Below are 110,783 nucleotides of genomic sequence, written 5' to 3'. Positions count from 1 at the left end.
TGCTTGCGCGCGAACTGTCCAAGGCGCGCTTCCCCGACGTCATGTCCGACCCCGCGGAGCGCTCCCAGGGCAAGCGCTTCAGCCGGCTGCGGGACCGGGTGCGCACCGAGCAGCACGGGCCGTTGGTGATGTACCGCGCCGCGGACCCGTTCCGCGGTGCCGGCAGCCCGTACAAGACCTGGTCCCTGTCGGTGGAGCTGCGGCCGCGCAAGGGCCGCGAGGTCGCTCCGCTGGACAACAGCGCCATCCTGCAACGCATCGTCCCGCTGGTGGCGGCGCTGCGGGTGCCGTCCGCGCACGGTTCGTTGCAGTCGGCGGGGGCGGTGCGCGACCGGCTGCGCGGGCTGGAGATCGACGAGTGCGTCTTCCTGCCGGCCGAGGGGCTGCCGTCCCGCGAGGCCGCGCCGTACGCGCCGCAGGAGTTCGAGGCGCACCGGGTCCGCGCGGTGGAGGAGGGCGGGGAGACCCGACGGCACTTCCTGCGTATCCGGGTCGGCGGCTGGGGCGAGGGCATCGTGACCACGGTCTTCGTGCGGGTGCACACCCAGGGCGGGATGCTGATGCTGGAGGTCGCGCCACATGTGCTGTGGCCGCTGCGGCAGCTCTTCCAGGATGCCGACCGGCTCGCCCACCTCGATCGCAACCGCGACCCGTTCGGCAAGGCCGTGTGGGCGCTTGCCCGCACGCCCGATTCCGCGGGCCGCGCGGTGGTCACGCTGCTGCGCGGCCTGCTGTTGTGGTGGGGGATGGGCACCGAAGGATACGGCGCGTCGCTGCCTGACGGTCCCGGAGTGTCCGTGCGCGAGCTGGGCTCGTCCGAGGACGCCTCCCTCTTCCAGGACATGGACGTCGCCCGCTATCTGACGACCATCCAGCAGCGGGTGGCGGCCGGGGTGACGACCGCGCTGCGCGAAGCCGGCTATCAGACCGACGAGTTCGAGCAGCGGATCGTCAATGTCGCCAACGGCGGCGTCTACGTCGAGTCCGCCCAGGGGGCGGTCGGCATCGGCGACAACAACAGCATCACCAACAGCGATCAGGGCGGCAGCACGCCGAACGAAGGGAACGGTCGTGACAACAGCTGACGAGCGGGGCGGCAACCACATCGGCAGTGTGCGGGGGGCGTTCGCCATCGGCAACAACAACACGGTGACGAACTACGAAGGCGCCGGAAATCCCGCGGCGGACCCGGCGCAGGCCGAGCTGTTGCGTGCCGTCCGCGCGTTGCGCGGCGAACTGGCCGTCGTGGTCGAGAGCCCACAGACCCTGGCGCTGCGCACCGAACTGGCCGACACGGAGACGGAGATCGCCGACACCGGGGCGGCAGGCCCGGGCCGGCTGGCCCGGCTGCGGACCGCACTGGCCGACGCCGGTACCGTCGTGGGCCTGCTGGCCTCCGGGGCGGCCGTCGGTCAGGCGGTCGCCGCGCTGGCAGGAGGGTGACGATGACGGGCGGTAGCAGTGGCCGCTGGAACGACGAGACGCAGGGCTGGGAGGACGGCGCGCCACCGCCCGTTCGCTATACGGGTCCGATGCCGCCGCGTCCCGACTTCGCGCCGACACCGCCACCGACACCGCCGCAGGCCGACCCGTCGCATCAGAGCGATCCCCCTCAGCAACCCACCCGTTTGTGGCGCCGCCACTCGACGGCGCTCATCGCGGGCGCGGCGGTGGCCGCGATCACGATCGGCGTCGGCGGCGGATGGCTGCTGTGGGGCCGCGACGGGGAACCCACGGCCGATGCCCACCGTCAGGGCACCCACGCATCCGCCCCCGAGGGTGCGGGCGTCACCTCGGGCGCAAGTGAATCCCCCTCATCCGGATCGCCGACGCCGGAGGGTTCCGCGTCGGGCACCGAGGTCCCGGACGGCTACCGCCTCGTCCACGACCGCGCGGACTTCACCACTGTGGTTCCCCGGGGGTGGCAGCGCAGCGAGGACAAGCACGGGGTCTTCTACACCGAACCGGACGACCGCGGCCTGGTGCAGGTCTTCGAGATCACCGGAGGTGCCACCGCGCGCGAGGCGCTGGAGGAGGCGTCACGCAGCAGGTCGGGCGAACCCGGTTACGAGGAGATCAGCCTCGGACCGCTCGGTGAGCCGGCCCCGGGCACGGACGCCACCCAGCTCGTCTATGCGTACGACAGCGACCGCAGGGGCGAGCGTGTCAAGGTCGTCGACTGCGCCTTCACGGCCGCTGACGGCCGGATGTTCGCCGTGCTCGTCCTGGGCACCGCCGCTGACTGGCCGCAGCAGGAGAAGACCCAGCGCATCGCCCTGGAAGCCTTCGCCTCAACCGGCTGACACCCCCGATGGGCGTCCGTTGCCGGACCCGACCTCCTACCCGGGCAGCTCTGTGCGCTCCCACCACTCGTAGACGGGGAATGTGCCGTCCTCGGTCTCCTGGAGCCGTGAGGTCTGGCGGAAGTGCTCGTAGCCGGCGCGGAAGGGGATCTTCAAGTCGGCCCCGGGAGGGTCGACCGGAACAATGCGCTCCGGGAGGTCCTCGGGTCCGCCTTCGAGCACTGCCTTCGTCACCGTGTCAGCCATGGCCGAATTGTCCGCCCGAGGGGGCGGCCGGTGGAGGCGGCTCGCCGACCCCGCGGACTAGCGCGCCGGACGCAGCAGCAGATGGGTGACGCCAGGTGAGGTGAGCACCCGGGTCGACTCCAGCTCGCGCAGGCCGGGCGGCATCGAGCCGAAGAGCGGGACGCCGTCGCCGAGCAGCAGGGGGACGAGGTGGATCTGCAGCTCGTCCAGGAGGCCCGCGGCGAGCAGCTGCTGGATCACCGCGGCGCCACCGGCGACGGACACGTCCTTGTCGCCCGCGGCCTCCTTCGCCCGGCGCAGGGCTTCCTCGATGCCGTCGGTGACGAAGACGAAGGTGGTGCCGCCACGCTTGACGATGTCCGCGTGGGCCCTGTGGGTGACCACGAACACCGGCCCGCGGAAGGGGGGTTCCTCGCCCCAGGGCTGCTCGCCCGCGTCGAACATCCGGCGGCCCATCACGAAGCTGCCGGAGCGGCTGAACGCCTCCTCCATCAGTTCGGACGCGCGGTCCTCCGTGCCGCCTTCCATGCCGTGCTGGGCGCGCCAGCCCTTCAGGCCGACCACCCACTCGTGGAGTCGCTCGCCCTCGTCGCCCAAGGGGTTGTCGACGCTGTCGTTCGGTCCGGTGATGTAACCGTCCAGCGACATCGAGATGTCCGCGAAGACCTGCGTCATGACCCGCTCCTCCTCGTTCGGCCCGGTTCCTCCTCATGATGGCTCGGGCCGGCGTCATCGACGCGGCGACGCGGCCGGAATGCGCTGCGAGGGCGGGCGGCGGCGTACGGCTGTCAACGATACGTACCGGGACATTCAGTCGCACATGGAGTGAGTCGAGTCACTTTCCATGAAGGTTTGGGCATAGGTGGGGGGCGACGGGGGAGGGTTCCCGGTTGCTGGTTGAACCAGTGGCAACGCATCGGTAAGCGGAAGGCAGAACAGACGTGGCGGCAACCGAGACCATTCACGTAGACGGGGTGTGGCTCCCCGCCTCATCCGGCGCCACGCGGGAGGTCCTCGACCCCGCCGACGCGACGACGCTCCAGCTGGTGTCCGAGGGCGGTGCCGAGGACGCCGACGCGGCGGTCGCCGCCGCGCGCCGCGCCTTCGACGGCGGCGCCGGCGCCTGGCCCCGCACGGCCGTCGCCGAGCGCTCCGCGCTGCTGCGCAAGGTCGCCGAGCTGCTGCAGCGCGACCGCGAGACCATCGCGCTGATCGAGAGCCGCGACACCGGCAAGACGCTGGAAGAGGGCCGGGTCGACGTCGACGACGTCACCAACGCCTTCCGGTACTTCGCCGACGTGGTGATGAACGAGAGCGGCGGCCGGGTCGTCGACGCCGGGTCGCCGGACGTGCACAGCGTCGTCGTGCACGAGCCGGTCGGCGTCTGCGCCCTCATCACGCCGTGGAACTACCCGCTGCTCCAGGCCAGCTGGAAGGTCGCACCGGCCCTGGCCGCCGGCAACACCTTCGTGATCAAGCCGAGCGAGGTCACGCCGCTGTCGACCGTGCACCTGATCAAGCTGCTGGTCGAGGCCGGGCTGCCGGCCGGCGTCGCCAACATCGTCACCGGCGCCGGTGTGCCGGTGGGTCAGCGGCTGGCGGAGCACCCCGATGTGGACCTGTTCTCCTTCACCGGTGGCCTGGTCAGCGGCACGAAGGCGGGCGCGGCCGCGGTGTCCGGCGCCAAGAAGATCGCGCTGGAGCTCGGCGGCAAGAACCCCAACGTGGTCTTCGCCGACGCCTGCGCCACCGAAGAGGGCTTCGACACCGCGGTGGACCAGGCGCTGAACGCGGCGTTCATCCACAGCGGCCAGGTCTGCTCGGCCGGTGCCCGGCTGATCATCGAGGAGTCGGTCCGCGACCGCTTCGTCTCCGAACTCGCCCGCCGCGCCGAGAAGATCAAGCTCGGCCGCGGTACCGAGGACGGCGTCGAGTGCGGCCCGCTCGTCTCGCAGCAGCAGCTGGAGAAGGTCGAGGCGTATGTCGCCTCCGCGCTCTCCGAGGGTGCCCAGCTGCGCTGCGGCGGCTCCCGCCCCAAGCCGTCCGACGCACGGCCCGCCACCGGCTACTTCTACGCGCCGACCATCCTGGACGGCTGCCACCGCGACATGAAGGTGGTCCGCGAGGAGACCTTCGGTCCGATCCTGACGGTGGAGACCTTCACCACCGAGGACGAGGCCACAGCGCTCGCCAACGACACCGAATACGGCCTGGCCGGCGCCGTCTGGTCCGCCGACACCGCCCGCGCCCGTCGGGTCGCCGCACGTCTGCGGCACGGCACCATCTGGATCAACGACTACCACCCCTACCTCCCGCAGGCGGAGTGGGGCGGCTTCGGCAAGTCGGGGATCGGTCGGGAATTGGGGCCCACGGGTCTGGACGAGTACCGCGAGAGCAAGCACATTTACGAGAACCTCCGGCCCGAGCCCGTCCGCTGGTTCGCCGGCTGATCGTTCCGGTCGGCTGCGGGCGGGTCGGACCGGCCCGCCCGCAGCCCTATGAGTCACCCCGTCCCCGCAGGTCAGCAGGACGTCCCGCATGTCCCGCGGGTCAGCAGCATCCGCCGCCACCCGCGGCAGGCAGTACCGCAGCCGCTCACGCACTGTGCAAAAGGAGCACCACCCCATGCCCCCCTCTGCTTCCCCCTCGCCCTCCCGCACCGTCCGGGCCGACTACGTCGTGGTCGGCGGCGGCACCGCCGGCTCCGTGATCGCCTCCCGGCTCACCGAGGACCCGAACGTCAGCGTCGTCGTCATCGAGGGCGGCCCCAGCGACATCGACCGTGACGACGTGCTGACGCTGCGCCGCTGGCTCGGCCTCCTCGGCGGCGAGCTGGACTACGAGTACACGACCACCGAGCAGCCGCGCGGCAACTCGAACATCCTGCACAGCCGCGCCAAGGTCCTCGGCGGGTGCTCCTCGCACAACACCCTGATCGCCTTCAAGCCGCTGCCCTCGGACTGGGACGAGTGGGAAGAGGCGGGCGCGGCCGGCTGGAACGCCAACACGATGGACCCGTACTTCGGCAAGCTGCGCAACAACATCGTGCGGGTGGCCGAGAAGGACCAGAACCAGATCGCCAGCGACTGGATCAAGGCCACCAAGACGGCCCTGGGCGTGCCCGAGATCATCGGCTTCAACGACAAGCCCTTCGAGGACGGCGTGGGCTTCCTCGACCTGGCCTACCACCCGGAGAACAACAAGCGCTCCTCGGCCTCCGTCGCCTACCTCCACCCCCACATGGAGGCCGGTGACCGCCCCAACCTCCAGCTGATGCTGGAGACCTGGGCCACCAAGTTGGAGCTGGAGGGCACCGCCGCCAAGGGCGTCCACGTCCGCACCAAGGACGGCGAGGACGTCTACGTCGAGGCCGCCCGTGAGGTGCTGGTCTGCGCCGGTGCGGTGGACACCCCGCGGCTGCTGATGCACTCCGGCATCGGTCCGAGGAAGGACCTCGAAGCGCTGGGCCTGCCCTGCGTGCTCGACCTGCCGGGCGTCGGCGAGAACCTGATGGACCACCCCGAGTCGGTCATCGTCTGGGAGACCAACGGGCCGATCCCGGAGAACTCCGCGATGGACTCCGACGCGGTGCTGTTCGTCAAGCGGGACCCGGAACACAAGGGCCCCGACCTGATGTTCCACTTCTACCAGATCCCCTACACCGACCACCCCGAGCGGCTGGGCTACGAACGCCCCGAGCACGGTGTGTCGATGACCCCGAACATCCCCAAGTCCCGCGCCCGCGGCCGTCTCTACCTCACCTCGCCCGACCCCGAGGTCAAGCCCGCGCTGGACTTCAAGTACTTCGAGGACGAGGGCGACTACGACGGGCAGACCCTGGTCGACGGCGTCAAGCTGGCCCGGGAGATCGCCAAGGCCGAGCCCTTCGCCAAGTGGCTCAAGCGCGAGGTCTTCCCCGGCCCCGAGGTCACCGACGACGAGGAGATCAGCGAGCTGGTGCGCAAGTGCGCGCACACCGTCTACCACCCGGCGGGCACCTGCAAGATGGGCGCGCCCGACGACGAACTCGCCGTCGTCGACCCGGAGTTGAAGATCAGGGGGCTGCAGGGCATCCGCATCGCCGATGCCTCCGTCTTCCCCACTCTGCCCGCCGTGAACCCGATGCTCGGGGTCCTGATGGTGGGAGAGAAGTGCGCCGAACTGCTCGCCAAGCCCACTACGCAGGGAGGTGGTGCGTGATGACTACTGCCACCACCGACGCATTCGGCATATCCGAGCCCCGCAGCGCCGCGGCCGTCGAGGACGACCGGGACGTCATCTTCTCGGTACGCAACCTGTGGAAGGTCTTCGGCCCGAAGGCCGATCGCATCCCCGACGACGCGTCCCTCCAGGAGCTCTCCGCAGCCGAGGTGCGCGAGCGCACCGGCTGCACCCCGGCCGTGCGCGACGTCTCCTTCGACGTCCACAAGGGCGAGTCCTTCGTTGTCATGGGCCTGTCCGGCTCCGGCAAGTCCACGCTCGTACGCTGCCTGACCCGGCTCATCGAGCCGACCAGCGGCACGCTGGAAATGGACGGCGAGGACGTGCGCGGCATGGACAAGACCGCGCTGCGCGAGCTGCGCCGCAACCGCGCCTCCATGGTCTTCCAGCACTTCGGCCTGCTGCCGCACCGCACCGTCCTCGACAACGTCGCCTACGGCCTGGAGATCCAGGGCGTGGGCAAGGCCGAACGCCGCGCCAAGGCCCAGGAGATGGTCGACAAGGTCGGTCTCGACGGCCTGGAGCAGCGCCGCCCCGGACAGCTCTCCGGCGGTCAGCAGCAGCGCGTGGGGCTCGCTCGCGCGCTCGCCGTGGACCCCGAAGTCCTGCTCTTCGACGAGCCGTTCAGCGCGCTCGATCCGCTGATCCGGCGCGACATGCAGGAGGAGGTCGTCCGCCTGCACCGCGAGGAGGGCCGGACGATGGTCTTCATCACCCACGACCTCTCCGAGGCGCTGCTGCTGGGCGACCGCATCGCGCTGATGCGCGACGGCAAGGTCGTTCAGCTCGGCACTCCCGAGGAGATCGTCGGCTCCCCGGCCGACGAGTACGTCCGCGACTTCGTCCGCGATGTGCCGCGCGAGCAGGTCCTCACCGTCCGTCGCGCGATGCGCCCGGTCGAGGCGGGCGAGGCCGAGGAAGGCGCCGCGCTCTCCCCTGACACGCTGTGCGCCGACGCCATCGAGGCCGTCGCCCGCTCCGGCGGCGCCGCCCGCGTCGTCGAGGGCGGCCGCTGCATCGGCGTCGTGGACCACGCCTGCCTGCTGAACGTCGTCGCCCGCATCGAGCGCGAGGAGGTGGCGGCCTGATGTACGCCACCGCCCACGCCGCGCGCCGCCGCGAGACCCTCGCCCGCACGGTGCGCGCCGCCGCCGGGTCCCTGACCGCGGCCGCCAGCCGGCAGTGGCGCCAGGCCCAGCGGGCAGCAGCGATGAACGTGCCGGCCGGCACGGTGAAGCGGGGCCGCGCATGAGTGCCGCCACCACCGCACCGGCCCGGGAGAGAGCGGCCGATCCCGTCGCTCCCGGAGGGACCGGCGGACCCGGAGGTGCCGACGGCGCCACCGAGACCCCCAAGGACCCCAAGGCCACCCCGTTCCAGGCGCTCCTCCGCCACCGCGGCATCGGCAAGATCCTGCTCCTCGCCGTCGCCGCGGCGGTCCTCGTCCCGCTCGCCAGTGCCAAGTGGGGCAGCGGGACCTGGCCTGGGGCCCTGTCGGTCGACCTGAGCGAGCCGCTGGGCAAGGCCAGCGACTGGATCATCGACAACCGCGACAGCCACCCCCTGTTCCTGTACTTCTTCGGCCACATCAGCAACGCCGTGGTCATCTCCGTACGCGCCGTCTACGTGGTGCTCCTCACGCTCGGCTGGACCGGCGTGACGGCGGGCGTCACCCTCGTCGCCTGGCGCATCGCGGGGCTGCGCATCGCCTCCGTCGCCCTGCTGTCCTTCGTGCTCAGCGGCATGCTCGGCATGTGGGTGCCGACGATGCAGACGCTCGCGCTGATGGTCGTGGCGGTGCTCGCCTCGGCCGTCGTCGGCGCACTGCTCGGCCTCGTCGGCGGGCTGTCGGACCGGATGTTCCGCCTGCTGCGGCCGGTACTCGACACCATGCAGATCCTGCCGGCCTTCTCCTACCTGCTGCCCGTCGTGCTGATCTTCGGCCTCGGCGTGCCCGCCGCGCTGCTGACGACCGTCGTGTACGCGGCGCCGCCGATGGCCCGGCTCACCGCGCTCGGACTGCGCGGCGCCGACGCGGGCGTCCTGGAGGCCGTGTCCTCCCTGGGCGCGACCGGACGGCAGCGGCTGCTGACCGCCCGTCTCCCGCTGGCCCGCAAGGAGTTGCTGCTCGGCCTCAACCAGACGATCATGATGGCGCTCTCGATGGCCGTGGTCGCCTGCATGATCGGCGCCGGCGGCCTCGGTGACCGTGTCTACCAGGCGCTCGCCTCGGTCGACGTCGGTGCCGCGCTTGCCGCCGCCATCCCGATCGTGCTGTTGGCGATCGTCATGGACCGGGTCACCGCGGCCGCGGGCGAAAGGCTGGGCGCCGCCCCGGCCGACGGGCCGCGGCTGCTGCGCGGATGGCGCGTCTGGGCCGGCGTCGCCGTGGTCACCGCCGCCATCGCCCTCGTGGGCCGGCTCGCCGGTTCCATGGTCTGGCCGTCCGCCTGGGTCGTGGAGATCGCCCGCCCGGTCAACGACTTCAAGGAGTGGATGGTCAACCACCTCTACTCCGGAGTCCCGGTCGTCGGCGGCACCGCGGACTGGGCCGCGCACTTCACCTCCGGCGTCCTGGACCCGCTGCGCGACGGCCTGACGGCACTGCCCTGGTGGGGCGCGCTGCTGATCGTCGCCGCGCTGGCCTGGCTCATCGGCACCTGGCGCACGGCGCTGACCGCGGTGCTCGCGCTGGCGGCCATCGGCGTGCTGGGCGTGTGGAACCCCTCGATGAACACCCTCTCGCAGGTGATCGCCGCCCTCGCGGCGACGCTGATCCTCGGGTTCGGCATCGGCATCCTGGCCTCGGGCAGCGAGCGCTTCGAGAGGCTGCTGCGCCCTGTCCTGGACGTCATGCAGACCATGCCGCAGTTCGTCTATCTCATCCCGGTGGTCGCACTCTTCGCCGTGGGCCGCGCCCCGGCCGTGGCGGCAGCCGTCATCTACGCGCTGCCCGCGGTCATCCGCATCACCACCCAGGGCCTGCGCCAGGTCGACCCCGCGGCGATGGAGTCCGCCCGCTCGCTGGGCGCCACCCGCTGGCAGCTCCTGCGCCAGGTCCAGCTCCCGCTCGCCCGGCCTTCGATGCTGCTGGCCGTCAACCAGGGAGTGGTCCTCGTCCTCGCGGTCGTCATCATCGGCGGCCTGGTGGGCGGCGGCGCGCTCGGCTACGACGTCGTCACCGGCCTGGCAACCGGCGATCTGGCCCTCGGCCTGGTCGCGGGCGTGGCCATCGTCTGCCTCGGCCTGGTGCTCGACCGGGTCACGCAGCCGACGGAACGCCGCGCGCGGAAGGGAGCCTGAACCATGGCACGTACACGCAAGACAGTCATCGGCGCCTTGCTCGTCGCCGGCGCCCTGACGCTGTCCCTCAGCGGCTGCGGCGCTGCCGACATGACCAAGCAGGCCTCGCCGTACGCGGCCGTGGGCGGCGCCAAGTCCGTCACGCTGCCCACGGGGACCTGGGTCGGAGCGCAGGCCAACGTCGTCGTGGCGAAGTACATCCTCGAACACAAGCTCGGCTACCGCGTCGACACCGTGCAGGTGGACGAGCAGCCCGCCTGGGACGCGCTCAGCCAGGGCCGGGTGGACGCCATCCTGGAGGACTGGGGCCACCCCGAAGAGGAGCAGCGCTACGTCAAGGACAAGAAGACGGTCACGGCCGGCGGCGGCAACGGCGTCACCGGCCACATCGGCTGGTTCGTCCCCAAGTACTGGGCCGACAAGCACCCTGACGTGACCGACTGGAAGAACCTCGACAAGTACGCCGACGAGCTGCGCACCGCGGAGAGCGGCCGAAAGGGGCAACTCCTCGACGGCTCCCCGTCCTTCGTCACCAACGACAAGGCGCTGGTGAAGAACCTCGACCTGAACTACGAGGTCGTCTTCGCCGGCTCCGAGGCTGCGCAGATCACCCAGATCAAGCAGTTCGCCAAGAAGCGCAAGCCCTTCCTCACGTACTGGTACGAGCCGCAGTGGCTCTTCAACCAGGTGCCGATGGTGGAGGTCAAGCTCCCGAAGTACACCGACGCCTGCGGGGAGAAGGGCGCGAAGGATCCCAAGTCCATCGACTGCGAATACCCCACCGTGGCGCTGCAGAAGTACCTCAACACCGACTTCGCCAAGAGCGGTGGCAAGGCGTCCGAGTTCCTGAAGTCCTTCGAGTGGTCCAAGGACGACCAGAACGAGGTCTCCGAGATGATCGCCTCGGGCGGCCTGCCGCCCGACGAGGCGGCCAAGCGCTGGGTGGAGCGGCACCCGGACGTCTGGAAGTCCTGGCTGCACGAGAAGTAACCGCGAGAGCGGTCACGGGACGGGGGCCCGGTATGCCTTGGGCATACCGGGCCCGCGGCCGTCTCCACGAGCGCTTCCGGGGGCTTCTTCGGCGTCCTGGGGGGGGCGGCCGGATGGCCGACCCGTGGGCCCGGCTAAGGAGACGTCCACTCCTCGCGGGTCACCGCGTATTCCACATCGCCGTGCTCCGCGCCCTCGATGTGGTCGGGCCACTCCTCGAAGAAGGTGCGGACGTACCGCAGGCCCGTCTTCTCCATGACCCGCCGCGAGCGGGTGTTGACCGTCATCGTCGTCGCCGTCACCCGTTGCACGCCCGGCTCCGCGAAGGCCCTGGCGACCAGGGCACGGGCGCCTTCCGTCGCATAGCCGCGGCCCCACGCGGCGCGGCACAGCCGGTAGCCGAGCTCGGCCTCCTCGGGCCGTCCGGGGTGGGTGGGCAGCAGCGCGAACCAGCCGACGAACCGCCCGGTGGCGGCCTCCTCGGCGGCCCGTACACCGAGTGCGCCGACCGGCCCGCCGGGGCGGCCGGCGCCGTCGACGAAACGCGGCAGCGTGTGCGCGAGCACCTCGTCGCGGGGCACCGGCCGCCCGGTCCCGATGAAGTGCATGACCTCGGGGTCACCGTGCAGCGCGGCCAGCGCGGCACCGTCGCGGGCGGTGAATCCGCGCAGCACCAGACGCGCGGTCCGCACCGCGACGTCGCGGTCCTCCAGCACCCGTCACCATCCCCGTCGCTGTCGTCGCTGCATCCCTGCCCGGGCCGCTGCGGTCCGGGCAACCCGGCCCGGGGCGGTCCCCGGCGCGGCGTGACGGCATAGTAGAGCGCAGCCCCGCCGGGGGCATGACATTCATCGGCGGTCGGCCGCGGGGCCGGCACGCATCAGGGGGAAGACGCAGCATGCCATCCATACGCCGCTCCACCGCCGCCGCCGCGGTGCTCGCCGCGCTGGTCGCGGTCACCGCCACCGCCTGCGGGCCCGAAGACAACACCGCGGCGGCGACCGGCGGTTCGGCCGCCGCCGAGCAGCAGGACAAGGGCGCAGGCAGTGGCAAGGACGGCGGCGGTCTGCTGCCGGAGGGGATGCCCACCAGCATCGGCGACCTGAAGAAGTGGCAGGACGGCGGCTGGAAGAACTGGGACCGTTGGGCCCGCAAGGCAACCGACTTCGCCAACCCGATCATCAAGGACCACTGGAAGACGGACCGGCTGGCGAAGGCCCAGGCCGCCCCCGACATCGGCGTACGGGCCACCGGCGCGGGCAGTGAATACGCCGCCACCGACCCCGAGCCGCGCCCGGTCGCCGCGGAGCAGGTCGGACGGCCGTACCACCGGAACATGGCCCCCGTCGGCAAGATCTTCTTCGACAGCCCGAAGGGGCCGATGGTCTGCTCCGGCACCATCGTCGAGGACCCGGCGAACCCGGGCAGGTCCAACCTGGTGTGGACCGCCGGACACTGCGTGCACTCCGGTAAGCAGGGCGGCTGGATGCGCAACATCGTCTTCGTGCCGTCCTACAACGACAACGGTCTGCCGATGAACCAGGTCGGCAGGGCTCCCGCCCAGGAGGTCACGCCCTACGGCCGGTTCTGGGCGGACTGGATCACCACTTCCGGTGAGTGGATGAACATGGGCAGCGCCGACTCCGGCAACGGCGGATCCGCCTACGACTTCGCGGTGCTGCACGTGAAGCCGGAGCGGGGCGGCGGCAAGTCGCTCCAGGAGACGGTGGGCGCCGCCGCGCAGGTCTGGTTCGGGGCTCCGACCGCCGATCGCATCAGCTCACTGGACGCCTTCGGCTACCCCGCTGCCGCGCCCTACGACGGCGCGCGCATGATGAACTGCCCCGCCCGTCCCGGCCGTCTGACCATGCAGCAGGGCACGCCAGCCATGCACCGCATCGGCTGCACGATGACCGGCGGCACCTCCGGCGGCGGCTGGTTCGTCACCCGCGGCGGCAAGCTGACGCTGGTGTCCAACAGCTCCATCAGTTCCAACGCGCACACTTGGCTGGCCGGCCCGTACCTGGGCACCGAGGCGCAGCGGGTCTTCAACGGCATCAGCCAGAAGTTCGCCAACCGGTGAACCACGGTCGCGGCGGGCCCGGTCCACATGCACCGGGCCCGGCGCACAGCAGCTCTAGTCCGCCTCCCGCAGCCGCTCCGCCATCTCCTTCACCGCCGCCATCGCCTGACGCTGCAGCCCCGGACCGAAGGTGATCCGGGACGCGCCCAAGGTGCCCAGCTCCTGGGGCGAGGGCCCGTCGGGTGTCCGCACCGCATTGACGGGAAGTCCGATGCCGGCGGCCAGTTCTGCCAGCAGCGGGGGCGGGGCGAGGATCGGATAGACGCAGTCGGCGCCGGCCTCGGCGTACAGCCGGCCGCGCAGAATCGCCTCCTCCGTGCCCTCGACGCCCTGCAGGAAGGTGTCGATCCGGGCGTTGATGACGAGGGCGTCGCCCGCCTCGGCGCGTACCTCCGCCAGCCAGTCGGCCTGTCGTCGCGGGTCGCGGAGGACGCCGGTGGCGTGGTCGCTGTCCTCCAGGTTGCAGCCGACGGCCCCCGCCTCGGCGAGCCGGGCCACCAACTCCTTGGCGGAGAGTCCGTATCCGGCCTCCACGTCCGCCGAGACGGGGAGGTCCGGCACGGCCCGGACGATGCGGGCGATGGCCGCGAACATCTCGTCCGGCGGCGTCCGGCCGTCCTCGTGGCCGAGGGATGCCGCGACGCCCGCGCTGGGAGTGGCAAGTGCCGGGAAGCCCGCGTCGGCGAAGACCTTGGCCGAGGCGGCGTCCCAGGGGCCGGGGAGGACCAGCGGCCGTTCCGGGCGGCGGTCGTGGTGCAGGGCGCGCAGCGCGGCGGCCGTTGGCGTCGCAGTGACCGGCGGTGTCATGGGAGCTCCCCGGGAGGCATGCGCAGTGTGGCGTTGATGCGGTTCCAGTTGTTGATGGCGACGATAACGGCGAGGAGGTGGGCGAGCTCGGACTCCGTGAAGTGCGCCGCGGCGTTTTCGTAGATCGCGTCGGGCACGAAGCCGTCGGTGAGGACGGTGACCGCCTCGGTCAGCGCCAGGGCCGCGCGCTCGCGCTCGGTGAAGTGGTCCGTCGCCTCCTCCCAGGCGTCCAGCAGCGCGATCCGCTCCGGCGTCTCGCCCGCCTCGCGGAGGTTCCTGGCGTGCATGTCGATGCAGAAGGCGCAGTGATTGAGCTGCGAGGCGCGCAGGACGACCAGTTCGCCCAGGCCCGGATCGCCCAGACCCTCCTTGGCGGCCATGGTCAGCTTCAGCTGCGCCTGGAAGACCTCTCGGGACAACGTCCCCGGCTTCATCCGCGGGGCCATCGCGCTCACACCCGCCCCGGGGCCATGCGCGTGGTCACGCCGAAGCGGTTCCAGGCGTTGATGGTGGTGATCAGGGCGATCAGCTGTGCCAGCTCGGCGTCCTCGAAGTGCGCGGCGGCGCGGTCGTAGACGGCGTCCGGGACGAAGCCGTCGGTCAGCAGGGTGATCGCCTCGGTGAGGGCGAGGGCGGCCTGTTCCCGGTCCGTGTAGAAGCCGGTCGCCTCCTCCCAGGCGTTGAGGAGGTAGATCCGCTCCTCGCTCTCGCCGGCCTTCCGTGCGTCCTTGATGTGCATGTCGATGCAGAACGCACAGTGGTTGACCTGCGACGCACGGATCTTGACCAGCTCGACGAGCACCGGGTCGAGCCCCTGCCGCGCGGCCGTGTCCAAGGCGGACATGGCCTTGAAGACCTCGGGCGCGAGCTTCGCCCAGTGCATCCGGGGCCCGTGTGCGTGCCGGGCTGTCTCAGTCGTCATGCCAATGACGCTACGACCTCAGTGGCGCAGCGGTATGGTCCACTTTCATGGACAATTCCTGGGCCACTTTCGGGCGGGACCTGCACCTGGACCTCAGCGGTCCGGGAGGTCTGCGGGCCGCCCTGATGCGCGCGCTGCGCGACGCCGTTCGGAGCGGGCGGCTGGCTCCCGGCAGCCGCCTGCCCTCCTCCCGCTCGCTCGCAGTCGACCTCGGCATCGCCCGGAACACCGTCGCCGACGCCTACGCCGAACTGGTCGCCGAGGGCTGGCTCAGTGCCCGCCAGGGCTCCGGCACGCGCGTCGCCTCGGGATATCTCCCGGACAGGGCCCGGGGGGTATCGCCGGGCGCGCGTGCCACCCCGGCCCCCCGCCGTGCCCCCGAGCGGGGCCGCCGGCCCGACCGACCGCGCTTCGACCTCACCCCCGGCACCCCCGACGTCTCCTCGTTCCCGCGTACCGCCTGGCTGGCCGCCGCCCGTCGCGCGCTGACCACGGCCCCCCACGACGTCTTCGGCTACGGCACCGCGGCCGGCCGCCCCGAACTGCGGACCGTCCTCGCCGACTACCTCGCCCGAGCCCGTGGCGTACGCGCCGACCCGGACCGCATCATCATCTGCGCCGGGTTCATGCAGGGGCTGGGGCTGATCAGCCGCGCCCTGCGTGGAGAGGACGGCGGCCCGCCCAATTGGCCGGGTGAGGGCAGGCGCCGCCCCTCGCACACCTTCCGGCACCCTCGCCGCCCCGGCGAGGACTGGCGTCAGGGCGATGGGCAACTGGCCGTGGAGTCCTATGGCCTCGGCTTCCACCGCAATGTCATCAACCGCGCGGGCCTGCGTACGATCCCCCTCCGGGTGGACGGACACGGCGCCTCCACAGCTGAGTTGGCGGCCCTCGACGACGTGCGCGCAGTGTTGCTCACCCCCGCCCACCAGTTCCCGACGGGCGTCCCGTTGCACCCGGACCGCCGCTCCGAAGCCGTCAACTGGGCGCGTACAAACGGTAGTTACGTTCTTGAGGACGACTACGACGGCGAGTTCCGCTACGACCGCCAGCCGGTCGGCGCCCTCCAGGGCCTCGGCCCCGACCACGTCGTCTACATGGGCACCGCCAGCAAGAGCCTCGCCCCCGGGCTGCGGCTGGCCTGGATGGTGCTGCCGGACCGCCTGGTCGACAAGGTGCTCGCCGTCAAGGAAACCGGCGAATGGCAGTCCGGATCGCTCGACCAGCTCACCCTCGCCGAGTTCCTCTCCTCCGGCGCGTACGACCGCCATCTGCGCGGGATGCGGCTGCGCTATCGCCGCCGCCGTGACCAGCTGGTGGCGGCCCTGACCGAACACGCCCCGCACGTCCGCATCTCCGGCATCGCGGCGGGCCTGCACGCCATCCTCGAACTCCCGCCGGGCACCGAACAGTCCATCCTCCAGACGGCCCGCCGGCAGGGTCTGGCCCTGCACGGTCTGTCCTTCTACACGGACCCGGCCGCCACCGCGGTCTCCCGCGACGCCCTGGTCGTGGGCTACGGGACCCCGCCGGACCATTCGTTCGCGAACGTGCTGGACGCGCTGGTGAGCGCCCTGCCCGCGCCATAGCACGGTTCATCGCCGGTGGGCGGTCCGTTGTCAGTCCCCCGTGGAACACTCGCCGTCGCCGGTCGATCGAACGGCCGAACAGGCAAGAGAACAAGGGGGATTGTTCTGCATGGGCGTGAGCATCGGGTTCATCAGCGCGACGACCGAGGAGCTGGACAGGGCCGAGAAGGAGCCGAGTTGGGCCGATGAATACGTCTACGAGCTGTACGACGGCGACGACCTCTCGATACCGGCTCGTCCCGACGGCGGCCCGGACAAGGCGTGGGCCGGCCTCCAGTTCCTGCTCGACGAGACGGACGTGCACCTCGACTTCCTGATGGACGGGTTCCCGATCCTGGATGACGGCACCCTGTTCGGCTGGTCCGCGGAGCAGGTCGAGAGCGTTGCACGGCAACTGCGGGCGACCCCGTGGGAGCGGCTGGCGGTCCACTACGACCCGGAGCGGATGACGAAGCAGGAGGTGTACCCCCTCACCTGGAGGTTCGACCCGGAGGGCGAGCTGGCGTGGCTGGAGCGCTCCTACGGGGAACTCGTCGCCTTCTTCGCCGAGGCGGCCAAGGGCGGGTACGGGGCCTTCATGAGCTTCAGCTTCTAGCGCGCGTCCGGGGGCGCGGACGGGCAGTCGGCGCCCTGGCCGGCGATCCCCGGGTGAGCCGGTGGAACGGGCGATCGCTGTCCAGCGGCCGGCTCGCGCAGGTCTACGGGTTCACCGACCGCGACGGCAGCCGACCGGACTCCTGGCGGTACGCGGTCGAGATCCAGGACGAGGGGGCCGACGCGACGGGGTATCGCTAGCCGGTGGCGGGCGTTGCGGGCCGAACTCAGAGGACGAATGTCCCCTTCGCCGGCAGGGTCGCTACGAGCCCGCGGCTCCGCAGCTCGGAAACGGCCCGCCGGACGGTTCCGATGCTCACGCCGTACAGCTCCGTCATGGCTCGTTCTCCGGGCAACGCGGCGCCACTCGGCAGCTTGCCCGAGGCGATTTCGGCGGCGATCCGGTCGGCAAGCTTCACGTATTCGTAGCGGGGCAGCTCTCCCATGCTCTGATCCTCGCGCATCGGGGCGCCCCACCGAGCAGCGCTACGCCTTACCGTCCCCGGCTTCACCTTGTTCGGTGCTCTGCGGGAGCGCGACGTAGGTGCCGCGCTGGGGCACCGTGAAAACAGCGCCTTCCTCCACGAGCACGGCGATGGCACGCCGCACGGTCGTGCGCGCGAGTCCGTATTGCTGCACCAGCTGAGTCTCGGACGCGATCGCCCGGCCGGGGCTCCAGTCGCCGCGCTGGATTCGCGCCCGAATGATCTCCACCAGCTGCCGGTAGGGCGTCAGGGGCGCGCCGTGATCAATTTCCGCATCCGGATCAATGGCCATGACTCGAATCTAAGTGTCCCGTTCGAAGTAGCTCATACAGATACCTATGGAGACGTAGAGATACAAGCAGCTACTAGGCGAGCGAAGGAACCCGGCGACGGCGGCAGCGGCCCCGTGGCACGGCCTGAGCTGATAGGAGCGCCAAGTGACAAGCCCGTTAGAGCTGCTGGCGAAACTGCTCTTCCCTCCGCGTGGGAAACACCGCGCCCGCCCCGCGCGGTCGACGCTGCCGAGTCGGCCGGTGCCCGCGCCGGCGCGCAGGGTGGTCGTTCGGACCCGGCGGCCCGTGGTCCAGGTATTCGACGGGGACGCGACCGCGACGGTCCGGCCCTACGTCCTGGCCGTGGAAGGGGCCGACCGGTGACCGGCCTTCGTCGTCTCCCGTGGGACGGCCCGGAGGGCAAGCCCGCCTACCTCTCCACGGACGGCGGTCACTGCCTGCTGTCCCGTCTTGCGGACGAGGTGGAACAGGAGCAGCTCGACACGGCTCGGACCGTCGTCCGACTCGCCCGCGACATGCTGGACGGTGCGAAGCCCGCGGCACCGGATGAAGTGCGGTCCGCCGCGGCCAGGCTGATCGAGTGCCTCACGGACACGCTGCGGGTGGCCGAAGCCCGGGGCGAGGCCGGTCCGGTGCGGCCGGACGATCACAGATCCCGTACGAAGGACACCCGGTCCAGCCCCGGCCCGTCGTAATCGCTGTGTACCGGGACGTCGTTGTCGAACCGGTCGCCCGGCTCCATCCGGAAGCCCATGCGGGTGTGGAACGCGATCGACGTGCGGTTCGCCGGGCTGGTGATGCTCCGGACCCGGCTGCGGCCGAGGTCGCGGGCCATGGCGAAATACCGGCGGTAGAGGCCACGGGCCCAGCCGTCCCCCCGGCCGTCCGGGGACACCGCGATGAAGTGGATGTACGCGGTTTCCGGATCGGACTGGGAGAGGAAGCCGATGAGGAACGCGTGCACGGAGCCGTCGGCGCGCTCGACGAGATAGCTGGTGCCGGCGAAGTGCTGGAGGTACAACCGCGGGAGCAGCAGCTGTCGTTGGAGCACACCGGCGGCGCCGCCCTGGCCACCCCACCAGTCGGCCAGGGCCGTCAGCAGACGCGGATGGTCCGAAACCGTGGGATGGCGCAGCGTCATCTCCCCGGGCAGTCGCTCCAGCACCGGCGTGCGCTCCGTCATGTCCTGGTCCTCCGGTCGGGGGTTGCGGGGCTGCTTCGGCGGAGCCGTACGAGGCACCGCGCAGCGAGCGTAAGCCTCGAAACTCCGCCTCTTCCAGGGGATTTGGCGAGGTCCTGGGGTTCCGCGGCCGGGGTGCAACCGTCCCAAGGGCAATGAAAAGGCACGCAGGCGGCGGAGTCGGAATCGTCCACGGCCCCTTGTCGGAGGCGCGCGGGTCCCCGTCTAGGCTGACCACCGCTCATACCAACTTCACGGGGGAAAGGCGAGAAAATGGCCGAGAAGGCACGCCGACGGCTGCGGTCGAGCACGGTGATTCTGGGCGGCATGGGTGCGTTGGCCGCCGCCCTGACGTCCTGCGGCTCCGAGCCCGACAAGCGCTGCGTGGACCGCAACAGCTACGACACGCTCAACGGCTACCGCATCGTCGACTCCAAGAAATGCTCCTCCGGCGGCAGCACGTCCGGCAGCAGCGGCGGCTCGTACGGCAAGGGCGGCAAGAGCGGTAAGAGCGGCGGGCTCGGGAAGCAGTCCGTCGACGGCCGCTGGTACTACGGGCCGGAGAACTCCGGTGGCCGGTACGCCGACGACGGCACGTTCAGCAAGAGCCAGGCCGTCGACCGGGGCGGCTTCGGCTGCTCGGGGTCGAGCAGCTCGCACCACGGCCGCATCGGCGGCTGAGCGGGCCACTCGGACAATGCGACGGCACACCATCGACCCCCGCCCCGACTGGCAGCAGACCGTGGAGGCGCAGGGCCTGATCTACCCGCTCACCCGGTTCCCCGACGACTCGCTCCGCCCTTACTGGGACGAGAGTGCGTACTACGAGTTCTCGCTGCCCGAGGTCGAGGCGCTGGAGGACGTCGTCGAGGAGCTGCACGGGATGTGCCTGGCCGCGGCCGCGCACATCGTGGAGCAAGGCCGCTTCGCCGACCTCGGTATCGACGACCCGCGGCTCGCCCGGCTGGTCGCCGAGTCCTGGCGCCGGCGCGAGGAACTGCCGTCCCTGTACGGCCGGTTCGACCTGCACTACGACGGCAGCGGCCCGGCCAGGATGCTGGAGTACAACGCCGATACGCCCACCTCGCTGGTCGAGGCCGCCAGCCCCCAGTGGTTCTGGATGGAGGAGCGGTTCCCCGGCGCCGACCAGTGGAACTCCCTGCACGAGCGGCTGGTGGCGGCGTGGAAGCGGCAGGCCCCGCTGCTGCCGCCGGGCGCGCCGCTGCACTTCGCGCACTCGTCCGGTGACGAGCTGGGCGAGGACCTGATGACCGTCGCCTACCTGGAGGAGACGGCGCAGCAGGCGGGTCTGGAGACCGTCGCGATCTCCATGGAGGACATCGGCTGGGACCGCCTCTCCGGCCGCTTCGTCGACCAGCGGCTGCGCTTCATGCGCGCCTGCTTCAAGCTGTATCCCTGGGAGTGGCTGGCCACCGACGGCTTCGGGCCGCAGGTCCTGGACACCCTCGACAACGGCGGCGGCACGGGCAGCACGCTCTGGATCGAGCCCGCCTGGAAGATGCTGCTCTCCAACAAGGCGCTGCTCGCCGTCCTGTGGGAGCTCTACCCCGGCCACCCGAATCTGCTGCCGGCCTATCTCGACGGGCCGCGCGAGCTGGCCCGTACCCGCGGCTACGCCACCAAACCGCTGCTCGGCCGTGAGGGCGCCGGTGTCACCCTGCACGAGCCGGGTGCGGAACCGGTCCTGCGCGGTCCCGACGACCCGTGCTGTTACCAAGAGTTGGCGCCGCTGCCGGACTTCGACGGCAACCGTGTGGTGCTCGGCGCGTGGGTTGTCGAGGACGAGGCGGCGGGGCTCGGCATCCGTGAGTCCTCGGGGCCGGTCACCGACGAGTACGCCCGCTTCCTGCCGCACGTGATCCTCTGAGCAGGCGGGGCGCCCGGGGCACCCGGGTCGGGGCGCGCACCTGAGACGGGCGCGCGCACCATCCGGCGGACGGTGCAACGAGCGGCCGGGGCTTCGGCCCGCCGACCGCCCGCTGCGCATTGCGCCCCCGCCGACTCCGGGCCGCTCTCGCGCCGCCCGGCACATCCTGCCGGGCTACGCCCCCAGCACCTCCCGCAGCTGCGTCAGCCCCCAGTCCAGATCCTCCTTGCTGATCACCAGCGGCGGCGCGATCCGGATCGTCGCGCCATGGGTGTCCTTGACCAGGACCCGGCGTGCCATCAGCTGCTCCGATACGGCCCGGCCGCTGCCGCGCGACGGATTGATGTCCACCCCGGCCCACAGGCCACGCCCGCGCACCGCGTCCACCGCGCCGCCACCCACCAGCAGACGCAGCTCACTGTGCAGATGATCTCCGAGCTCCGTGGCGCGCTGCTGGAATTCACCGGACCGCAGCATCGCGATGACCTCCAGGGCCACCGCGCAGGCGAGCGGGTTCCCGCCGAACGTCGAGCCGTGCTCGCCCGGCGCGTACACCCCCAGCACCGCACGGGAGGACACCACGGCCGAGACCGGCACCACCCCGCCGCCCAGGGCCTTGCCCAGCACGTACATGTCGGGCACCACGCCCTCGTGCTCGCAGGCGAACGTCCGCCCGGTGCGCCCGAGCCCGGACTGGATCTCGTCCGCGATGAACAGCACGTTCCGGCTGCGCGTCAGCTCCCGCACGCTCTGCAGATAGCCAGGCGGCGGCACCAGCACACCCGCCTCGCCCTGGATCGGCTCCAGCAGCACCGCGACGGTGTCCTCGTCCACCGCCGCCTCCAGGGCGGCCAGGTCGCCGTACGGGACGATCTCGAAGCCGGGGGTGTAGGGGCCGAAGTCGGCGCGGGCCTCGGCGTCCGTGGAGAACGAGACGATGGTCGTGGTCCGGCCGTGGAAATTGTTGTCCGCGACGACGATCTTCGCCCGGCCGTCCGGGACGCCCTTGACCTTGTAGCCCCACTTGCGTGCCGTCTTCACCGCCGTCTCGACGGCCTCCGCACCGGTGTTCATCGGCAGGACCATGTCCATCGCGCAGAGCTCGGCGAGCTGCGTGCAGAAGTCGGCGAACCGGTCGTGGTGGAAGGCCCGCGAGGTGAGCGTGACCCGCTCCAGCTGCGCCTTGGCGGCATCGAGCAGACGGCGGTTGCCGTGCCCGAAGTTGAGCGCGGAGTATCCGGCGAGCATGTCCAGATAGCGCCGGCCCTCCACATCCGTCATCCAGGCACCCTCGGCGGAGGCCACGACGACCGGAAGCGGGTGGTAGTTGTGCGCACTGTGGGCTTCGGCGGCGGCGATGCTGCGTTCCGTGGACGACACCGGTGACTCCGTTCCGTAGACCTTCCGGGAGGCGAGCAGTCTCGCGCCCCTATCCATTGTCGCGCGGGCGGTTTGCGAAGAAACCTTCCGGCGATGGCCGCTTTCCGCCCGGCCCGCATGCGGGTTGTCTAGACTCGGCGACGTACACCGCGACTGGCGCACGGGGAAGCGACCCCGAGGGAGCGGTGCGCGGACACCATCACGAGGTGCCGCCCGCCTGGGCACCCGGGACCGACCGGACCACCGATCGACTGCCCCGGAGGACGCCATGACGCTTCCCCTTTCCCCTTCCGCATCCGCTTCGCCTTTCGTCTCCCACCCCGCGCTGACCGCCGCCGACCCCGAACTGGCCGCGCTCGTCGGCGCGGAGGAGCGGCTCCAGGCCGACACCCTGCGGCTGATCCCCAGCGAGAACTACGTCTCCGCGGCCGTGCTGGAGGCCACCGGCACCGTCCTGCAGAACAAGTACAGCGAGGGGTACGCGGGCCGTCGCTACTACGAAGGCCAGCAGAACATCGACCGCGTCGAGACGCTGGCCGTCGAGCGCGCCAAGGCCGTCTTCGGCGTCGAGCACGCCAACGTCCAGCCCTACTCCGGCTCGCCCGCCAACCTCGCCGCCTATCTCGCCTTCGCCGACCCCGGCGACACCGTGCTGGGCATGTCGCTGCCGATGGGCGGCCACCTCACGCACGGCTGGGGCGTCTCGGCGACCGGCAAGTGGTTCCACGGCGTGCAGTACGGCGTCCGCGCCGACACCGCCCGCATCGACTTCGACGAGGTGCGCGACCTCGCCCGCAAGGAACGCCCGAAGATCATCTTCTGTGGCGGTACGGCCGTGCCGCGCACCATCGACTTCGCCGCCTTCGGTGACATCGCCCGCGAGGTCGACGCCGTCCTCGTCGCCGATATCGCGCACATCGCCGGGCTGATCGCCGGCGGCGCCCACCCCTCGCCCGTCCCGCACGCCGACGTCATCTCCACCACCACCCACAAGACGCTGCGCGGCCCCCGCGGCGCCATGCTGATGTCCCGCGCCACGCATGCCAAGGCCGTCGACAAGGCCGTCTTCCCCGGCCTCCAGGGCGGCCCGCACAACCACACCACCGCCGCCATCGCGGTCGCCCTGCACGAGGCCGCCGCACCCTCCTTCCGGGACTACGCGCACGCCGTCGTCGCCAACGCCAAGGCGCTCGCCGAGGCGCTGCTGGCCCGCGGCTTCGACCTGGTCTCCGGTGGTACGGACAACCACCTGGTGCTGATCGACCTCACGTCCAAGGACGTACCGGGCAAGGTCGCCGCGAAGGCGCTGGACCGGGCCGGCATCGTCGTGAACTACAACACCGTCCCCTTCGACCCCCGCAAGCCCTTCGACCCGTCCGGCATCCGGATCGGCACGCCCTCGCTGACGTCCCGGGGTCTGGGCACCGACCGCATGCCGCTGGTCGCGGAGTGGATCGACCGCGCGGTGACGGCGGCACACGCCGGTGACGAGGACGCCCTCGCCGTCATCCGGGGCGAGGTCACCGAGCTGATGACGAGCTACCCGGCACCGGGACTGCCGATCGCCTGACGTCGGGCGACGGGCCCGCCGGTCGCCCGGCGGGCCCACCCGAACGCCGGCTCCCGCCCGCTTCGCGGACCACGCGGCGGGGCCGCCCGGGGACCTGAGACAATCAGTGCCATGGCTCTCGATCGCCCACCCGTCGCCCACCACCACCCTCAGGGGAATGGCTCCGCCATGCAGCGTCGTCCGCGTGTCCTGTCCGGTATTCAGCCCACCGCCGGTTCCTTCCACCTCGGGAACTACCTCGGCGCGGTGCGCCAGTGGGTGGCCCTGCAGGAGTCCCACGACGCCTTCTACATGGTGGTCGACCTCCACGCGATCACCGTTCCGCAGGACCCCGCGGAGCTGCGTCGCAACACCCGGGTCGCCGCGGCCCAGCTGCTGGCCGCCGGCCTCGACCCGGAGCGGTGCACGCTCTTCGTCCAGAGCCATGTGCCCGAGCACGCACAGCTCGGCTGGGTCATGAACTGCGTGACCGGCTTCGGCGAGGCGTCGCGGATGACCCAGTTCAAGGACAAGTCGGCGAAGCAGGGCACGGACCGTACGACCGTCGGTCTGTTCACCTACCCCGTGCTGATGGTCGCCGACATCCTGCTCTACCAGGCCGACCAGGTCCCGGTCGGTGAGGACCAGCGCCAGCACCTGGAACTGACCCGCGATCTCGCGGACCGTTTCAACGGCCGCTACGGCGACACCTTCACCATCCCCAACCCGTACATCGTCAAGGAGACGGCGAAGATCTTCGATCTTCAGGACCCGTCGATCAAGATGAGCAAGTCGGCGTCCTCGCCCAAGGGCATCATCGACCTCCTCGACGAGCCGAAGGCCACCGCCAAGAAAATCAAGAGCGCCGTGACGGACACCGACACGGTGATCCGCTTCGAACGCGAGGCGAAGCCGGGAGTCAGCAACCTCCTGACGATCCTCTCCACGCTCACCGGCACGGCCGTCCCGGAGCTGGAGAGCGCGTACGAGGGCAAGGGATACGGCGCTCTCAAGACGGATCTGGCCGAGGTGATGGTCGATTTCGTCACACCTTTCCGGGACCGTACGCAGGAATATCTGGACGACCCCGAGACGCTGGACTCGATCCTGGCCAAGGGCGCGGAGAAGGCCCGCGCGGTGGCCGCCGAGACCCTCGCCACCACGTATGACCGGCTCGGATTGCTGCCGGCGAAGCACTGAAGCGGCGCCCCGCGAGGCAGGTTCCGACCGGCCTCGCGGGTGGCCGGGAGGCGCTCGTGTCGCGCGCGAGGGCCCGAGGTCCTGGTTATAACAGGACTGATGACGCTCCCCGCCCGGGGCGCGCACCCGGCACACTGATAGCGGCGCCCTTCAGCGCCGCAGAAACATCCGGAGGGAGAACGCAGTGGGGACCGTAACGCTGGGCGTTTCGATCGCGGTCCCGGAGCCTTACGGAAGCTTCCTGCAGAGGAAGCGCGAGGGCTTCGGGGACCCTGCCGCACACGGCATCCCCACGCACATCACCCTCCTCCCGCCGACGGAGGTCCCCGTCGAGGCGCTGCCCGGTATCGAGCGCCACCTCGCCGAGGTCGCGGCCTCCTTCCGCCCCTTCCCCCTCCGCCTGGAGGGCACCGACACCTTCCGGCCCCTGTCGCCGGTCGTCTTCGTGAAGCTCGCCGAGGGGGAGGCGGCCTGCACCGCGCTGCAGGCCCGGATTCGCACCGCGTCCGGCCCGTGCGCCCGTGAACTGCAGTTCCCATACCACCCGCACGTCACGGTCGCCCACGGCATCGCCGAGGAGGCGATGGACCGCGCCCAGGCCGAGCTCAGGGACTTCTCCGCGACCTGGACGATCGGCGGGTTCGCGCTCTACGAACAGGGCGCGGACGCGGTGTGGCGGCTGGAACGGGAGTACCCCTTCGGCCCGCAGACGGCCGGAGTGCCGCGCCAGGCCGCCGACCTCTCCCGGCCGCCTGCCCCTTCCTGCTGACTCCGGCTCCTTCTCTGGCGGCGCCGTCACCCTCGCCGCCCCCTCACCTCACATCGGCAGCCGGCGGAACACCGCGCGCGGCGCATGCCGCAGCGCCGACATCACGTACCGCAGCGCGCCCGGCACCCACACGATCTCCGCGCGCCGCCGCAGCCCGTCCTCGACCGCCTCGGCGACCGCCTGCGGCGTGGTCGCCAGGGGCGCCGCCGGAAGCCCGGCCGTCATCTTGGTGCGGACGAAGCCGGGCCTGACGACCATCACGTGGACGCCGCTGCCGTGCAGGGAGTCGCCCAGGCCCTGGGCGAAGGCATCCAGGCCGGCCTTGCTGGAGCCGTAGACGAAGTTCGAACGGCGCGCCCGCTCGCCGGCCACCGAGGACATGACGACCAGCGAGCCGTGTCCCTGGCTCCGCAGCGCCTGGCCGCAGATCAGGGCCGCGGACAGCGCGCCCGTGTAGTTGGTCCGGACGACCTTGAGCGCCCGCGCGCAGTCGTTCTCGTCGCGGGCCTGGTCGCCGAGCACCCCGAACGCCAGCAGCACCATGTCGATGTCCCCGTCGGCGAAGATCTTGCCGAGGGTCTCTTCGTGCCGGTCGGTGTCCAGCGCGTCGAACGGGACCGTGCGGACGTCGGCGCCCAGGTCCCGCAGCCGGTCGGCGGATTCCTCCAGCGCCGGGGAGGGGCGGCCGGCCAGCCAGATGGTGCGGGTGCGGCGGGCGGCGAGGCGGGCGGCGGTGGCCAGCCCGATCTCGGAGGTGCCGCCGAGGACGAGCAGGGACTGGGGGGCGCCGAAAGCGTCTTTCATGACGGGTGCGTCCTTCACAGTGGGCGGGATGGATGGGATGGACGTATGCGTGCGGGACGGGGCGTGGCGGGCGCGGTTCGCGACGGCCGCCGGGCCGTGACCTAGAGGCCGAGCCGGCGGGCGAGGTCGGAGGTGAAGACCCCGTGCGGGTCCAGCTCGGCGCGCAGGGCGCGGAAGGCGGGCAGGTCGGCGTACATCGCGGACAGCAGCTCGGGGCGCAGCCGCGAGTCCTTCGCCAGGTAGACCCGCCCGCCCGCCGCAGCGACCTCCTCGTCCAGCTCGTCGAGGAACGTGCCCAGGCCCGGCAGCCCGGCGGGGATGTCCAGGGCAAGCGTCCACCCCTCGGTGGGGAAGGACAGCCAGCCGGGTCCGGCGGGGCCGAAGCGTTTGAGCACGGCGAGGAAGGACGGGCACCGCCGGTCCCCGATGCGGTGCACGATGCGGCGCAGCGTCTCCTCCTGCCCGTGCCCCACCACGAACTGGTACTGGACGAAGCCGCCGCGGCCGTAGATCCGGTTCCAGTGCGGCAGACCGTCCAGCGGATGGAAGAACGCGGACAGCCGCTGCAGCTCACCGGTGCGACGGCGGGGCGCCTTGCGGTACCAGAGCTCGTTGAACAGGGCCACGGCCGGGCGGCTGAGCAGGCCATCCGGCAGATGACGCGGTGCGGGCGGCAGCCGGCCGGGCCGGAAGGCGAGCGCGTCGCGCCGCGCGCGGGGCCCGAGGGCTTCGGCCGGTGCGTGGTCGCCGCGGGTGAGCACCGCCCGGCCGCGCGCCCGGCCGCGGGCGAGCAGGTCGATCCAGGCGACGGAGTAGCGGTAGCGGTGGTCGGTGGCCGCCAGCCGGGAGAGCAGGTCGTCCAGGTCCGTGGCGCGCTCGGTGTCGACGCTCATCAACGAGGTCTCCACCGGCAGGAGTTGGATGACCGCCCCGAGAATGATGCCGGTCAGGCCCATGCCGCCGGTGGTGGCGTCGAACAGGTCGGTGCCGGGGGCGACGGTGCGGACCTCGCCGTCCGCCGTGAGCAGCTCCAGGGACCGTACGTGGCGGGCGAAGGAGCCGGAGCCGTGATGGTTCTTGCCGTGGATATCGGCGCCGATCGCCCCGCCGACCGTCACGAAGCGGGTGCCGGGCGTCACCGGCACGAACCAGCCCAGCGGCAGCAGCACCTGCATCAGGCGGTGCAGGCTCACCCCGGCGTCGCACGTCACCACGCCCGCCTCGGCGTCGATGCCACGGATCCGGTCCAGCCCGGTCATGTCCCAGACGGTGCCCCCGGCGTTCTGCGCGGCATCGCCGTACGCCCGCCCGAGCCCGCGCGCGATGCCGCCGCGCGGCCCGCACTCCCGCACCGCGGTCACGGCGTCCGCCGCTGAGCCGGGACGGACCAGGCGGGCGGAGGTCGGGGCGGTGCGGCCCCAGCCGGTGACGGACCCGACGGGGCCGGTCGGGGTGCCGGCCAAGGGGTCCGCGGAGCCGGCCGGGACGGTGGGGGGAGAGGGCGCGGAGGTCACGTCAGGCGGCATGCCACCGACCGTAGTGCCGGGGATCAGGCGATAAGCCGCTATTGCTCCCGCCTGCGCCCGCTCCTCGCCGAAAAGAGTGATTAATGGTGTGTCTGGGCTAATCATGAGGAAAGTCTGCCGTCGGGCAGTGAGAGTCGAAGAGTCAACGCCGCACCGGCGAAAGCGCGTGCCCGTATCCGTACGGGGCCGAGCCCGCGGCGCCCACCCCGCACCGACATACCGGCACCGACGCACAGGCACGACGTACAGGCACCGACCCCAGGCCATCGCCCTCGACGAGCTCACGGATGCGTACGCACGGTAGGCACCGTACGGATCGGATAGAGGTGACCCCGCTGTCTCCCGAAGATCTCGACCACCGACTGCTCGTGGCGCTGCGCGACTGCGGCGCGGACGCCCGGGTCGCCGCCGTCGCCCGCGCCCTCTCCCGCGGCGGCGAGCACGGCGCCCTGTGGCTCGCCGCCGGTCTCGCGGGCGCCGCGGCCGACCGGCCCCGGCGCCGCACCTGGCTGCGCGGTACGGCGCTGATCGGCGGCGCGCACCTGGCGAGCATGGCCCTCAAGCGGGCCGTACGCCGCCCCCGCCCCCGTGTGGCCGACCTCGCCCCGCTCGTCCGCACCGCGGGTGAGCACTCCTTCCCCAGCTCCCACGCCACCTCGGCCGCCGCCGCCGTGGTGGCGCTCGGCGCGCTGCGGCCCGCGGGCGCGGCGCTGCCCGTGCTGGCCGCGGCCGTCTGCGTGTCCCGCATCGTCGTGGGCGTCCACTACCCGACCGATGTCGTGGCGGGTGCCGCGCTGGGCGCCCTGACCGCGCGGGCGGGTGCGGGCTGGATGCACGCGGCCGTATCGGCCTCCCCGGGCGGCACCCATGGGTGAGCACACCACCCTCCTGGAGGAGCAGCCGCCGAGGCCAGGCGGGCCCGTCACCCCGCCCACCGCGTCCGCCCGCCGGTCGCGCTGGGTGGCCCTGCCGCTGGGCCTGCTGCGCACCACCCGTCCGCGCCAGTGGGTCAAGAACGTGCTCGTGGTGGCCGCGCCTGCGGCCGCGGGCGACCTCTTCCGCCGCCAGACGCTGAGCCAACTCGCGGTGGTCTTCGTCCTGTTCACGGCAGCCGCGGCCGCGGTCTACCTGATCAACGACGCGCAGGACGCGGCGGCCGACCGGGCGCACCCCGACAAGTGCCGTCGCCCGGTCGCCGCGGGCGAGGTCCCGGTGGCGTTGGCGTACACCGCCGGAGGGCTGCTGGCGCTCCTCGTGCCGTTGGCGGCGGCCGTGCTGTGCAACGCCGCTACCGCCGCGCTGATCGTCGCCTACCTCGTGATGCAGCTGGCCTACTGCGTCAGCCTCAAGCACGTCCTGGTCGTCGACCTCGTCGTCGTCACCAGCGGCTTCCTGATGCGGGCGATGTCCGGCGGGCTGGCGCTCGGCATCCCGCTCTCCCGCTGGTTCCTGATCACCGCGGGCTTCGGCGCGCTGTTCATGGTCTCCGCCAAGAGGTACTCGGAGGCCCTCCGGGCGACCGGCGAGAAGGGGCAGACCCGCGCGCTGCTGCGCGAGTACACCGAGGGCTATCTGCGCTTCGTCTGGCAGCTCGCGGCCGGCGGCGCGGTGCTCGCGTACTGCCTGTGGGCGCTGGAGAGCGGCAACAGCGCGGACGTGCTGCCCTGGCGGCAGTTGTCGATGGTGCCGTTCATCCTCGCCGTGCTGCGGTACGCCGTCTTCGCCGACCGGGGCACGGCCGGCGCACCGGAGGACGTCGTGCTGCGCGACCGGACACTGGCCGTCATCGGCGTGGTGTGGATCGGGATGTACGCCATGGCCGTCGCGGACGTATGAGCGAAACGCCCACCGCCGCTCCGCCGCGCGAGGAGCCCGGGAGCGGCGCGCCGGGCCGCCGCGGGCTGCTCGCCGAGATGGCCGGCTTCGCCGTCGCCGGCTGCCTCGCGTACGCCGTCGACCTCGGACTGTTCCTCTGGCTGCGGGGCCCGGTCGGCCTGGGGCCGCTCACCGCGAAATCACTGTCGTTCCTGGCCGGTTGCACGGTCGCGTACGCCGGCAACGCGGTCGGCACCTACCGGGGCGCCACCGCGGGCACGAGCCGGCTGCGGCAGGCCGCGGTCTTCCTCGCGGTGAACCTGGCCGGCGCGCTGGTCCAACTCGCCTGCCTCGGCATCTCGCACTACGTGCTCGGTCTGACCTCACGGCGCGCGGACGTGGTGTCCGGCGCGGGAATCGGCATGGCCCTGGCTACCTGCCTGCGTTTCTGGGGTACACGGAGGCTAGTGTTCCGCATCTCCGGGGGCACCCGTCGCAAGACGAGAAGGGCATGAGGCGCGAGAGGGGAACGCCATGGACCGGCTGAGCAAGCTGCCGGTGATCGGACTGGCCGCGACCTGGCTGATGACCACGCACCTCTGGCGCGCCTACGAGCGGATGCTGCGGGTCCGCTGGACCAGGCTCGCCGCCGCGATCACCTTCACCAGCTTCGTCGCGCTCTTCCCGCTGCTCACCGTCGCCGCCGCCATCGGCGCCGCACTGCTCAGCGACGGCCAACTGCACACCCTCCAGGGCAAGCTCGCCGAGCAGATCCCCGGCATCTCGGGGCAGCTCGACCTCGCCGGCTTCGTCGACAACGCGGGAACCGTCGGCCTCATCGCAGGTGCCGCGCTGCTGCTCACCGGCATCGGCTGGGTCGAGGCGCTGCGCGACTGTCTGCGCGCCGTGTGGGAGAAGGGCGACGAGGGCGCCAACTTCTTCGTCAGCAAGCTGCGGGACGGCGCACTGCTGCTCGGCCTCGGTGGCGTCGCCCTGCTCTCGGTCGCCTGTTCGATCTTCGCGTCCTCAGCGGTGGGCAAGGCCGCCGATGCGATCGGACTGCCGCAGGGCGGCATCGGCAGCAGCCTGCTCTCCGCCGCCGGCTTCTGTATCGCCGTGCTCGCGGACTTCCTGCTCCTCGTCTACGTCCTGACCAGACTGCCCGGAGCGGAGCCCCCGCGCCGCGCGGTCGTGGTCGCCGGCCTCATCGGCGCCATCGGCTTCGAACTGCTGAAACTGCTGCTCAGCGGCTACCTGCAGGGCGTCGCCTCAAGAAGCATGTACGGCGCCTTCGGCACCCCGATCGCGCTCCTCCTGTGGATCAATTTCACGGCGAAGCTGCTGGTGTTCTGCGCGTCCTGGACGGCGACGCAGGACCCGGAGAGCGAAACGGCGGGGGAGGAGACCGAGGCCGACGGGGGCTCGGGGAGCACGGCGGATGCCGGGGCCGACGACACACCGTCAGGCGGCGCACGCGGCGGCGCGTCCGGGCCCGCCCCCGCCGGTCCCGCAGCCCGCCCACCCGGCACCTCGGCCGACCGGCGGCTGCGGACGTAGCGGACGGCGTAAGCCCCGGGCGCGCCGCAGCGGGCCGACCTGCGCTCAGCTCACTTCCGGCGGCGGCCCCGTACGAGGTCCGGCAGCGGCCAGTGGCGGTGGACACCGGCCGCCAGGATGCCCAGCAGCACCACGGCGCCGCCCATGAGCGCCACGGCGGTCCAGGCGCCGCCCGAACCGTGCGAGGAGTCCAGCGCCGCCTGGGTGTGGTGCTGCCCGCCCTTCTCGTTCTTCTTGTCGGCACCGACCTTGGTCGCGTCACCCTCTTCGCTGCGGGGTCCGACCAGCCGCCCGACGGGCTCCACCTTCGTGGCCGCCGCGAAGCCCCAGTCGAGGAGCTTGGCCGCCTCCCGGTAGGCCTCGTTGTGCTCCTTCTTCCCCGGGTTCATGACCGTGACGAGGAGCTTGCGGTCGCCGCGCTGGGCCACACCGGTGAAGGTCGCCCCGGCGTTGGTGGTGGAACCGTTCTTCACACCCGCCATGCCGGGGTACGGCTTGATGTCGAAGTCGCCCACCAGCAGACGGTTGGTGTTCTGGATCCCGAAGCTCTTCCGCTTGCCGTTCTTCCCCGCCTCGGCGGGAAACTGCGCGGTGGGTGTCGAGCAGTACTCGCGGAAGTCGGCGTTCTGCAGGCCCGCCCGGGCGAACAGACTCAGGTCGTACGCGCTGGAGACCTGGCCCGGCGCGTCGTAACCGTCCGGCGTGACGACATTGGTGTCCGTGGCGTTCAGTTCCTCGGCGCGCTGCTGCATCTGGGCGACGGTGGCCTTCGTGCCGCCGTTCATCGCCGAGAGGGTGTGCACCGCGTCGTTCCCGGAGCGCAGGAAGACACCGAGCCACAGGTCACGGACCGAGTAGGTCAGGTTCTCCTTTATGCCGACGAGGCTGCTGCCCTCGCCCATGTCCGCGAGGTCGGCGGGCTTGACCTTGTAGTTCTGGTCCTTGCGGAACTTCGGGATGAGCGTGTCGGCGAAGAGCATCTTCAGCGTGCTGGCCGGGGCCAGCCGCCAGTGCGGATTCTTCGCGGCCAGGACCTTGCCGGACTCGGCGTCGGCCACGATCCACGAACGGGCCGTGAGCTGGTCGGGCCCCGGAAGCTTCGGCGCCCCGGCCTTCAACCGGACCTGGACGCCGGGCGCACCCAGATTTTTCCCGCCGACCTGCGACATCTTCGCCGGCGGAGCGGGTGCCGCGGGAGGCTTGGGTCCGTCCTGCGGATCGGCGTACGCGGTGCCGGCCAACAGCAGCGGCGACACCAGCAGCGCGGAAGAAGCCAGCGCGGCGGCGGTACGCACAGGAAACGCCGTGCGCACCGGGGCGGCGCCGGTGGTGGGAGTAGGGACAGCCGTGGAAGCAGAGAAGGTCGTCGGCACGTCGGTGAACGTACCCGTCCCGGGCCGTGTCGCCGCCGGTACCCCACGGAAGAGTGCCCCTGCCGACCGCCGGATGGAGGCTCTGCCCATACTGGAACTCATGAAGCTCTCGCGCCCCGTCTCCTGGTTCCTGCTCGCCTTCGGGGTCTGGAGCTGGTTCATCTGGATCACTTTCGTCAAAAACCTCTGGAACGACGGGAGCGGACTCGCCTTTGACGACGCGGGTGACCCGACCGCCTACTTCTGGGTGCATCTGGTGCTCGCCGTGACGTCTTTTCTCTTGGGGACGGCGATCGGCGTGATCGGGTTCCGTGGAGTACGCGCTCTGCGCCGCCGGTCGGCCGACGACACACCGGACGGCACGCCCGAGCAGTCCTCGCCGTCCGCCTCCTGAGGACCTGAATAACGGACACGTGGAGTAGCCGTGATCTTCGCCCTGATCGTGGTGCCGGTCATCGGACTGTTCTTCGGCGTGCACCGCTACCTCTGGTGCCGGCTCGTCCGCGACACCACCACACCCGGCAGCCGGCTCCGCCGCGCCGGCACCGTGGCCGCCTACGTCCTGCCCCTGACGGCCTTCGGCGCCCTGCTCTCCGGTCGCTCCGGTGCACCCCTGCCCGTCCAGCAGGCACTGGCCTGGCCCGGCTACCTCTGGCTGGCCCTGGTGCTCTACCTCACCCTGGCGCTGCTGGTGGGGGAAGTCGTCCGGCTGGTGTGGCTGCGGGCGTCCCGGGGGCCGCGGGGGCGCGACGGCGGGAAGGACTCCGGCGCCCCGGACGGCCGGGAGAACAGAGCCGAGCCGGATGGCCGGGCGGAGCCCTCTGCCCCGCCCACCGCGCAGGAACAGGCCCCGACCCTGCTTCCGCCCGGCACCTCCGCCCTGCCGTCCCCGCCGTCCCCACCCCGCCGTGTCTTCATCGCACGGGCGGTCGCGGCAGGCGCGACCCTCGCCGCCACGGCCACCGTCGGCTACGGCGCCGCGACGGCCCTGCGTACTCCGCGGATCAAGCACGTCACCGTGCCGCTGGCCAAGCTGCCGCGCGCCGCCCACGGCTTCCGGATCGCCGTCGTCAGCGACATCCACCTCGGCCCCATCCTCGGCCGCGGGCACACCCGGCGCATCGTCGAGGCGATCAACCGCACCGGCCCCGATCTGGTGGCCATCGTCGGCGACCTTGTGGACGGCAACGTCGCCGAACTCGGCCCCGCCGCCGCACCCCTGCGCGATCTGCACGCACGGCACGGCGCGTACTTCGTCACCGGTAACCACGAGTACTACTCGGGCGCCGCCCAGTGGGTCGACCACGTAAGGGAGTTGGGCGTCCACCCGCTGGAGAACGCCCGCACCGAACTCCCCGGCTTCGACCTCGCGGGCATCAACGACCTCGCCGGCGAGCCCGAACACCAGGGCCCCGACTACGCCCGCGCGTTGGGCGGCCGCGACACCTCCCGCGCCGTCGTCCTGATGGCCCACCAGCCGGTCACCATCCACGACACCGTGCGCCACGGCGTGGACCTCCAGCTCTCCGGCCACACCCACGGCGGCCAGATGTGGCCCGTCACCTACATCGCCGAGGCCACCAACCCCACCAACTCCGGCCTGGCGCGCTACGGCGACACCCAGCTCTACGTCACCCGTGGCGCCGGCGCCTGGGGCCCGCCCGTACGCGTCGGAGCCCCGCCGGACATCACGATCGTCGAACTGGCCTCGCTGCGGGCGTGATCGTCTCGGACAGGTTGCGCTGCGTAGGTAACAACCCCTCTACAAATCCGGTGCCCATCTTGCGCGAAATCGGACTAGTCCCGACATTCGATCTTGCAGTCGAGGGGGTCAACTCCCTAGTCTTTATTGACTTTACGTTGCCCTTACCGTGCCTTCGTGGGCGGCGCGAAGGGGACGGGCAGGACACGCGGGGAACGGGGAGAGCAGATGGCTGAGCGGTTCAAGGTCGACCTCGACGAGCTGGACGGCGTTGTACGTCAGCTGAAGCGCCTTCAAGGCGATATGGACGAACCGAGCCAGAAGGTGAAGTACAGCACGAACATCCCGAAGTCCGCATTCGGGGGCGAGTTCATCGAGCGAGGCAGGCTCGCCAACGCCCACGACCAGATGCAGGGGTACATGACGGAGGTCATCACCGCCCTCCAGGACCTCATCCGTGACTTCGGGGACAAGACGGAAGCCAGCCGCGGCGCCTACGAGGACCAGGAGCACAACGCCAAGACCTCGATGAACGGCTGAGCGACGCACGATGGACGCACGACAGATGGTGATGAGGACGAAGGGGGGCCTGCATGGTTGACGCCGCGCAGGAGTACGAGAGCGCCAAGACGATGGAGCGGCAGCGGAAAGCGGACGAGCGGGAAGAGCGGCTCAGCGCGTTCAAGGGCCAGCGCGTCACTCCCACGTCGCCCTCCGACTTCCATCACCGAGGAATCAGCGAGCTGCGTGCGTTGGTCGAGCACGCCAACCCCGACGCGATCGAGAACTCCGGCAACCACTGGCGCGCCTCTGCCGACCGTCTCGCTGGGCAGGACGGGCGCGGCGGCATCCGCAAGGCCTTCATGGACGCCGTGGACCACGCCTCGGCTCACTGGCAGGGCTCTGCCGCCGAAGCCTTCCGCCGGGAAGCGCTCAAGGTGCTCGACAAGGTCGACAGGACGTACGGGCACGCCAGGGTTGTCGAGCGCACGCTGATCGGCACGCGGGAATCCGGTCCCGAAACGGGCGTTGCCCACAACCTTCGCGAGGCCAAGAAGACCATGTCCGGGATCAAGGATCCCGGCAAGGTCGACAGCGCCCTCGATGACAGCGGGGACGACGCCCAGTTCCACCGGGACATGGCCAACCCGAAGATGGACGCCCGCATGGCGCTTGAGCTCAACAGGGACAGCCTGTCGCTGAGCAAGGAGCGCCAGGTCGAGGCCGTCATCGTGATGGACGAGCTGGCGGCCAACTACGAAGCTCACTCCGGCATTCTGGAGGAAGGGACCGATCCGGGCGGAGTCAAGGGTGACTGGCCCAAGCACCCCTCGTCGAGCTCCTCGCCGCCGCCGGTCAACATGCCCGTGATCGGCGGCCCGCGCCCGAAGCCGTCGTCCGTGACTCCGAAGATGCCCAATGGCGCGGGCGGATCCGCGGTGCCGGAAGGCTTCGACGGGCCCAAGATCAGCCGGCCCGAGCTGCCCGTGCAGACCGGACTGGACAGTGTGCAGGGCGGCACCATGGCCCCGCCGACGGGCGGCGGCTCACTCGGTGGTGGCGCGCCCGGCGGTGGCCACGGCGTGAGCGGCGGCACAGGCGGAGCCTTCGGCGGAGCGATCCCCGTGGGTGGCATCGGCGCTCCCGGCGGCGGCGCGGGCTCTGGAGCGCGTGGCGCCGGTGGGATGCGCGGTGGCGGTATGCCGGGCGCCGCGGGTGGCAGCAACGCGGCACGTGGCGGCGCTGCCGGGCGCACCGGCGCGCAGGCACGTACCCGAGGTGGCATGGCCGGTAAGCCGGGCGGCCCGACGGGTGGCGCCAAGCAGGGCGGCTCCGGATTGCACCGTAGCCGCGGCGGCCTGAAGGCGGGCACCGGGCAAGGCGGCAAGGGTATGGCAGGCGCCCCCGGAGCCAAGGGGAACCGGAACGAGGAGAAGGAGCGCACCACCAAGCAGCGCCCCGATTACCTCGTCGAGGATGAAGAGACGTGGACTCCACAACGTAATGTGGCGCCTCGCGTCATCGAGTAAGCGGGCGAAGCCGTCGCACGGCGGCCCGCGAGGACGGCCCCGCACCTGAGGTGCGGGGCCTCTCCTCAGGCGGAACACAGCCGCCCGGACAGCACAGCAAGAAGGAGCGAAGGATGAGGGTCACCCGAACACTGCGTGCGACGGTGGGTGCTGCGCTCACGGGAGCGCTGCTGCTGGCCGCGGGCGGTACCGCCTCCGCAGATCAGACACGCAAGGATCTGTGGCCGCTGGAGGCGTTCGGGGCCCAGCAGGCGTGGCAGTCGGCCACCGGCAAGGGCATCACCGTGGCGGTGCTCGACAGCGGTTTCCGCAAGTCCCACCAGGACCTGACCGGACAGTTCGTCCGGGGCGAGAACTTCGCGAACACCACGCAGGGCGACGGGTCCAAGGACCTCGCCCCTGGGGAGGATCTTCGCGACCACGGAACCGCCATGGCCGGAATCATCGCCGGTCACGGGCACGGGGCAGGGGGCTCCGACGGCGTCAAGGGGCTGGCGCCCGGCGCCAAGATCATGCCGCTGCCGACGTACAAGAATGGCGCGGCCGCCACGCGATACGCGGTCGATCACGGCGCCGACGTCATCAACATGTCCTTCGAGGAGACCCCGTCCGCTGACACCTGCGCGTCGATCCACTACGCGGTGGAGAAGGGCGTGGTGGTCGTGGCCGGTGTCGGCAACGGCGGCAACTCGGTGAAGAACTACCCGGTGGCGTGCCCCGGCGCGATCGGCGTGGGAGCGGTGGACGAGTTCGGTGAGGCATCCGACTCGAACAACGTCAACACCACTCTCGATCTTCTCGCCCCGGGTGTGAAGGTCCCGGTCGCGATGGGCAAGAGCGACTCTGCCTACCGCACTGCGGACGGCAGCTCGGCCGCCACGGCCTACGTCTCTGCCACCGTCGCGCTCCTCAAGGAGAAGTTCCCGGACCTCACTCCCGGCCAGATCGCCAACCGGCTGGTCAAGACGGCCGGCCTGCCGCAGGCACAGAAGGACAAGCACCTCAAGCTCCCGGACACGCACTACGGCTACGGCTTCATTCAGCCCGGCCCGGCTCTGCGACGCGATATCGCGGCGGGCCCGGCCCAGGGCCCGTTGCCCATGCCGAAGGGCGCGGCGCCGCAGGAACCCGTCAAGGCCGGTGCCGACAAGGGACAGGACCCCGACCCGCCCATGGGCGGGAAGCAGAAGCTCATGCTCTACGGCGGTATCGGCGTCGGTGCGCTGATCGTGATCGGCATCGTGGTCGGTGTCGTGGTCGCCGTCCGCCGCCGAAGCAGCGCCGGAAGCCAGGCCTGGGGCTGACTCACCGCAGGCCGTCGCACTGACGCCTGCTGAACGCGCCTGTACGAGAAGCTGCCGCCCGATCCGCACCGGGCGGCAGCTTTCTCATGTGGCGGCGTGACATCGGTCCCTCATCCGAGGCCCGGAACGAGACGCCTGCGCTGTTGATGGTCGGCCTCGCCCGTACGCACCCTTCGCGCTCCCGGCACCCGAGAGGGCTGCCGACCGTTCCCACACGGTCGGCGGCTCTCCTTTCGTTCCCTTGGAGCGACCGCTGCCGGTCGGGCCGGGAAAAAATCGCAGGACCGACCCCCCGCCCCGCTGTTAGCTTCCGTAGCCATGGAGCCCGTAGGTGAAAAAGCCATACGCACGTCGTTCGTGAACTGCTCGAAGGGGGAGGCGAGCAGGATCAATCTTCCCGTGGGGGTGGCCGAGCTGCCCTGGGCGGATCTGGACTTTCTCGGGTGGCGTGACCCGGGGGCGCCGGACCGGGGGTATCTGGTGGCACCGCGTGGGGACGAGCTGGTCGGTGTGACGCTGCGGGTTCCGCAGGGGGTGCGGCGGAGTTTCACCAAGACGACGGTGTGCTCGGTCTGTGTGACCGGGCATCCGGGGCCCGGTGTCAGCCTGCTCGCCGCGCGTCGAGCGGGGTCCTCGGGGCGGCAGGGGAACACCGTCGGCACCTACTTCTGCGCCGACCTCGCATGCTCCCTGTACGTGCGTGGCCGTAAGCGTTCGCAGCTCGCCGGGCGGCACGAGGAGACGCTGCCGCTCAAGGAGCGGATCGCACGGACGGTGCGGAACCTGGATGCCTTTCTGCAGAAGGTCCTTGAGGGGAAGGGAGAGTAGGCCGGCTCGTCCTCCGGGCTTCTCAGCCCTTGCCGTCGGAGCCTGCGCCGTGGGAGGGCGGCTCTCCCGTCGGGGCGATCCGGTCCGACGGGCGGAGCAGGAACTCGCTCAGCACATCGGTCACTTCGCGTACCAGGGGCCGCAGTACGCGAAAGCGGGAGGCGGCCACCGCGCGGGCGACCAGGGGCGTCGTGCGTTCCACCAGGGCGCGGCTGCGGGCGCACTGCGGTGAGCGGTCGTGGACCCAGTAGAGGACCAGGCCCATCTGCTGCAGCCACAGCAACTGCGGTAGCTGCGAGGCGAGTTCGGGAGCCGGCTTGATGTCCGCGCCGGCCAGGACCTCGCGGTGCAGGGCGATGGCGGCGTCCCGTGGGCCCTGCGATTCCCCGGAGAAGGGGCTGAGCGGGCTGGCGGGGTCGGCGGCGTTCTTGAAGAACTGGGCGGCGAACTCGTGGTACGGCTCGGCGATGTCCAGCCACGCGAGCAGCACCCCGCGCAGCCGGTCCGACAGGCCCGTCTCGCGGGCGAGGATGTCCTGGACGGCGGCCGCGTGCTCCTGGGCGATCCGGTGGTAGAACCCCTGGACGAGGTGCTCTTTGGAGCCGAAGTAGTAGTACGCGTTGCCGACGGAGACGCCGGCCTCCTGGGCGATGGCTCGCATCGTGGTCCGGTCGTAGCCGCGCTCGCGGAAGAGGCGCAGGGCGGTCTCCAGGATCAGCCGCCGGGTCTGCTCGCTCTTGGCCCCGGGGCCGCTCCCGGGCCCGGCCGCCTTCCCGCTGCTCGTCGTCGCGTCGTCCACGGGACGACCTTAATCGGCGGTCGGCTCCGGCTCTGCCCCCGGCCCGGATACGGGGAAACGCGAGCTGCCCCTGGAGGCCGGGTCGCGCCTGTTCACTCCGGCTCCCGCGCCCAGCCCCCGAGTCGGCCGTCCCAGCAACCGTCAGCCCCCCCGCCCCGCCCGGTCCCCGTCACAGCCCATGTGCCGCCAGGAAGTCCGTGATGAGGCCCACCCACTCCGTCGGCCGCTCGACCATCGGCACGTGGCCGGTGGCGATCTCGGCGTAGGCGGCGCCGGGGATGTGGTCGGCCACATAGCGGGAGAGCGAGGGGTGCAGGAGCTGATCCCGAGTCGTGGCGATGACGAGGGTCGGCACGGCGAGCTGCGGGAGGTCGGCGGTGGTGTCCACGGTCCCTACGAGCGCGGCCTGCTCCGCCGAACCGGGCGGCCGGAGGCCGGGGCTCGGGTCCAGTACGGCGTCCAGCTCCTTCGGCGACAGGGCGTTCAGGTACTCCGGGGACAGACTGCCCAGCGCTCCCGCCTGCGCGAAACCCGTGTCGTCCCCCTCCGCCAGCAGCCTCAGCCACAGGGCAAGCCAGAGGTCGAGGCGTCGGTCGGGGCGGGCGAGTGCCGAGGTCAGGACCAGGCCGCGGACCCGGTCGGGGTGGCGGGCGGCGGCCCGTACGGACACGGCGGTGCCCAGCGAGAAGCCGATCAGCGTGAAGGTCTCCAGGCCCGCCGCTTCGGCCTCGGCAACCAACGCGTCGGCCAGGGCGTCCAGCGTCAACGGGGCGGTGGCGCGCGGGGTACGACCGGAGCCCGGGTAGTCGGGGGCGACGACGCGGTGGCCGGATGCGGTGAGGACGGGGATGAGCGGGGAGAAGTTCCTCTCGATGCTGCCGGTCGCGCCGTGTGCCAACAGGATGCCGGGGCCGTGCGCGTCACCGGTCGTCGCCGTGGACAGCCGCGGCAGAACGCGCGTGGTGGCGTCGGCCGTGGCGGGAGATGCGGCAGCGGAGGCCGGTGCGGAGGAAGTTGCAGCGCTGTTCGCGGGAATGTGCGTCATGGGAACGAGGTTGCACCTTGACGCCGGTGTGAAGGTCAAGTCGGCGTCGAGAGATGGCATGGGGGACCCGGATGAGGATCGGTGAGCTGTCGCGTCGTACGGGCGTCAGCACGCGCTCGCTTCGCTATTACGAGCAGCGGGGGCTGCTCCGTGCCCGGCGCGATACCAACGGCTACCGCAGTTACGGCCCGGATTCGGCGGACACCGTCGCCCGCATCCGCGAACTCCTCGCCGCGGGCATGAACACGGACGCGATCCGTGATCTGCTGCCCTGCGCCCAAGGCGGCCCCGCCCTCATCTCCTGCGACCTCTCCCGGGCGGTGGTGGAGCGGCAGATGGCGCAGCTGGACGAGGAGATCGAGAAGTTGCGCAGCCACCGGGAGGCCCTGGGGGCGTACGAGCGGGGCATGCGGGAGCGCCGCACCGAGGACGAGGCAATGCCGCCGAGGGCACTCCGGTCCGCCTGACAGCTGCCTGCCGGCCTCCACCACCAGCTTCCCCGCGGCATCTCGCTCACCCCGATTCACCCCCGTCCCCACCGACTCGCGCGTTTGGCTTGCGGAACCGGCCGGGGCGACGGATCCTCAATGTCCACGCCGTTCGGGGGAGCGGCGGGAGCAGGGGGATGGCGTGCTGAGAGTGCATTTCACCGCGCAGGATCTGGCCCGTACCCGGCTGGCGGACGGTGCCGATCCCTTGTGGGAGACCGTGCTGAGCCTGCACAGCCTGCGGGATCACCGTGCCGAGCCGGCGTTGGCCGCCTGGCGCCGGGACGCGGTGCGGCAGGGGCCAGGGCCGCTGCGCACCTTGCTGCCGCTGGTCCCGCTCCACGGCTACTTCCCGGACTTCCTCACACCGCCCGCCGCCGCGGCCGGCGTCGAGCCCGGGCTGGAGGCCGTGATGAGCACACCACGGGCCAGGCTCCGCGCCGAACTGGACCTGCTGGCCACGCAGCAGCCGCTGCCGGGATGGGCACGCGGCATCGCGGACGGTGAGCCGGCCGCGCTCCGGAATCTCGCCCGCAGCCTGCGTACCTATCACCATCTCGCCGTCGCCCCCCATTGGCCGCGCATCGCCCAATGGGTCGCCGCGGACCGGGCGTTACGCACCCACGCGCTGGGCCAGTCGGGTGCCGAGGCGATGCTGCGGACATTCGGGCCGGCCATGCGGTGGCGGGCGCCGGTGCTCGAGGTCGACTATCCCGTCGAGCGGGAACTGCGTCTGGCGGGGCGAGGGCTGGTGCTCGTCCCGTCGTACTTCTGCCGTGACGAGCCGGTGGCGCTCGCGGACGACGCGCTGCCGCCGGTGCTGGTCTACCCGGTGGGCGTGCCGGTGAGCGCCGAAGGGCCCAGCCTCCGTGGATACGGAAGCGGGGCCCTTCGTGACGTACAGGCCCGGATCGGTGCCCGGGTCGTCACCCGGTTCGCTGTCCGGGCGGCCACCCGGAGCGGAGCCGGGGTCAGGAGTCAGGCGTGATCAGAAGCGACGCGTGATCAGCGCGCGCTTGACCTCCTGGATCGCCTTGGTGACCTCGATACCGCGCGGGCAGGCGTCCGTGCAGTTGAAGGTCGTACGGCAGCGCCAGACGCCGTCCTTGTCGTTCAGGATCTCCAGGCGCTGCTCGCCACCCTCGTCACGCGAGTCGAAGATGAAGCGGTGCGCGTTGACGATGGCGGCCGGACCGAAGTACTGGCCGTCGTTCCAGAACACCGGGCAGGACGACGTGCACGCGGCGCACAGGATGCACTTGGTGGTGTCGTCGAACCGCTCGCGGTCCTCGGCGGTCTGCCGGCGCTCACGGGTCGGCTCGTTGCCGGTCGTGATCAGGAACGGCATCACATCGCGGTACGCCTGGAAGAACGGCTCCATGTCCACGACGAGGTCCTTGAGGACCGTCAGGCCCTTGATCGCCTCGACCGTGATCGGCTTCTGCGGGTTGATGTCCTTGATCAGCGTCTTGCACGCCAGGCGGTTCCTGCCGTTGATGCGCATCGCATCGGAGCCGCAGATGCCGTGGGCGCAGGAACGCCGGAAGGTCAGCGAACCGTCCAGCTCCCACTTGATCTTGTGGAGGGCGTCCAGGACGCGCTCCTTGGGGTCGATCTCCAGCTCGAAGTCCTGCCAGCTGGCGTCCTCCGAGATCTCCGGGTTGAACCGGCGGATCCGGAAGGTGACGGTGATCGTGTGCGAAGCGCCGTCCTCGGCCGCGTCCAGGGCCGCGGAGTGCTTGTCGAGAGTCGGGGTGCTCATCAGTACTTACGCTCCATCGGCTGGTAGCGGGTCTGCACGACCGGCTTGTAGTCGAGGCGGATCGACTCTGCGCCGTCTGCGCCCACCTCGCGGTACGCCATGGTGTGCCGCATGAAGTTGACGTCGTCGCGGTTGGGGTAGTCCTCGCGGTAGTGACCGCCGCGGGACTCCTTGCGGGCCAGCGCGGACACCGCCATGACCTCGGCCAGGTCGAGGAGGTTGCCCAGCTCGATGGCCTCCAGCAGGTCGGTGTTGAACCGCTTGCCCTTGTCCTGGATGGACACGTTGAGGTAGCGCTCGCGCAGCTCGCCGATCTTCTCGACCGCGGTCTTGATCGTCTGCTCGGTGCGGAACACCATCACGTTGGCGTCCATGCACTCCTGGAGCTCCTTGCGGATCTCCGTGACCCGCTCGGTGCCGTTGGAGTCGCGCAGCCGCTCGACCTGGTCGATGACCTGGCGTGCCGGGTCCTCGGGGAGCTCGACGAAGTCGGCGCCCGCTGAGTACTCGGCGGCGGCGATACCGGCCCGCTTGCCGAAGACGTTGATGTCCAGCAGCGAGTTGGTGCCCAGGCGGTTGGCGCCGTGCACGGAGACACAGGCGACCTCGCCGGCGGCGTACAGGCCCGGGACGACGGTGGTGTTGTCGGCCAGCACCTCACCCGCGACGTTGGTCGGGATGCCGCCCATGGCGTAGTGCGCGGTCGGCTGGATCGGGATCGGGTCCGTGTAGGGCTCGATGCCGAGGTACGTCCGCGCGAACTCGGTGATGTCCGGCAGCTTGGCGTCCAGCTGCTCCGGCGGCAGGTGCGTCAGGTCCAGGTAGACGTGGTCGCCGTCCGGGCCGCAGCCGCGGCCTTCCCGGATCTCCGTGTAGATGGAGCGGGAGACGACGTCACGACTCGCGAGGTCCTTCATGACGGGCGCGTACTTCTCCATGAAGCGCTCGCCGTCCTTGTTGCGAAGGATGCCGCCCTCGCCGCGCGCACCCTCGGTCAGGAGGATGCCCATGCGCCAGATGCCCGTCGGGTGGAACTGGAAGAACTCCATGTCCTCCAGCGGCAGCCCGCGGCGCCAGGCCGCGGCCTGACCGTCACCGGTCAGGGTGTGCGCGTTGGAGGTCACCTTGAAGAACTTGCCGGTGCCGCCCGAGGCGAAGACGATCGACTTCGCCTGGAAGACGTGGATCTCGCCGGTCGCGAGTTCGTACGCGACGACACCCGCGGACTTCTGGACCCCGTCGACGTCCTGGAGCAGGAGGTCGAGGACGTAGAACTCGTTGAAGAACTCCACGCCCTCCTTGACGCAGTTCTGGTACAGCGTCTGGAGGATCATGTGGCCGGTACGGTCCGAGGCGTAGCAGGACCGGCGGACCGGGGCCTCACCGTGGTTGCGCGAGTGACCGCCGAACCGGCGCTGGTCGATGGTGCCGTCCGGCGTGCGGTTGAACGGCAGGCCCATCTTCTCCAGGTCGAGGACCGAGTCGATGGCCTCCTTCGCGAGGATCTCGGCGGCGTCCTGGTCGACCAGGTAGTCGCCGCCCTTGATCGTGTCGAAGGTGTGCCACTCCCAGTTGTCCTCCTCGACGTTCGCGAGGGCGGCGGCCATGCCGCCCTGCGCGGCGCCGGTGTGGGAGCGCGTCGGGTAGAGCTTCGTCAGGACCGCGGTGCGGCTGCGCTTGGTCGACTCGATGGCCGCGCGCATGCCCGCGCCACCGGCGCCGACGATGACGGTGTCGTACTTGTGGATCTTCATTGGTCGTTACCTCAGCCCCGGGGCCTAGCGGATGTTCGGGTCGAAGGTGAAGATCACCAGCGTGCCCAGAAGGACGGTGAACACCGTGGCGGTGTACAGCAGCATCTTCAGCCAGAAGCGGGTGTTGTCCCGCTGCGCGTAGTCGTTGATGACGGTGCGCAGGCCGTTGGCGCCGTGCAGCATGGCGAGCCAGAGCATCAGCAGGTCCCAGCCCTGCCAGAACGGCGAGGCCCAGCGGCCCGCGACGAACGCGAAGCCGATCTTCGAGACGCCGCCGTCCAGCACCAGCTGGATCAGCAGATGGCCCAGGACGAGGACGACCAGGACGATGCCGGACAGGCGCATGAAGAGCCAGGTCTGCATCTCGAAGTTGCCTCGTGAGGCGCGCGGGGTCTTGCCGGTGCGCTTGCGCGGCGGCTCGATCACCGGTGCCGGGTTGTCGACGTCGTAGAGCGGGACGTCGTCCGTCGCAGAGGCACCTGCGGGGGAGTGGGTTTCAGCAGACATCTCGCTTCATCAGCTCCCGAACAGCGTGCGCAGGGTGTGCTGCAGCACGGGGTAGAAGGCACCGGCCATCAGCACGACCCAGATACCGACAACGGTCCACAGCAGCTGCTTCTGGTACTTCGGGCCCTTCGACCAGAAGTCCACGGCGATGACCCGCAGGCCATTGAGCGCGTGGAAGAGGATGGCGGCCACCAGGCCGTACTCCATCACGTTGACGAGGGGCGTCTTGTATGTCGCAACGACATCGTCATAGGCCTCGGGTGAGACCCGGACGAGAGCGGTGTCGAGGACGTGTACGAACAGGAAGAAGAAAATGAGGACGCCGGTGACTCGATGAGCCACCCAGGACCACATGCCTTCCCGGCCGCGGTACAGCGTTCCAGCCGGCACGGAAATACCCTCCGGGAGCGGGGATTGGGGCCAGCCGGCTTCACTGTCGGTCGGGCCCGGCCGGGTACGGTCCACCGGCCCTGGCCATCGTAGCGACGACTTGTCGGTTCCTTCGCCCGGGGTCCTTAGGTGTGATCAAACAGGCACCAACGGGCTATCACACAAACACGAAACGTCACTTTACGGATGAGAAGCCACGAGTCGTGCCAGCCGGCCGCGGATCAATCGGCGCAGTTCGTCGGCGGTGACCGCCCGCTCCTCGTCCTCGTCGTTGCCCAGCCGGGTGCGGATACCCGCAAGAACCTGGTCGAGCAGCTCGTCCTCGCGATAGCCGTCGAGGCAGATCACGAAGGCGTGCCGGAACCGCCGCTCGTACTCGGCGTGCGCGGCGCGCAGGGCGGTGTGGGCGGCGAGCGTGCCCGGTCCGCGGGCGCCGACCAGGGGGTGCGGGGAGAACGATTCCTCGGCGAGCGCCTCGTCCACCTCGGCCGGGGCCAGGTCGTAGCAGGCCTCGTCGGAGGCGGCGAGGAGGGAGTCAGGGTCCGGGTACGGGCGGTGCGCGGCGACCCGCTCGGCCCAGCGGCGGCTGCCGCAGCAGGTCAGCAGCGCGGCCTCGGTGAGGTCCCGGGGGGCGGCGTTGAAGCGGTCCAGCCCGGTGGCGGCCCGGGGGTCCGGGGACAGCGTGGCCCCGCCCTGCGCGCGTATGCCGCCGCGCGTGGGCTGCGGAATGTGCAGCGTCGTCGGCCTGGCGGCCGGGTTCTCGCCGGACAGCGTGGCTCCTCGGACGGATGCGGATACGGGGCGGACAGGAGGCGGGCCGGACCGGGTTCGGGCGGTTCCGGGAGGGTTCGGGTGGTGCGGAGGACTGCGGATGGATCCCTTCGGCGGGTGCCGGGCGGACTGCTGACGGAAGCTGGACGGAAGCCGGGGTACGCGGGCGGAGGAAGCGGAGGAGGTGACAGCTGTCGTGGCGATGGTGCGTGCGACGCGACACGCCGACGGTGTCCCGGCCGGCCGGGAGCCCCGGGCGACTGACCGCTGGAGACGCCACGCTAACGACGCTTGTCGACCGCTGTCCGACGGATGCGCGAATTTCACCCGGATGAGAGAGCTTTCCGGCGGTTGGTGGACGACAGGCCTCCGCAATTGGCAATGCCTTCGCCCTGAAATGTGAGGATTGCACGATGTTGAATCCGATGCGGCCGCCGCGCTCCACCCGGCCGTCGACCTCCCTGTGGCCCTCGCCTTCGTCCCGGCCGAGGTCACGGCGGGGCCCGGTGGGGCGCGTGGCCCTGGTGGCGGTCCTCGCCTCGACGCTGGCGCTCGCCGGCTGTTCGGACGCGGCGGACTCCGACGCCCCCGGCAGCACCGGCTCCTCGAAGAGCGCAGCTCCCTCGTCGGCCGCGCCCACCCCGACCTGGGCGGCGGTGAAGGGGCCGCCGCGCATCGTCCCGGCGGTACGGGACTTCCGCCCGGCCGACGGGACGGGCTGGCGCCCGTCCAAGGGGGCCCGGGTGGTGGTGCCGGCCGGCGCGAAGAGCAACGTCGCCGACGAGGCCCGGCTGATGGCCCGGGATCTGGGCGGCCTGCCCACGGTCTGGGGCGAGCAGACCGTACGGCCGGGCGACATCGAGGTGAAGCTGACCGGCAAGGGTGGCGACCGGCCGAACAACGCGCCGGTCGACGGCACCGCCGACGAGGCCTACACCCTCACGGCCCGCGGCACCCGCCTCACCCTCACGGCTCCCACCGACGCCGGCATCTTCTACGGCACCCGGACCGTCAAGCAGGCGGTGCGCACCGCCGGCGGCCTCCCCGAGGGCACCATCGAGGACCGGCCCGACCGCCCCCAGCGCGGCATGATGCTCGACAACGCCCGCAAACCGTTCAGCGCGGCCTGGATCGAGAGTCGCCTCCGGGAGCTCGGCGACCTCAAGCTCAACCAGTTCCAGCTGCACTTCTCCGACGACCAGGGCTTCCGGATCCAGAGCGACACCCACCCCGAGATCGTCTCCGCCGACCACCTCACCAAGGCCCAGGTGCGCCACCTGCTGCGGGTCGCTGCGGGTCTGCACATCACCGTCATCCCGGAGATCGACTCACCCGGTCACCTGGGCGCGGTCCTGAACAAGCACCAGGACCTCCAGCTGCGCAACGCGCAGGGCGGCACGGTGCGCGGCGCCATCGATATCTCGAATCCGAAGTCCGCCCAGCTCATCGACCAGCTGATGCGCGAGTTCGCGGAGCTCTTCACCTCGACGGACTGGCACCTGGGCGGCGATGAGTACCAGGCGCTGATGTCCAGTTCCCCCGATACGACCTATCCGCAGCTCGCGCGGGCCGCGCGGGACAAGTACGGGCCGAACGGCACCATCGAGGACCTGGCGACCGGCTGGCTCAACGACCGGGAGAAGACCGTCCGCGACAAGGGCAAGAAGCGCATCGAGGCATGGAACGACGGGTTCTTCTCCGGCGGCGAGGTGAGCCCCGACAAGGACCGCACGGTGGCCTACTGGACGGGCAAGGAGATGGGCGCCAACGACCCGGCGGCGTTCCTGCGGGAGGGCCGCACCGTCTTGAACTTCAACGACGAGTACCTCTACTACGTGCTCGGCGAGCCCAACCAGTTCACCTACCCGACCGGCGAGCGGATCTACCGCAGCTGGACCCCGCGGGTGTTGCGCGGCACCACGCCGGTCGGGGTGCCGCGGAATCAGACCGGCCCCGACCGGGTGCCCGGCGCACGGTTCGCGATCTGGTGCGATCTGGCCGATTCGCAGACGACCGAGCAGGTCGCCGCGGGCATCCGGCTGCCGCTGGCGGCACTGGCCCAGAAGACATGGGATCCGCGGACGCCCGCCATGTCCTGGCAGGACTTCAAGGCGCTGGCGGAACGGGCCCGGTAAAGGAAAGGGCCCGACGAAGGCCGGGCCGGGCAGAAGCGAGGGACGGCCGGGGCCGCCACCCCCCACAGGAGAGGCCCCGGCCGTCGTTCGCGAAGGGGCCGCTCACGGCCCCTATCCGATACAGCGCCGGACGGCCCGAAAGCGTCACACGGGGTGCGGGCCGCGGCACGGCCAGTTCTCTGGACGCGGCCCGGCAGTGGCCCGTAACGTGCCCATCCGCGCCGGTTGGCGCACTGATCACGCCGCTGTGCGTGATCGAGAGAGGCCGTGATTCCGGGAGTTGCCAGATGGAACGGTGCGCGCACCGGACGGGCGCCGCGGCGGGCGGAGGGCCGCGCGCCGGCCGGTCCGCGAGGCTCTGCGGCCGCCCGGGGACCGGGACGGTCGTCGCTCCTTGCGGTGGCCCGGATTCGGAGCGTGCGGCGGCACGGGTTACGGTCAGCAGGAACAGTCGGGTTACCAGGAGTTCCCGGCGCGCCGAGTGACCGGCGGCGGGCGGTGGCCGGCAGGTGTCCGGAGCCGCGCGGCGCATGAGCGGTCAGCGAAGCGAAGTGATCAAAGACCGGGCGGCGGACTTTCCGCGTGCGACAGGATGGACCCGTGCGAGGGGACGACATTCAGCCGGACGACAGTCGGCTGACGGTTGCCGTGCAGGCGGCACAGAACGGCGACGAGGCGGCGTTCCGTACCGTCTATCGCGCTGTGCATCCCCGACTTCTCGGATATGTGCGGACCTTGGTGGGCGAAGCGGACGCCGAGGATGTCGCGTCCGAGGCATGGCTCCAGATCACCCGCGACCTCGCCCGCTTCAGCGGTGACGCCGACCGCTTTCGCGGGTGGGCAGCCCGTATCGCCCGCAACCGCGCCCTGGACCACATACGCATGCGCGGCCGGCGCCCCGCGGTCGGCGGTGACGAGAGCGAACTCGCCGACACCCCCGCCGCGTCCGACACCGCGGGCGAGGCGCTGGAGGCGCTGGGGACCGGCCGCACCCTCGGCTTGATAGCCAGGCTGCCCCAGGACCAGGCCGAGGCGGTGGTGCTGCGGGTGGTGGTCGGACTCGACGCCAAGGGGGCCGCGCAGGTCCTGCGCAAGCGGCCGGGCGCGGTACGCACCGCCGCGCACCGGGGCCTGCGGCGCCTGGCCGAACTGCTCGCCGACGCGCCGGAGGTGGGTGCCGGCCTGGACCTGAGCCAGGTTCATGACGACGGCGACAGCGCCGAGCGTGCCGGGGACGGCGGACCGGCGGACGGTTTCGAGGACGGCACGGAGCAGGGCGCCGAGGCCCCGGCGGAGCGGGCCGCGCGCACCCCGCGCCGGGGTGGTGGAACGGTGGGCGGGGTGCCGGCGCAGGGCAGAAGACGCCGCGACGGCATGGCGGAATCGTACGTACCGGGTGTGACGGAAACGGCTGCACGAACGCAGAAGGACATGTGATGGCCGACGACCGGTACAACTGGCTCGACAAGGACGCCGCGGAGCAATTGCTGCGCGGTGAGCCGGTGATAGGCCCGGACGGTGGCGGCGCACGCGAGCTGAGGCAACTCCTCGACGCCGCGGCCGCGGCCGGCGGGGGGGCCGCCCGGAAAGAGCTGCCCGGTGAGGACGCGGCACTGGCCGCCTTCCGCCAGGCGCGCAACGGCTCCGCAGCGCGTCGGCGCAAGCCCGTCGCCGGCGAGCAGCCGGTCGCCGCGCACACCCTGCGCGCCGACCTCCCCGAACGCACCCGGCTCGCACGCCCCTTCCGGCGCGGCTTCGCCGTCGCCCTGGCGGCCTGCGCCATCGGCGGCGTCGCCGTCGCGGCCGGCACCGGCATGCTCCCGACGCCCTTCCAAGGCGGCGGCGATCCCGACCCGGCCGCCAGCGTCTCGGCCGCGGAGACCCCCGGCACCTTCGACACGCAGGAACCCGGTCCCCAGACCGAAGGAACCACCGAGCACACCCCGGACGCCACCCCCGGCCAGGGCACGACACCGCCCGGCGGCAGCCCGACGCCGGGCGGCGACAACGATGGCGCGGCGACCGGCACCCCCGGCGACCGCCCCGGCCCCGAGGACACCGCGGGCGCCGGCGACAACGGCGACACCCCGCCGGACCGCGATGCGCGCCAGAAGTACGTGGAGAGGCTCTGCCGGGCCTACGAGTCCGGTGGCCACGGCGGACTGGACCGCCGCACCATCCGCCGCCTGGAGCGCGCCGCCGGAGGCGCCGACAAGGTGCACGCCTTCTGCCGCAAGTACCTCCGCGCCCACCAGGACGGCGAGTCGGGCGGCGACGGCGAGGACGGCTACGGCGGCGGCAAGGGCGACAGCCAGAGCGGCAGCGGCCAGGGCGGCGGCGACGAGGACGACGACGAGCACCCGCCCGCCGCACCGAGCACCACCCCGGCGGCCGGCGCGTCCACACCGGCCCCCGCACCCTCCAGCTCCGCGCCGGACCCTGTCGGCGCCACTCTCACCACCGCGCTGAACAGCCGGCTGTGACGTTTTTCGGCCCGGTGGCGCAGTACCAAGTGAAGCCGACTGGTCATCGGCTGCGCAGGAGCCGGGGTTCCCCCCGTACCTACGGCTCCGCGCACATGGCGCGGGCGGGGCACGTTCCCCCGGCCCTGCCCGCGCCCTTTCTTTCTTTCCTTCCAGGGCCCTCAGCGGCCGGCGCAGCGCCGCTACCGGTGGACGACCACCTTCGTGCCCTTCTCCGCCGCGGCGAACAGGGCGGCGATCTTCCGCTTGTCCCGGACGTTGACGCAGCCGTGTGAGGCGCCGCTGTATCCACGGGCGGCGAAGTCCGACGAATAGTGCACCGCCTGGCCACCGCTGAAGAACATCGCGTACGGCATCGGCGAGTGGTAGAGCGTCGAGACGTGGTGCCTGCTCTTGAAGGTGATGGCGAAGGTGCCCTCGCGGGTGGGGGTGTACTGCGAGCCGAAGCGGACGTCCATCGCCGAGACCACCCGGCCGTCGACCATCCACGCCAGGGTGTCGCTCCGCTTGCTGATGCAGATCACCCGGCCCGTCATGCAGCGGGGATCCGGGGTGCCGATCGGCTTGGTCGTGGGCGGATACAGCTCGGCATGCGACGGCTGCCGGGTGCGGGAGCGCAGCGCGCTCCACGCCGAGGGTTGCACCGCGCCGGTGGCCGGCAGGCCCTGCTGCCGCTGGAAGGCGCGGACCGCGGCGGCGGTGACGGACGCGTAGTACCCCGTGGGGGAGCGGTCGAAGAGTCCCAGCTGGGCCAACCGCGCCTGGAGTTCGCGGACCTGCGAGCCGTGCGAGCCGGCAGCCATCACCGGCTGGACGGGCTTGGCGGGGCGCCTCGTACGCTCCTGCGACACCGGAGGTGTGGGACGGCCGGTGGTTGGCGGGCCGCCGTCCGGAGCCGGGGCCGCGGTCGTGGGCAGGTGGCGTCCGCTCCTGTCGTCCGCTCCGCCGGTACCCGTGACGGTCACCGGCCGGCAGCCCACCGCCAGCGCCGCCACCACGAGCGCCGCCGCGGCCACCCGCCAGCCGCGCACCGTTCGTCCGCCCCCACGACGCCGCATGTCCCACCCCCGGGTTTCGCCGGCTGCACCGGCCACCGGTGATGCTTCCCTGCGCCGCCGGGCGGTGAACCTGCGCACGCCGCCGGCGGGGCCCAGCGTGCCGCTCCGCGCAACACGCCTGCCCGCCGCTACAGTCCGTCGCGGCGGCAGAAGTGCTACTTCTCGGTAACGGGGATCACCGGTCACCAGTGGAGGGCGACACCCATGGCGCGCGAGCCGAAGAGTGTGCGACGCAACGAGAGCGGGCTGCCCATCGAGCCCGTCTACGGACCGGAAGCGCGGACCGGCTGGGACCCGGACACCCGGCTCGGCACGCCGGGCGCGTACCCCTTCACCCGGGGCGTGTACCCGTCGATGTACACCGGGCGCCCCTGGACGATGCGCCAGTACGCGGGCTTCGGCACCGCGCGCGAGTCCAGCGCCCGCTACCGGCAGCTGATCGCCCACGGCACGACGGGCCTGTCGGTCGCCTTCGACCTGCCGACGCAGATGGGCCACGACTCGGACGCGCCGATCGCGGCCGGAGAGGTCGGCAAGGTCGGGGTGGCCATCGACTCCATCGAGGACATGCGCCTGCTGTTCGGCGGCATCCCGCTGGGCGAGGTCTCCACGTCCATGACCATCAACGCACCGGCGGCACTGCTTCTGCTCCTCTACCAACTCGTCGCTGAGGAACAAGGGGTGACGCCGGACCGGCTCACCGGCACGATCCAGAACGATGTGCTCAAGGAGTACATCGCGCGCGGCACCTACATCTTCCCGCCCAAGCCCTCGCTGCGCCTGATCGCGGACATCTTCAAGTACTGCCGTGCCGAGATCCCGAAGTGGAACAGCATCTCGATCTCCGGCTACCACATGGCCGAAGCCGGCGCCTCGCCCGCGCAGGAGATCGCCTTCACGCTCGCCGACGGTGTCGAGTACGTCCGCACCGCGATCGCCGCCGGTATGGACGTGGACGACTTCGCGCCGCGTCTGTCGTTCTTCTTCGTCTCCCGTACGACCCTCCTGGAGGAGGTCGCCAAGTTCCGTGCCGCGCGCAGAATCTGGGCCCGGGTGATGAAGGAGGAGTTCGGCGCGCGCAACCCCAAGTCGCAGATGCTGCGCTTCCACACCCAGACCGCCGGCGTCCAGCTCACCGCCCAGCAGCCGGAGGTGAACCTCGTACGGGTGGCGGTCCAGGGCCTGGCCGCGGTGCTCGGCGGCACCCAGTCGCTGCACACCAACTCCTTCGACGAGGCCATCGCGCTGCCGACGGACAAGGCCGCCCGCCTCGCGCTGCGTACGCAGCAGGTGCTCGCGTACGAGACCGATGTGCCCGCCACCGTCGATCCGTTCGCCGGGTCCTATGCCGTCGAGTCGATGACGGACGACGTGGAAGCAGCGGCGGTCGAACTCATGCAGCGGGTGGAGGACCTCGGCGGCGCGGTGGCCGCCATCGAGCACGGCTTCCAGAAGGGCGAGATCGAGCGGAACGCGTACCGCATCGCGCAGGAGACCGATGCCGGCGAACGCGTCGTGGTGGGCGTCAACCGCTTCCAGCTGGACGAGGAGGAGCCCTACGAACCGCTGCGGGTCGACCCGGCGATCGAGGCGCAGCAGGTCGAGCGGCTTGCCACGCTGCGGGCCGGGCGGGACGGGCGCGCGGTGACGGCGGCGCTCGCCGAGTTGAGGACCGCGGCCGGGGGAACGGCCAATGTCCTCTACCCGATGCGTGAGGCGCTGAGGGCGAAGGCGACGGTCGGAGAGGTGTGCAACGCGCTGCGCGAGGTGTGGGGGACGTACGAGCCGACGGACGTGTTCTGAGGGGGGAGCAGGGAGTGGGGAGCGGGGAACGAGCTCGGAAGGGCGAGTCGTGTGGGGCGTTCCTGAGGCCACCGCTATGGGTGACATCGGGACCGCGGGGGCACCCGCGTACTACGCCTCCGGCCGGGGACCCGGCTGCCGCGGAACCGGGCTGCGTCACACTGGTGTCATGTCCTCCCCCCGCCGCACGTGCCCTGTCTGCACCCGAGAGATCGCCGTTGTCGGCGGCCGCTTCGCCCGTCACGACCCGCCCGGGCGGCGCACCGGCCTGGAGCTGATCTCCTGTCCGGGGTCGCGGCGGATGGCGCCGATGATGGCGCCGGCGGAGAAGCTGTTCGACCCCGAGGCTCCGCCGATCCCGGGCCAGCAGCCGCTGTTCTGAACCGGGCGCTGCCCGGGGCCGCCGCGCGGCGGTGGCGGCCGACTACGGTGCCAGTACGTCCAGTTCGGCCATGGCGCCGACGGTGATCTCGCGGGTGAGGGCCTCGGCGCGTGCCGCGTCGCCGGTGCGTACCGCCTCGGCGACCTGGACGTGCAGGGTGACCGCGGCCGGGTCGGGGTCGGTGAACATCACATGGTGCTGGGTGCGGCCGGTCAGCACCGCGGCGACCACATCGCCGAGCCGGGCGAACATCTCGTTGCCGGAGGCGCCGAGCACCACCCGGTGGAAGGCCGTGTCGTGCACGAGGTAGGCGTCCAACTGCTGGCCGCGTGAGGTGGCCACCATGCCCATGGCGTGCTCGGTGAGCTCGGCGCACTGGGCGGGGGTGGCGTGGGTGGCGGCCAGGCCCGCCGCGACCGGCTCGATGGCCGAGCGCAGGACCGTCAGCGAGCGCAGTTGCCGGGGGCGGTCCCGGCCGGCCAGCCGCCAGCCGATCACCCGCGGGTCGTAGACGTTCCATTCCTCGGTGGGCCGTACGGTCACGCCGACCCTTCGCCGTGAGGCGACCAGCTGCATGGACTCCAGGACCCGGATCGCCTCGCGGATGACCGTGCGGGAGACGTCGAAGCGCTCCTCCAGCTCGTCCGTGCGCAAGACCGTGCCCGGAGGGTAGTCCCCCGCGGTGATCGCGGGTCCGAGGGACTCCAGCACCCGGGCGTGCAGCCCCTTCCCCTCGTTCTCCATGGGCCAAGCCTACGTTCTCCCTCTCGGCCGAGATTAAGTATGACGTTTGCGTCACAGACTCTTGAATACGTCGTACCTAATAGGTTTCAGTGGGGCGACGCACGAGGTCAATGAAGACAGCGAGGTATTCGGGATGAGCACCCCCCACGTCATCGTCGTGATGGGAGTGGCCGGCACCGGCAAGACGACGATCGGCCCGCTCGTCGCCGCCGAACTGGGCACTCCCTACGCCGAGGGTGATGACTTCCACCCGCCGGCCAACATCGCCAAGATGTCGGCGGGCACCCCGCTGGACGACAACGACCGCGGCCCCTGGCTGGACGCCATCGGCGCCTGGGCACACGACCGGGCCGGGAAGGGCGGCGTCGTCAGCAGCTCCGCCCTCAAGCGTGCGTACCGCGACCGGCTGCGTGCCGCCGCGCCCGGGGTGGTCTTCCTCCACCTCACCGGGGACCGCGCACTGATCGAGGAGCGGATGACCGAGCGCAAGGGCCACTTCATGCCCACCGCGCTGCTGGACTCCCAGTTCGCCACCCTCGAACCTCTCGGCTCCGACGAGGCGGGCGTCGCCGTGGACGTGTCCGGCACACCGCAGGAGATCGCCGAGCGGGCCGTCGCCGCGCTCCGACGGCTGGAGCCGGCCACCTAGACCGGCCGAAGGGCCCCGGCCCTCCGCGCCACCGAATCCCCCCACAGGCACCGCAGCAATCCCCCTTCCCCCCTCCGTCGAACCAAGGGAATCGCCGTGACACATCTCAGCGTCGAGATGCTCGCAGCGGATGCGACCGAGCCCATCACCTCGGCCGGTCATGCGCAGCTGGGCATCGCCGTCCTCGCCGGCATAGCCGTCATCGTCCTGCTCATCACCAAGTTCAAGCTGCACGCCTTCCTGTCACTGATCATCGGCTCGCTGGTACTCGGCGCCGTGGCCGGTGCGCCGCTCGACAAGGCCATAGCCAGCTTCTCGGCCGGCCTGGGCACCACGGTCGCCGGCACGGGCGTGCTGATCGCGCTCGGCGCGGTCCTCGGCAAACTGCTCGCCGACTCCGGCGGCGCCGATCAGATCGTCGACACGATCCTGGCCAAGGCCAGTGGGCGGGCGATGCCCTGGGCGATGGTGCTGATCGCCGGCATCGTCGGGCTGCCGATCTTCTTCGAGGTCGGCATCGTGCTGCTGATACCCGTCGTGCTGCTGGTCGCCAAGCGCGGCAACTTCTCGCTGATGCGCATCGGCATCCCGGCGCTGGCGGGCCTGTCCGTCATGCACGGGCTGATCCCGCCGCACCCCGGCCCGCTCGTCGCGATCGACGCGGTCGGCGCGAACCTCGGTATCACCCTCGCCCTCGGCGTGGTCGTCGCCATCCCGACCGCGATCATCGCCGGTCCGGTCTTCTCCCGGTACGCGGCCCGCTGGGTCGACATCGCACCGCCGGAGAACATGGTCCCGCAGCGTCCCTCCGAGGACCTGGAGAAGCGCCCCGGCTTCGTCGTCACCGTCGCCACCGTGCTGCTCCCGGTCGTGATGATGCTGGCCAAGGCGCTGGTCGACATCGTGATCGACGACCCCGAGAACGTCACTCAGCGGATCTTCGATGTCATCGGCTCGCCGCTGATCGCGCTGCTGACCGCCGTCCTCGTCGCGATGTTCACGCTGGGCCGGGCCGCGGGCTTCACCCGGGGCCGGATCGCCACCACCGTCGAGAAGGCGTTCGGCCCGATCGCGGGTGTGCTGCTGATCGTCGGCGCCGGCGGTGGCTTCAAGCAGACGCTGGTGGACTCCGGCGTCGGCCAGATGATCCTGGAGATCTCCAAGGACTGGAACATCTCGGCGTTGCTGCTGGCCTGGCTGATCGCGGTCGCCATCCGCCTCGCGACCGGTTCAGCGACGGTGGCCACCATCTCCGCCGCCGGTCTGGTCGCCCCGCTCGCCGCGGACATGAGCACCACGCACGGCGCCCTGCTGGTCCTCGCGATCGGCTCCGGCTCGCTGTTCTTCAGCCATGTCAACGACGCCGGCTTCTGGATGGTCAAGGAGTACTTCGGCATGAACGTCGGCCAGACCCTGAAGACCTGGTCGGTCATGGAGACGCTGATCTCGGTGGTCGGGATTGTGTGCGTCCTGCTCCTGTCCCTGGTGCTCTAGGGCGCCCGTCTTCGAAGTCCCGCCTGCGCGGCGGCGTGAAGACAGGCCCCGGCCCCTTACCTCTGGGCGATTCCCGCCCCGGGCGCCCCACCCCCCTCAGGTGCCCGTTCCCTCCGTGCGGCCGTGCCGGCGAACATCCGCCGGCGCGGCCGCACGCGTACAGGGAGGGGGCGCGCGCCCGTCGTTCAGACCGCCGTCCGTTTCGGGTTGATCCACCGCTTCAGCAGCGGAGTCAGCGGGCGTTCCACACACCGGTGCAACACCCATGCCAGCAGCAGCATCAGCCCGACGGCCAGCAGCAGAGTGGCGTACGAGGGGAGGCCCACGCCGTGGTGCAGCGCGCGTATGACGACCCAGCCCAGGTGTTCGTGCACGAGGTAGAACGGGTAGGTCAGCGCGCCCGCGACGGTCAGCCAACGCCAGTTCGCCCACCGCATCTTGCCCAGGGCGACGGCCGCGACCAGCGCGAAGCCGAGGGTGATGACGGCGACGATGCCGGCCGCCGAGCGGTAGGAGAAGCCTTCGGCCGACTGCGCGTGCCACAGCCGCGCGACCGCGTAGTGCTGGCCGATCAGCCAGCTGACCAGCACGATCGCCCAGGCGATCGGGTCGCGGGCACCGAAGCGGTGCAGGAGGTGGAGGCCCACGCCGCCGATGAAGTACGGCGCGTATTCGGGCATCAGCACGATGTCGAGGAGCGGCTGGTGGGCGGCCTGCGCCAGAGCGGCGGCCAGCGTCCAGCCCGCGCAGAACAGCACGACCCGGCCGCGGGTCGCGCCGGGCAGCACGACGCAGAGCGCGAACAGCGCGTAGAAACGCATCTCGGCCCAGAGCGTCCAGCACACGCCCAGTACCCGGTCCACCCCGAGGGGCTCCTGAAGCATGGTCAGATTCGTCAGCACGTCGCTGGGCGCGAGCGCCTCGTAGGCCACCCAGGGCAGCGCGAACACCGCGGTGACCAGGAGGATCGCCACCCAGTACGCCGGGAAGAGACGCGATACGCGGGAGGCGAGGAAGGCCCGCAGCCGTGCCGTACCGGGTGCGGAGCCCGATGCGAGGAAGCGGCGGTCGCCGGGCGGGGACCAGCCACTGAGGCAGATCACGAAGCCGCTGATCACGAAGAAGATCTGCACACCCAGGCAGCCGTAGGCGAACAGGCCGGAGGCGGTGGGGAACTGCTGTGCCGGAGAGCCGCCCCAGGCCTGGGATATCTCGCCGTCGCGCCCGCCGTAGTGGTACGCGGCGACCATCAGGGCGGCGAGCAGCCGCAGCCCGTCCAGTGCGCGAAGCCGCACCGGACCCCGCCGGGGTTGGGGTGTCAGCGGGGTGGCGACGCTGCCGCCGTCGGGTATCCGGTCCGGTTCCGGGGGAGCAGCGGTGGCCGTCAGCTGGGCGGTCATCCGAAGACGGCCCGCTTCTTCAGCCGCCGCTGCACGGCGCGCGCCCGGCGTGCGACCCGGCGCACGGTGGCGTTGCGGGGGAGGAACGACAGCTGCGAGGGGATGGCGCCGGGCAGCGCCAGCGAGGTGAGCCGGCGGCGCTTGAAGTAACGCCAGGTGCCCTGGTCGAGCCGGGCGGCGAGGTAGCGCTCGGCGGCGGGCCGCAACTGCGGGTAGATCTGGTGCTGCATGGCATATCCGACGGCGGTGACCAGGCCCTGGATGTCCTGTGCGGCATGCGGCCGCGCGCTCCGGTCGTCGAGGTCGGGCACCAGCGCGTCCACGATCGTGACCGGGACGCGGTTGCTGTTCTGGTAGGGCGTGAGCCGCTCCAGCAGCAGCTCGGTGCCGGTCCGCGCGGTCGGCAGATCGAAGAAGGTGGCGGCGGTCAGCAGCGCGGTGGAGAAGCAGCCGACGACCAGCGCGGGCCGCATCCGCTGGTAGAGCACCTCGGCCAGCACCGGACTCTCCAGCACGGTCAGCTCGACGTCCAGCTTCTCGGCCTCCCGCTCCAGCAGCCGGGACCAGCGGGCCGGCGCGGACGGGTGCGGCTTGAAGACCACCTCGCGGTGGCCGCGCGCGACGGCGCCGCGCACCATCCGCACATGCAGCTCCTCCTCCTCTTGCGGGGTGAGGATGCCCAGCGAGGAGAGGTACTGGCCGAGCAGCAGCGCGGCGCCCTCGGGGACGTCCAACGGGCCGCTGTCATCGGCGAGTTCTGCCAGCACCTTGGTGAAGGCTTCGGTCGGCACGGTCTGCGCCGCGACCTCGAATTCGGTGAGCAGCAGCGGCTTCAGGCCCGGCACCAGGTCCAGGTGCAGCAGCCGGCCGATGCGGGTGCCGACCAGCGGGTCGAGCTTGTTGCGGGTCGGGCCGTAGCTCATCAGTCCGTCGGCGTAGACGTCGATCGGCGCGTCGGGGAACAACTGGGCAACCGCCAGCGCCGGGTTGACCTGGATGGACTCGACGATCAGCTCGACGCGGTCGTCGCCCAGGCCCCACAGCAGCCGCAAGTGCCGCTCCCACAGCGGGACATCGTCCGCGCGCGGAGACCAGCCGCCGGGGTGGAAGGGGCTGATGGTGTCGTTCCACGACAGCACCCGGTCGAAGCGGCCGCGCAGCCGCGCGAAGCCGGGCATGGTGTCCAGCGACGCGGTGGTCTCCGGCGTGGTGGCGTTGTTGCTGAGCAGCAGCAGGCGCCGGTCGGCCGGCTCGAAGCGGTCGGCGTCCAGCGCGGCGGCCAGCGTCGCCGCACCGTAGAGCGTGGACGCCATGAAGATCTGGGTGGTGGCTCGGCTGGGCATCAGGCCGCGACCTCCACCTGGGCGGGACGGCGGCGCAGCCGCCGCAAACGGGACGCGCGCTGCACATCCATCGAATTCAGTGCTTCCTTCAGTACGTCCTGCGGCATGCGTTTCATGGCCGCGGCGCTCATCGAGCGCAGTTTCCTGGCAACCTGCGGTTCGAACCGTTCGATCGAGCCGAGATGGTGAGAAATGATCGCGCAATAGGTGCGCACCGCTTTCGGAAGGAGAACGTCCGCATCACGGTCCCGCGCGGTTTCCTCGATCACCTGGTCGAACGCGCGAATAAAGTCCAATTGCCGTACGTCGCCGATCTGGGTCAGCGAGGACGCGACCCCCCGCCGGTAGAAGACGCCGAGCTGCCCCACCACCGCCATGGAGCGCGCCTCGCGGTGCAGCCGCCAGATCCACGGGCGGTCCTCCGCGGTGCGCAGGCCGTGCGTGAAGTGCAGCAGACCGTCGTCGAGCAGCCTGCGGTGGTAGATACCGGCCCAGGCGAAGGCGTAGTCGACGGAGGTGGAGCGGTCGGCGGGCAGGATCAGGCTGCGCGGGTCCATGACGACACCGCGCCGGCCGTGCGGGACGCGATGGACGGTGCGGGCGCGGGCGGTGCACTGGACATGGTCGGTGCGCAGGAAGTCGCACTCCAACTCCTCGATGGCGCCGAGGAGTTCCCGGTAATAGCCGGGGGCCAGCCAGTCGTCACCGTCGAGGAACGCGATGTATTCGCCACGGGCCTCGTCCAGTCCTGTGTTGCGGGCGGTGGCGAGACCGCCGTTCTGTTCGTGCCGGAGCAGTCGGGCGCCCGGGAGCTCGCGCTCGGCGCGCGCGAGGATCTCCGGGGTCTCGTCGCGCGAACAGTCGTCGACGAGCAGGAATTCAAAGTCCTCGCGGGCGTTCGCTGCCAGGCTTTTCAGAGTGTCGGGCGCGTATGTCTGCACGTTGTAGAACGGCACGATGACGGAGAGCTTAACCACCTGGGTGACGTTAGGCGCGGACCCGGCATTCGTCTTTACCGGGTGCGGACCGCAGGGTGAACGAAGAATGGCGGGATGGTTAACCAGGCGGATAAGCGACCCGGTTCGTCATTCGTCGACCCGCTGTTAACCCTTTGTTGCGACCCAGTTGGCCCGCTGACCGGAATGCCTTCCTAGCGTCATCGACGTGCCAACACGTACGAATTCCTCGCCGCGGGTCGCCGTACTCGCCGACTCGGATACCCGGTGGAAATGGGGCGCTCTGACAGCGTACCGGCTCCAATCGGACATCCGGCTCGACGGTTATCTCCTCCGCGGCCGCGCCACCCCCACGGTCCGCCAGCTCGACGAGGTCGGCGCCCGTGCGGACTCGCTGCGCGAAATCAGGGGCGTCGATTTCGTCCGGTCCATCGACCGTACGCGCTACGACGTCGTCGTGCTGGCCTGCGTAGGAGGTGCGGTGCAGGCGATGCTGCACGGCCTCGCCCGTGCCTGGCAGGGGGCCGGCACCTCGGCAGGTGAGGAGATCCGCCGCCCCGTCGTCGTCACCGGCTACGTCGGCGTGGTCTACGAGAAGCTCGCCGACGGGCTGCTGCTGCGGCACGGCGCCGATGTCGTGCTCGCCAACTCCCGGCAGGACGCGGACCGCTTCCGCGAGGTCTACCGCGGCGTCGGCGCGGACGACGGCAGCGTCGTCGAATGCGCCCTGCCCTTCCTCGGCGGCGAGCGCTACACCCGCCGACACGACCCCTACACCGTGGTGTTCGCCGCCCAGCCGTCCGTACCGGACAGCCGCGCCGACCGGACGTACCTGCTGCGCAGGGCCGTTGAGCACGCCCGCAAGCACCCCGGACGCGAGGTGCTGATCAAGCTCCGCAGCAAGCCGGGCGAGCACACCACGCACATCGAGGAACTGCCCTACCAGAAGCTCGCCGCCAAGGTGCCCGACGGCCTGCCCGCCAACTGCCGCCTGGTGTACGGCAACATGGGCGAGGTCCTGGACCGCACCGACCTGATGGTGACCGTCAGCTCGACCGCCGCCCTGGAATCCCTGCACCGCGGCATCCCCACCGCCGTCCTCACCGACCTCGGCATCCGCGAAGTCCTCGGCAACCACCACTTCCTCGGCTCCGGCTGCCTGGCCTCATGGGACGAGCTGGACGCCGGACACCGCCCGGAGCCGGACCCGGCATGGCTCGCCCGGCAGGGCGTGGCCCCCGCGTCCCCGGCCACCGCAGAAGCGGACCACGACGCGTACGAGAGGGCCTTCGACGCGGCCCACGCCCGGGTCACCGCCCTGCGCACCGCCGACCGGCTGCCGCCGATCACCCCGTACTACACACCCCGCACCGCCCCCGGCTACCTCCCCGGCATCCTCGCCCGCCACGGCCTGGACCCGCACGGTGAGCCGGTCGCCGGCTACGCGGAGGCCCCCGAGCAGACCGGCGGACTGCGCCGGGTCGCCCGCGACACCGTCCGCGAGGCCGCCAGAGGCGCCTACCGCCACGGCGTGCAGCGCGTGGCCCCCGCCATCCGCCGCTGGGGGCAGCTGTGAGCACCCCGCCCGTCAGCCCCCGGAGCCCGCACGGCCCCCGGAAGGAGCCCGAAATGCCGCACACTCCGCAGGACCGGCCAGGTCAGCCCGGCAGGCCGACCGTGGTGGCCGTCATCCCCGCCCGCGGCGGATCCAAGGGCGTGCCCGCCAAGAACCTCGCCACCGTCGGGGGAGTGCCCCTGGTGGTCCGCGCGATCCGCGCCTGCCGTGCCGCGCGCCTGGTGACCGACGTCGTGGTCTCCACCGACGACGCGGGCATCGCGGCCGCCGCCCGCGGCGCCGGAGCGGTGGTCATACGGCGGCCCGGCGACATCGCCGGCGACACGGCCACCAGCGAGGCCGCCGTCCTGCACGCCATGGACGGCTACGAGACCGAGCACGGCACACCGGTCGACACCGTCCTCCTCGTCCAGTGCACCAGCCCCTTCCTCGTTCCCGAGGACATCGACGGAGTCGCCGCCGCGGTGGTCGAGGACGGCGCGGACAGCGCGCTGACCGTCGCGCCCTTCCACGGCTTCGTCTGGCGCGACGCCGCCGACGACGCGGGCGGCGACGTCACCGGTGTCGCCGGCGCGGACACCGCCGCCTCCGCCGTCGCGGCGTCCGCGGCGGGACCCAGGACCGCCACGGCCACCGTCACCACGGCCGGCGGCTACGGCATCAACCACGACAAGTCCTTCCGGCCCCGCCGCCAGGACCGTCCCCAGGACCTGCTGGAGACCGGCGCCGCCTACGCCATGGACGCGGCCGCCTTCCGCGCCGGCGGACACCGCTTCTTCGGCCGCACCGAACCCGTCCGCACCGACCCCGCACGGGTCCTGGAGGTCGACGACCCGCACGACCTCGCCCGTGCCCGCGCCCTCGCGCCGCTGCTGGACGCCCCGCGCCCCGGCGCCCCCACGGACTTCGCCACCCACCTGCCGACCACCGACGACGTCGACGCGGTGGTACTGGACTTCGACGGCACCCAGACCGACGACCGGGTGCTGATCGACGCCGACGGACGGGAACTCGTCGCGGTCCACCGCGGCGACGGCCTCGGCATCGCCGCGCTGCGCAAGGCGGAGCTGAAGCTGCTCATCCTGTCCTCGGAGAAGAACCCGGTCGTCGCCGCACGGGCCCGCAAGCTGCAGGTGCCCGTCCTGCACGGCATCGACCGCAAGGACCTCGCCCTCAAGCAGTGGTGCGAGGAAGCGGGCATCGCGCCCGAGCGCGTCCTCTACGTCGGCAACGACGTCAACGACCTCCCGTGCTTCGACCTCGTCGGCTGGCCGGTGGCGGTCGCCGGGGCGCACGACGTGGTGCGCGGCGCGGCCCGCGCGGTCACCGCGACGCCCGGAGGCAGCGGCGCGATCCGCGAGATCGCCTCCTGGCTCCTGGGCCCGTCCCTCTGAGCCAACCCCTCGAACCCCTTCACACCCCATACCCACGAATCACCCACGAAGAAGGAACCTCCCCATGAGCACCAACTCCCGTCTCCGCTCCCTCGGTGACCGCGTCGCCGGCCCCGGCCGCCCCGTCTACGTCACCGGCGAGATCGGCATCAACCACAACGGCGACCTGGAGAACGCGTTCGCGCTGATCGACGCCGCCGCTGACGCCGGCTGTGACGCAGTGAAGTTCCAGAAGCGGACCCCGGAGATCTGCACCCCGCGCGACCAGTGGGACATCGAGCGCGACACCCCCTGGGGCCGGATGACCTACATCGACTACCGCCACCGCGTGGAGTTCGACGAGGACGGCTACCGCGCCATCGACGAGTACTGCAAGAAGCGCGGCATCGCCTGGTTCGCCTCCCCGTGGGACGTCGAGTCCGTCGCCTTCCTGGAGAAGTTCGACGTGCCCTGCTACAAGGTCGCCTCCGCCTCGCTCACCGACGACGAGCTGCTGCGCGCCATGCGCGCCACCGGCCGCACCGTCATCCTCTCGACGGGCATGTCCACCCCCAAGCAGATCCGGCACGCCGTCGAGGTCCTGGGCAGCGAGAACATCCTGCTCTGCCACGCCACGAGCACCTACCCGGCCAAGGCCGAGGAGCTCAACCTGCGCATGATCAACACCCTGCAGGACGAGTACCCGAACGTCCCGATCGGCTACAGCGGCCACGAGACCGGCCTGCAGACCACCCTCGCCGCGGTCGCCCTCGGCGCCACCTTCGTCGAGCGCCACATCACCCTCGACCGCGCCATGTGGGGCTCCGACCAGGCCGCCTCGGTCGAGCCCGGCGGCCTGACCCGCCTGGTGCGCGACATCCGCACCATCGAGGAGTCCCTCGGTGACGGCGTCAAGAAGGTCTACGAGAGCGAGCTCGGCCCGATGAAGAAGCTGCGCCGCGTCACCGGCGTGGTGGCCGAGACGGAGGCAGCTGACGCCGACCGCGAGCCGGCCTCGGTCTGACAGGACGACGGGACGCCCATCGTGAGCTCACCCGAGGGGACCCGCGCCGAGCCGTCCGTGCCCGGTGCGCAGGTCCCGCCCCAGGAGACGGCGGGTACTCCCGCCCGCCGTCTCCTGGGGGTGCCCCGGCAGCGCGGCAGGCGCGCGCCGTCCAACGGCCCGGCCCGCGCAGGTGCCGCGGAGGCCGGCGGCACCCTCGCCTTCGTCGAGAGCCCGGTGCAGCTGCTCAACGTCCTTGAGTGGGCCCACACCGCGCAGGCCGAGGCGCTCACCCTCGTCGTGCTCTCACCGCACGACCCGATGACCCGCGGACAGCTGCGCCGGATGGCGGAACTCGCCCGCGACGAGGACCACACGGTGCGCTGGGAGGAGGCCCGCGGCGGCCCCAGCGCCCCCGTCCGCACCATCGGCGGCCTCGCCCCGCTGCTGCGCCGCGCCCGCCGCGTCGTCATCGGCGACCCGTTCTCGCGCTACGTCCAGCTGCTGCTCACCCTCACCCGGGCACGCGACCTGGTCGTCGTCGACGACGGCACCGCCACCATGGAGTTCATCGGCCAACTCGCCCGCGGCGAACGGCTGGTGCGCTGGCATCGGCACGGCAGCGGACGCGGCGCGCGGGACCTGGTCTTCGCGCCCTTCTCGGCGACCGCACGCCGCCGGCTCACCCCGGAACCCGAGGGCGGTCGGCGCACCGTCGGACTCTTCAGCTCGATGCCGGTGGACCCGCCGCCCGGCGTGCACGTCACCACCAACGAATTCGCCTGGACCCGCAGCCGCTTCGGCCCGCCCCGGCTGACCCGCGGCACCGACCTCGTCGGCACCTCGCTGGTCGAGACCGGAGTGGTGGACGCCGACCGGTACCTGGAGGCGGTGCGCGCCCTGTCCCGTACGCACGGCGCCACCCGCTACTTCGCACACCGCCGGGAGAGCGCCGACAAGCTCCACCGGCTCGCCACCGAGACCGGCCTGGAGGTCGTACGCCCCGATCTGCCGCTGGAGCTGATCGCACGGCGCGGCCCCATCGGGCGGCTGATCCTCAGCTTCCCCTCGACCGTGGTGCACACGCTGCCGCTGGCCCTGCTCGGCACGGGCGTCAAGGTCGCCGTCTGCGATGTCGATCCGGCGTGGCTGACGAGCACGGCGTCGCCCCGCGCGCAAGGATTCCTCGACGGGGTCACCGGCACCGCCCGCGACGTGCAGCGACTGCCGTTCACCCAGCAGGTGGCAGCCGGATGAAGCCATAGGTCATACCCCTCCCGCCATCGGTCCATGCGCCGGGCGGCCTAGATTTTCTTCCCCTAACGGGCTGAACTTTTGTTGATCGAGAGACAGTTGCCCCGCGGAGCCCCGTAACCTTCAACGGGTGAACCAACTGATGTCCCGCGATACCGGTGCCGACGACACTCCCCCCGGGCCTCCGCTCCCCGGTGTGCTGCCCGAGGATCTGCGCGCCGAACTCATCGCCTTCCGCCGCGACTTGCACATGCACCCCGAGCTGGGAAACCAGGAGTTCCGGACCACCGCGGCGATCACGGCCCGCCTGCAGCAGGCCGGTCTGCGGCCCCGCGTCCTGGCCACCGGCACCGGTCTGGTGTGCGACATCGGTACGGATCCCACCACGAGCGCAGTGGACGACGAGGAGGCCGCACCGGGACCCGCTCCCGCGCTCGCCACCGACCCCACCCTGCCCCTGCTGGCCCTGCGCGCGGACATCGACGCCCTGCCCATCCCGGACACCAAGACCGTCCCCTACCGCTCCACGGTCCCCGACCGCGCGCATGCCTGCGGCCACGACGTGCACACCACTGTCGTCCTCGGCACCGGCCTGGTCCTGGCCGAGCTGGCCCGCAGGGGGCAGCTGCCGCGCCCGGTGCGGCTGGTCTTCCAGCCCGCGGAGGAGGTGCTGCCGGGCGGCGCCCCCGACGTCATCGCGTCCGGGGCTCTGGACGGCGTGGGCCGGATCCTCGCCGTGCACTGCGATCCGCGGGTCGACGCCGGCCGGATCGGACTGCGCACCGGCGCGATCACCTCGGCCTGCGACCGGCTGGAGGTCACGCTGGACGGCCCCGGCGGCCACACCGCCCGCCCGCATCTGACCACCGACATGGTCACCGCCGCCGCTCGGGTCGCCCTCGACGTGCCGGCGCTGCTGGCCCGCCGGGTGGACGCCAGGGCAGGACTCGCCGTCACCTGGGGCCGGCTGGAGTCCGGCCACGCCTGCAATGTGATCCCGCAGCGCGCCGGCCTGTCCGGCACGGTCCGCTGCCTCGACCTGAGCGCCTGGCGCCAGGCGCCCGACCTGGTGCACGCCGCCATCGACGAGGTCGCCGCGCTGCACGGCGCGAAATCGCAGATCACCTATGTGCGGGGGGTGCCGCCGGTGGTCAACGAAGCCGGCTCGGCCCAGCTTCTGCAGGACGCGATGGCGGCCCGGCTGGGCGCGCACACCGTCGAGGACACCGAGCAGTCCCTGGGCGGCGAGGACTTCTCCTGGTATCTCGAACACGTCCCTGGGGCGATGGCCCGGCTCGGGGTGCGCCCGCCCGGCGAGGTGGGGCGGCACGATCTGCACCGCGGGGACTTCGATGTGGACGAGCGGGCGATCCAGGTGGGTGTGGAGCTGTTCACCGCGGCGGCGATGATCGACAACGCCCGCCCGTAACCCGGCCGTCGGCCCTCGTTCGCGACGATCCGATAACGGCTTCGAACGGCCCCTTTTTCTGGCATCTACGCGCGTTACGATGCGGCGGAATCAGCGCCGACGGAGGCGCTACGAGTCGAAGGGGCCCCTCGTGCGCCGGGTATCCAAGATTGCTGCCGCGGGCATAGCCACCGCGGCCCTCGCTGTTTCGCTCACCGCCTGCGGAGAATCGTCCACCGAGTCCGGTGGCAAGAACAAGGGCGTCGGACTCGCCTTCGACGTCGGCGGCCGTGACGACCACTCGTTCAACGAGGCCGCGGCTCGTGGCGTGGACAAGGCCGAGAAGGACCTCGGCGTGAAGTCCAAGCTCATGACAGCCAAGAACGGCGAGACCGAGGCCGACCGCGAGCAGCGGCTGTCCTCGCTTGCGGAGGCCGGCTTCAACCCCGTCATCGGGGTCGGCTTCAACTACGGCAAGTCCGTCAACAAGGTCGCCAAGGACTTCCCCGACACCACCTTCGGTGTGGTCGACTCGCCCTCCGAGGCCAAGAACGTCTACGGCATGGTCTTCGCCGAGCACGAGGGCTCCTACCTCGCCGGTGTCGCAGCGGCCCTGAAGAGCAAGACCCACAAGGTCGGCTTCATCGGTGGCGTGAACAACGCCCTGATCCAGAAGTTCCAGGCCGGCTTCGAGCAGGGCGTCAAGGACACCGACCCCAAGGCCAAGATCACCTCCGAGTACCTCTACGCCAACGACGACAAGGGCTTCAACGACCCGGCCGCCGCCAAGGGCAAGGCCAAGGGCATGCTCGACGCCGGCATCGACGTCATCTACACCGCGGCCGGCCAGTCCGGTAACGGCTCGATCGAGACGGTCGCCGGCAAGAAGGGCACCTGGGCGATCGGCGTCGACTCCGACCAGTACCAGCAGCCGGGCCTGGCGCAGTACAAGAGCTCGATCCTCACCTCGGTGATGAAGAACGTCGACGTCGCGGTCTACGACCTGGTCAAGAGCGTCAAGGACAAGAAGCCGCTGGACGGCAACAAGAGCTACACGCTCAAGGACGACGGCGTGCGGCTGTCCACCTCGGGCGGCTTCATCGACGACCTCCAGTCCAAGATCGACGCGGCCAAGAAGAAGATCGCGTCGGGCGAGGTCAAGGTCAGCGACACCCCCGCCAAGCGGTAGCAGCCCATCGGGCCCGGCGCGGTGGCCACGGCCTCCGCGCCGGGCCTCCGCGCCGGCGTGCGTCGGCCTTTTCCGCGGCAGTCTTCCGTCGTCAACACTACGCGCGTAGCGTCGAGTTGGCGCGATATCGTCGCTTCCCCGCATCTCCGTACCACTCCCTGTCCCCCGAGGAGAGTGCGCCATCAAAGCGTCCAGCAGCCCCCAGGCAGACAGTTCCTCCGCCGCGGCACCGGCGGTGGAACTCCGCGGGATCACCAAGCGGTTCCCGGGCGTTGTCGCCAACCACGACATCGACATCACCATCCGCCGCGGCACCGTGCACGCGCTCGTCGGCGAGAACGGCGCAGGCAAGTCGACCCTGATGAAGATCCTCTACGGCATGCAGAAGCCGGACGAGGGCACCATCGGCATCGACGGCGAACAGGTCAGCTTCCACAGCCCGGCCGACGCCATCGCCCGCAACATCGGCATGGTGCACCAGCACTTCATGCTCGCCGACAACCTCACCGTCCTGGAGAACATCGTTCTCGGCGGCGAGAAGCTGCACGGTATCGGCGGCAAGGCCCGGGCCGAGATCGTCAAGATCTCCGACCGCTACGGCCTCGGCGTGCGCCCCGACGTCCTCGTCGAGGACCTCGGCGTCGCGGACCGTCAGCGCGTGGAGATCCTCAAGGTCCTCTACCGCGGCGCCCGCACGCTGATCCTCGACGAGCCCACCGCGGTCCTCGTCCCGCAGGAGGTCGACGCCCTCTTCGACAACCTGCGCGAGCTCAAGGCCGAGGGCCTGACCGTCATCTTCATCTCCCACAAGCTGGGCGAGGTGCTCTCGGTCGCCGACGACATCACCGTCATCCGGCGCGGCACCACCGTCGCCTCGGTCGTGCCCGGCGAGACCACGCCCAAGCAGCTGGCCGAGCTGATGGTCGGCAGCGAGCTGCCGTCGCCGCAGACCCGCGAATCCACCGTCACGGACGTGGAGATGCTCAAGGTCGAGGGGCTGCGGCTGCTCACCACGGACGCCGAAGGGGTCGAGCGCACCGTCCTGGACGATGTGTCACTGACCATCCACAAGGGCGAAGTCCTGGGCATCGCGGGCGTGGAGGGCAACGGCCAGGCCGAACTGGTCGAGGCCATCATGGGCATGCGTGACCCCGACGGCGGCACCATCGCGCTGGACGGCACCGACATCAGCCACGCGCCCACCCGCACCCGGCGCGAGGACGGCATCGGCTACATCCCCGAGGACCGCCACCGGCACGGGCTGCTGCTGGAGGCCCCGCTGTGGGAGAACCGCATCCTGGGCCATGTCACGGAGAAGCCCAATGCCAAGGGCCGGCTGCTGGACCTCAAGGCGGCCCGCGCCGACACCGAGCGGATCGTCGCCGCCTACGACGTGCGCACCCCCGGCATCGAGGTCACCGCGGCCTCGCTCTCCGGCGGCAACCAGCAGAAGCTGATCGTCGGCCGGGAGATGAGCCACCACCCCAAGCTGCTGATCGCCGCGCACCCCACCCGGGGCGTGGACGTCGGCGCCCAGGCCCAGATCTGGGACCAGATACGCATCGCCCGCCGCGAGGGCCTGGCGGTCCTGCTGATCTCCGCGGACCTCGATGAGCTGATCGGCCTGTCCGACGGCCTGCGGGTGATGTACCGCGGCCGGCTCGTCGCGGACGCGGACCCCGCCACCATCACCCCCGAGGAGCTGGGCTCGGCCATGACCGGTGCCGCCAGCGGCCACCTCACCGCGGCCGGCGGCGACGCCGAAGCGGCACGGGTGCCGCGCCAGTCCGAGCCGTCCCCGTCGTCCGAGGAGGCGGATTCCGAGTGAAGAAGCTCGCCACGAAGAAGCTCACCAGGAAAAAGCTCGACAAGAACAAGCTGATCCTGGGGATCGCGGCGCCCGTCCTGGCGATCGTCGCGGCACTGATCATCACGTCGATGATCATCCTGGCCACCGGCAAGGACCCGATCCACGCCTACACGGTGATGGTCGACTTCGGCTCCAAGAGCGACAGCCAGGTCTGGATCATCAACAAGGCGATCCCGTACTACCTGTCCGCGCTCGCCGTCGCCATCGGCTTCCGGATGAACCTCTTCAACATCGGCGTGGACGGCCAGTACCGCATCGCGGCGTTCTTCGCCGCGGTGGTCGGCGGCGCGCTGACGCTCCCCGGCTTCCTGCAGATCCCGCTGATCATCATCGTGGCGATGGTGGTCGGCTCGGTCTGGGCCGGTATCGCGGGTCTGCTGAAGACCACACGCGGGGTCAGCGAGGTGATCACCACGATCATGCTCAACGCGATCGCGGCCGCGGTCATCGGCTACTTCCTCCAGGAAGGACGGCTCGCGGAGCGGGACGGAAACCTCTTCCACACGCCCGACCTTCCGGCCTCCAGTCACTTCTTCACCCTCCCCACCACGCCCAAGCCCATCGACGGCTTCATCGTCATCGCCGTCATCGTCGGCTTCGTGTACTGGTTCGTGCTCAACCGCACCCGCTTCGGCTTCGACCTGCGCACCGTGGGGCAGTCGGAGTCAGCGGCCGAGGCAGGCGGCGTCAGCGTCAAGCGCATGGTCGTCACCTCCATGCTGCTGTCCGGAGCCGCGGCCGGTCTCATCGGGATGCCGACCCTGCTCGGTGTCTCGTACAACTACGGAACCGACTTCCCCATCGGCATCGGTTTCACCGGTATCGCCATCGCGCTGCTCGGCCGTAACCACCCGGTCGGCATGGCCGCCGGCGCGCTGTTGTGGGGCTTCCTCGAACGGACCGGCACCCAGCTCGAATTCGAGGAATACGAGCAGGAGATCGTCGGCGTGATGCAGGGCGTCATCGTGCTGTGCGTCGTCATCGCGTACGAAGTCGTGCGCCGCTACGGCCTCAGACTCCAGCAGCGGCAGGTCGGCGAGCAGCTCGCCGCCCGGACCCGCAAGACCGAGACGGTGGAGGTCTCCTCGTGAGCACGAACCTCACGGCCCCGGCCACCAAGAGCCGCGGCGGCAAGAGCAAGCCCACCGCCTCCCGGCGCAAGCTCAGCTACCCCAAGGTCCTGCTGATCATCGCGGGCAGCCTCGTCCTGCTGTCCCTGCTGCGGGTCGTCACCGGCGCCAACAACCTGACCGGCTCCGGCCAGTACACCGCGGCACTCAACGCCGCCGTGCCGATCGGTCTGGCCGGTCTCGGCGGCCTGTGGGCCGAACGCTCCGGCGTCATCAACATCGGCCTCGAAGGCATGATGATGCTCGGCGCCTTCTCCGCCGGTGCGATCGGCTGGCAGCACGGCCCCTGGGCCGCGGCGCTGGCCGGCGTCCTCGGCGGCGCGCTCGGCGGGCTGCTGCACGCCCTCGCCACCGTCACCTTCGGCGTCGACCACATCATCTCCGGCGTCGCCATCAACATCATGGCGCTCGGCCTGACGCAGTTCCTCGCCAAGCTGTGGTTCGGCGCGGACGGCAGCGCAGCCTCGGCGGCCGGCGGCAACGACAAGCAGTCGCCACCGATGCCGGACATGCCGACGTTCACCGTCCCCGGCCTGTCCGAGTGGCTCTACTCCGTCGAGAAGCACCACTGGTTCCTGGTCTCCGACGTGGCCGGTATCGCCGGCTCCCTGGTCAGCAACGTCTCCTGGCTGACCCTGCTCGCCGTGGCCGTCTTCGCGCTCAGCTTCGTCGTCCTGTGGCGGTCCTCCTTCGGGCTGCGGCTGCGCTCCTGCGGCGAGGGCCCGATCGCGGCGGAGTCGCTCGGCGTCAACGTCTACCGCTACAAGTACGCGGCCGTGGTCGCCTCCGGCGCGCTGGCCGGCCTCGGCGGCGCGTTCCTGGCGATCTACGTGCACATCTTCCAGGACGGCCAGACCGGCGGCCGCGGTTACATCGGCCTCGCCACCATGATCTTCGGCAACTGGCGGCCGGGCGGCGTCGCCATGGGCGCCGGCCTGTTCGGCTTCATGGACGCCCTGCAGCTGCGCGGCGGCGGTCCCACCGTCCACGCGCTGCTGCTCCTGCTCGCCGTACTGCTGGTGGGCCTGGCCGTCTGGAAGCTGCGGGCGGGCCGGCTCACCCAGGGTGTGCTCAGCCTGGTCGTCGCCGCGTTGCTCGGTGTTTGGTACGCGACGTCCGATACGGTCGCGCTGGAGATCGTCGGCGTCGCCCCGTACATCGCCACGCTGTTGGTCCTCTCGCTGGCCGCACAGCGGCTGCGACCGCCGAAGGCCATCGGCAAGACGTATCGGAGAGGTCAGGGCAAGTGAGCACAGCTCCCGACTGGGAGTCGCTGAGGCGGCAGGCCCGGGACGCGATGTCCCGGGCCTACGCCCCCTACTCCGGCTATCCCGTCGGAGCCGCGGCCGTCGTCGACGACGGCCGCACCGTCACCGGCTGCAACGTCGAGAACGCCTCCTACGGCCTCGGCCTGTGCGCCGAATGCGGCCTGATCTCCGCGCTGTTCGCCGGCGGTGGCGGCCGGTTGACCGCCTTCACCTGCGTCGACGGCGAGGGCAAGCTGCTGGTCCCGTGCGGGCGCTGCCGCCAACTCCTCTGGGAGCACGGCGGACCTGAGCTGCTGGTCGACACGGCCGCGGGCATCCGCCCGTTGGTGGAGCTGCTGCCGGACGCCTTCGGGCCGGAACACCTCGCCCGATAGAACCCCGTGCGCCCGCACACCGCCGTTCCCTCGCCCCCATGTGGTCTATGCGTGTAGAACGGGAGTTAACCGTTCGAAAGGAAGCCTCCATGGACGTCATCTCCGTCATCCGCACCAAGCGTGACCGCGGTGAACTGACCCCCGATCAGATCGATTGGGTGATCGACGCCTACACCCGCGGCGAGGTCGCCCACGAGCAGATGTCGTCCCTGGCGATGGCCATCTTCCTCAACGGCATGAACCGCACGGAGATCGCCCGCTGGACCGCCGCCATGATCGCCTCCGGCGAGCGGATGGACTTCTCCTCCCTGCCCCGCCCCACCGCGGACAAGCACTCCACCGGCGGCGTCGGCGACAAGATCACCCTGCCGCTCGCCCCGCTCGTCGCCGCCTGCGGCGCGGCCGTCCCCCAGCTCTCCGGCCGCGGGCTGGGCCACACCGGCGGCACCCTCGACAAGCTGGAGGCCATCCCCGGGTGGCGCGCCCAGCTCTCCAACGCCGAGATGCTCGGCGTGCTGCGCGACGTCGGCTCCGTGATCTGTGCCGCCGGCGACGGCCTGGCGCCCGCCGACAAGAAGCTCTACGCGCTGCGCGATGTCACCGGCACCGTCGAGTCGATCCCGCTGATCGCCTCATCGATCATGTCCAAGAAGATCGCCGAGGGCACCGGCTCCCTGGTCCTGGACGTCAAGGTCGGCTCCGGCGCGTTCATGAAGAACCTCGACGACGCCCGCGAACTCGCCTCCACCATGGTCGAGTTGGGAACCGACCACGGTGTCCGTACGGCCGCCCTGCTGACCGACATGGCCACCCCGCTCGGCCGCACCGCGGGCAACGCCCTGGAGGTCCGCGAATCCGTCGAGGTGCTGGCCGGCGGCGGCCCGCAGGACGTCATCGATCTGACCCTGGCCCTCGCACGCGAGATGCTCGACGCGGCGGGCCTGAAGGACGCCGACCCCGCCAAGGCGCTGGCCGACGGCTCAGCCATGGACCACTGGCGGCGCATGATCACCGCCCAGGGCGGCGACCCCGACGCCGCCCTCCCGGTGGCCCGTGAGCAGCACATCGTCACCGCATCCTCCTCCGGCACCCTCACCACCCTCGACGCCTACGCCGTCGGCCTCGCCGCCTGGCGCCTGGGCGCCGGCCGCGCCCGCAAGGAGGACCCGGTGCAGGCAGGCGCCGGCGTCGAACTGCACGCCAAGCCCGGCGACACCATCACCGCGGGCCAGCCGCTGCTGACCCTGCACACCGACACCCCCGAGAAGTTCCCTTACGCCTTGGAGGCCCTCGACGGCGGAGTCCTCGTCGGCCCGGAGGACGCGGCCTTCGCCACCACGCCGGTGGTGCTGGAACGTATCGGCTGACCTGGGGGTTTCCCATATGGGTGAGCGGGACCTGTGGACCGCCACGGGTCCCGTTGGGCATGCTGGGATCGGTGTCACACGAGTAAGGAGACCGCCATGAGTGCACTCCCCGCTGAACCTGCACCGGCTCAGCACTGGGAAGAGCTTGTCCGTTTCTGGGAGGAGTCGGACTGGCCCGAGGGCAGCAAGGTGGAGATCATTGATGGGACCATCGTTGTGACACCACCCCCCGCCGCGACCCACAACCGTATCGCCGAGCAGGTTCAGCGCAGGCTGTACACCGTGCTTCCCGATGAGTGGGGGGTCTACCAGACTCTTGGTGCCGCCCACCCCTCCCGAGGCCGCCTCTACATCCCGGATCTCGTCGTTATTCCGTACGGGGTGGTGGCCCAGTTGGAGGGGAGCGACTCCGCCCCCCTCCCAGCAGCCGAACTGGTCGTTGAGGTCACCTCGCCGTCCAACGCGAGCTACGACCGCATCAACAAGGCAGCCGCCTACGCACAGGCGGGAGTTCCGCTCTACCTCCTCATCGACCGCTTCGCCCCTGCAGGGCCCACGGTCACGCTCTACGGGGAGCCGAAGGACGAGGTCTACCAAGAGCTCCAGCGGCTGAAGTTCGGCGAGGACGTCCACCTTCCCGCGCCCTTCGGACTCACCCTCGACACCAGCGGGTTCCCCCTCGGAGCCTGACGGCGAAGGGCCCGCCCCACCAGGACAGGTGGTGGGGCGGGCCCTTCGGTACGGGGGGCCGTGCGGCGCTACGCGGCCTTCTCCAGGTGCAGGAGGCGGCGTTCGACCACGGCCTTGCGGGTGGCGTACAGCGTGATGCCGGCGGCGCCGACCATCGCGACCAGGCCGAGGAGGACGGTGCCCTCCCAGCCGGCGGCGTGGAAGGCGAGGGCGCCGAGCGCACCGCCCAGGCTGCTGCCGATGTAGTACGCGCACTGGTAGAGCGCCGACGCCTGGGCGCGCGCCGTCTTGGCGGTGCGGCTGACCGAGGACGAGGCGACCGCGTGGCCCGCGAAGAAGCCCGCGGTGATCAGGATCAGGCCCACCAGCACCGCGGCGACCGAGTCGGCGAGGGAGAGCAGCAGACCGGACGAGGTCGCGCCGACCGCCAGGTAGAGCGCGCCCCGGCGGCCCATCCGGCCGACGAGCTTGCCCGCAGCGGCCGAGGAGACCGTACCGACCAGGTAGACGATGAAGATCGAACCGACGACGCCCTGGGGGAGGTTGAACGGCTCGGACACCAGGCGGTAGCCGATGACGGTGTAGACCGCGCCGAAGACCGTCATGAAGAGCGCGCCGATGCCGTACAGCCGCCGCAGCAACGGGTCGGCGAGGTGACGGCCGAGCGTACGTGCCAGCGTCCGCGGTCCCACCGAACGGGGCACGAAATGACGCGCCTTGGGCACCAGCAGGCGGAAGGTCACCGCGCACAGCACGGCCAGCACGCCCACCGCGCCGAGTCCGGCCCGCCAGCCCCAGAGCTGGGCGACCCAGCCGGTCACGATGCGCCCGGACATACCGCCGATGCTGTTGCCCGCCACGAACAGGCCGATGGCCGCCACCAGGGCCTTGGCGCGTACCTCCTCGGCCAGGAAGGCCATCGCCGACGCGGGCAGACCTGCCAGCGCGACGCCCTGGACGGCCCGCAGCGCGATCAGCCAGCCGAGCGACGGGGCGAACGGCACCAGCAGCGCGAGAACCGCGGCGACGGTCAGCGAGGCGGTCATGAGCGTGCGGCGGCCGAGGCGTTCGGACAGCGCACTGAGCGGGATCACCGCGAGCGCCAGTCCGAAGGTGGCCGCCGAGACGGTCCAGCTGGCCTGATCCGGTGTCACACCGAGGTCGGTGGAGATCGCGGGCAGCAGTGCCTGGGTGGAGTAGAGGAGTGCGAAGGTCGCGACTCCGGCGGCGAAGAGGGCGAAACTCATCCGGCGGTAGCCGGGGCCGCCCGGGTGCAGCTTGCCGGACTCGGGGTCGACGGCGGCGGCGGTGCGAGAGGTGTCGGGGGACGACTGGGGAGAGGCGGCCGCACGGTCGGTGACGGACGCCCCGGTATCAGCGGAGGGCATGCTTCGAAAGTAGGCGTCGGCGTTTCATGCGTCCAATGCATGGAAACGCCATAATCGATGCTGTGACACATGATCCCAGTTCACGAGCGCCTCTGTCGCAAGCTCGCAACAGAAATGAGACGTCGGGAACACGACACGGAACCGTGGTCGGCGCGCCGGACGCGGGGGAGGCCGCCGAGCTCGGCGTCGACTCCTGGGCGTTGACGCTCGCCCCGCGCCTCGCGCAGTTCACCGCGGTCGCCCGGCACGAGCACGTCACCCGCGCCGCGCAGGAGCTCGGCATGCCGCAGCCGACCCTCAGCCGCGCCATCGTCCGGCTGGAGGACGACCTCGGCGTCGCCCTCTTCGCCCGGCACGGTCGCACCCTCTCCCTCACCCCGGCCGGCCGCGCCTTCCTCGCCTCCACCGAGCGCGCGCTGACCGACATCGAGCGGGCCACCGAAGCCGTACAGGCCGACGCCGACCCCACCGCTGGCAAGGTCGCCTTCGGCTTTCTGCACACCCTCGGCCCCGAGACCGTCCCCGGCCTCATCCGCACCTTTCGCGCCGACCACCCCCGCGTGCGCTTCCAACTCGTGCAGAACTACGGCGAGGCGATGATCGAGCGGCTGCGCGCAGGCGACCTCGACCTCTGCCTGACCTCACCCGTCCCTGACTACCCCGACCTGGTCGCCCGCCGCCTGGACGAGCAGAAGCTGCGCCTGGTCGTCCCGGACGACCATCCGCTGGCCGGCCGCAAGCGGGTCCGCCTCGCGGAGACCGCGGGCGAGCTGTTCGTCACCCTCGAACCGGGCTACGGGCTGCGCCGGATCACCGACGCACTGTGCGCCGAGGCGGGGTTCACCCCGCGGATCGCCTTCGAGGGGGAGGAGGCCGAGACGCTGCGCGGCCTCGTCGCGGCCGGTCTGGGCGTGGCGCTGCTGCCGCCACCGGCGGTGCCGCGGCCCGGTGTCGCCGAACTGACCGTGACCGCGCCACGCGCCGTCCGCGAGATCGGCGTGGCCTGGCTGGGCGGACATCCGGACACCCCGCCCGTGGCCGCCTTCAAGAAGTTCCTGCTGAGCCGACGGGGACTGCTGCTGCCGCGATGAGACCGGCGGGGAGCGGCCGCGGACCCCGAGCGCCCGCGGTGACGTTCAGTGCCGCAGCGACGCTCCGAATCCGGCGGCCAGCGGCATCCGCAGGCCGAGCGGCGGTGGCGCCGCCAGGGCGTCGCGCACCGGCCGGGCGTAGTCCCGGGCGAAGAGCGAACCGAGCATGAAGTCGGCGGCCAGAGCGAGGACTTCGGGGCGGTGCTGACTCAGCGAATGGCCGTCGGAGTGCACCTCGAAGCGGCAGGTGTCGCGATTGATCTTCTTGGCGCGCTCGGCGTAGCGGTAGGACAGTTCGGGGTCGGTGCGCTCGTCGTTCGTGCCGTGGACAAGCAACACCTGCCGCCCCACGAGCTGTTTGACGGGGTCCGGCTTCGCCGCGTCCGGGCCCGGCTCGGGAAACCAAGGGGCGACCGCCAGGACGGAATGCACTGCCGGGTGACCCGCGGCATGCAGCGCGGCACGGGCGCCCATGCCGGTCCCGACGAGGCACACCGGCACATCGCCGTAGCGGCGGACCACCTCCTCAAGCGCCCACGTCGCATCCCGCGCGGGATGGGCGGCCGCGCCGTTCCATCCGCGGCAGCGGTAGCGCACCACATGGGCGGTCAGCCCCTCCGGGCGCCCCGCCTTCGCCAGCCGGACGGCGAAGGGGCGCACCGCGAGTGCCGAGATGGGGGACGGGCGCCGCACCCCGGTGGGCTCACCCGCCGGCAGTAAAAGCGCGACACCGTTCACCGCGCCCGCCGACCGTCCCTCCGTACGCCGCCATCGCAGTGCCGCGCGGGTCATGTCCTCGCCGGCCGATCCCAGCGGTTTTCCCAGCCGGGCCTCGCGCACCGGCAGCGCTTGCTGAGCCATGACGAGAACGATGGCAGAAGGAGGCGTACGGGCCACCCCGCCGACGGGTCACTGTTACGTATCGTTCGATGAGATCTACGCGCGTAGGGGCTAGAGTGCCGAAATGACGAGCGAGACCACCAACCTCCCGACCAGTGAACAGATTCGCCGCGCCCCCAAGGTGCTGCTCCACGACCATCTCGACGGCGGCCTGCGCCCCGGTACGGTCGTCGACCTGGCCCGCGAGACCGGCTACGCCGGGCTCCCCGAAACCGACCCGGAAAAGCTCGGGATCTGGTTCCGTGAGGCCGCCGACTCCGGCTCGCTGGAGCGCTATCTGGAGACGTTCGCGCACACCTGTGCCGTCATGCAGACCCGCCAGGCGCTGACCCGGGTGGCCGCCGAGTGCGCCGAGGACCTCGCTGCCGACGGCGTCGTCTACGCCGAGGTCAGGTACGCGCCTGAGCAGCACCTCGAAGCGGGGCTGACCCTTGAAGAGGTCGTCGAGGCCGTCAACGACGGCTTCCGCGAGGGTGAGCGGCGTGCGAAGGCCAACGGTCACCGCATCCGCGTCGGCGCACTGCTGACCGCCATGCGGCACGCGGCCCGCGCCCTCGAGATCGCCGAACTCGCCAACCGCTACCGCGACTTCGGCGTCGTCGGCTTCGACATCGCGGGCGCCGAGGCCGGCTACCCGCCCACCCGCCACCTCGACGCCTTCGAGTACCTCAAGCGGGAGAACAACCACTTCACCATTCACGCCGGTGAGGCCTTCGGACTGCCGTCCATCTGGCAGGCGTTGCAGTGGTGCGGCGCCGACCGCCTCGGCCACGGCGTGCGGATCATCGACGACATCGAGGTCGCCGAGGACGGCTCGGTCAAGCTCGGCCGGCTCGCGTCGTACGTGCGGGACAAGCGCATCCCGCTGGAGATGTGCCCGACCTCCAACCTCCAGACCGGCGCCGCGGACTCCTACGCGCAGCACCCCATCGGCTTGCTGCGCAGGCTGCAGTTCCGCCTGACCGTCAACACCGACAACCGGTTGATGAGCGGTACGAACATGTCTCGGGAATTCGAGCACCTGGTCAAGACATTCCGGTACACGCTCGATGACATGCAGTGGTTTACAGTCAATGCGATGAAATCAGCGTTCATTCCTTTCGATGAACGTCTAGCGATGATCAACGACGTGATCAAGCCCGAATATGCGGCGCTGAGGGCTGAATGGCTCTTCCGTCACGCGGGCACCACACCCATTGTGAACAGCGGGTCTGACGCTGTGTAACGGTGGTTGAAGGCGTTATTCGAACGGCCGGTGGATTGTCCACCGGCCGTTTTTTCTTCGCTTCTCGCTGTTTGCGGCGCCGGTGGCCCCGTCAGTAGGTTCCTAGCCGGTCAAGCCCCCATCACGAGGACGTAAAAGCGATGAAGCAGGGAACCATCAAGACTCTCGGTGTCGCCGCGCTCGGTGCCGCCTTCGCCGCCACCGCCGCGGGCACCGCCGCCGCTGCCCCGGCGGCCGACGCGATCGACACCGCGGGTGTGCTGCGCGGTCTCCCGGTCGAGCAGGCCGCCAAGACGGTCTCCAAGTCCGCCGACGCCAAGCCGGTCGGCGGCGTCGTCAAGACCAAGAGCAACTCGAAGGGCAACCTGCTGGGTGGCCTGCCGGTCGGCAAGAACCTGCCCGCGGGCGCCGTCACCAAGGGCCTCCCCCTGGGTGGCTGAACACACCGCACCGTCCCGTAGGGGACGTGCGCCTGGCCGTGCCCCGGCCGTACGCCGTTTCGGCGTGCGTGCCGGGGCACGGCCTTCGGCGTGCCGGGCGGGGCAGGAGTGCCCGCGCGGGCTACCAGGCGGTGGCGGTGGTCTTCTCGGAGGGCATGAATATCCACAGCGCCAGGTAGACCAGGAACTGCGGGCCGGGGAGCAGGCACGAGACCACGAAGATCGTGCGCATGGTGGTCGGGGTCGTACCGAAGCGACGGGCCAGGCCCGCGCACACTCCGGCGATCATTCGGTTGTCGCGGGGACGGACCAGTTCGGCGGCCATGATGACGGCTCCTTTGCTACATGCTGAGGCGTTTGCCCCGATGCCTCAAAGGTAAGACCGCGAGCCGGAGAGAACATCCGCCTTCGGGGCCAGTCCAACCCTGGGGATCGTCGGGGTCGCACCCCTGAGATGCTCGTTCCGGCGGCGGAGCCGGGACCGGTACCCGGGGACGACGGCCAGATGCGCCAGCGCCACCCCGGCCGCGTTCAGCAACACCGTGTCGATGTCGGGGACCTGCCCGGGGACCCCGGTCTGCAGCAACTCGATGGCCAGCGCGATCATGGCGCCGGCGAAGACCGTGCGGGTCAGCGACACCAGCGGCGACACGTTCAGTCGGCCGGCCGACATCGGAAGCAGCACGCCGAGAGGAGCGAGCAGCAGCGCAGATCCGCCCAGATGCTGCACCGCCTCCCACGGCCCGCGCGCCAGCTCGGCGCTGATCGACGCCAGCGGTTCGAGATTCGGGGCGGGCACCCAGGGCACCGTCCGCGGACGCAGCATCAGCCAGCCGACGAGCACAAGATGCGCCACAAGGAGAAGAAGTCCGGTGGCGCGCAAACGGAGGGCGGCGGTGTCGCCGGGGCCATGACGCTGCACAAAGCCCAGGACGCCGGTAGCGGGGGCTGCGGTTCCGCACTGTCGCGCCTGTCTTGATGACGCCCTCGCGGCGGACCTCGGGGCGCGCCCGGACGCGGTCCCACGGCCGGGCTTCGCAGCCGGTGGCCCGGCCCCGCTACGGCCGCCTCAGCCCTTGCGGGACAGCGGACCGCCCCAGCTCGTGTTCTGGGCGATGTCCGGGTGGGTCAGCACCTCGTCGGAGCACTCGTAGCGGTGCGACACGTCGCCACCCGGCCCGCCCAGGAGCACCGCGTGCGTCCGGCCGAGCGCCGCGCTCATGCCGTAGCTGCACACCAGCTGGGCCAGCGCGAAGGACGGCAGGTCGTCGGGACGCACGCTCAGCCGCAGCGCGTCAGCGGCGTCGCCCGCCCGGGGCCCGGTGACCTCGACGTCCTCGGGTACCGCACTGCTGAACCCGGCCTCCTCCTCTGCCGAGACGGGCTGCTTCTGCAGCTCACTCAGCAGGGCGCGGGCGGCCTGCAGGCGCGCGCCGTCCGTAGGCGCCTTGGGCCGGGACACGGTCCGCTCCACCGGAGTCAGCGTCGAGCTGCACACCAGATATACGGTTACCTGCACATCACCAGGGGCAGCCGGCGCATCGCCCTCGGGAACCTTGCAGCTCACCCGCGAAGGGGCGCCCCCGGCATCGACCGGTACGGACGTGCCGCGGACACCGCAACCTGCGGCAGTCAGCGCCAGGGCGGCCACCGCGGCCGTACGCCGCCACCTCCGGGCCCCGCCGGACCGCGGCGCACGCCGTTGCGGTCGCGCGGGAATGGGCTGTCTCATCGGTCGCCCTCCGTGCCGTCGTCGGCCGCGCCCGACGCGCCACCGGTCGCCCGGCCGTCGCCCGACGCGCCACCGCGCCCCTGCGTGACGCCCCCGCCGTCCCGCCCGCCGCCGTCCGCCAGCCGGGAGGCGTCCATGGGCAGCCGCAGGGTGAAGACGGCGCCGCCCTCGGGCAGATTGGCGGCCGTGATCTCACCGCCGTGGATGTGCGCGTTCTCCATCGCGATCGACAGGCCGAGACCACTGCCCTCCGACCGTGGCCGCGAGGCGCTCGCCTTGTAGAAGCGGTCGAAGACGTGCGGCAGGACCTCTTCCGGGATGCCGGGGCCGTGGTCCCGTACCCGGATCACCAGATCCCCCGCGCCGCCCCGGTGCGCGTCCGCCGCCGGCGTCTCCGGCTGCTCAGGACCGCCGTCGTCGGGGGGCGCCGGCCGGCCGCCCTGTGCCCCGCGGTCGGCGGTCGTGCCGTGCCCGCCCGGTGCTTCCTCGGCGTCCGGCCCGCCCGGTCCGGCCGCAGCGCCGTCCTCGCCGGCTGCCGGCTCGGTGTGCACCGACACCCGCACCGGGGAGCCGCCGTGCTTGAGGGCGTTGCCGATCAGGTTCGCGAGGATGACGTCGAGCCGCCGCGGATCCAGGCGGGCGACGATGCCGCGGTCGGCGTCCAGATCGACCGCGTCCAGCCAGGCCCGCGCGTCGATACAGGCGGTCACCTGGTCCGCGACCTCGACGTCGTCCAGCACCAGCCGGGCCGTCCCCGCGTCGAAGCGGGTGACCTCCATGAGGTTCTCCACGAGGTCGTTGAGCCGCCGCGTCTCGCTGACGACCAGCTGCACGGCGGGCGCGATCATCGGGTCGAGGGAGTCGGCCTCCTCCTCGAGCACCTCCGAGACCGCGGTGATCGCCGTCAGCGGCGTCCGCAGTTCGTGCGACATGTCGGCGACGAAGCGGCGCGAGGACGCCTCCCGCGCGCTCAGCTCCTCGACCCGCTGTTCGAGTCGCTCCGCGGTGCGGTTGAACGTCCGTGACAGATCGGCGAGTTCGTCCGTGCCGGTCACCCGCAGCCGGGTGTCCAGCCGACCCTCGCCCAGTTGCCGGGCCGCGTGCCCGAGCCGCTGCACCGGCCGCAGCACGGTCGTCGCGGCGGCCTGCGCCAGCAGCGCGGAGCCGACCAGCGCGAGCGCGGTGGCGATCCCCAGCGACCAGGCGAGCGAGTTGAGGTCCTGCCGCTCCGCGGCCAGCGACTTCATCATGTAACCGGTCGGGCCACCGCCGATGACCTTCGCGCCGGCGACGAGATAGGGGACGTCGCCGACCTCCCTGCGCTGCCAGTACAGGTGATGCGCGTAGCGGTTGGACTCGTCGACCTTCCGCACGTCGTTGACGGCGGTCCGTAGCGACGCGGGGACGTTCTTGAGCGTCAGGAGGTTCTTGTTCGTGGTGGCCGCGCAGTCCTTGCCCGCGCTGTCCACCCCGATCAGCAGCACCGCGTAGTTCTGCGGCCCGCCCGCCATCCGTCGCGCGGCGTCCTGGAGTTCGGCGCACCGGGGGCGCGGCGGCAGCGACCGGGTGCTGTCCTCCAGCGCCTTGCGGAAGTCGTTCAGCACGGAGTTCTGGGTGCGGTCCAGGACGGTGTTGCGGTTGAGCCAGTAGGCGATACCGGACGCGGAGACCGCGGCGGTCAGCGCGACCAGCGCGAAGACGACGACCAGCCGCAGCCGCAGACTCGTCCAGCGCAGCAGCCCGGACGCGCGCCGCATCCACCGCGGCAGCCGCAGCGGACGCCTGCCGGGCGCGGGCGCAGCGGAGCCCTCGGTGCCGTCGTGCGAGCCGCCGTCATCGGGGCGAGCGGTCACTGCGGGGAGTCCAGCCGGTACCCGACGCCGCGGACCGTACGGATCAGGGTCGGCGAGGACGGTACGTCCTCCACCTTCGCGCGCAGCCGCTGCACACAGGCGTCCACAAGACGCGAGTCCCCGAGGTAGTCGTGCTCCCACACCAGCCGCAGCAACTGCTGACGGGACAGCGCCTGCCCGGGCCGGCGGCTCAGCTCCAGCAGCAGGCGCAGTTCGGTGGGCGTCAGTTGGAGATCCTCGCCGTTCTTGGTGACCGTCATCGCCGAGCGGTCGATCACCAGCGAGCCGAAGGTCGCCGAGTCGTTGGACTCGCGCTCCCCACGGCGCAGCACGGCCCTGATCCGGGCGTCCAACACCCGCCCCTGGACCGGTTTGACGACATAGTCGTCGGCACCGGACTCCAGGCCCACCACGACGTCGATGTCGTCGTTGCGCGCGGTGAGCAGGATGATGGGCAATTGGTCCGTACGCCTGATCCGCCGGCACACCTCGAAGCCGTCGATGCCCGGCAGCATCACATCCAGCACGATCAGGTCCGGGCGCTGCTCGCGCAGCAGCTTCAGGCCGTCCTCGCCCGTCGCCGCGGTCACCACACGGTGACCTTGGCGCGACAGCGAGAGTTCGAGGGCCGTGCGGATGGCGTCGTCGTCCTCGATCAGCAACAGGAAAGGCACGTTGGCCATTCTGGCCCATGGGACGCCACGAGATCGACCAGTGGCGCCCTCCCACACAAGGCCCGCACCCGTGGCGGCCCCGCGCCGGACCCCCCTCACCCCTGTGACAGGGCTGTGACAGTCGACGGACAACGCGATGAAACTGGGTTGGCAATGTTTGGGGCACCGGGAGAGATCACCACCCGGAGAGACACCGAACGACCGGCTCAACCGACGGGGGGCGCGACATGAACACACTGCACGGCACCACCACCAGCGCAGTTATCACGCGCCTCCACGACGTCGGGCGGGCCGGCACGGCCCAGTCCGGTGCGGGAGGGCGGGGGTGCGCCCGCGGCGTGGGGCGTCAGCGACCGCCGTACATGGTGGCCGTCGACGCGACCGTGGGGGGACGTAACGGGGGCAACGCGGGCCAGGGAGCCAACGGGGGAGACGGCTCCGGGGGGAGCAACGCGGCAGCGGCGTACGGGGAGAAGACGGGGGAACGGCGTTCCGCGTCGGAGACGGCGGAGGCCGAAGCGGCCTTCACCGCCTACGTCCAGGAGCGCCGCGCCTCCCTGTACGCCACTGCCTACCACCTGACCGGTGACCGCTTCGAGGCCGAGGACCTGCTGCAGAGCGCACTGTTCTCGACCTACCGGGCCTGGGACCGGATCAGCGACAAGGCGGCGCTCGGCGGCTACCTGCGGCGCACGATGACCAATCTGCACATCAGCGCCTGGCGCCGGCGCAAGCTCAACGAGTACCCGACCGAGGAACTGCCCGAGACCGCCGGTGACGTGGACGCGATGCGCGGCACCGAACTGCGCGCCGTCCTGTGGCAGGCGCTGGCCCGGCTGCCCGAGACGCAGCGCACCATGCTGGTGCTGCGCTACTACGAGGGCCGCACGGACCCGGAGATCGCGGAGATCCTCGACATCAGTGTCGGCACGGTGAAGTCGAGCATCTGGCGCTCCCTGCGCCGGCTGCGCGAGGACGAGGTCCTCAGCTTCGGCCGTGACGAGGAGGAGTCCTTCGGCGAGCTGGTGGCCTGAGGACGGGGGAACGCCCGAGGGGACGGGGATACGGGGGAACGGCCGAACCGGAGCGCTCCGGGGAGGCCGGCGTATCGGGGGATACGGGGGAAAGTAGGGGGGCACGGGGGAAACGAAGCGGGTTCGGACGGCCGGGGGGGCCGGTCCGAACCCGCTTCTTCGTGTACGCCGACGCGGTCAGGAACGCACCGTCTCACCAACCGCGTCCGCCGACCGCACCGCCGATATCCGGGCCAGCGCCTCCGGTTTGGCGCACGGGTGCGCGCCCAGGGCGCTGTGCCGGGCGACGATGGTGCGTTCGTTGCGCAGCAGTCGCAGCCCGCGCCGCACCAGATACGGCGCCGACTTACGGCCCTCGCGCAGATCCCGGGCGAGCCGTCGCCGGAAGGTCGTGGTGGGGCGCCCGCGCAGACACAGCGCGTCGGCGAGCAGTCCCGCCGAACGGCAGCCCGCTATGACGTCGGCCGCGAAGATGCCCTCCGCGATGAACAGCGCCGCCCCGGCGAGGTCAAGACTCGTCTCACCGACGCGGGCGCTGACGGAGATGTCGTACACCGGCACGGTGGTACGTCCCGTACGGCACAGCGCCTCGACGGCCGCGACCGCGGCTGCGGCGTCCCACGAGAGCGGCGAGTCCCAGTCGGCGCCGCCCCCTTCCGGCAGCTGCGGCAGCGTCGGGTCCGTGCACTCCTTGTAGAAGTCGTCGAGGTTCAGGACGGGGAGGCCGGTCAGGGCGGCCAGGGACGTCTTGCCGGAACCGGACGGGCCGGTCAGCAGGACGACGCGGGCGGCGGGCGGCCGGGCGGAGGAGTGGGAGCTCACGGACAGCCATTGTCGTGCATTGGGCCGAGAGAGGTACCCCCTGGCGCCCCAGGTGGATCGACTCACGCCCCTCAACTACGCTACGCAACCGGACGATTACGCAATCGTTTCCTCCGCTCTCGCAGAAGGTCTCCTTCCGGTGGATGCCTTCCGACCCACAGGCAGGTGGCAGCACATGGCCTCACACGTACGTTCCAAGTCCAGCCGCTTCCCGCGCGTCCTCCTGCGGGCAGGTCTGGTCGTCTCGGCGGCCGGCGCCGCGCTCGCGGCCGGCGGCGCGGCCGGCGCGCACGCCGCGCCCACGCCGACCGCCAACGACAGCGGTGGCAGGGCCGCGGCCCTGGCCGACGCCGTGCTGGACACCGCGGGCGGCAGCATCGCCACCGCCAAGAACCTCCAGTTGAACCCGCTGGCGAACACCCCCGTCGACCCGCTGAACAACACCGTCGGCACCCAGATCGCCGACTTCAAGCCCGTGAGCACCGCCGCGGCGACGGGCCCCCTCTCGGAGGGCGCAGCCCTGAAGGACCTGCCGGTGGTGGGGGAGGCGACGTCGGTACTGCCCGGCTGAGCTGTTTCGACAGGTACGACCCCGGCCGGGTACGTCCCGGCCGGGTCGGCGCCGGTGTCGTCAAACCCCTTGGTTGAAGGCGGCGACGAGCCCCTCCATGTTCTTGCGCAGCACACTGCCCAGGGCGATCCATGAACCGTCGACGAAGGTGACGTCGAACCGTCCCTTGCTGATGGCTTTCGGATGCGCACTGACCCGGGCGATGTCCGCACGGGGCACCGCCACGCCGAAATCGCACTTCGGGGTGGCGTCCAGCCAGCTCGTGTTGTGGTCCACGAGCACGATCAGCCGGCGGTCGGTCAGCGCCTGACGCCGGGGCTCACCGCCCGCGTTGGTCAGATCGACCAGGAACCGCCCGGCCATGCTGTGCCAGCCGCCGTCCATGACCGTGCCCCAGATCGCCCTTTCGGTCGCCCGGTCGGCGACGTGCTCCAGGTCGATCGCCGCGCTCTCGACCCGGTCACTGACGCGGTCGGCGGCCCGGGTGAACGAGTTGTTGACCAGTCGGCTGTTGCCCATCGCCTCCAGCGGACGGCCCACCTTGTGGGAAGGAGTCGCGTAATCCGGCCTCATCCGGCGCCGCTCCTTTCGTCTTGGTGGTCAGTCGAACGGGTTGCCGGGGTCGCGGGGTGGTCACGCCGCGATCCTGCTCGACGGCCGGTTCGCGGTACCGGCCCGCCCGATCCCCGCGTGTGACGGCCTTGAGCGCGTTCCTGACGGCGGGCGTCTACGCGATCTTTCTTTTCTCGCCCGGCCCTTGATGTGCTTTCAGGTCCGGAACTCCCCCGAAGTTGTCGTGGTGCGGTCAAGATCAATTGTAAGGAGGGGGCGGGCAGCAGCGTGGGGCCCCGCCCAAGGAAGGCGGGGCCCCACGTAGTTGGCCGGTCGGCACCCGGGGGTGCCGGTCCGGTGCTAGACGCCCATCGGATGCCAGACCGTCTTGGTCTCCAGGAAGGCCAGCAGGCGGCCGGTGCCCGGGTCGGACGTCCAGTCCGACGGTGCCGGGCGCAGGACGCGCTTGAGATTGTCGGCCGCGGCCGTTTCCAGGTCCTTCGCCAACGCGGCGTCGGCGCCGGTGAGATCGATGGCGTTGACGTCCTGGTGGGCGGCGAGCGGGGCCGCGATCTCCGCGGTACGACCCGAGAGGATGTTGACGACGCCGCCCGGGAGGTCGGAGGTGGCGAGGACCTCGGCGAGGGAGAGGGCGGGCAGCGGGGCATCCTGCGCGGTCACCACGACCACCGTGTTGCCGGTGACGACGGCGGGCGCGATGACCGAGATCAGACCGAGGAAGGAGGAGTCCTGGGGGGCCAGGACCGCCACGACGCCGGTCGGTTCGGGGGAGGAGAGGTTGAAGTACGGGCCCGCGACCGGGTTGGCGGAGCCGGCGATCTGGGCGACCTTGTCGGACCAGCCCGCGTACCAGACCCAGCGGTCGATGGCCGCGTCCACCTGCGCCGCGGCCTTGGCCTTGGACAGCCCCTCGGCGTCGGCGACCTCCGCGGCGAACTGCTCGCGACGGCCCTCCAGCATCTCCGCGACGCGGTAGAGGATCTGGCCGCGGTTGTAGGCGGTGGCGCCCGACCAGCCGCCGAACGCCTTGCGGGCCGCGACGACCGCGTCCCGGGCGTCCTTGCGGGAGGACAGCGGCGCGTTCGCCAGCCACTTGCCCTTGGAGTCGGTCACCTCGTACACCCGCCCGCTCTCGGACCGGGGGAACTTGCCCCCGACGTACAGCTTGTAGGTCTTGAGCACGCTCAAACGATCGGACTGCTTCATCGGTCGGACTCGCCTTCTCGCTCGCTCGTCGGTCCGGTCGCTCCGGCGAGGTACGCCTCCAGACCGTGCCGGCCGCCCTCGCGGCCGTAGCCCGACTCCTTGTAGCCGCCGAAGGGCGAGGCCGGGTCGAACTTGTTGAACGTGTTGGACCAGACGATCCCGGCGCGGAGCTTGTTCGCCGTCCACAGCATCCGCGAGCCCTTCTCCGTCCAGATGCCCGCCGAGAGGCCGTACGGGGTGTTGTTGGCCTTCTCCACCGCCTCCTCGGGGGTGCGGAAGGTGAGGACGGAGAGGACCGGGCCGAAGATCTCCTCGCGCGCGATGCGGTGCGCCTGGGTGACGCCGGTGAAGATCGTCGGGGCGAACCAGTAGCCGGCGGACGGCAGATCGCAGGCCGGGGCCCAGCGTTCGGCGCCCTCGGCCTCACCCGCGTCGACCAGCGAGGTGATGCGGGCCAGCTGCTCGGCGGAGTTGATGGCGCCGATGTCGGTGTTCTTGTCGAGCGGGTCACCGACCCGGAGGGTCTGCATCCGGCGCTTGAGGGAGTCCAGCACCTCCTCGGCGACGGACTCCTGGACCAGCAGTCGCGAGCCGGCGCAGCAGACGTGGCCCTGGTTGAAGAAGATGCCGTTGACGATGCCCTCGACGGCCTGGTCGACGGGGGCGTCGTCGAAGACGATGTTCGCGGCCTTGCCGCCCAGTTCGAGCGTCACCTTCTTGTCGGTACCGGCGACCGTACGGGCGATGGCCTTGCCGACCTCGGTGGAGCCGGTGAAGGCGACCTTGTTGATGTCCGGGTGCGCGACCAGGGCGGCGCCCGTGGAGCCGTCACCGGTCAGGATGTTGACGACGCCCTTGGGCAGGCCCGCCTGGCGGCAGATGTCCGCGAAGAAGAGGGCGGACAGCGGGGTCGTCTCGGCCGGCTTGAGGACGACGGTATTGCCCGTCGCAAGGGCCGGGGCGATCTTCCACGCCAGCATCAGGAGCGGGAAGTTCCAGGGGATGACCTGGCCCGCGACGCCCAGGGGGCGGGGGTTGGCGCCGTAGCCCGCGTGGTCGAGCTTGTCGGCCCAGCCGGCGTAGTAGAAGAAGTGCGCGGCGACCAGCGGCAGGTCGGCGTCGCGTGACTCACGGATCGGCTTGCCGTTGTCCAGCGACTCCAGCACGGCCAGCTCGCGCGAGCGCTCCTGGATGATCCGGGCGATCCGGAAGAGGTACTTGGCGCGCTCGGAGCCCGGCAGTGCGGACCACTTCTCGAAGGCCCTGCGGGCGGCCTTCACGGCGCGGTCGACGTCCTCCGCGCTCGCCTGGGCGACCTCGGAGAGGACCTCCTCGGACGAGGGGGAGACGGTCTTGAAGACCTTGCCGTCGGAGCCCGGCGCGAACTCGCCGTCGATGAACAGGCCGTAGGACGGCGCGATGTCGACGACCGAGCGGGACTCGGGGGCGGGTGCGTAGTCGAAGGTCATGGGTGCCTCAGTCCACCGTGACGTAGTCGGGGCCGGAGTAGCGGCCGGTGCTGAGCTTCTGGCGCTGCATCAGCAGATCGTTCAGGAGGCTGGAGGCGCCGAAGCGGAACCAGTCGCCGGTCAGCCAGCTCTCGCCGAGCGTCTCCTTGACCATGACCAGGTACTTGATCGCGTCCTTGGTCGTCCGGATGCCGCCGGCCGGCTTCACGCCGACCTGCACGCCCGTCGCGGCGTGGAAGTCGCGTACCGCCTCCAGCATCAGGAGCGTGACGGGCGGGGTGGCGTTCACCGACACCTTGCCCGTCGACGTCTTGATGAAGTCGGCGCCCGCGAGCATCGCGAGCCAGGAGACCCGGCGGACGTTGTCGTACGTCTGGAGCTCGCCGGTCTCGAAGATGACCTTGAGGTGCGCGACCGAGCCGTCCGGCCGGGCGCACGCCTCCTTGACGGCCTTGATCTCTTCGAAGACCGCGCGGTAGCGCCCGGAGAGGAAGGCGCCCCGGTCGATCACCATGTCGATCTCGTCGGCGCCGGCCGCGACGGCGTCACGGGTGTCGGCGAGCTTGACCGGCAGGGCGGCCCGGCCGGCCGGGAAGGCGGTGGCGACGGACGCGACGTGGATGTCCGGGGCACCGCCGTTGAGCAGCGCCTCCTTGGCCGTCGCGACCATGTCGGGGTAGACGCAGATCGCCGCGACCCGGGGAGCGGTGCGGTCGGTGGGGTCCGGGGTGATGCCCTTGGCGCACAGCGCCCGGACCTTGCCCGGGGTGTCCGCGCCTTCGAGGGTCGTCAGGTCGATCATCGAGATGGCGAGGTCGATGGCGTACGCCTTCGCCGTCGTCTTGATCGAGCGGGTGCCGAGTGTGGCGGCGCGGGCCTGCAGGCCGACCGCGTCGACGCCTGGGAGGCCGTGCAGGAAGCGGCGCAGCGCACCGTCGTCGGCGGTCACGTCCGCCATCGACGCCAGACGTTCCGCGGCTTCCTTGCCGTATGCGGGAACAGTGATGGGCATGGTCACGAGAGGAGCATATCTACGCGCGTAGCGGCATGCCACCCCCCTGCGCTGCGAATTCGCCGACACCGGTCCGGCGTAGGTGTCCCGGGCGGAAGGGGAGCCCGGTGATCGCCCGGTCGACCGCGCGCGGGGGGCCGGGCGCGCGCAGGTGCTGGACAGCGGCGGCTCGCGGAGTTCGACCGGCCATGGGGCGCGAGCCGTTGTCGTACCGCAATGTCCGCATGCTGGGACGTCAGGCAGAATCGGCACCATGACGAGCCCGGAACGGTCCTCCCCGCCGCAACAGCAGTTCGCCGAGCGCAGTTACCGCTCGCCCGCGGCCCTCGTCGGCGGTGTGCTGCTCTTGCTGCTCGGGCTCTGGCTCGGCGGTGACGCACTGCTGCGGGGCGACGCGCGGACCAAGCTGACGGCGATGTTCACCCTGCTCCTCGGTGTGCCGCTGGTGACGGCCTTCACCCTCCGGCCGCAGGTCAGGGCGAATGAGGACCGGCTGGTGGTGCGCAATCCGTTCCGTACGATCACGCTGCCCTGGAGCGCGGTGGAGTACCTGCGAGCGATGTTCTCCGCCGAGGTGTTCACCAGCGAGGGCAAGTACCAGCTCTGGGCCGTGCCGGTTTCCCTCCGGCAGCGCAAGAAGGTCAGCAAGCAGGCGGCGCGTGGCGCGAACGCGCCCCGGAGCCGCTTCGGTCTGGGCGCCGACGACGGCCCGGTGCCGCGCGCCATGGCGGACCAGACCCTCGACGAGCTGCGCGAGATCAAGGAGCGCGCCGCACATCGCGAGAGCGCCACGGGTGAGCCGGTGGTGCGCTGGGCCTACGAGATCATCGCGCCGTGCGTGGCGGGTGCGGTCGGACTGGCCGTGATGATCGGACTCCAGTAGGCGGGCTCCAGCAGGCGGACCGCCCCCGGGGCGGCGGGTGGCCCCGGTGGCTGATGGCGCCACCGGGGCCGCTCTTTTCCCGCCCGGGCGCGGCTACGGTGGGCCGATGGCTTCCGTACCCCGGCCGGTATCCGCGCGAATCGCCGGCCCCGCCGACGTCGACGCGGTCGTCGAGACGTTGACGACAGCGTTCTTCGACGACCCGCTGTGGGGTCCCGCCTTCCCCGACCCCGGTCGCCGTGCCCGGCAGGCGGCGGTGATGTGGCGCCTCTTCGTGTCCTCGGCCCTGCGTTATCCGTGGACGCTGGTGACGCGGAACGCGGAGTCCGCTGCCGTGTGGATCCCGCCGGGCGGTTCCGAGCTGACTTCGGAGGAGGAGGAGGACGGCATGAAGGGCCTCCTGACCGGCAGCGCGAGCCCGGAGGTGGCCGAGGGTGTCCTGCGCATCTGTGATCAGTTCGCGGCGGCCCGGCCCAGCGAGCCGCATTTCTGTCTGACCCTTCTGGGCACCCATGACGCGCACCGCGGCAAGGGGCTGGGCATGGGCCTGCTGGCCGAGTCGCTCGCGCGCATCGACGCCTTGGGCGCGCCCGCCTACCTGGAGTCGTCCAACCCGGCGAACCTCGCACGGTACGAGCGGGCCGGCTTCGCCGCCCATGGCCGGATCACCGTCGCCACCGGCCATGTCGTGACCACCATGTGGCGTCCGGCGGTGTCCTGAACTACCCCGCCGCCGCGGCCTCTGCCAGGTACGGGGCCAGGGCTGCGGTCACGTGGGCGGTGGCCCCTTCGGCCGGCGCGGCGGCGGCGACGTAGCCGTCGGGCCGGATGAGGAAGACGCCGGGGCCGTCCCCGTAGGCGTCCCGGATGTGGCCGTCCTTGTCGGTCAGGTCAGGGTCGGGGCCGTCGACGCGGACGGTGCGCAGCCGGTCCTGGCCTACCGGCAGGGCGGCCTCGTCGAGGTCGGTGTCGCCCAGGGCGAGCAGGGTGAAATGCGGGCCCCGGTAGGCGTCGAAGAGGCGGGTGGGCCGGCCGTCGGCGGTGTGGCACGGGGCGTCGGGGGCCCGGTCGCCCGCGGTGCGCGCACCATCGGCGACGGCCGTGCGCAGTTCCGTGCTCAGCGGGCTGTCGGGGTAGCCGATGCCGAGTTGGTGGAGGTCGCGGCCGCGGACAAGTGAGCCGGAGCGGTGCAGGCGGGTGCTGGTCTGCAGGATGCCGGCGGCGATCGGGCGGCGCTCGCTCTCGTAGGTGTCCAGGAGTGCGTCGGGTGCGCCGTGGCGCAGCACCTGGCCGAGCTTCCAGCCGAGGTTGTAGGCGTCCTGGACGCTGGTGTTCAGGCCCTGGCCGCCGGCCGGCGAGTGGATATGGGCCGCGTCGCCAGCGAGGAGGATCCGGCCGCGGCGGTAGCGGTCGGCCAGGCCCGCCCGGGGCCGGTAGACGGAGGCCCACAGCACCTCGCCGAGTTGCTCGGGGGCGAGGTGCGTCCACCTGGCGATCAGGGCGCGGACCCCGTCGGGCGAGGTGTCCGGCTCGTCGGTGGTGGCCACGGCGAACCCCTGGAAGTGATCGGTGCCGGCCAGGGGGAGCAGCATGACGAAGCGGCCGTTCGGCAGCATCCAGCGGTGCCAGTGGTCCCGGTCGAGGCCGTCGACCCGCAGATCTGCCAGGACGCCCGCCCCCGGCGCCAGTTGCGGCCCGCTCATGCCGATGCCGAGGCCCTTGCGGACGGTGCTGCGCCCGCCGTCGGCGGCGACCAGATAGCGGGCCCGCACGGTGTGCGAGCCTCCGTCGGCGAGGCCGAGCCGGGCCGTGACGCCGTCCGCGTCCTGCTCGAAGCGCGTCAGCTCGGTGCCGAAGCGCACGCCGCCGCCCAGCTCCGACAACCGCGCGTGCAGCAGCTGGAGATTGCGCCACTGCGGAATCATCAGGGCGTTGGAGTACGGGCTGCCGGGTGTCGGTTCGACGCTCTCGACCATCTCCTGGGTGCGGACGATCCGGCCGTCCTCCCACAGCGCCAGCCGCGGGTAGCGGCCCCCGGCTGCCTGGACTGCGGGCAGTACACCGAGGTCGTCGTAGACCTCCTGGGTGCGTGGCTGGAGGCCGGTGCCGCGGGCTCCGGGCGACAGGGTGGACTGCCGCTCGACGATCAGTGCGCGGACGCCGCGCCGCGCGAGGTCGATGCCGAGGGCGAGGCCGGTGGGGCCGGCTCCGGCGATCAGGACGTCGACGGTCGTGACGGGTTCGGCGTGGCCTGACTCACAAGCTGGCTTAACGTTGTTAAGTTCCATGCTTCCGAGGATGTGCTTAACGGTGTTAAGTTGTCAACATGGTTTCGCGCATCGACCGGAAACAGGTGGTGGACACCGCCCTGCGCCTGCTGAACGAGGTGGGGCTCGACGGCCTCACCCTGCGCCGTATCGCAAAGGAGCTGAACGTCCAGGCCCCCGCGCTGTACTGGCACTTCAAGAACAAGCAGGAGCTGCTGGACGAGATGGCCACCGAGATGTTCCGGCGGATGAAGTGGCCGCAGCTGTCGCCGGACGGCCGGGAGGCGGAAGGAGCCGTCCGCACCTGGCAGGACACCCTGCTCACCTGCGCCCGCGCGCTGCGCCGGGAACTGCTCGCCTACCGCGACGGCGGCAAGGTCTTCAGCGGTACGCGGCTGACCGACGACAGCCACGCCGCGCCGACGGACCGGCTGCTGGGCCGGCTCACCGCGGAAGGCTTCACGCCGGCGGAGGCGGCCAGGGCCTGGTGGACCGTCTACAACTTCACCATCGGGCTGGTGATCGAGGAGCAGTCGATCCATCCCGACCCGGCGGATCCCGCGGACCGCGATCCGGCCTACGACCTCGAGCGCCGCGCGCGGCGGCTCGGTGAGAGCCATCCGCTCGCGGCAGCGGCGGGGTGGGAGATGTTCGGCGATGTGGAGGCCGGGTTCGAGGCGGGGCTGCGGATCATCGTCGCGGGAGTCGAGGCGACCACGTCCGGTGGCCGGCCGGGCTCTGCCTGAGCCGCCGCCCGGCCGCCCCTCGCGGGACGTCCGAAGCGGCTACGGCGCCCCGCCGTAGACCAGGATCATGTACGCGCCCAAGTAGGCGGATGCCAGCGCCGATCCGCCGAGAACCAGTACGACGGTCCTGCGACGGGCGCGGGCGATCGCGACGGCCGCCGGGAGCAGCAGCGGGAAGCCGGGCAGCAGGAAACGGGCGCGCGGGAAGTAGACGCCGCCGCTGCCCAGCACGATCGCGAGCAGCACACTGCTGAACACCAGCAGCGGCAGCGGCTGCCGCCCGGCGACGCACAGCAGATAGAGCACCACGGACGCGATCAGTACCAGCGAGACGACGACGAAGAACAGCTGCGGGCGGGGCTGGTAGCCGAGTATCGAGCGCAGGGTACGGAGCGTGCCGATGCCGCCGTCCCACTCGTTGTGCCACATCCTCTGGACGGCGAAGTAGCCGTCGACGCGGTGGAGCCGCAGCCCCACCCAGCCCACGTAACCGAGCCAGCCGAGCGGGGCGAGCAGCGCGCCGAGCAGCAGCCGCGGGGCGGTGGCGCGCGGTTCGGGTTGCCCCTCGGCGCGGTTCCCCGGTGGATGCCACAGCCGCCACAGTGCGACCAGGGCGGCCACCGAGACCGCCGCCGCCACGGCGAGGCCGGTCGGGCGGGTGAGGCCGGCGAGCAGGGCCAGGACGCCGGCCCCGATCCACCGGCCGGTCAGCACGGAGTGCAGCGACCAGGCCACCAGGGCGGTGAACAGCGACTCCGTATAGCCCATCCACTGGACGACGGCCACCGGCGTCGTGCCCCACAGGACGGCGAGCACGGTGCCGACCCGGCGCCCGTGGAGCCGGTCGCCCACCGCGAAGACGCCCCAGGCGGCGAGGAGCGAGCAGACGACGGCGACGACCAGTCCGATGCTGGCCCGTGAGCCCGGGGTGACCCCGGCCACGGCCTTGACGATCACCGGATACAGCGGGAAGAACGCGAGATTGTTCGTGTTGAACAGCTGCTCGTCGAGGGTCTGCTCGTAGCCGTGGTCGGCGATGCCCAGATACCAGCGCGAATCCCAATGGGAGGCGAGGTAGGGCCACAGGCCGTGCTGCTTGAGGTGCGCCCACTTCATCAGCACCAGCGCACCCAGCAGACGGACGGCGAGGTAGCCGAGCAGCGCGGGCGCGGCCCTGCGCAGCGCCGCGGTCAGCGCTCCGGTCAGTCGTCCGGGCCCGGACGGTATGGATGCCGGCGGGGCCGGGCCTGCGGGGATCGGCGGGGGCGCGGTCGTGGGCACTGCGCGACTCCTGGGGTGGACTGGCGGCGTGTACGTCCGGGTCCAGGCTTCCGCGCTCCGGGCGCGCCCGCCCTGAAGTGCTGCGACAGGTGCAGTAGAGGTGTCACCCGTACGAGAGACGGGGCGGCCCGCGGCCCCTCCGCCAGGAGCCGGGCCGCGGGCCGGAGACGGTGAGCGGGCCCCTGGTCCTCAGGGGCCCGCTCACCGTTTCGCGCGTCGTTCAGATTCCGGCGGCCGCCGACAGGTCGGCCTTGATCGCCGCAAGCGCCGCGGCGGCCTGCGTCCGGGCCTCCGGCAGCGCCTGCGCCGAGGCCACCGGAACCACGACCTCCAAGTAGCACTTGAGCTTGGGCTCGGTGCCGCTGGGCCGCACCACGACCCGGCCGCTCTCCACCCCGGCCGCGGGCGAACCGGACAGGTAGTAGCGAAGCCCGTCGGTCGGCGGCAGCGTCTCGGTGCCCTGGTTCAGGTCGTCGGACCGGCCCACCGTCAGACCCGCGAGCGCCGTCGGGGGCTGCTCGCGCAGCCGCCGCATGGCGTCGGCGATAAGCGACAGGTCCTCGACGCGGACCGAGAGCTGGTCGGTGGCGTGCAGCCCGAATTCCAGCGCGAGGTCGTCCAGCAGATCGGTGAGGGTGCGGCCGGACTGCTTGAGTTCGGCGGCGAGCTCGGTGATCAGCAGGGCGGCGGTGATGCCGTCCTTGTCGCGGACACCCTCCGGGTCGACGCAGTAGCCCAGCGCCTCCTCGAAGGCGTAGCGCAGCCCGTCCACGCGGGCCAGCCACTTGAAGCCGGTCAGCGTCTCCACATACGGCAGCGAGGAGGCCGCCGCGATCCGGGACATCAGCGACGACGACACGATCGTGGTGGCGAGGGTGCCCGACCCGCCCCGGCCGTCGCGGTGCTTGCGGACCAGGTGGGCCACGAGCAGTGCCCCCACCTCGTCGCCGCGCAGCATCCGCCAGCCGTCCTGCGTACCGGGGGCGGGCACGGCGACGGCGCAGCGGTCCGCGTCAGGGTCGTTGGCGAGCACGATGTCGACGCTGCCGGGGGCCAGGGAGCGGGCGGCGGCGAAGGCGAGGTCCATCGCGCCGGGCTCTTCCGGGTTGGGGAAGGCGACCGTCGGGAAGTCCGGGTCCGGCTCGGCCTGCTGCGGGACGACCGTGGGCGCCGGGAATCCGGCGCGCGCGAAGGCCTGCTCGAGGGTGTCGCGGCCGACGCCGTGCAGCGGGGTGTAGACGACGCGGGTGTCACGGGGCGAGCCGGGCGTCAGCACGGCGTCCGTACGCGCCAGGTAGGCCGCGAGGACGTCGTCGTCGAGGGTCTCCCAGCCGTCCTCGGGCCGGGGCACGTCGTCCAGCGAGCCGATGGCGGCGATCTCCGCGGCGATCTCCCCGTCGGCGGGCGGCACGATCTGCGAGCCGTCCCCGAGGTAGACCTTGTAGCCGTTGTCGCGCGGCGGGTTGTGGCTGGCGGTGACCTCGACACCGGCGACCGCGCCCAGGTGCCGGATGGCGAAGGCCAGCACGGGGGTGGGCAGCGGGTGGGGCAGTACCGCCGCGCGCAGTCCCGCGCCGATCATCACGGCTGCGGTGTCCCGGGCGAAATCGGCGCTCTTGTGGCGCGCGTCGTAGCCGATGACGACCAGGCCCGCGCCGTCGCCCTTGCCCTTCAGGTAGGCGGCGAGGCCGGCGGCCGCGCGGATGACCACCGCGCGGTTCATGCGCATCGGACCCGCGCCCAGTTCACCGCGGAGCCCGGCGGTGCCGAACTGGAGGGTGCCGGCGAACCGTGCGGCCAGCTCTTCGAGGTCCTTGGCGGCGATGAGCTCGGACAGCTCCTCCCGGGTCTCCGGGTCGGGGTCCTCGGCCAGCCATGCCCTGGCCCGGTTGGTCAGCTCCGCGGGATCGGTAGCCACGTGATGCTCCTGACGGTGGATGCGGGTGGGGGAGCGCTCGGCTGCTCGTCACGCTTACCCGGTGCGCGGGGGCTTCGAGCCGCCGAACCGGCCAATGCCGTACGACGGCGTGCCGGAGGCGGGGCCGGTCGCACCGGGCGGTGTGTCAGGCGCCGACGCTCGACGGGGGCGGCAGGGCCCGGCGGGGCACCGGGTGCGCGGCGGCGGGCAGCTGCCCGAAGAGGGGCCGGCCCGGCGGGTGTCAGGCACCTGCCGGCCCGGCCCCACGGGTGAGGTCTCAGATCTTGCCGAGCACCTGGGCGAGCAGGCTGCCCATCCGCGTCGCGGAGTCGCGGCCGGCCTGCAGGACCTCTGCGTGGTTGAGCGGCTCGCCCGTCATACCGGCGGCGAGGTTCGTCACCAGGGACAGGCCGAGCACCTCGGCGCCGGCCTCGCGGGCCGCGATGGCCTCCAGGACCGTGGACATGCCGACGAGGTCGGCGCCCATGGTCCGGATCATCTTGATCTCGGCCGGGGTCTCGTAGTGCGGGCCGGGGAACTGGGCGTAGACACCCTCCTCCAGGCTCGGGTCGACCTCCTTGCACAGCGCGCGCAGCCGCGGCGAGTACAGGTCCGTCAGGTCGACGAAGTTCGCGCCGACGATGGGGGAGGTGGCGGTGAGGTTGAGGTGGTCGCTGATGAGGACCGGCTGACCGGGGCGCATGCCGTCGCGCAGGCCACCGCACCCGTTGGTGAGGACGATGGTCTTGCAGCCGGCGGCGGCGGCCGTGCGGACGCCGTGCGCGACGGCGGCGACGCCGCGGCCCTCGTAGTAGTGGGTCCGGCCCAGGAAGACCAGCGCGCGCTTCTCGCCGATCTTGTAGGAGCGGGCCTTGCTGCTGTGACCGGCGACGACCGGGGGCGGGAAGCCGGGCAGCTCGGTCACCGGGAATTCGTGCTCGGGCGCGCCGAGCGCGTCGGCGGCCGGAGCCCAACCGGAGCCCATCACCAGGGCGACGTCGTGGGTCTCGGCGCCGGTCAGCTCGCTCAGGCGGGCAGCGGCGGCGTCGGCGGCACCCTGCGGGTCTGCCTCGATGTCGGTAGTAGCAAATGCGTTCACGCCGACGAGGGTAGCCGCTAATGCCCTACGCGCGTAGATGTCTCTGCCCACTGTCCTGAGATCGTTGTGTTGTGTCTTTCGACGAAAAGACGCCCGGGCGCGTCGCGTCACCCGTACGGAGCACGGGTGCGGCCGGGCCGGGGCGTCGCCGGGCGCGGCGGGCCACCGCCGTCGCCCGCCGTCAGCAGGGCCGCTTGCGCAGCTCCATCACATAGTCGTGGGGGGCGCCCGCCGACTCCGCTGCGTCCGCGATCTCGCCCAGGTAGCGGGCCGAGGGCAGGCCGCCCTCGTAGCCGTTGAGGACGTAGATCCAGGCGGCCTCGTCGCCGTCGAGGGTGTGCACCCGCACGCGCATCCGGCGGTAGATGTCCAGGCCCACGCCCTCCCACCGGTCCATGGAGTCCTCGTCCATGGGCGCGATGTCGTAGAGCGCGACGAAGAGCTGGGAGCGGGGGGCCTCGACGATCGTCGCCAGCGCTCCCTCCCAGCCCATCTGCTCCCCGCCGAAGGTCAGACGCCAGCCGTTGAGCCAGCCCGTGCCGCGCAGCGGCGAGTGCGGTGCGCGGCGGGACATCAGCCGCGCGTCGAGGTTGCCGGCGTACGCGGCGTAGAGCGACATGGTTCTGAGGGTACGGGAGGTTACCGAGTCGGCTCTTGGTACCGGACCTTCACACAACGCCGCAGGAGGGAGCGCACACCGGCGGCCGAAAGTCACGCACCCCGCCCCCCGAGGAGAATGACGCGAGGGCGTGCGGGACAATGGAGTACGTGACTCGGATCGTGATCATCGGTGGCGGACCCGGCGGATACGAGGCGGCCCTGGTGGGCGCCTCTCTCGGCGCGGAGGTGACCGTCGTCGATTGCGACGGTCTGGGCGGGGCGTCGGTGCTCACCGACTGCGTCCCGTCGAAGACTCTTATCGCGACGGCCGAGGTGATGACGACCTTCGACTCCTCGTACGAGGAGCTGGGCATCATCGTCGAGGACGACACGCCGCACATCGACCGCCCCGCGCGGGTCGTCGGCGTGGACCTCGGCAAGGTCAACCGCCGCGTCAAGCGGCTGGCGCTCGCCCAGTCCCACGACATCACCGCGTCCGTGACCCGGGCCGGCGGCCGTGTGATGCGCGGTCGCGGCCGCCTGGAGCCGGGCCAGTCGCCGGACGGTTCGCGCCGGGTGACGGTGACCGTGGCCGACGGGACCGAGGAGACGCTGACCGCGGACGCCGTGCTCATCGCCACCGGCGCGCATCCGCGTGAGATTCCGGACGCGCTGCCGGACGGCGAGCGGATCCTGAACTGGACGCAGGTCTACGATCTCGACGAGCTCCCCGAGGAGCTCATCGTGGTCGGTTCCGGTGTCACCGGCGCCGAGTTCGCCGGTGCGTACCAGGCCCTCGGCTCCCGCGTCACCCTCGTCTCCTCCCGGGACCGGGTGCTGCCGGGCGAGGACCCGGACGCCGCCGCTGTTTTGGAGGACGTCTTCCGCCGCCGCGGCATGAACGTCATGGCCCGCTCCCGCGCGTCGGCCGTCAAGCGGGTCGGCGACCGCGTCGAGGTGACGCTGGCCGACGGCCGGACGATCTCCGGCACGCACTGTCTGGTGGCCGTCGGCTCCATCCCGAACTCCGCCGGCATCGGTCTGGAGGAGGCGGGCGTCACCCTCAAGGAATCCGGCCACATCTGGACGGACAAGGTCTCCCGCACCAGCGCTCCCGGCGTCTACGCCGCCGGCGACTGCACCGGCGTCTTCGCGCTCGCTTCCGTCGCCGCCATGCAGGGCCGGATCGCGATGTACCACTTCCTCGGCGACGCGGTCGCGCCGCTGAACCTCAAGACGGTCTCCGCCAACGTCTTCACCGACCCGGAGATCGCCACCGTCGGTTACTCCCAGGCGGACGTCGACAACGGCAGGATCGACGCCAGGGTCGTGAAGCTGCCGCTGCTGCGCAACCCGCGCGCCAAGATGCAGGGCATCCGCGACGGCTTCGTGAAGCTCTTCTGCCGTCCCGGCACGGGCATCGTCGTCGGCGGTGTGGTGGTCTCCCCGCGCGCCAGCGAGCTGATCCACCCGATCTCGATCGCGGTCGACAACAACCTCACCGTCGAGCAGATCGCCAGCGCCTTCACCGTCTACCCCTCGCTCTCCGGCTCCATCGCCGAGGTCGCCCGGCAGCTGCACACGCGCAAGTCGGGCAACGAGTAGCGCCGCGCACGGGCCGTCCGCCCGCCACGTCCGGGCTTTTGCTCCGGATGTGGCGGGCGGGAATGTTTGTGCCCCTACTGAGCACTTGGGATGAAATGCACCGCTCTGGGGCCGAGGTGCGCCGTACGACCGCACGGCCCCGCCGGCCGGGCTGACCAGGGGTCACTGTGCGTTCGTCGCCCAGGAGTTCGACATATGCGCGCTGCATACCATGTCGCTCTCCGTGGCGTGCACAACTTCCGTTAATTGGTGCAACGTGCTGAAAACAGACGGTCGTTGGCGTTACTGTCAGTTTCGTGTTCGCTGCAGAACGTCGCCAACTGATCCTTGAAATGGTGCGCGCGAACGGAGCGGTCTCGCTCCGGGAGCTCGCCCGTGTCGTCCAGACCTCCGAAGTAACCGTACGGCGGGACGTGCGGGCGCTGGAGGCAGAGGGACTGCTCGACCGCCGGCACGGCGGTGCGGTCCTACCGGGAGGCTTCACCCGGGAGTCGGGCTTTCCACAGAAGTCCCATCTCTCCACCGCGGAGAAGACGGCCATCGCCGATCTCGCCGCGAGCTTCGTCGAGGAGGGCGAGGCCATCGTCGTCGGAGCCGGGACCACCACGCAGGAGCTGGCCCGCCGGCTCGCCCGCGTGCCCGGCCTGACCGTGGTCACCAACTCCCTCCTCGTCGCGCAGGCGTTGGCCCATGCCAACCGTGTCGAGGTCGTGATGACCGGCGGCACCCTGCGCGGATCCAATTACGCCCTGGTGGGCAGCGGTGCCGAGCAGTCCCTCCAGGGGCTGCGGGTCTCCCGCGCCTTCCTGTCGGGCAGTGGCCTGACCGCGGAGCGCGGCCTGTCCACCTCCAACATGCTCTCCGCCAGCGTCGACCGGGCGCTGGTGCAGGCGGCGGGGGAGGTCGTGGTGCTCGCCGATCACACCAAGCTCGGTTCCGACACCATGTTCCAGACGGTGCCGACGGACGTGATCACTCGGCTGGTCACCGACGAGCCGCCGGGACACGACGACCGGGCCGGGACCGAACTGCAGGCCCTGGCGGACCAGGGAGTGCAGATCGCCGTCGCGGGCGGTTGTGGCGCCGGACAGGCGTCCGGGCAGCCGGGCATGGAGGGCGCAGCCGCGGACCGGCGGGGCCCTCGGCGGGACGTCCCGCTGCCCGGTCAGCGGCGCAACCACCCGCCGGGTGGTGGTGCGGCGCCGCAGCTGCGCTCCGCTGCCTCGCTCGCGGAGGCACCGGGCGGCCGGGTCGCGGATCTGGCACCCCGGCGACGCTGAGGCCGGCCCGGACGCAGCGGAATGCCGGGCCGTGACGCGACCGCGCACCCCGCGCGACAGCGCGGCCGAGCGCGGCCCGTCCTTCGGCTCAGTCCGTTGCCTGCCGGCTGCCTGCCTTCAGGCCGCTCAGGGTGAGCGTCAGCAGCCGGTCGGCCAGCTTCGGGTCGCCCGGGGATTCCTCGACGGCCAGGGCGATGCCGTTCGTCAGCTGCATCAGATCGCCGATGTTCACATCCGGGCGCACCGAACCGGCTTTCTGCGCCCGGGTGAGCAGGGCGCCGCCGGCCTCGCGCATCGGCACACTGCACCGCGCCATCCCCGAGCTGTCGCTGTCGTCGGCCGAGGCCGCCATCAGCGCGCGTGACAGGCCGCGGTAGGTGCTGGCGTGCGTGATGATCGCGCGCAGCCACTCGACCAGCGCGACGCACGGCTGCGGCGCGTCCGCCAGCTCCTTGGCGTGTGCCAGCAACGCGTCCACCTCTCCCTGGAAGACCGCGCCCATCAGGGCCGTGCGGTTGGGGAAGTGGCGGTAGAGGGTGCCGATGCCGACGCCGGCCCGGCGGGCGATCTCCTCCAGCGAGGTGTCCGTGCCGTGCTCGGTGAAGGCCGTACGGGCCTCGGTCAGCAGCCGCTCGTAGTTGCGGCGCGCATCGGCACGCATCGGGCGTACGGCATACCGGCCCTCCGGCGCCTGTGCCGCCGGACCCCGTCCTGCGTGCCGCTGCCCTGCCGTCTCGGTCGCCATCGCCGTCCTCCCTCGACCGGGCCGGTCCCGGCCCGGTGGCTCCAGGATGCCATTGCACAATCGGAGTCACCCTCCGTATGCGTTTCCACCGGCGCTCCGCCTTCCCCGTGGCGCTTCTTCACGCCCGCGGGACCGCTCCGGCGAGCGGTGCCCCGTATGGGAATTCTTCGCCCGTAGGCAGTGCCGCCCCGGCAGTCGGTGGACAGCCGGCGGACGGCGGATGACCTCCCGGCATACCGCGGCGGGCGCCTGGCCGAACTCCGCGGGACTCCGGCAACGCCGGCGCCCCGAACGCCATCAAACCTGGCGCCATGAGGTCTCCCGGGAACGACGGGGAGACGCCGGGGACGGTGTGCAGGCCCCGCCGGGGAAGCACGTCACGGGAATCCGAGGAAATGTCATGGGACTGACCAGCCGCTCGCTGCTGTACGTCATGGCCGCGGTCGCCGTGGTCGGTGTGCTGCTCACCCTGTGGCTGTGGCCGCGGTTCGCCGGGCGCGGGCCGGGGGCGATGCTGGGGCGGCTCGGCATGCTCGCCGGAACCCAGCTGACCGTCCTCGCCACCCTCGGCCTGGCGGTGAACGCCAACTTCCAGTTCTACACCTCATGGCACGAACTCCTGGGCCGCTACGACGACGCCCCGGCCGCCCTCGGCAAGTGGGGGGACGCGGGGGCCGCGGGCCCCGCGGGCGACCCGACGAAGGGGCTCGTGCAGCCTTCGGGTCCCGAGGGCCTGGACAAGGTCCACGGGCTGCCGAAGGGGCCACCGGAGATGGCGGGCAGAGTGGAGACCGTCCGGATCGTCGGCAGACGGACCCGGGTCGTGAACCCCGCCTACGTCTACCTGCCGCCTCAGTACTTCCAGCCGCAGTACGCCCGGCAGCGCTTCCCCGTCATCGTCGCCCTCAGCGGCTATCCGGGCGGGACGTTCCTGCTGGCGCAGCACCTGCGGGTGCCGCAGACGGCCGCCGCGCTGATCCGGGCCGGCCGGATGCAGCCGACCGTCATCGTCATGCTGCGGCCCACCATCGCGCCGCCGCGCGACACCCAGTGCGTCGATGTGCCGGACGGCCCGCAGGCCGAGACGTTCTTCACGCGAGAGGTGCCGGACGCGCTGCGCTCGCACTACCGCGTCGGCCACGACCCGGGCGGCTGGGGCGTCCTGGGCTACTCCTCGGGCGGCAGCTGCGCCCTGCAACTGGTGATGCGGCACCCGCGGACGTACACCTCGGCGGCCGCGCTCTCGCCCGACTTCCGGGTCGCCAACGACCCCACCACCGGCAACCTCTTCGGGGACGGCAAGGACCGCGTCCGACGGCGCCAGGAGCACGACCTGCGCTGGCGACTGGCGCATCTGCCCGTGCCGCAGGTGAACGTGCTGGTGGGCACCAGCCGCACGGGGGAGCGCAACCACGCGGCGGCGCGGGAGTTCCTGGACGCGGTGCGGCCACCGATGCGGGCGGACGCCCTCGTGCTCGACCACGGCAGTCACAACTTCGCCACCTGGCGGCGTGAACTGCCCGCCGCGCTGCGGTGGATGAGCTCCTCGCTGACGTTCCCGGAGGACGTGGTGGGCGCCTCGTAGACAGGCCCGGCGGGGCGTTGCGGGCAGAAGAAAGCGCCCGGCGGTCGAGCCGCCGGGCGCTTTTCGTGCGTGCTACCGCGTCAGTCCTTGATCTCGCAGATCACGGCGCCCGCCGTGAGCGCCGCGCCGACCTCGGCGGTCAGGCCCTTGATGGTGCCGGAACGGTGCGCGTTCAGCGGCTGTTCCATCTTCATCGCCTCCAGGACCACGACCAGTTCGCCCTCGGCGACCTGCTGGCCCTCCTCGACGGCGACCTTGACGATGGTGCCCTGCATCGGCGAGGCCAGCGCGTCACCGGAGGCGGCGCTGCCGGACTTCTTGGCGGCCTTGCGCTTGGGCTTGGCGCCACCGGCGACCGCGGCACGGGCCAGCGGCATGCCGAGCGACGACGGCAGCGAGACCTCCAGACGCTTGCCGCCGACCTCGACGACGACCGTCTCGCGGGAGTCCGCCTCGGCCTCGTCAGCGCCGGGCGCGGCGAAGGCCGGGATGTCGTTCTTGAACTCGGTCTCGATCCAACGGGTGTGGACCGTGAACGGGTCGGCGGAGCCGGTCAGTTCCGGGGCGAACGCCGGGTCCTTGACCACCGTGCGGTGGAACGGGATGGCGGTGGCCATGCCCTCGACGGTGAACTCGTCCAGCGCACGGGCGGCGCGCTGCAGCGCCTGCTCGCGGGTGGCGCCCGTGACGATCAGCTTGGCCAGCAGCGAGTCCCAGGCGGGGCCGATGACGCTGCCGGACTCCACGCCCGCGTCCAGGCGGACACCGGGGCCCGCAGGGGCGTCGAAGCGGGTGACCGTGCCGGGGGCGGGCAGGAAGTTGCGGCCCGGGTCCTCGCCGTTGATGCGGAACTCGAAGGAGTGGCCGCGCACCGCCGGGTCGTCGTAGCCGAGCTTCTCGCCGTCGGCGATACGGAACATCTCGCGGACCAGGTCAAGTCCGGTGACCTCTTCGGTGACCGGGTGCTCGACCTGGAGGCGGGTGTTGACCTCAAGGAAGGAGATGGTGCCGTCCTGGCCCACGAGGAACTCGCAGGTGCCGGCGCCCTCGTAGCCGGCTTCCTTGAGGATCGCCTTGGAGGCGCGGTACAGCTCGGCGTTCTGCTCGTCCGACAGGAACGGCGCGGGGGCCTCCTCCACCAGCTTCTGGTGGCGGCGCTGCAGCGAGCAGTCACGGGTGGAGACGACGACGACGTTGCCGTGCTTGTCGGCCAGGCACTGGGTCTCGACGTGCCGGGGGCGGTCGAGGTAGCGCTCGACGAAGCACTCGCCGCGGCCGAACGCGGCCACCGCCTCGCGGACCGCGGAGTCGTACAGCTCCGGCACCTCTTCGAGGGTCCGGGCGACCTTCAGACCGCGACCGCCACCGCCGAACGCCGCCTTGATCGCGATCGGCAGGCCGTGCTCCTCGGCGAAGGCGACGACCTCGTCCGAACCGGAGACCGGGTCGGGGGTGCCGGCGACGAGCGGAGCGCCGGCCCGCTGGGCGATGTGCCGCGCGGCGACCTTGTCGCCGAGGTCACGGATGGCCTGCGGGGGCGGGCCGATCCAGGTCAGGCCCGCGTCGAGCACGGCCTGCGCGAACTCGGCGTTCTCGGAGAGAAAGCCGTAGCCCGGGTGGATGGCGTCCGCGCCCGAATCGGCCGCGGCCGCGAGAACTTTGGCGATGTCCAGGTAGCTGGTGGCAGGTGTGTCACCGCCCAGGGCGTATGCCTCGTCGGCCGCGCGGACGTGCAGGGCGTCCCGGTCAGGGTCGGCGTAGACGGCCACGCTCCCGATCCCGGCGTCCCTGCATGCACGGGCAACGCGGACAGCGATTTCGCCACGGTTCGCGATGAGCACCTTGCGCACGATGGATCCTTCCTTGGCGCTTCGCCGCAACAAATTTAACGACGCGAGTTTAGGGACTGACGACACCGCGTGCCGACCCGTTCCCAGGGGTGACCTTGCCCACACGGAGCGTGCTGGGGGCGCCAGTGAGGGACTGAAGTCCCTTGAAACCCCAGGGTAGGCCCGGAATCCCGGCCTCGGGGACCTTCCCGGGTGTGGTCTAGGTCTCTGGCCACGGCCCTTGGGCGAATCGTCAATTCTTTGTGGAGTCCCTACGAATGGGCGAAGGAAACTTTGCGTGCGTCTCCGCCCGACGTCGTCATGGCGCGCAGGCTTCGTACGCCGCCGCGTCGCCCCCTCCTCCGAACTATTACCCGTCCCCGGGCCCTTCACGAGCAGGGGGGCGCCCCATTAGCGTGCGCGATGTCTTCTGTACTTCTCGGTAACAGGCGCCTCAGGGGCGCGGAGCGTTCGGCAAACGACGGAAGTGGGTGGGCGGGGTGGCGGCACGCAGACCGGTGGCTCTGGCAGCAGCGGTGGTCCTGGTCCTGGAGGCGGTCGGGATCGTGCTGCTCAACTGGATCCTCAGCATCGTCGTGGACAGGCAGCAGATGTCGATGGCGGGCATGCAGCCCCGTGCGATGTCCACCGGAGCCTGGGTGGCCGGCGGCCTCTTCGGCCTGTATCTGCTGTTCTGTGCGGTCGTCCTGGTGCGCACCGCGGTGCGCGACCGCGCCCCCGGCGGCTTCGTCCGCATCGCGCTGATCAGCTGCGCGGTGGTGCACGGTGTGGCCGGCGCCCTGGCGGTCGGCCTGGTCGGCTGGGTGGCGTTCCTGGGTGCGATGGTCGTGCTGGCGCTGCTCGTCCTGACCCTCATGTCCTACGCGCCGGCCGAGGACAGTGCCCGGCCGGCCACCGGCGACGGCACCCCGAACGGCGCGCCGCCCGCCCCCACCTCGGCCTGAGACCCCGCCCGGCGGCGGACGGGTCGGAAGGTGCCCGCGCGGCGGGTCGGGCAGCTGTTCTGCCCCAGCTGCCGCCCGCCGCAGCTGTGTTGCGGAGGTGCGCGACGGGCTCCCGGGCGTGGGAGAGGTGTGCGAGGACGCACGCGTCCCGCGGTCGCTGTGGCCGCTCAGGTCCACAGATCGGTGATCGCCACGTCCAGGTCGGCGAGGAGACGGCGCAGGAGCGGGAGGGACAGGCCGATGACGTTGCCCGGGTCTCCGTCGATGCCGTCGATGAAGGGCGCCGAGCGGCCGTCGAGGGTGAAGGCGCCCGCGACGAAGAGCGGTTCGCCGCTCGCGACGTAAGCGGCGATCTCGGCGTCCGTGGGCTCGCCGAAGCGGACGGTCGTGGAGGCGGTGGCCGAGACCTGGCGGCCGGAGCCGGTGTCGATCAGGCAGTGGCCGGTCTGCAGTACGCCGGAGCGGCCGCGCATGGACTTCCAGCGCGCCGTGGCGTCCTCGGCGTCGGCCGGCTTGCCGAGCGCCCGGCCGTCCAGCTCCAGCACCGAATCGCAGCCCACGACGAGCGCTCCGCCGGACTCCGGGCGGGCCGCGACGGCGGCCGCCTTGGCCTCGGCCAGCACACGGGCCAGTTCGCCGGGCGTGCCGGCGGTGACCGCGTCCTCGTCGACGCCGCTGACGACGACCTCCGGCGCCAGTCCTGCCTGCCGCAACAGCGCCAGGCGGGCGGGGGACTGGGAGGCGAGTACGAGACGACGGGGGCGGGGCTCTTCGGTCATGTCCGCCATCGTACGGAGGCTGCGCGCGGCGAACAGCGTTCGGCGTCCACCGGGGCCGCTATTCGCCGAGCACGGCCTGCATGACCGACTTGGCGATCGGGCCGCCCAGCTTGCCGCCGGCGATCTCCGAGCGGGGGATGTCCATGTCCTCGGGGTCGACGAAGACGGCGACCGCCACCGGGGAACTGCCGTCGCTCTGCTTGGCGTAGGAGACGAACCAGGCGTACGGGCGTTCGTCACCGACATCGGCGCCGTGCTGGGCGGTGCCGGTCTTGCCGCCGACCGTGACTCCGTCGATCTTCGCCTTGGAGGCGGTGCCGTCCGAAACGGTGTACTCCATCATCTCCTGCACCTTCTTCGCGGTGCTCTCGGAGACGGCCTGCGGGTCCTTCGGATTCAGCGGCGTGGGCTCGAACTTCTCCAGGGTGGACAGGTCAGGGCCGCGCAGTTCCTCGACCATGTACGGCTTCATGAGCTTGCCGTCGTTGGCCAGGCCGGCGGTGACCATCGCCATCTGCAGAGGTGTGCTGGTCAGGCTGCCCTGGCCCATGCCGGTGAGCGCGGTCTGCGGCTTGTCGAGCTCGGCGGGGTAGCCGCTCGCGGCCGACCTGACCGGGGTGAACTGCTCCTTGTTGAAGCCGAACTTCTCCGCCGTTTCCCGCATTTTGTCGGTGCCCAGCCGGTGTGCGGCGTCGAGGAAGACGTTGTTGCACGACCACTGCATACCGGTCTTCATGGAGGCCTTGTCGCAGGGGGCCGAGCTGATGTCGTTGCCGACCTGGGTGCGGGTCCCCGGAAGGGTGTACGGGGCGGGGGCTCCGGAGGGGGCGTTGATGTCGTCGACCGCGCCGTGCTCCAGTGCCGCGGCCGCCGTGAGGATCTTGAACGTCGAGCCGGGCGGATAGACCTCGCGCAGCGCCCGGTTGCTCATCGGCTTGCTCTTGTCCGCGTCGAGCTTCAGGAACCGCTTGCCCTCCGCCTCGGAGATGCCCGCGAAGTCGGACGGGTCGTAGGACGGTGTGCTGGCCATCGCGAGGATCTTGCCGCTGCGGGGGTCGAGGGCGACCACCGCGCCCTTGGCGTGCAGGTCCGTCAGCCCCTTGTAGGCGGCCTTCTGGGCCTTCTCGTCGATGGTCGTGAGCACATCGCCGCCGCGCGGCTTCTTGCCGGTGAGGACGTCCTGGGCGCGGTTGAAGAAGAGCCGGTCGTCCTTGCCGTTGAGGACCTTCTCGTAGACCCCCTCCAGGAAAGTCGGGCCCTGCGCCTGGGAGGCGTAGCCGGTGATCGGGGCGTACATCGGGCCGTTCTTGAACGTTCGCTTGTACCGGAAGTCGCCCGGGGTCGCCACGGACCCCGTGATCGGCTTGCCGCCGACGATGATGTTGCCGCGAGGGTAGGAGTAGGCCTCGATCTTGACCCGGCGGTTGTTCCCGTCGTTGGCGAGCTCCTCGCCCCGGACGAACTGCACCCATGTCGCCCGCACCAGCAGAGCGAGCACCAGCACCCCGCAGAAGACGGCTATGTGCCTCAGCGGCCTGTTCATCGCTCTCCCACTCCCGGCACGGGCACCGTGGGCCGTCTGCCCACGCCGGCGCCTGCCCGAATTGCGCTCTTCGGGAGTGAAAGATGAGTTTCTTGAGGTGATGGTTGCGGGCGGGGGCTGTGAGCGTCACCTCGCCGGGAGGGGGAACCATCGGCGGCCTCCGGCGCGTGGCAGGTGTCCCTCCACGGCGCCGCGCGGGGTCACCTCCCCGCGAGCAGGACCATCAGCACCACCGCGGCCACGGCCAGCACGACGCCCATCCGACGGAGCTTCGCCTGCGCCTCGCGCAGCTCCTCGGGTGGCTCGTCGGGCGGATCTGACCACAGCATGACGTCGATCCTGCGCCGGTTACGGCAGTGACGCCTGAGTACGCGTACTCAGGCGGTCACAACCGAAAAAAAAAATAGTAGCACAGTTCACCCCATATTAACCCGGGGGGGGGTGAGGCGCGCCCCCCGCGCC

General features: G+C 71.3%; 109 protein-coding genes, 1 pseudogene and 1 riboswitch (1 of these 111 running past the window's edge). Of the genes and pseudogenes, 63 read left to right on the top strand and 47 right to left on the bottom strand.

Annotated features, from left to right (window positions below):
- The 3 genes in view from ACGFZW_RS20805 to ACGFZW_RS20795 are tightly spaced (at most 2 nt apart) and all read left to right on the top strand, a layout consistent with a single transcriptional unit that may run on beyond the window.
- Positions 1-1,085, top strand: the 3' portion of a protein-coding gene (locus ACGFZW_RS20805; RefSeq protein WP_393894633.1) for a hypothetical protein. Its footprint begins 787 nt before the window's first position; only the last 1,085 of its 1,872 coding nucleotides appear in the window; its start codon lies off the left edge, out of view; the stop codon is at positions 1,083-1,085.
- Positions 1,072-1,443, top strand: a complete 372-nt coding sequence (locus ACGFZW_RS20800; RefSeq protein ID WP_393894632.1) for a hypothetical protein — start codon at positions 1,072-1,074, stop codon at positions 1,441-1,443. The genes ACGFZW_RS20805 and ACGFZW_RS20800 overlap by 14 nt, the downstream gene beginning before the upstream one ends.
- A gap of 2 nt (positions 1,444-1,445) precedes the next feature.
- Positions 1,446-2,303 carry a hypothetical protein gene (locus ACGFZW_RS20795; protein WP_393894631.1) on the top strand — a complete coding sequence of 286 codons (858 nt, stop codon included), beginning with the start codon at positions 1,446-1,448 and terminating at the stop codon, positions 2,301-2,303.
- 36 nt (positions 2,304-2,339) lie between these two features.
- On the opposite strand, the gene ACGFZW_RS20790 is transcribed toward ACGFZW_RS20795, so the two are convergent.
- Both ACGFZW_RS20790 and ACGFZW_RS20785 read right to left on the bottom strand, forming a co-directional pair.
- Entirely contained in the window at positions 2,340-2,549 is a 210-nt protein-coding gene (locus tag ACGFZW_RS20790; protein WP_393894630.1) for a DUF5988 family protein, read from the bottom strand.
- A 57-nt stretch (positions 2,550-2,606) separates the two neighbouring features.
- Entirely contained in the window at positions 2,607-3,224 is a 618-nt protein-coding gene (locus ACGFZW_RS20785) for a dihydrofolate reductase family protein (protein WP_393894629.1), read from the bottom strand.
- 266 nt (positions 3,225-3,490) lie between these two features.
- On the opposite strand from ACGFZW_RS20785, the gene ACGFZW_RS20780 reads away from it, so the two are divergent.
- The 6 genes from ACGFZW_RS20780 to ACGFZW_RS20755 all read left to right on the top strand — a co-directional run bounded on the left by ACGFZW_RS20780 (position 3,491) and on the right by ACGFZW_RS20755 (position 11,063).
- Entirely contained in the window at positions 3,491-4,999 is a 1,509-nt protein-coding gene (locus tag ACGFZW_RS20780; protein ID WP_393894628.1) for an aldehyde dehydrogenase family protein, read from the top strand.
- A gap of 175 nt (positions 5,000-5,174) precedes the next feature.
- On the top strand, positions 5,175-6,749 hold the full coding sequence (locus ACGFZW_RS20775; protein ID WP_393894627.1) for a GMC family oxidoreductase: 1,575 nt from the start codon (positions 5,175-5,177) through the stop codon (positions 6,747-6,749).
- Entirely contained in the window at positions 6,749-7,858 is a 1,110-nt protein-coding gene (locus ACGFZW_RS20770) for a glycine betaine/L-proline ABC transporter ATP-binding protein (protein WP_393894626.1), read from the top strand. The genes ACGFZW_RS20775 and ACGFZW_RS20770 overlap by 1 nt, the downstream gene beginning before the upstream one ends.
- Positions 7,858-8,022 (top strand): hypothetical protein, encoded by a 165-nt coding sequence (locus ACGFZW_RS20765; protein ID WP_393894625.1) that lies wholly within the window; start codon positions 7,858-7,860, stop codon positions 8,020-8,022. The genes ACGFZW_RS20770 and ACGFZW_RS20765 overlap by 1 nt, the downstream gene beginning before the upstream one ends.
- Positions 8,019-10,073: an ABC transporter permease gene (locus ACGFZW_RS20760; protein WP_393894624.1), complete on the top strand. Its 2,055-nt coding sequence runs from the start codon at positions 8,019-8,021 to the stop codon at positions 10,071-10,073. Before ACGFZW_RS20765 ends, ACGFZW_RS20760 begins: the two co-directional genes overlap by 4 nt.
- A gap of 3 nt (positions 10,074-10,076) precedes the next feature.
- Positions 10,077-11,063, top strand: coding sequence for an ABC transporter substrate-binding protein (locus ACGFZW_RS20755; RefSeq protein ID WP_393894623.1), 987 nt, complete (start codon positions 10,077-10,079; stop codon positions 11,061-11,063).
- A 134-nt stretch (positions 11,064-11,197) separates the two neighbouring features.
- On the opposite strand, the gene ACGFZW_RS20750 is transcribed toward ACGFZW_RS20755, so the two are convergent.
- A complete protein-coding gene (locus ACGFZW_RS20750; RefSeq protein ID WP_393894622.1) occupies positions 11,198-11,779 on the bottom strand; it encodes a GNAT family N-acetyltransferase in 582 nt (193 codons plus the stop codon).
- Positions 11,780-11,961: 182 nt separating this feature from the next.
- Here ACGFZW_RS20750 and ACGFZW_RS20745 point away from each other — a divergent pair, with 182 nt between their 5' ends.
- On the top strand, positions 11,962-13,146 hold the full coding sequence (locus ACGFZW_RS20745; protein ID WP_393894621.1) for a trypsin-like serine peptidase: 1,185 nt from the start codon (positions 11,962-11,964) through the stop codon (positions 13,144-13,146).
- Positions 13,147-13,200: 54 nt separating this feature from the next.
- Here ACGFZW_RS20745 and ACGFZW_RS20740 read toward each other — a convergent pair whose 3' ends face one another.
- From ACGFZW_RS20740 to ACGFZW_RS20730, 3 genes are read right to left on the bottom strand one after another with little or no spacing between them, the layout of a single operon-like run.
- The gene (locus ACGFZW_RS20740) at positions 13,201-13,953 is read right to left on the bottom strand and encodes an isocitrate lyase/phosphoenolpyruvate mutase family protein (protein WP_393894620.1); all 753 of its coding nucleotides are present in this window, start codon (positions 13,951-13,953) and stop codon (positions 13,201-13,203) included.
- Complete coding sequence (locus tag ACGFZW_RS20735; RefSeq protein ID WP_393894902.1) at positions 13,950-14,399, bottom strand: carboxymuconolactone decarboxylase family protein; 450 nt, start codon at positions 14,397-14,399, stop codon at positions 13,950-13,952. The genes ACGFZW_RS20740 and ACGFZW_RS20735 overlap by 4 nt, the downstream gene beginning before the upstream one ends.
- Before the next feature lie 5 nt (positions 14,400-14,404).
- Complete coding sequence (locus tag ACGFZW_RS20730; RefSeq protein WP_393894619.1) at positions 14,405-14,875, bottom strand: carboxymuconolactone decarboxylase family protein; 471 nt, start codon at positions 14,873-14,875, stop codon at positions 14,405-14,407.
- 47 nt (positions 14,876-14,922) lie between these two features.
- Here ACGFZW_RS20730 and ACGFZW_RS20725 point away from each other — a divergent pair, with 47 nt between their 5' ends.
- From ACGFZW_RS20725 to ACGFZW_RS20715, 3 genes and pseudogenes are all read left to right on the top strand, one after another.
- Positions 14,923-16,464, top strand: coding sequence for a PLP-dependent aminotransferase family protein (locus ACGFZW_RS20725; RefSeq protein ID WP_393894618.1), 1,542 nt, complete (start codon positions 14,923-14,925; stop codon positions 16,462-16,464).
- A gap of 109 nt (positions 16,465-16,573) precedes the next feature.
- A complete protein-coding gene (locus ACGFZW_RS20720) occupies positions 16,574-17,059 on the top strand; it encodes a YfbM family protein (RefSeq protein WP_393894617.1) in 486 nt (161 codons plus the stop codon).
- A gap of 17 nt (positions 17,060-17,076) precedes the next feature.
- Positions 17,077-17,259, top strand: a pseudogene (locus ACGFZW_RS20715) (short-chain dehydrogenase); the annotation flags it as partial.
- Positions 17,260-17,285: 26 nt separating this feature from the next.
- Here the strand turns inward: ACGFZW_RS20715 and ACGFZW_RS20710 are convergent.
- Both ACGFZW_RS20710 and ACGFZW_RS20705 read right to left on the bottom strand, forming a co-directional pair.
- A complete protein-coding gene (locus ACGFZW_RS20710; protein ID WP_393894616.1) occupies positions 17,286-17,504 on the bottom strand; it encodes a winged helix-turn-helix domain-containing protein in 219 nt (72 codons plus the stop codon).
- Between the two features lie 40 nt (positions 17,505-17,544).
- Positions 17,545-17,835 (bottom strand): GntR family transcriptional regulator, encoded by a 291-nt coding sequence (locus tag ACGFZW_RS20705; protein ID WP_393894615.1) that lies wholly within the window; start codon positions 17,833-17,835, stop codon positions 17,545-17,547.
- A 145-nt stretch (positions 17,836-17,980) separates the two neighbouring features.
- On the opposite strand from ACGFZW_RS20705, the gene ACGFZW_RS20700 reads away from it, so the two are divergent.
- Both ACGFZW_RS20700 and ACGFZW_RS20695 read left to right on the top strand, forming a co-directional pair.
- Positions 17,981-18,199 (top strand): hypothetical protein, encoded by a 219-nt coding sequence (locus ACGFZW_RS20700; protein ID WP_393894614.1) that lies wholly within the window; start codon positions 17,981-17,983, stop codon positions 18,197-18,199.
- Positions 18,196-18,531 carry a hypothetical protein gene (locus ACGFZW_RS20695; RefSeq protein ID WP_393894613.1) on the top strand — a complete coding sequence of 112 codons (336 nt, stop codon included), beginning with the start codon at positions 18,196-18,198 and terminating at the stop codon, positions 18,529-18,531. Before ACGFZW_RS20700 ends, ACGFZW_RS20695 begins: the two co-directional genes overlap by 4 nt.
- Here ACGFZW_RS20695 and ACGFZW_RS20690 read toward each other — a convergent pair.
- A complete protein-coding gene (locus tag ACGFZW_RS20690) occupies positions 18,483-19,019 on the bottom strand; it encodes a GNAT family N-acetyltransferase (RefSeq protein ID WP_393894612.1) in 537 nt (178 codons plus the stop codon). The genes ACGFZW_RS20695 and ACGFZW_RS20690 overlap by 49 nt on opposite strands.
- Before the next feature lie 270 nt (positions 19,020-19,289).
- On the opposite strand from ACGFZW_RS20690, the gene ACGFZW_RS20685 reads away from it, so the two are divergent.
- Together ACGFZW_RS20685 and ACGFZW_RS20680 are read left to right on the top strand one after the other, a co-directional pair.
- On the top strand, positions 19,290-19,697 hold the full coding sequence (locus ACGFZW_RS20685) for a hypothetical protein (RefSeq protein ID WP_393894611.1): 408 nt from the start codon (positions 19,290-19,292) through the stop codon (positions 19,695-19,697).
- A gap of 16 nt (positions 19,698-19,713) precedes the next feature.
- Complete coding sequence (locus ACGFZW_RS20680) at positions 19,714-20,904, top strand: glutathionylspermidine synthase family protein (RefSeq protein WP_393894610.1); 1,191 nt, start codon at positions 19,714-19,716, stop codon at positions 20,902-20,904.
- A gap of 174 nt (positions 20,905-21,078) precedes the next feature.
- Here ACGFZW_RS20680 and rocD read toward each other — a convergent pair whose 3' ends face one another.
- Entirely contained in the window at positions 21,079-22,284 is a 1,206-nt protein-coding gene (gene rocD / locus ACGFZW_RS20675) for an ornithine--oxo-acid transaminase (RefSeq protein ID WP_393894609.1), read from the bottom strand.
- 139 nt (positions 22,285-22,423) lie between these two features.
- A riboswitch (ZMP/ZTP riboswitch) is annotated at positions 22,424-22,514 on the top strand.
- A gap of 38 nt (positions 22,515-22,552) precedes the next feature.
- Between rocD and glyA the strand changes: the two genes are divergently transcribed.
- The 3 genes from glyA (at position 22,553) to ACGFZW_RS20660 (ending at position 25,802) form a co-directional block, all read left to right on the top strand.
- Positions 22,553-23,854 (top strand): serine hydroxymethyltransferase, encoded by a 1,302-nt coding sequence (gene glyA, locus ACGFZW_RS20670; RefSeq protein WP_393894608.1) that lies wholly within the window; start codon positions 22,553-22,555, stop codon positions 23,852-23,854.
- A gap of 168 nt (positions 23,855-24,022) precedes the next feature.
- Positions 24,023-25,033 carry a tryptophan--tRNA ligase gene (gene trpS, locus ACGFZW_RS20665; protein WP_393894901.1) on the top strand — a complete coding sequence of 337 codons (1,011 nt, stop codon included), beginning with the start codon at positions 24,023-24,025 and terminating at the stop codon, positions 25,031-25,033.
- Positions 25,034-25,217: 184 nt separating this feature from the next.
- Positions 25,218-25,802 carry a 2'-5' RNA ligase family protein gene (locus ACGFZW_RS20660; protein ID WP_393894607.1) on the top strand — a complete coding sequence of 195 codons (585 nt, stop codon included), beginning with the start codon at positions 25,218-25,220 and terminating at the stop codon, positions 25,800-25,802.
- 48 nt (positions 25,803-25,850) lie between these two features.
- Here ACGFZW_RS20660 and ACGFZW_RS20655 read toward each other — a convergent pair whose 3' ends face one another.
- Together ACGFZW_RS20655 and ACGFZW_RS20650 are read right to left on the bottom strand one after the other, a co-directional pair.
- The gene (locus ACGFZW_RS20655; RefSeq protein WP_393894606.1) at positions 25,851-26,606 is read right to left on the bottom strand and encodes a decaprenylphospho-beta-D-erythro-pentofuranosid-2-ulose 2-reductase; all 756 of its coding nucleotides are present in this window, start codon (positions 26,604-26,606) and stop codon (positions 25,851-25,853) included.
- Between the two features lie 101 nt (positions 26,607-26,707).
- Positions 26,708-28,132: an FAD-binding protein gene (locus ACGFZW_RS20650; protein ID WP_393894605.1), complete on the bottom strand. Its 1,425-nt coding sequence runs from the start codon at positions 28,130-28,132 to the stop codon at positions 26,708-26,710.
- A 287-nt stretch (positions 28,133-28,419) separates the two neighbouring features.
- Between ACGFZW_RS20650 and ACGFZW_RS20645 the strand changes: the two genes are divergently transcribed.
- The 4 genes from ACGFZW_RS20645 to ACGFZW_RS20630 all read left to right on the top strand — a co-directional run bounded on the left by ACGFZW_RS20645 (position 28,420) and on the right by ACGFZW_RS20630 (position 31,504).
- Positions 28,420-29,007, top strand: coding sequence for a phosphatase PAP2 family protein (locus ACGFZW_RS20645; protein WP_393894604.1), 588 nt, complete (start codon positions 28,420-28,422; stop codon positions 29,005-29,007).
- Positions 29,000-29,968, top strand: coding sequence for a decaprenyl-phosphate phosphoribosyltransferase (locus ACGFZW_RS20640; protein WP_393894603.1), 969 nt, complete (start codon positions 29,000-29,002; stop codon positions 29,966-29,968). The genes ACGFZW_RS20645 and ACGFZW_RS20640 overlap by 8 nt, the downstream gene beginning before the upstream one ends.
- A gap of 77 nt (positions 29,969-30,045) precedes the next feature.
- A complete protein-coding gene (locus tag ACGFZW_RS20635) occupies positions 30,046-30,462 on the top strand; it encodes a GtrA family protein (RefSeq protein WP_393894900.1) in 417 nt (138 codons plus the stop codon).
- 19 nt (positions 30,463-30,481) lie between these two features.
- Entirely contained in the window at positions 30,482-31,504 is a 1,023-nt protein-coding gene (locus ACGFZW_RS20630) for a YihY/virulence factor BrkB family protein (RefSeq protein WP_393894602.1), read from the top strand.
- A 50-nt stretch (positions 31,505-31,554) separates the two neighbouring features.
- Here the strand turns inward: ACGFZW_RS20630 and ACGFZW_RS20625 are convergent, their stop codons facing one another.
- The gene (locus tag ACGFZW_RS20625; RefSeq protein WP_393894601.1) at positions 31,555-32,877 is read right to left on the bottom strand and encodes a D-alanyl-D-alanine carboxypeptidase family protein; all 1,323 of its coding nucleotides are present in this window, start codon (positions 32,875-32,877) and stop codon (positions 31,555-31,557) included.
- A 100-nt stretch (positions 32,878-32,977) separates the two neighbouring features.
- Between ACGFZW_RS20625 and ACGFZW_RS20620 the strand changes: the two genes are divergently transcribed.
- The 6 genes from ACGFZW_RS20620 (at position 32,978) to ACGFZW_RS20595 (ending at position 38,741) form a co-directional block, all read left to right on the top strand.
- The gene (locus ACGFZW_RS20620; RefSeq protein ID WP_393894600.1) at positions 32,978-33,271 is read left to right on the top strand and encodes an SCO4848 family membrane protein; all 294 of its coding nucleotides are present in this window, start codon (positions 32,978-32,980) and stop codon (positions 33,269-33,271) included.
- 30 nt (positions 33,272-33,301) lie between these two features.
- Positions 33,302-34,600: a metallophosphoesterase gene (locus tag ACGFZW_RS20615; RefSeq protein ID WP_393894599.1), complete on the top strand. Its 1,299-nt coding sequence runs from the start codon at positions 33,302-33,304 to the stop codon at positions 34,598-34,600.
- A gap of 207 nt (positions 34,601-34,807) precedes the next feature.
- Entirely contained in the window at positions 34,808-35,119 is a 312-nt protein-coding gene (locus tag ACGFZW_RS20610; RefSeq protein ID WP_393894598.1) for a hypothetical protein, read from the top strand.
- Between the two features lie 53 nt (positions 35,120-35,172).
- Entirely contained in the window at positions 35,173-36,609 is a 1,437-nt protein-coding gene (locus tag ACGFZW_RS20605; RefSeq protein WP_393894597.1) for a hypothetical protein, read from the top strand.
- A gap of 113 nt (positions 36,610-36,722) precedes the next feature.
- The gene (locus tag ACGFZW_RS20600; protein WP_393894596.1) at positions 36,723-37,913 is read left to right on the top strand and encodes a S8 family serine peptidase; all 1,191 of its coding nucleotides are present in this window, start codon (positions 36,723-36,725) and stop codon (positions 37,911-37,913) included.
- Between the two features lie 318 nt (positions 37,914-38,231).
- The gene (locus ACGFZW_RS20595) at positions 38,232-38,741 is read left to right on the top strand and encodes an FBP domain-containing protein (protein WP_393894595.1); all 510 of its coding nucleotides are present in this window, start codon (positions 38,232-38,234) and stop codon (positions 38,739-38,741) included.
- Between the two features lie 22 nt (positions 38,742-38,763).
- Here the strand turns inward: ACGFZW_RS20595 and ACGFZW_RS20590 are convergent, their stop codons facing one another.
- Both ACGFZW_RS20590 and ACGFZW_RS20585 read right to left on the bottom strand, forming a co-directional pair.
- A complete protein-coding gene (locus ACGFZW_RS20590) occupies positions 38,764-39,540 on the bottom strand; it encodes a TetR/AcrR family transcriptional regulator (RefSeq protein ID WP_393894594.1) in 777 nt (258 codons plus the stop codon).
- A 169-nt stretch (positions 39,541-39,709) separates the two neighbouring features.
- Positions 39,710-40,585 carry an alpha/beta fold hydrolase gene (locus ACGFZW_RS20585; protein ID WP_393894593.1) on the bottom strand — a complete coding sequence of 292 codons (876 nt, stop codon included), beginning with the start codon at positions 40,583-40,585 and terminating at the stop codon, positions 39,710-39,712.
- Between the two features lie 71 nt (positions 40,586-40,656).
- Here ACGFZW_RS20585 and ACGFZW_RS20580 point away from each other — a divergent pair, with 71 nt between their 5' ends.
- Together ACGFZW_RS20580 and ACGFZW_RS20575 are read left to right on the top strand one after the other, a co-directional pair.
- The gene (locus ACGFZW_RS20580; protein ID WP_393894592.1) at positions 40,657-41,052 is read left to right on the top strand and encodes a MerR family transcriptional regulator; all 396 of its coding nucleotides are present in this window, start codon (positions 40,657-40,659) and stop codon (positions 41,050-41,052) included.
- 163 nt (positions 41,053-41,215) lie between these two features.
- Positions 41,216-42,061, top strand: coding sequence for a DUF5937 family protein (locus ACGFZW_RS20575; protein WP_393894591.1), 846 nt, complete (start codon positions 41,216-41,218; stop codon positions 42,059-42,061).
- On the opposite strand, the gene ACGFZW_RS20570 is transcribed toward ACGFZW_RS20575, so the two are convergent.
- The 5 genes from ACGFZW_RS20570 to ACGFZW_RS20550 all read right to left on the bottom strand — a co-directional run bounded on the left by ACGFZW_RS20570 (position 42,062) and on the right by ACGFZW_RS20550 (position 46,221).
- A complete protein-coding gene (locus tag ACGFZW_RS20570; RefSeq protein WP_393894590.1) occupies positions 42,062-42,835 on the bottom strand; it encodes a succinate dehydrogenase iron-sulfur subunit in 774 nt (257 codons plus the stop codon). It abuts the gene before it with no gap.
- A complete protein-coding gene (sdhA, locus tag ACGFZW_RS20565; protein ID WP_393894589.1) occupies positions 42,835-44,589 on the bottom strand; it encodes a succinate dehydrogenase flavoprotein subunit in 1,755 nt (584 codons plus the stop codon). Before sdhA ends, ACGFZW_RS20570 begins: the two co-directional genes overlap by 1 nt.
- Positions 44,590-44,613: 24 nt before the next feature.
- Complete coding sequence (locus ACGFZW_RS20560) at positions 44,614-45,096, bottom strand: succinate dehydrogenase hydrophobic membrane anchor subunit (protein ID WP_393894588.1); 483 nt, start codon at positions 45,094-45,096, stop codon at positions 44,614-44,616.
- A gap of 9 nt (positions 45,097-45,105) precedes the next feature.
- Positions 45,106-45,486 (bottom strand): succinate dehydrogenase, cytochrome b556 subunit, encoded by a 381-nt coding sequence (sdhC, locus tag ACGFZW_RS20555; protein ID WP_393894587.1) that lies wholly within the window; start codon positions 45,484-45,486, stop codon positions 45,106-45,108.
- Between the two features lie 180 nt (positions 45,487-45,666).
- Positions 45,667-46,221 carry a 2-oxo-4-hydroxy-4-carboxy-5-ureidoimidazoline decarboxylase gene (locus ACGFZW_RS20550; RefSeq protein ID WP_393894899.1) on the bottom strand — a complete coding sequence of 185 codons (555 nt, stop codon included), beginning with the start codon at positions 46,219-46,221 and terminating at the stop codon, positions 45,667-45,669.
- Between the two features lie 449 nt (positions 46,222-46,670).
- On the opposite strand from ACGFZW_RS20550, the gene ACGFZW_RS20545 reads away from it, so the two are divergent.
- From ACGFZW_RS20545 to ACGFZW_RS20535, 3 genes are all read left to right on the top strand, one after another.
- Positions 46,671-48,392 carry a glycoside hydrolase family 20 protein gene (locus ACGFZW_RS20545; protein WP_393894586.1) on the top strand — a complete coding sequence of 574 codons (1,722 nt, stop codon included), beginning with the start codon at positions 46,671-46,673 and terminating at the stop codon, positions 48,390-48,392.
- A 600-nt stretch (positions 48,393-48,992) separates the two neighbouring features.
- Positions 48,993-49,829: an RNA polymerase sigma factor gene (locus ACGFZW_RS20540; RefSeq protein WP_393894585.1), complete on the top strand. Its 837-nt coding sequence runs from the start codon at positions 48,993-48,995 to the stop codon at positions 49,827-49,829.
- Positions 49,829-50,875: a hypothetical protein gene (locus ACGFZW_RS20535; protein ID WP_393894584.1), complete on the top strand. Its 1,047-nt coding sequence runs from the start codon at positions 49,829-49,831 to the stop codon at positions 50,873-50,875. The genes ACGFZW_RS20540 and ACGFZW_RS20535 overlap by 1 nt, the downstream gene beginning before the upstream one ends.
- A gap of 182 nt (positions 50,876-51,057) precedes the next feature.
- Here ACGFZW_RS20535 and ACGFZW_RS20530 read toward each other — a convergent pair whose 3' ends face one another.
- Positions 51,058-51,933, bottom strand: coding sequence for a peptidoglycan-binding protein (locus tag ACGFZW_RS20530; RefSeq protein ID WP_393894583.1), 876 nt, complete (start codon positions 51,931-51,933; stop codon positions 51,058-51,060).
- Between the two features lie 204 nt (positions 51,934-52,137).
- Between ACGFZW_RS20530 and ACGFZW_RS20525 the strand changes: the two genes are divergently transcribed.
- Positions 52,138-53,736, top strand: a complete 1,599-nt coding sequence (locus ACGFZW_RS20525; protein WP_393894582.1) for a methylmalonyl-CoA mutase — start codon at positions 52,138-52,140, stop codon at positions 53,734-53,736.
- Positions 53,737-53,905: 169 nt separating this feature from the next.
- Complete coding sequence (locus tag ACGFZW_RS20520) at positions 53,906-54,118, top strand: hypothetical protein (RefSeq protein ID WP_393894581.1); 213 nt, start codon at positions 53,906-53,908, stop codon at positions 54,116-54,118.
- Positions 54,119-54,160: 42 nt separating this feature from the next.
- On the opposite strand, the gene ACGFZW_RS20515 is transcribed toward ACGFZW_RS20520, so the two are convergent.
- Positions 54,161-54,862: a FadR/GntR family transcriptional regulator gene (locus ACGFZW_RS20515; RefSeq protein ID WP_393894580.1), complete on the bottom strand. Its 702-nt coding sequence runs from the start codon at positions 54,860-54,862 to the stop codon at positions 54,161-54,163.
- Positions 54,863-54,995: 133 nt separating this feature from the next.
- On the opposite strand from ACGFZW_RS20515, the gene ACGFZW_RS20510 reads away from it, so the two are divergent.
- Both ACGFZW_RS20510 and ACGFZW_RS20505 read left to right on the top strand, forming a co-directional pair.
- Positions 54,996-55,511, top strand: coding sequence for a gluconokinase (locus ACGFZW_RS20510; RefSeq protein ID WP_393894579.1), 516 nt, complete (start codon positions 54,996-54,998; stop codon positions 55,509-55,511).
- A gap of 96 nt (positions 55,512-55,607) precedes the next feature.
- Complete coding sequence (locus tag ACGFZW_RS20505) at positions 55,608-57,005, top strand: gluconate:H+ symporter (protein WP_393894578.1); 1,398 nt, start codon at positions 55,608-55,610, stop codon at positions 57,003-57,005.
- Positions 57,006-57,190: 185 nt separating this feature from the next.
- Here the strand turns inward: ACGFZW_RS20505 and ACGFZW_RS20500 are convergent, their stop codons facing one another.
- Genes ACGFZW_RS20500 through ACGFZW_RS20490 form a run of 3 tightly spaced genes read right to left on the bottom strand, consistent with a single transcriptional unit; the run spans position 57,191 to position 60,725 of the window.
- Positions 57,191-58,405: an acyltransferase family protein gene (locus tag ACGFZW_RS20500; protein WP_393894577.1), complete on the bottom strand. Its 1,215-nt coding sequence runs from the start codon at positions 58,403-58,405 to the stop codon at positions 57,191-57,193.
- Entirely contained in the window at positions 58,402-59,748 is a 1,347-nt protein-coding gene (locus ACGFZW_RS20495; protein ID WP_393894576.1) for an alpha-2,8-polysialyltransferase family protein, read from the bottom strand. Before ACGFZW_RS20495 ends, ACGFZW_RS20500 begins: the two co-directional genes overlap by 4 nt.
- Complete coding sequence (locus ACGFZW_RS20490; RefSeq protein ID WP_393894575.1) at positions 59,748-60,725, bottom strand: glycosyltransferase family 2 protein; 978 nt, start codon at positions 60,723-60,725, stop codon at positions 59,748-59,750. The genes ACGFZW_RS20495 and ACGFZW_RS20490 overlap by 1 nt, the downstream gene beginning before the upstream one ends.
- A gap of 187 nt (positions 60,726-60,912) precedes the next feature.
- On the opposite strand from ACGFZW_RS20490, the gene ACGFZW_RS20485 reads away from it, so the two are divergent.
- The 12 genes from ACGFZW_RS20485 to ACGFZW_RS20430 all read left to right on the top strand — a co-directional run bounded on the left by ACGFZW_RS20485 (position 60,913) and on the right by ACGFZW_RS20430 (position 75,206).
- Positions 60,913-62,280, top strand: a complete 1,368-nt coding sequence (locus ACGFZW_RS20485) for a DUF6716 putative glycosyltransferase (protein WP_393894574.1) — start codon at positions 60,913-60,915, stop codon at positions 62,278-62,280.
- A 53-nt stretch (positions 62,281-62,333) separates the two neighbouring features.
- A complete protein-coding gene (locus tag ACGFZW_RS20480) occupies positions 62,334-63,674 on the top strand; it encodes a cytidylyltransferase domain-containing protein (protein ID WP_393894573.1) in 1,341 nt (446 codons plus the stop codon).
- A gap of 64 nt (positions 63,675-63,738) precedes the next feature.
- Positions 63,739-64,677, top strand: coding sequence for an N-acetylneuraminate synthase family protein (locus tag ACGFZW_RS20475; protein WP_393894572.1), 939 nt, complete (start codon positions 63,739-63,741; stop codon positions 64,675-64,677).
- 21 nt (positions 64,678-64,698) lie between these two features.
- Positions 64,699-65,913, top strand: coding sequence for a hypothetical protein (locus ACGFZW_RS20470; protein WP_393894571.1), 1,215 nt, complete (start codon positions 64,699-64,701; stop codon positions 65,911-65,913).
- 139 nt (positions 65,914-66,052) lie between these two features.
- Complete coding sequence (locus ACGFZW_RS20465) at positions 66,053-67,339, top strand: amidohydrolase (RefSeq protein ID WP_393894898.1); 1,287 nt, start codon at positions 66,053-66,055, stop codon at positions 67,337-67,339.
- A 130-nt stretch (positions 67,340-67,469) separates the two neighbouring features.
- Positions 67,470-68,507 (top strand): BMP family protein, encoded by a 1,038-nt coding sequence (locus tag ACGFZW_RS20460; RefSeq protein WP_393894570.1) that lies wholly within the window; start codon positions 67,470-67,472, stop codon positions 68,505-68,507.
- A gap of 235 nt (positions 68,508-68,742) precedes the next feature.
- Positions 68,743-70,335, top strand: coding sequence for an ABC transporter ATP-binding protein (locus ACGFZW_RS20455; RefSeq protein WP_393894569.1), 1,593 nt, complete (start codon positions 68,743-68,745; stop codon positions 70,333-70,335).
- Positions 70,332-71,468 (top strand): ABC transporter permease, encoded by a 1,137-nt coding sequence (locus tag ACGFZW_RS20450; protein ID WP_393894568.1) that lies wholly within the window; start codon positions 70,332-70,334, stop codon positions 71,466-71,468. Before ACGFZW_RS20455 ends, ACGFZW_RS20450 begins: the two co-directional genes overlap by 4 nt.
- The gene (locus tag ACGFZW_RS20445; RefSeq protein ID WP_393894567.1) at positions 71,465-72,757 is read left to right on the top strand and encodes an ABC transporter permease; all 1,293 of its coding nucleotides are present in this window, start codon (positions 71,465-71,467) and stop codon (positions 72,755-72,757) included. Before ACGFZW_RS20450 ends, ACGFZW_RS20445 begins: the two co-directional genes overlap by 4 nt.
- The gene (locus ACGFZW_RS20440; protein WP_393894566.1) at positions 72,754-73,149 is read left to right on the top strand and encodes a cytidine deaminase; all 396 of its coding nucleotides are present in this window, start codon (positions 72,754-72,756) and stop codon (positions 73,147-73,149) included. Before ACGFZW_RS20445 ends, ACGFZW_RS20440 begins: the two co-directional genes overlap by 4 nt.
- Before the next feature lie 89 nt (positions 73,150-73,238).
- The gene (locus tag ACGFZW_RS20435; protein WP_393894565.1) at positions 73,239-74,516 is read left to right on the top strand and encodes a thymidine phosphorylase; all 1,278 of its coding nucleotides are present in this window, start codon (positions 73,239-73,241) and stop codon (positions 74,514-74,516) included.
- 96 nt (positions 74,517-74,612) lie between these two features.
- Entirely contained in the window at positions 74,613-75,206 is a 594-nt protein-coding gene (locus tag ACGFZW_RS20430) for a Uma2 family endonuclease (protein WP_393894564.1), read from the top strand.
- Positions 75,207-75,274: 68 nt separating this feature from the next.
- Here ACGFZW_RS20430 and ACGFZW_RS20425 read toward each other — a convergent pair whose 3' ends face one another.
- Positions 75,275-76,594 (bottom strand): MFS transporter, encoded by a 1,320-nt coding sequence (locus tag ACGFZW_RS20425; protein WP_393894563.1) that lies wholly within the window; start codon positions 76,592-76,594, stop codon positions 75,275-75,277.
- 143 nt (positions 76,595-76,737) lie between these two features.
- On the opposite strand from ACGFZW_RS20425, the gene ACGFZW_RS20420 reads away from it, so the two are divergent.
- A complete protein-coding gene (locus ACGFZW_RS20420) occupies positions 76,738-77,685 on the top strand; it encodes a LysR substrate-binding domain-containing protein (RefSeq protein ID WP_393894562.1) in 948 nt (315 codons plus the stop codon).
- Between the two features lie 45 nt (positions 77,686-77,730).
- Here ACGFZW_RS20420 and ACGFZW_RS20415 read toward each other — a convergent pair whose 3' ends face one another.
- Entirely contained in the window at positions 77,731-78,546 is an 816-nt protein-coding gene (locus ACGFZW_RS20415) for an alpha/beta hydrolase (protein WP_393894561.1), read from the bottom strand.
- A 103-nt stretch (positions 78,547-78,649) separates the two neighbouring features.
- Here ACGFZW_RS20415 and ACGFZW_RS20410 point away from each other — a divergent pair, with 103 nt between their 5' ends.
- Together ACGFZW_RS20410 and ACGFZW_RS20405 are read left to right on the top strand one after the other, a co-directional pair.
- Positions 78,650-79,810, top strand: a complete 1,161-nt coding sequence (locus ACGFZW_RS20410; protein WP_393894560.1) for an adenosine deaminase — start codon at positions 78,650-78,652, stop codon at positions 79,808-79,810.
- A 140-nt stretch (positions 79,811-79,950) separates the two neighbouring features.
- Positions 79,951-80,250, top strand: a complete 300-nt coding sequence (locus ACGFZW_RS20405; protein WP_393894559.1) for a hypothetical protein — start codon at positions 79,951-79,953, stop codon at positions 80,248-80,250.
- A gap of 121 nt (positions 80,251-80,371) precedes the next feature.
- Here ACGFZW_RS20405 and ACGFZW_RS20400 read toward each other — a convergent pair whose 3' ends face one another.
- From ACGFZW_RS20400 to afsQ1, 5 genes are all read right to left on the bottom strand, one after another.
- Positions 80,372-80,575, bottom strand: a complete 204-nt coding sequence (locus ACGFZW_RS20400; protein WP_393894558.1) for a PspC domain-containing protein — start codon at positions 80,573-80,575, stop codon at positions 80,372-80,374.
- A 45-nt stretch (positions 80,576-80,620) separates the two neighbouring features.
- Positions 80,621-81,172, bottom strand: coding sequence for a VanZ family protein (locus tag ACGFZW_RS20395; protein ID WP_393894557.1), 552 nt, complete (start codon positions 81,170-81,172; stop codon positions 80,621-80,623).
- Positions 81,173-81,319: 147 nt separating this feature from the next.
- Positions 81,320-81,769 carry a hypothetical protein gene (locus ACGFZW_RS20390; protein WP_393894556.1) on the bottom strand — a complete coding sequence of 150 codons (450 nt, stop codon included), beginning with the start codon at positions 81,767-81,769 and terminating at the stop codon, positions 81,320-81,322.
- A 209-nt stretch (positions 81,770-81,978) separates the two neighbouring features.
- Positions 81,979-83,835 (bottom strand): ATP-binding protein, encoded by a 1,857-nt coding sequence (locus tag ACGFZW_RS20385; RefSeq protein WP_393894555.1) that lies wholly within the window; start codon positions 83,833-83,835, stop codon positions 81,979-81,981.
- The gene (gene afsQ1 / locus ACGFZW_RS20380; RefSeq protein WP_181924064.1) at positions 83,832-84,509 is read right to left on the bottom strand and encodes a two-component system response regulator AfsQ1; all 678 of its coding nucleotides are present in this window, start codon (positions 84,507-84,509) and stop codon (positions 83,832-83,834) included. The genes ACGFZW_RS20385 and afsQ1 overlap by 4 nt, the downstream gene beginning before the upstream one ends.
- A gap of 227 nt (positions 84,510-84,736) precedes the next feature.
- Between afsQ1 and ACGFZW_RS20375 the strand changes: the two genes are divergently transcribed.
- Complete coding sequence (locus ACGFZW_RS20375; RefSeq protein WP_393894554.1) at positions 84,737-85,543, top strand: SigE family RNA polymerase sigma factor; 807 nt, start codon at positions 84,737-84,739, stop codon at positions 85,541-85,543.
- 177 nt (positions 85,544-85,720) lie between these two features.
- Here the strand turns inward: ACGFZW_RS20375 and ACGFZW_RS20370 are convergent, their stop codons facing one another.
- Positions 85,721-86,365, bottom strand: coding sequence for a uridine kinase (locus ACGFZW_RS20370; protein WP_393894553.1), 645 nt, complete (start codon positions 86,363-86,365; stop codon positions 85,721-85,723).
- Between the two features lie 175 nt (positions 86,366-86,540).
- On the opposite strand from ACGFZW_RS20370, the gene ACGFZW_RS20365 reads away from it, so the two are divergent.
- Positions 86,541-86,936, top strand: coding sequence for a hypothetical protein (locus ACGFZW_RS20365; protein ID WP_393894552.1), 396 nt, complete (start codon positions 86,541-86,543; stop codon positions 86,934-86,936).
- A 60-nt stretch (positions 86,937-86,996) separates the two neighbouring features.
- On the opposite strand, the gene ACGFZW_RS20360 is transcribed toward ACGFZW_RS20365, so the two are convergent.
- The 4 genes from ACGFZW_RS20360 to deoC form a co-directional block, all read right to left on the bottom strand.
- A complete protein-coding gene (locus ACGFZW_RS20360; protein WP_393894551.1) occupies positions 86,997-87,509 on the bottom strand; it encodes a hypothetical protein in 513 nt (170 codons plus the stop codon).
- 339 nt (positions 87,510-87,848) lie between these two features.
- Positions 87,849-88,715: an aldehyde dehydrogenase family protein gene (locus tag ACGFZW_RS20355; protein WP_393894550.1), complete on the bottom strand. Its 867-nt coding sequence runs from the start codon at positions 88,713-88,715 to the stop codon at positions 87,849-87,851.
- Positions 88,712-90,184: an aldehyde dehydrogenase family protein gene (locus tag ACGFZW_RS20350; RefSeq protein WP_393894549.1), complete on the bottom strand. Its 1,473-nt coding sequence runs from the start codon at positions 90,182-90,184 to the stop codon at positions 88,712-88,714. The genes ACGFZW_RS20355 and ACGFZW_RS20350 overlap by 4 nt, the downstream gene beginning before the upstream one ends.
- A gap of 7 nt (positions 90,185-90,191) precedes the next feature.
- Positions 90,192-91,196: a deoxyribose-phosphate aldolase gene (gene deoC / locus ACGFZW_RS20345; protein WP_393894897.1), complete on the bottom strand. Its 1,005-nt coding sequence runs from the start codon at positions 91,194-91,196 to the stop codon at positions 90,192-90,194.
- A gap of 253 nt (positions 91,197-91,449) precedes the next feature.
- Here deoC and ACGFZW_RS20340 point away from each other — a divergent pair, with 253 nt between their 5' ends.
- Positions 91,450-92,079 (top strand): PH domain-containing protein, encoded by a 630-nt coding sequence (locus ACGFZW_RS20340; RefSeq protein ID WP_393894548.1) that lies wholly within the window; start codon positions 91,450-91,452, stop codon positions 92,077-92,079.
- 106 nt (positions 92,080-92,185) lie between these two features.
- Positions 92,186-92,800, top strand: a complete 615-nt coding sequence (locus tag ACGFZW_RS20335) for a GNAT family N-acetyltransferase (protein ID WP_393894547.1) — start codon at positions 92,186-92,188, stop codon at positions 92,798-92,800.
- Position 92,801: 1 nt separating this feature from the next.
- Here the strand turns inward: ACGFZW_RS20335 and ACGFZW_RS20330 are convergent, their stop codons facing one another.
- The gene (locus tag ACGFZW_RS20330) at positions 92,802-94,367 is read right to left on the bottom strand and encodes an FAD-dependent oxidoreductase (protein WP_393894546.1); all 1,566 of its coding nucleotides are present in this window, start codon (positions 94,365-94,367) and stop codon (positions 92,802-92,804) included.
- Positions 94,368-94,405: 38 nt separating this feature from the next.
- On the opposite strand from ACGFZW_RS20330, the gene ACGFZW_RS20325 reads away from it, so the two are divergent.
- On the top strand, positions 94,406-95,092 hold the full coding sequence (locus tag ACGFZW_RS20325) for a TetR/AcrR family transcriptional regulator C-terminal domain-containing protein (protein ID WP_393894545.1): 687 nt from the start codon (positions 94,406-94,408) through the stop codon (positions 95,090-95,092).
- A gap of 39 nt (positions 95,093-95,131) precedes the next feature.
- Here the strand turns inward: ACGFZW_RS20325 and ACGFZW_RS20320 are convergent, their stop codons facing one another.
- The 4 genes from ACGFZW_RS20320 to ACGFZW_RS20305 form a co-directional block, all read right to left on the bottom strand.
- Complete coding sequence (locus tag ACGFZW_RS20320) at positions 95,132-96,373, bottom strand: hypothetical protein (RefSeq protein WP_393894544.1); 1,242 nt, start codon at positions 96,371-96,373, stop codon at positions 95,132-95,134.
- 220 nt (positions 96,374-96,593) lie between these two features.
- Positions 96,594-98,291: a phospho-sugar mutase gene (locus tag ACGFZW_RS20315; protein WP_393894543.1), complete on the bottom strand. Its 1,698-nt coding sequence runs from the start codon at positions 98,289-98,291 to the stop codon at positions 96,594-96,596.
- 277 nt (positions 98,292-98,568) lie between these two features.
- Entirely contained in the window at positions 98,569-99,390 is an 822-nt protein-coding gene (locus tag ACGFZW_RS20310; RefSeq protein ID WP_393894542.1) for a purine-nucleoside phosphorylase, read from the bottom strand.
- Positions 99,391-99,571: 181 nt separating this feature from the next.
- A complete protein-coding gene (locus ACGFZW_RS20305) occupies positions 99,572-100,009 on the bottom strand; it encodes a gamma-glutamylcyclotransferase (protein WP_227048110.1) in 438 nt (145 codons plus the stop codon).
- Positions 100,010-100,149: 140 nt separating this feature from the next.
- On the opposite strand from ACGFZW_RS20305, the gene ACGFZW_RS20300 reads away from it, so the two are divergent.
- Both ACGFZW_RS20300 and ACGFZW_RS20295 read left to right on the top strand, forming a co-directional pair.
- Positions 100,150-101,595, top strand: coding sequence for an NAD(P)H-quinone dehydrogenase (locus tag ACGFZW_RS20300; RefSeq protein WP_393894541.1), 1,446 nt, complete (start codon positions 100,150-100,152; stop codon positions 101,593-101,595).
- A 296-nt stretch (positions 101,596-101,891) separates the two neighbouring features.
- Positions 101,892-102,875: a DeoR/GlpR family DNA-binding transcription regulator gene (locus ACGFZW_RS20295; RefSeq protein WP_393894540.1), complete on the top strand. Its 984-nt coding sequence runs from the start codon at positions 101,892-101,894 to the stop codon at positions 102,873-102,875.
- A gap of 88 nt (positions 102,876-102,963) precedes the next feature.
- Here the strand turns inward: ACGFZW_RS20295 and ACGFZW_RS20290 are convergent, their stop codons facing one another.
- Positions 102,964-103,620 (bottom strand): TetR/AcrR family transcriptional regulator, encoded by a 657-nt coding sequence (locus tag ACGFZW_RS20290; protein WP_393894539.1) that lies wholly within the window; start codon positions 103,618-103,620, stop codon positions 102,964-102,966.
- 400 nt (positions 103,621-104,020) lie between these two features.
- Between ACGFZW_RS20290 and ACGFZW_RS20285 the strand changes: the two genes are divergently transcribed.
- Positions 104,021-105,205: an alpha/beta hydrolase gene (locus tag ACGFZW_RS20285; protein WP_393894538.1), complete on the top strand. Its 1,185-nt coding sequence runs from the start codon at positions 104,021-104,023 to the stop codon at positions 105,203-105,205.
- A gap of 80 nt (positions 105,206-105,285) precedes the next feature.
- On the opposite strand, the gene ACGFZW_RS20280 is transcribed toward ACGFZW_RS20285, so the two are convergent.
- Positions 105,286-107,055 carry an acetyl/propionyl/methylcrotonyl-CoA carboxylase subunit alpha gene (locus tag ACGFZW_RS20280; RefSeq protein WP_393894537.1) on the bottom strand — a complete coding sequence of 590 codons (1,770 nt, stop codon included), beginning with the start codon at positions 107,053-107,055 and terminating at the stop codon, positions 105,286-105,288.
- 470 nt (positions 107,056-107,525) lie between these two features.
- On the opposite strand from ACGFZW_RS20280, the gene ACGFZW_RS20275 reads away from it, so the two are divergent.
- Positions 107,526-107,999 (top strand): hypothetical protein, encoded by a 474-nt coding sequence (locus ACGFZW_RS20275; RefSeq protein ID WP_393894536.1) that lies wholly within the window; start codon positions 107,526-107,528, stop codon positions 107,997-107,999.
- 167 nt (positions 108,000-108,166) lie between these two features.
- Here ACGFZW_RS20275 and ACGFZW_RS20270 read toward each other — a convergent pair whose 3' ends face one another.
- From ACGFZW_RS20270 to mmpB, 3 genes are all read right to left on the bottom strand, one after another.
- Positions 108,167-108,778: a nucleoside triphosphate pyrophosphatase gene (locus tag ACGFZW_RS20270; RefSeq protein ID WP_393894535.1), complete on the bottom strand. Its 612-nt coding sequence runs from the start codon at positions 108,776-108,778 to the stop codon at positions 108,167-108,169.
- 58 nt (positions 108,779-108,836) lie between these two features.
- On the bottom strand, positions 108,837-110,321 hold the full coding sequence (locus ACGFZW_RS20265) for a peptidoglycan D,D-transpeptidase FtsI family protein (RefSeq protein ID WP_393894534.1): 1,485 nt from the start codon (positions 110,319-110,321) through the stop codon (positions 108,837-108,839).
- 200 nt (positions 110,322-110,521) lie between these two features.
- Positions 110,522-110,650: a morphogenic membrane protein MmpB gene (gene mmpB / locus ACGFZW_RS20260; RefSeq protein ID WP_393894533.1), complete on the bottom strand. Its 129-nt coding sequence runs from the start codon at positions 110,648-110,650 to the stop codon at positions 110,522-110,524.
- Positions 110,651-110,783 lie beyond the last annotated feature (133 nt).

Origin of the sequence: Streptomyces sp. NPDC048248, from assembly GCF_043201875.1 — a bacterium.
GTDB lineage: Bacteria > Actinomycetota > Actinomycetes > Streptomycetales > Streptomycetaceae > Streptomyces.
Note: the sequence above shows the minus strand (reverse complement) of the source record. Positions and strands in the feature narration are given on the sequence as shown.

What these genes read in the sequence shown, in the direction of transcription:
- ACGFZW_RS20795 (WP_393894631.1), top strand. Translation starts at nt 1,446, where the DNA reads ATGACGGGCGGTAGCAGTGGCCGCTGGAACGACGAGACGCAGGGCTGG.
- ACGFZW_RS20790 (WP_393894630.1), bottom strand. Translation starts at nt 2,549, where the DNA reads ATGGCTGACACGGTGACGAAGGCAGTGCTCGAAGGCGGACCCGAGGAC.
- ACGFZW_RS20785 (WP_393894629.1), bottom strand. Translation starts at nt 3,224, where the DNA reads ATGACGCAGGTCTTCGCGGACATCTCGATGTCGCTGGACGGTTACATC.
- ACGFZW_RS20775 (WP_393894627.1), top strand. Translation starts at nt 5,175, where the DNA reads ATGCCCCCCTCTGCTTCCCCCTCGCCCTCCCGCACCGTCCGGGCCGAC.
- ACGFZW_RS20770 (WP_393894626.1), top strand. Translation starts at nt 6,749, where the DNA reads ATGACTACTGCCACCACCGACGCATTCGGCATATCCGAGCCCCGCAGC.
- ACGFZW_RS20765 (WP_393894625.1), top strand. Translation starts at nt 7,858, where the DNA reads ATGTACGCCACCGCCCACGCCGCGCGCCGCCGCGAGACCCTCGCCCGC.
- ACGFZW_RS20760 (WP_393894624.1), top strand. Translation starts at nt 8,019, where the DNA reads ATGAGTGCCGCCACCACCGCACCGGCCCGGGAGAGAGCGGCCGATCCC.
- ACGFZW_RS20755 (WP_393894623.1), top strand. Translation starts at nt 10,077, where the DNA reads ATGGCACGTACACGCAAGACAGTCATCGGCGCCTTGCTCGTCGCCGGC.
- ACGFZW_RS20745 (WP_393894621.1), top strand. Translation starts at nt 11,962, where the DNA reads ATGCCATCCATACGCCGCTCCACCGCCGCCGCCGCGGTGCTCGCCGCG.
- ACGFZW_RS20740 (WP_393894620.1), bottom strand. Translation starts at nt 13,953, where the DNA reads ATGACACCGCCGGTCACTGCGACGCCAACGGCCGCCGCGCTGCGCGCC.
- ACGFZW_RS20735 (WP_393894902.1), bottom strand. Translation starts at nt 14,399, where the DNA reads ATGGCCCCGCGGATGAAGCCGGGGACGTTGTCCCGAGAGGTCTTCCAG.
- ACGFZW_RS20730 (WP_393894619.1), bottom strand. Translation starts at nt 14,875, where the DNA reads ATGACGACTGAGACAGCCCGGCACGCACACGGGCCCCGGATGCACTGG.
- ACGFZW_RS20725 (WP_393894618.1), top strand. Translation starts at nt 14,923, where the DNA reads ATGGACAATTCCTGGGCCACTTTCGGGCGGGACCTGCACCTGGACCTC.
- ACGFZW_RS20720 (WP_393894617.1), top strand. Translation starts at nt 16,574, where the DNA reads ATGGGCGTGAGCATCGGGTTCATCAGCGCGACGACCGAGGAGCTGGAC.
- ACGFZW_RS20710 (WP_393894616.1), bottom strand. Translation starts at nt 17,504, where the DNA reads ATGGGAGAGCTGCCCCGCTACGAATACGTGAAGCTTGCCGACCGGATC.
- ACGFZW_RS20705 (WP_393894615.1), bottom strand. Translation starts at nt 17,835, where the DNA reads ATGGCCATTGATCCGGATGCGGAAATTGATCACGGCGCGCCCCTGACG.
- ACGFZW_RS20690 (WP_393894612.1), bottom strand. Translation starts at nt 19,019, where the DNA reads ATGACGGAGCGCACGCCGGTGCTGGAGCGACTGCCCGGGGAGATGACG.
- ACGFZW_RS20685 (WP_393894611.1), top strand. Translation starts at nt 19,290, where the DNA reads ATGGCCGAGAAGGCACGCCGACGGCTGCGGTCGAGCACGGTGATTCTG.
- ACGFZW_RS20680 (WP_393894610.1), top strand. Translation starts at nt 19,714, where the DNA reads ATGCGACGGCACACCATCGACCCCCGCCCCGACTGGCAGCAGACCGTG.
- glyA (WP_393894608.1), top strand. Translation starts at nt 22,553, where the DNA reads ATGACGCTTCCCCTTTCCCCTTCCGCATCCGCTTCGCCTTTCGTCTCC.
- trpS (WP_393894901.1), top strand. Translation starts at nt 24,023, where the DNA reads ATGCAGCGTCGTCCGCGTGTCCTGTCCGGTATTCAGCCCACCGCCGGT.
- ACGFZW_RS20655 (WP_393894606.1), bottom strand. Translation starts at nt 26,606, where the DNA reads ATGAAAGACGCTTTCGGCGCCCCCCAGTCCCTGCTCGTCCTCGGCGGC.
- ACGFZW_RS20650 (WP_393894605.1), bottom strand. Translation starts at nt 28,132, where the DNA reads ATGCCGCCTGACGTGACCTCCGCGCCCTCTCCCCCCACCGTCCCGGCC.
- ACGFZW_RS20645 (WP_393894604.1), top strand. Translation starts at nt 28,420, where the DNA reads ATGCGTACGCACGGTAGGCACCGTACGGATCGGATAGAGGTGACCCCG.
- ACGFZW_RS20640 (WP_393894603.1), top strand. Translation starts at nt 29,000, where the DNA reads ATGGGTGAGCACACCACCCTCCTGGAGGAGCAGCCGCCGAGGCCAGGC.
- ACGFZW_RS20635 (WP_393894900.1), top strand. Translation starts at nt 30,046, where the DNA reads ATGGCCGGCTTCGCCGTCGCCGGCTGCCTCGCGTACGCCGTCGACCTC.
- ACGFZW_RS20630 (WP_393894602.1), top strand. Translation starts at nt 30,482, where the DNA reads ATGGACCGGCTGAGCAAGCTGCCGGTGATCGGACTGGCCGCGACCTGG.
- ACGFZW_RS20620 (WP_393894600.1), top strand. Translation starts at nt 32,978, where the DNA reads ATGAAGCTCTCGCGCCCCGTCTCCTGGTTCCTGCTCGCCTTCGGGGTC.
- ACGFZW_RS20610 (WP_393894598.1), top strand. Translation starts at nt 34,808, where the DNA reads ATGGCTGAGCGGTTCAAGGTCGACCTCGACGAGCTGGACGGCGTTGTA.
- ACGFZW_RS20605 (WP_393894597.1), top strand. Translation starts at nt 35,173, where the DNA reads ATGGTTGACGCCGCGCAGGAGTACGAGAGCGCCAAGACGATGGAGCGG.
- ACGFZW_RS20600 (WP_393894596.1), top strand. Translation starts at nt 36,723, where the DNA reads ATGAGGGTCACCCGAACACTGCGTGCGACGGTGGGTGCTGCGCTCACG.
- ACGFZW_RS20595 (WP_393894595.1), top strand. Translation starts at nt 38,232, where the DNA reads ATGGAGCCCGTAGGTGAAAAAGCCATACGCACGTCGTTCGTGAACTGC.
- ACGFZW_RS20585 (WP_393894593.1), bottom strand. Translation starts at nt 40,585, where the DNA reads ATGACGCACATTCCCGCGAACAGCGCTGCAACTTCCTCCGCACCGGCC.
- ACGFZW_RS20580 (WP_393894592.1), top strand. Translation starts at nt 40,657, where the DNA reads ATGAGGATCGGTGAGCTGTCGCGTCGTACGGGCGTCAGCACGCGCTCG.
- ACGFZW_RS20570 (WP_393894590.1), bottom strand. Translation starts at nt 42,835, where the DNA reads ATGAGCACCCCGACTCTCGACAAGCACTCCGCGGCCCTGGACGCGGCC.
- sdhA (WP_393894589.1), bottom strand. Translation starts at nt 44,589, where the DNA reads ATGAAGATCCACAAGTACGACACCGTCATCGTCGGCGCCGGTGGCGCG.
- ACGFZW_RS20560 (WP_393894588.1), bottom strand. Translation starts at nt 45,096, where the DNA reads ATGTCTGCTGAAACCCACTCCCCCGCAGGTGCCTCTGCGACGGACGAC.
- ACGFZW_RS20545 (WP_393894586.1), top strand. Translation starts at nt 46,671, where the DNA reads ATGTTGAATCCGATGCGGCCGCCGCGCTCCACCCGGCCGTCGACCTCC.
- ACGFZW_RS20535 (WP_393894584.1), top strand. Translation starts at nt 49,829, where the DNA reads ATGGCCGACGACCGGTACAACTGGCTCGACAAGGACGCCGCGGAGCAA.
- ACGFZW_RS20530 (WP_393894583.1), bottom strand. Translation starts at nt 51,933, where the DNA reads ATGCGGCGTCGTGGGGGCGGACGAACGGTGCGCGGCTGGCGGGTGGCC.
- ACGFZW_RS20525 (WP_393894582.1), top strand. Translation starts at nt 52,138, where the DNA reads ATGGCGCGCGAGCCGAAGAGTGTGCGACGCAACGAGAGCGGGCTGCCC.
- ACGFZW_RS20520 (WP_393894581.1), top strand. Translation starts at nt 53,906, where the DNA reads ATGTCCTCCCCCCGCCGCACGTGCCCTGTCTGCACCCGAGAGATCGCC.
- ACGFZW_RS20515 (WP_393894580.1), bottom strand. Translation starts at nt 54,862, where the DNA reads ATGGAGAACGAGGGGAAGGGGCTGCACGCCCGGGTGCTGGAGTCCCTC.
- ACGFZW_RS20510 (WP_393894579.1), top strand. Translation starts at nt 54,996, where the DNA reads ATGAGCACCCCCCACGTCATCGTCGTGATGGGAGTGGCCGGCACCGGC.
- ACGFZW_RS20500 (WP_393894577.1), bottom strand. Translation starts at nt 58,405, where the DNA reads ATGACCGCCCAGCTGACGGCCACCGCTGCTCCCCCGGAACCGGACCGG.
- ACGFZW_RS20495 (WP_393894576.1), bottom strand. Translation starts at nt 59,748, where the DNA reads ATGCCCAGCCGAGCCACCACCCAGATCTTCATGGCGTCCACGCTCTAC.
- ACGFZW_RS20480 (WP_393894573.1), top strand. Translation starts at nt 62,334, where the DNA reads ATGCCGCACACTCCGCAGGACCGGCCAGGTCAGCCCGGCAGGCCGACC.
- ACGFZW_RS20475 (WP_393894572.1), top strand. Translation starts at nt 63,739, where the DNA reads ATGAGCACCAACTCCCGTCTCCGCTCCCTCGGTGACCGCGTCGCCGGC.
- ACGFZW_RS20465 (WP_393894898.1), top strand. Translation starts at nt 66,053, where the DNA reads ATGTCCCGCGATACCGGTGCCGACGACACTCCCCCCGGGCCTCCGCTC.
- ACGFZW_RS20435 (WP_393894565.1), top strand. Translation starts at nt 73,239, where the DNA reads ATGGACGTCATCTCCGTCATCCGCACCAAGCGTGACCGCGGTGAACTG.
- ACGFZW_RS20430 (WP_393894564.1), top strand. Translation starts at nt 74,613, where the DNA reads ATGAGTGCACTCCCCGCTGAACCTGCACCGGCTCAGCACTGGGAAGAG.
- ACGFZW_RS20425 (WP_393894563.1), bottom strand. Translation starts at nt 76,594, where the DNA reads ATGCCCTCCGCTGATACCGGGGCGTCCGTCACCGACCGTGCGGCCGCC.
- ACGFZW_RS20415 (WP_393894561.1), bottom strand. Translation starts at nt 78,546, where the DNA reads ATGGCTCAGCAAGCGCTGCCGGTGCGCGAGGCCCGGCTGGGAAAACCG.
- ACGFZW_RS20410 (WP_393894560.1), top strand. Translation starts at nt 78,650, where the DNA reads ATGACGAGCGAGACCACCAACCTCCCGACCAGTGAACAGATTCGCCGC.
- ACGFZW_RS20405 (WP_393894559.1), top strand. Translation starts at nt 79,951, where the DNA reads ATGAAGCAGGGAACCATCAAGACTCTCGGTGTCGCCGCGCTCGGTGCC.
- ACGFZW_RS20400 (WP_393894558.1), bottom strand. Translation starts at nt 80,575, where the DNA reads ATGGCCGCCGAACTGGTCCGTCCCCGCGACAACCGAATGATCGCCGGA.
- ACGFZW_RS20375 (WP_393894554.1), top strand. Translation starts at nt 84,737, where the DNA reads ATGAACACACTGCACGGCACCACCACCAGCGCAGTTATCACGCGCCTC.
- ACGFZW_RS20365 (WP_393894552.1), top strand. Translation starts at nt 86,541, where the DNA reads ATGGCCTCACACGTACGTTCCAAGTCCAGCCGCTTCCCGCGCGTCCTC.
- ACGFZW_RS20360 (WP_393894551.1), bottom strand. Translation starts at nt 87,509, where the DNA reads ATGAGGCCGGATTACGCGACTCCTTCCCACAAGGTGGGCCGTCCGCTG.
- ACGFZW_RS20355 (WP_393894550.1), bottom strand. Translation starts at nt 88,715, where the DNA reads ATGAAGCAGTCCGATCGTTTGAGCGTGCTCAAGACCTACAAGCTGTAC.
- ACGFZW_RS20350 (WP_393894549.1), bottom strand. Translation starts at nt 90,184, where the DNA reads ATGACCTTCGACTACGCACCCGCCCCCGAGTCCCGCTCGGTCGTCGAC.
- deoC (WP_393894897.1), bottom strand. Translation starts at nt 91,196, where the DNA reads ATGCCCATCACTGTTCCCGCATACGGCAAGGAAGCCGCGGAACGTCTG.
- ACGFZW_RS20340 (WP_393894548.1), top strand. Translation starts at nt 91,450, where the DNA reads ATGACGAGCCCGGAACGGTCCTCCCCGCCGCAACAGCAGTTCGCCGAG.
- ACGFZW_RS20335 (WP_393894547.1), top strand. Translation starts at nt 92,186, where the DNA reads ATGGCTTCCGTACCCCGGCCGGTATCCGCGCGAATCGCCGGCCCCGCC.
- ACGFZW_RS20330 (WP_393894546.1), bottom strand. Translation starts at nt 94,367, where the DNA reads ATGGAACTTAACAACGTTAAGCCAGCTTGTGAGTCAGGCCACGCCGAA.
- ACGFZW_RS20325 (WP_393894545.1), top strand. Translation starts at nt 94,406, where the DNA reads ATGGTTTCGCGCATCGACCGGAAACAGGTGGTGGACACCGCCCTGCGC.
- ACGFZW_RS20305 (WP_227048110.1), bottom strand. Translation starts at nt 100,009, where the DNA reads ATGTCGCTCTACGCCGCGTACGCCGGCAACCTCGACGCGCGGCTGATG.
- ACGFZW_RS20300 (WP_393894541.1), top strand. Translation starts at nt 100,150, where the DNA reads ATGGAGTACGTGACTCGGATCGTGATCATCGGTGGCGGACCCGGCGGA.
- ACGFZW_RS20290 (WP_393894539.1), bottom strand. Translation starts at nt 103,620, where the DNA reads ATGGCGACCGAGACGGCAGGGCAGCGGCACGCAGGACGGGGTCCGGCG.
- ACGFZW_RS20285 (WP_393894538.1), top strand. Translation starts at nt 104,021, where the DNA reads ATGGGACTGACCAGCCGCTCGCTGCTGTACGTCATGGCCGCGGTCGCC.
- ACGFZW_RS20270 (WP_393894535.1), bottom strand. Translation starts at nt 108,778, where the DNA reads ATGACCGAAGAGCCCCGCCCCCGTCGTCTCGTACTCGCCTCCCAGTCC.
- ACGFZW_RS20265 (WP_393894534.1), bottom strand. Translation starts at nt 110,321, where the DNA reads ATGAACAGGCCGCTGAGGCACATAGCCGTCTTCTGCGGGGTGCTGGTG.
- mmpB (WP_393894533.1), bottom strand. Translation starts at nt 110,650, where the DNA reads ATGCTGTGGTCAGATCCGCCCGACGAGCCACCCGAGGAGCTGCGCGAG.